Origin of the sequence: Levilactobacillus namurensis (genome assembly GCF_032197885.1) — a bacterium.
GTDB classification, from domain to species: Bacteria; Bacillota; Bacilli; order Lactobacillales; family Lactobacillaceae; genus Levilactobacillus; species Levilactobacillus namurensis_A.
The window spans coordinates 1,555,264-1,670,606 of sequence record NZ_CP134159.1 but is presented as its reverse complement, the minus strand read 5'-3'; the positions used below and the strand labels follow the sequence as shown (position 1 = coordinate 1,670,606).

The following is a 115,343-nucleotide window of genomic DNA, read 5'->3' as shown; positions in this document are numbered from 1 at the left end:
GCGTGCAAATCTACCCAATTAGTTTACCTTGGCTCATCGAGAATTGCAACTGCCAAGCGGACTTCCCGGTAGATTGTTTAGGGCCCGCGTTGCATGTTGGTCGGGAAATCTTTATAATATGGGTTCGAAGTGACAGGTGGGGGGATCAACATGACGTTTTGGACATCACCCGTGGCACCATTGGTCATCTTAATTGTAGGGTGGCTGGTGATTCGCGGCATTAAGCATCGACTACGGCGACACTGGCCGGCGCAGGTAGTGACCTGGGACCTCATGACGCCGTTGCTGATTATCTGTAGTTTACTCCTGATTCCAGCCGGGGCCGGTCGCTGGCTACCCTGGTTAGTAATGGGCTGGATGGTCCTGGGGATGGGGGTCGCCATCGTTCAGGCAATCCGGCGCCACGAACTTTTATATCCCGTTTTCTTTAAAACGTTTTGGCGGCTAACGGATGTTTATTGGGTCGTGGGGTTCGGTTTGTGTTTTCTACTTACATTTAGTTAGATAATGCATAAATATAAAAAAAGATGTTTATTGACCCATTTTTAAGGGTCAAAAATTAAGGGTTAAGCCACGGTGAACAGGTGTTCGCCGTGGCTTTTTGCGTGCTTGTGCGTAAATTTATAAAAATTCGGAAACGTTGTGGTAGAAAGTGGGGGGGTGTGGTAAACTTGGGAATAGTTACAAGTTAGGGGGATTGGCTATGTTCATGGGCGAATTTGAGCATTCGATTGACGCCAAAGGACGGCTAATTATCCCCGCCAAATTCAGAGAACAACTTGGCGACCATTTCGTGGTTACCCGCGGGATGGATGGTTGTTTATTCGGTTATCCATTAGCTGAGTGGGCGGTGTTGCAAGATAAACTGAAAGCCTTGCCACTCAACCATAAGGACGCCCGGGCGTTTGTCCGGTTCTTCTACTCGGCCGCCACGGAATGTGAAGTCGATAAGCAGGGCCGTATCAACCTCCCCAAGCCCCTTTGCGAACACGCTGCGTTGACAAAACAGTGCGTGATCGTGGGGGTCGCCAACCGGTTTGAAATTTGGAGCGCCGAGCGGTGGACCGCGTTTGCGACGGCCGCTGAGGAAAACTTTGACGATATCGCTGAAAAAATTGATTTTTAATCACAAATTTTGACTTTAAAGAAGGGAGTGTGTTTATGGAAGACTTTCATCACGTCACGGTACTTTTAAACGAAGCGGTGGCGGGTCTCGCCATCCAACCAACAGGAACTTACGTCGATTGCACTTTAGGTGGCGGTGGTCACAGCCAACACATTCTCGAACAATTGACGACGGGTCACTTGTACGCCTTTGATCAAGACCAGACCGCCATTGACTATAACCAAGAACACCTCAAGGACGCCTTAGCCGCAGGGAAAGTCACGTTTATCAAGAACAACTTTCGGAATCTGCAGGCCGCGTTGAACGAGTTGGGGGTCACCCAGGTGGACGGCATCTTGTACGACCTGGGGGTTTCCTCACCGCAGTTCGACGAAGCCGACCGGGGCTTTAGCTACCAACACGACGCACCATTAGATATGCGGATGGATCAGAGTGCCCCGTTGACGGCTTGGACGGTGGTCAATGAATGGTCGTTCAACGACTTAGTTCGGATCTTTCACCGTTACGGCGAAGAGAAGTTTGCCAAGCCCATCGCTCGAGCCATTGAACGCCACCGCCAGACGGCGCCCATCGATACGACGGGCCAACTGGTTGAGATCATCAAGGAAGGGATTCCCGCGGCCGCTCGGCGGCATGGTGGGCATCCGGCCAAGAAGGTCTTCCAGGCGATTCGTATCGCGGTCAACGATGAGTTGGGCGCGTTAGAAGCCTCGCTGGAACAGGCCATCAAGTTGTTAGCCCCTCACGGGCGGATCAGCGTGATCACTTTCCAATCCTTGGAAGACCGGCTGGTCAAGACCATGTTCCGGGAGCAATCATCGTTACCAGAATTGCCCCACGGTTTACCCGTGATTCCCGACCAGCTGCAGCCAGACTACAAGCTGGTCAACCGCAAGCCTATCGTTCCGACGGACGCGGAATTGGCAGCCAATCATCGCGCCCACAGTGCTAAATTGCGAATTCTCGAAAGATTAGATTCGACTCACTCATAAAATAAATATCGACATAGGAAGATGATTATTTATGGCGCAAAATAGTTTAGCAGAGGCGGTTCCGCTTACCACGGAACCCAAACGACGCCAACACATAGAACAACCACAACCGCAGCTCCAACCGACCCCACAAGGTCAGCCGCAGAAGCTCCCCGTCTCTAAGTTTGAGAAATGTCTCATGACGGTGGGGGGACTCATTCTAGCGGTGATGATGGTTTTTGTTGTTTCTTCTAAGATTGCAATGAGCAACGCACAACACCAATTGCAGTCCATTAATCAAACCACGGCGACGTATCAGAATCGCAACACGAATACCCAACAAGAAATCAATGAATTGCAAAGTCGCAGTCGGCTTGATAAGATTGCACGAAAACAGGGATTGGAATTGGACAACGCGCGAATAAGGAATGTTAATAAATAATGACCAATTCTCCTAAGCGTCCTAATAAACACACGAATACACGCAGAAACCGGAAGCACTTTGGCCAGTTTCTGTTTTTGGTTTTTTTTGCGGTCTTCTGTCTTATCGTCGGCCGCTTTTCGTATATTTCCATCGGTAAAAAAGTTCAGAATGTTAATTTAAGTGCCGCCGCCCAACGTTTGTATACGGCAAATGAAACGTTGAAGGCCAAGCGGGGGACGATTTACGATGCCAACAACCAGCCCATCGCGGAAGACACCAGCGTGTACTCGTTATACGTGGTGTTGGATAAGCGGCAGGTCGGGTTGAACGGCCAGAAATTGTATGCCACAAATAAAGAAAAGATCGCCACGGTTCTGGCGAAAAACCTGCCGATCACACGGCAAAAGGCCCTGGATATTTTGACGCCTAGTAAGGGGCACCCGTTCCAAGTCGAGTTTGGGACGGCCGGGCAGAATATTTCGCTGACCACTAAACAAAAGATTCAAAGTTACCATTTATCCGGCATTAACTTTGTTCAACAGGAGTCGCGCCTCTACCCGAACGGGGTCTTCGCGTCGCATCTGATTGGGTTGGCCCAATCGCAGACCAAGAATGGTCAAACCAACTTGACGGGAACCATGGGCATCGAACAGGCCTTTAACCGGGAACTGACCGGGACGGACGGTTCGCAAAAGATCAAGAAGGACATGTATGGGTACCAACTGCCGGGAACCAAGCAGAAGTACCAAAAGGCGAAGAACGGGGACAACGTCTACACCACGCTGGATACGCGCCTTCAGACCTTGTTGGAGACGGAAATGAGCAGTGTCCAGAGCCAGGTCAAAGCCAACTCCATGAACGCCGTTTTAATGAACGCGAAGACGGGGGCCATCCTTGCGGCGACCCAACGCCCAACGTTTAACGCGACCACGAAAGCGGGGTTAAATAGCGTTTGGCGGAATACCCTAGTGCAGGATGCCTACGAACCAGGATCGACCATGAAGATCTTCACGTTGGCCTCTTCCATTAATAGTGGGAACTATAACGGGAACGCGACCTATCAATCCGGACGCTACACCATTGGCAACCAAGTGGTGCCCGACTGGAATACCTCTGGGTGGGGGACCATTACCTATAACAAAGGGTTCGCCGTCTCAAGTAACGTTGCGATGGCCCATCTGGAACAGCAGATGGGGGCCAAGACCTGGAAGAAGTACATCAAACGGTTCCACTTCTTGCAGAGCACCCACTCGGGCCTACCGGGTGAACTAAGCGGAGACATTGCCTTCACCCGGCCAATCGAACAGGCGGATACCGCGTTCGGACAAGGGATTCAAGTGACGGTCTTCCAGATGCTGCAGGCTTTGACGGCTGTCAGCAACGATGGGCAGATGATGAAGCCTTACGTGATTAGCAAGGTCGTCGACCCCAATACGCACAAGACCGTCAAGCGGTATCAGCCGACCACGGTAGGTAACCCCATCTCGGCGTCGACGGCCAAAGCCGTGCGTAAGCACATGGAAGATGTGGTCTACAAGAGTTACGGTATCGGGAGCGACTATAAGATGAGCGGCTACCGGGTCGCCGTCAAGACTGGGACGGCGCAGGTCAGCGGCGGGAAGTCGGGCTACTTGTCCGGCGACGACAACTACCTGTACTCTGTGGCGTCGATGGTGCCGGCCTCTAATCCGAAGTACGTGATGTACATTACCATGAAGCAACCGCATCTAGGCAGCAAGACGGCGACACAATTACTGGCTTCCGTGATGAAGCCAGTGATGGCCCGGGCGCTGCAGGAAGATAGCACCAGTAAGACCACGCAGACTAAGATGCCGGATGTGACCGGGAAGTCTCTGACGGCGGCCACTAAGGCGTTGACCAAGTCGAACGCGACCGTGACCGTTCTGGGGAACGGCACTAAGGTGCGCAAGCAATCAGTTGCGGCTGGGACCACCCTCTATCGGGACCAGCGGGTCTTCTTGACCACGGGCGGTCAGGTCACCCTCCCAAGTTTGACGGGCTGGTCGAAGGGCGATGTGGTAAAATTAGCACAGTTGGTGGGCATCAAGTTGACCACTAAGGGTGATGGATACGTGACGAAACAGAGTCTTAAAGCGGGAACTACCGTGGCTTCTGGATCGACACTGACCATTACTTTGAAACAAAATAAATAAGAATGAGGATTGAGTAAGATCATGATAACTGCGTTGATACCCTTTGTGGGTGGTTTAGTCATAACGGCGGCGTTTATGCCGTCACTGATTCGGTATTTTCGGGCGCGACACGAAGGCCAGATGATTCGGGAAGAAGGGCCCACCTGGCACGAGAAAAAGTCCGGGACCCCGACCATGGGAGGCCTGCTCTTCATCATCGCCATCATCTTGATGACGTTGGTGACCAGTTGGTTGGTGGCACCGCATCACGTGTTATCGACGACCTGGATCTTGCTCTTTATCTTGATCCTGTACGGTGCGTTGGGTGCGTGGGATGACAGCATTAAGCTGTTCCACCGGCAGAACGAAGGGTTGAAGGCCTGGCAGAAGCTGCTGGGACAGATTGTGGGGGCGTTGTTGCTCTTTTGGGTCTACGCGCACGAACACCTGCCCATGGAATTACAGATTCCGGGATTGGGAACTTGGCACATGGGTGGCTGGTACGCCCTCTTTGCCATCATCTGGCTGGTCGGGTTCTCCAACGCCGTGAACTTGTCTGACGGCTTGGACGGCTTGGTCAGTGGGTTAGCCAGCATCTCGTTTGCAGCCTACGGAATCGTGGCGCTGAATCAGCACCAACTTAACATCAGTATTTTTTGTTTTGCCGTAGTCGGCAGTCTTTTAGGGTTCTTGATCTTTAATCACAAACCTGCCAAGATCTTTATGGGGGATACCGGTTCGTTGGCTTTGGGTGGCGCCTTAGCGGCGGTTTCGATTCTATTGCATCATGAATTGTCACTGTTATGGATTGGATTAGTTTACGTGATTGAGACGGCCAGTGTTATTTTGCAAGTGGCCTCGTTTAAGTTAACGGGGAAACGAATTTTCTTGATGAGTCCCATCCATCACCACTTTGAAATGTTAGGGTGGAGTGAATGGAAGATTGACTTCACGTTCTGGGCAGTGGGTTTGATCACTGCAGTCAGTGGGGTCGCGGTCATCTTGGCAAAATAACGATTTTCTGACGACTCATGGGCTGACCGCTCGGTAGAGTCGGTGAGCCCATTTTTTATAGGGAAAGCGATTTGGGGTAACAATTGTCCTAAATTCGTTATGGAATAGTAGACATTTCAAGGAATTTTTGTCACTCTAGTACTAGGTAATGGTATGACTAATCGTATCATCGGCCCATTTAGGGTTTAAACGGCTAGGGCAATGAGTATATTAAGTGAACGGAGAGCGAGCAGCGGTATGAAACAAATCACAACATACATGGGTAAAAAGGTACTGGTATTGGGCCTGGCGAAGAGTGGCTTCAATGCGGCTAAACTCTTAAAGCGGTTGGGAGCCGACGTAACGGTCAGTGATGTTCAGCCCTTAGACAAGAATCCGGAAGCCCGGGAGTTACAGGCGGCCGGATTCAAGGTAATTACGGGTGAGCAGACGCCCGAACTCCTGGATGCGGGGTATGATCTGATGATCAAGAATCCCGGGATTCCCTATGACGTTCCGGTGGTTCAACGGGCCCAAGCGTTACACTTACCGATTTTAGGGGAAATGGAATTAGCGAGCGAGGTCAACGAAGCGGAGTTAGTCGCGGTTACCGGAAGCAACGGGAAGACCACCACGACGACCATGATTCAGAAGATGCTTGACCGGGACCGTTCGGCGGGCCACGCGAAGTATGCCGGCAATATCGGGATTCCAGCCAGTAAGGTCGCCCAAGAAGTCACGAAGGACGATACGCTGGTGGTGGAGATCTCCAGTTTCATGCTGGTGGCGACGACCACGTTCCATCCGCACATCGCAGTCTTGACCAACATCTTCTCGAACCACTTGGATTACCACAAGACGCGGGCCAACTACGTGGCGGCTAAGATGAAGATTACCGCTAATCAGACGGCGGCGGACTACTTCGTGGTCAACTTCGATAATCCGGAATGGCGTGAGCTGAGTCAACAATCCCACGCCCAAGTGGTGCCATTCTCCCGTCTAGACGTGACGGAAGAGGGGGCCTACGAAAAGGATGGCGTCCTGTACTTTAAGGACGAAGCCATCATGCCGGCTGATGAGGTCAAGGTCCCTGGTGATCATAATATTGAAAATGCCTTGGCGGCGATTGCGGTCGCAAAACTGAAGGGTGTGGGAACGGCCGCCATCAAGGCAGTTCTGCGCAACTTCGGTGGGGTCCGGCACCGGACCCAGTTCGTGTTAGAGGCCGAGGGTCGGCAATACTATAACGATTCTAAGGCCACGGACATGGAAGCTACGGAGATGGCTCTGAAGGGCTTCAAAGCGCCCGTTGTCTTACTCGCGGGGGGCTTGGACCGGGGGTACACCTTTGAGAAGATGATTCCCGCGTTCAAGGACCACGTGAAGGCCGTCATCCTCTTCGGTCAGACCGCTAAGCTCTTGGCGCAGACCGCGAAGGATGCGGGGATTACGACCATCAAGATGACGGAAAACGTTGAGACGGCGGTACCGTTAGCCTACCAGTTGAGTGCTCCCGGCGACATTGTTTTGCTGTCGCCAGCCAACGCCAGTTGGGACCAGTACCCGAACTTTGAAGTCCGGGGTGATCTGTTTATCAAGGCGGTCGAGAAGCTAACGGGGAAACAGGAGGAAGTTTAACATGCGATTAATGGTATCCGGTGGCGGTACCGGGGGGCACATCTACCCGGCACTAGCCCTAATTAAAGCATTAAAGAAACGGGATCCGGAAGCAGAGGTCTTATACGTGGGTTCCGAGCGAGGGCTGGAAAGCACGATTGTGCCGGCAAAGGGCATCCCTTTTAAGGCTACCCGTATTCAAGGCTTCAAACGGTCCCTGTCCCTGGAGAACTTCAAGACGGTCTATCTATTCTTGAAGAGCGTCCACGCGGCCAAAAAGATGATTCGTGAGTTTAAGCCTGACGTTGTGGTCGGGACGGGGGGCTATGTTTCCGGTGCCGTGGTTTACGCCGCCAGTCGGTTACACGTTCCCACGATGATTCACGAACAGAACAGCGTGGTGGGGATGACCAATAAGTTCTTAAGCCGTTACGTGGATAAGATTGCCTACGTCTTCGACGCCGCCATTGACCAGTTACCGGCTAATAAGATGGTCAAGACGGGGAATCCACGGGCCCAAGAAGCAGCGGAAATCGTCAGTCACTTCACCTGGGACGAATACGGACTTAAGGATGACGTGCCGACCCTGTTGATCTTCGGGGGCTCCCAAGGGGCGCTTAAGATCAATGCGGCGACCGTCGCCGCCATTCCGGCCTTTAACGACCGCAAGTACCAAGTGGTCTTCGTGACGGGGCAGAAACGCTATGACGGGGTCATGGACCAGTTGAAGGGGACTCCGGTCGCTGCGAACGTGGTGGTCAAGCCCTATATTCCGAATATGCCGGAAGTCTTGCCCCGCGTCGCTGCTATCGTGGGCCGGGCCGGTGCGACCTCGTTGGCCGAAATCACGGCTGACGGGATCCCATCCATTCTGATTCCTAGTCCTTACGTGACGGCGGACCACCAGACTAAGAATGCCCAGTCACTGGTGACCGTTGGGGCGGCTGAATTGATCAAGGAAGCTGACTTAACGGGCGATACGCTGGTGGCTAAGGCTGACCAGTTGATGAACGATGATGCCTTACGTCACGATATGGCCGATGCCTCGAAACACTTAGGGGTGCCAGATGCGGCTGACCGGGTCTTAGACGTGGTCTTATCTTTGAAGAAATAATCACTGGAAGAGACCAGTGATGGAGGTGAGCAGCCGTGAAGTTTCGGTTGAATCGAAAGCAATCACAGACCCCGCGGGAGCTAACGCCGTGGGAGGCGTATCAATCACGGGCTGCTCAGCGTCGAAAGCAAGCCAAGACGCCCAAGTGGTTTCGCCACGCGAAACGTATCGGGGATAAGTTACCGCGGTTGCGCCATCAACGGAACCGGCAGCTGGCTCGCCGGTTGACGGCATTGCTGTCAGGGTTTATGGTGGTGATTCTGGTGATGGTGTATCTGGTATCCCCCCTCAGCCACGTGGCGTCCGTGCGGGTAACCGGACGCCAGGCGCTGTCGACGCGGCAAGTGACCACGGCGGTTCAGATTCAGCGCGGCGACTCGATTTTCAATGTTTTGGGTCACCAGCGTCGGCTAGCACGCCAAGCGCTGAAACGGAACAACCGGTTGAAGCGCGTGAAGATTAGTTTTCAGCAGCCCAACCGGGTCCGGGTGCGGGTCGTAGAATACGTGACGGCCGGTTACGTGATGCGGCAGGGACGGTATTATGAGGTCCTGGAGAACGGCATCGTGAGCCATCAATCAGACGCGCAGCCCGAGAGTGGCACACCGGTCTACGGGAGCTTTAAATCGGCCAAGACGCTCCACCGCGTGATTCTGCAATATGCGCAGCTACCAGCGGCAATCAAGCACAACATTAGTGAGATTCACGATGCGCCGACTAAGGCCGATCCAGACCGGATTCACTTGTTCATGAACGACGGGAACGAAGTCTATGCCCGCATCGACACTTTTGCGACCAAGATGGCGTACTATCCTAGTATTGCCAGCAAGATGAAGCAAAAGGGTGTGGTCAATTTGGAAGTCGGGGCGTACTCTGCACCGTTTAAGAAATAAATCATTTTGATTTCAGCGCTAAAAAGCGCTAATAAGGCTTTTTCAACCCCTAGTAAATGTGGTAAACTGAAAAATAATTAGGAGAAAAAGCGAATTCATACGTGTTAATAGATCGATTAGCTTAGGAGGTTCCTTTTTCTATGGATAATTCAGGGATGTACGTAGGTCTCGATATAGGAACCACCTCAATAAAAGTCATTGTTGCTGAAAATGTAAAAGGGCAAATGAACGTTATTGGTGTGGGGAATGAACGTTCGAATGGTGTCAGTCGTGGTGTCATTGTGGACATCGACAAGGCAGCTGAAGCAATCCAGCGCGCCGTTCGGCAAGCCGAAGAAAAGGCTAGTATCGAAATTCACGATGTTATTGTCGGGATTCCGGCTAACATGTTAAAAATTGAAACTTGCAGCGGCATGATCGCCATTGACGATCAGTCGCGTGAAATTACGGGACGGGACGTGCGTAACGTTGCGGCCGCCGCGTTGATTCAAAGTTTACCCCCAGAACGGGAAGTCGTGGACATCTTGCCCGATGAATTTGTGGTCGATGGGTTTGACGGCATCAAGGATCCCCGGGGCATGGTCGGTGTTCGGCTAGAGCTCCACGGGACCCTGTTCACGGGCCCGAAGACGATTATGCACAATACGCGTAAGGCGGTCGAACAGGCCGGATTACACTTGCGGGGTACGGTCATCAATCCGCTGGCCCAAGGCATGATGGTCATGAATGATGGCGAACAAGACTTTGGGACTATCCTAATCGATCTGGGTGGCGGTCAATCAACGGCTGCTGTGATTCACGACCATCAATTGAAATACATTGATGTGGATCAAGAGGGTGGCCAGTTCATTACCAAGGATATCTCCGTGGTCTTGAACACGTCGCTGGATAGTGCTGAGAAGTTGAAGCGTGATTACGGTTACGCGGATTCCACGCAAGCCAGTGATGAAGATGAGTTTCCCGTTGACGTGGTCGGTCAGAGTCAGCCAACGCCGGTCTCGGAGAAGTACTTGGCCGAGATCATTGAGGCGCGGTTGGATCAGATCTTCAAGCGACTCCGGACGAATCTGGATAAGGTCCAGGCTCTGGAACTTCCCGGGGGCATCGTCCTGACCGGTGGGGTCTCGGCTCTACCAGGCATCACGGAGTTGGCCACGGATGAGTTCGACGCGACGGTCCGGGCCTACGTTCCTGATCAGATGGGACTCCGGCATCCGTCGTTTACCCTGGCACTAGCGCTGGTGAACTACTTCGGTGGTCTCAGCGAGATTGACCTTTTGATCAAGAGTGCGTTAACGGGGTCGACCCAGTTAGCTGACGAAACGGATGAGTTGCGGCAACGTGAGGCGGCAGAATCAGCGGCGTCCACGGAAACGACCCAACCCGAGTCAGCCACTCGGCGTCCAGCTAAGAAGCGACCGAAAGCGAAAAAGAAACGATCCGAAGGGTTTAAGAGGTTCTTCAGCGACTTCTTTGACTAAAGCGAGATGGAGGAAAACATAATGGAATACTCATTAGATTCTGCTCAAAATCACGGCGCCAATATCAAAGTTATCGGCGTCGGCGGCGGGGGTAACAACGCCGTTAACCGAATGATTACCGAAGACGTTAAGGGCGTTGAGTTCATCGTGGCCAACACGGACGTCCAAGCCTTGGAAGCCTCTAAGGCGGAGACTAAGATTCAACTTGGCCCGAAATTGACGCGCGGGTTAGGTGCCGGTGCGAACCCCGAGATCGGGGCGAAGGCCGCTGAAGAAAGTGAAGAAGCCATCACCGAAGCCCTAGAAGGGGCCGACATGGTCTTTGTAACGGCCGGCATGGGCGGTGGTACCGGGAACGGTGCGGCCCCAATCGTTGCGAAGATTGCTAAGGAAGGTGGCGCCTTGACGGTGGGGGTTGTCACCCGGCCGTTTAGTTTTGAAGGTCCTCGGCGGGCACGGTTTGCCGCTGAAGGGGTCGCCGCAATGAAGGAAAACGTCGACACGTTGATCATCATTGCCAACAACCGGTTATTAGAAATCGTTGATAAGAAGACGCCAATGATGGAAGCCTTCCAAGAAGCCGACAACGTGTTACGGCAAGGGGTCCAAGGGATCTCTGACCTGATTACGAGTCCCGGCTACGTCAACTTGGACTTTGCGGACGTTAAGACGGTCATGAAGGACCAAGGGTCTGCGTTGATGGGAATCGGGTCAGCTAACGGTGAGAACCGGACGGAAGATGCTACTAAGAAGGCCATTTCGTCACCATTACTGGAAGTGTCCATCGATGGGGCCGAACAAGTCCTCTTGAACATTACCGGTGGTCCGGACCTGTCCTTGTTCGAAGCCCAAGCGGCTTCTCAGATTGTCTCCGACGCCGCCACCAGTGACGTCAACATCATCTTCGGGACGTCGATTGACGAAGAACTCGGTGATGAAGTGCGGGTCACGGTGATTGCGACTGGAATCGACAAGAAGCGCGAAGAAAAAGAAGCTGCGCGGAACCGGACGTCACGGCGAGTGAACAACCCGCAAGCCAATCCAGCACAGCCAGCATCGCGGGCCAATGATCAAGCGGCCAACAATGCGACGACCAAGCAGGCGGATCCATTTGGCAACTGGGATATTCGCGAACCAGCGCACCGGCCAGAACCGAAGCGCTCAACCAGTAACGATGAATTTGCAGGAGTCGATAAGCCGGACTTTAATATCTTTAACCCAAGTTCGAACCAAAATTCTGCGGCGGACGATAACCAAGGCGAAGATACGCCTCCGTTCTTTAAGCGGCGGCGGAAGTAGTCTCAGCAGCGTTCGTTGTGAGAGGAGTGGCCAACCATGGCGGATAAGTTTAGTCTCAGTAAATTTTTTGGCGTCAACGATGATGATTATGATGACGAAGACTATCAGGAGCCAGCATCGCCGGTCAAACCGACGGTCGGGGCGCCGCAACGGCCTGTTGATACTCGGAAGGTGGTCTCTATGCGTTCAGCAAAATCAGCTGCTAGTCATATTGCCATCTGCGAACCACGAATTTATTCGGATGCGAAAGCAATTGCGAAGCAAATTACGGATGGCGATGCCGTTATCGTCAACTTTGCCCGGGTCGATGAGAGTCAGGCACAACGAATCGTTGATTTTCTGAATGGCACGGCTTTCGCGGTCGGCGGAGAAATCAAACGGATTGGCGAACAGATCTTTTTGTGCACCCCGCATAACTTCGAAGTGACCGGGGACGTGGCTGCCAATTTGGGAACCCAATTCACATCATAAAGGAGCGTTGCTGTGCTAAGTCTAGTAGGCGTCATTTTTAAAGTTTTAAATTGGTGCATTAGCGCCTATATTCTATTGATTGTGGTGTATGCCTTAATGAGCTGGCTACCGGGCGCGTACCAATCGCGGCTGGGGCAGTTTGTGGGACGCATCGTCAACCCATTCTTAAGTTATTTTGACCGGATTGCGCTGGGGCCGTTGGGCTTTGGCCCGGTCGTGGCCATCGTGGTGTTAACGTTGGTTCAGTATGGGTTGTACGCGCTGGAAGGCATGCTGATCAATCTCATGTTGAGTTAACGGAGAGGAGTCGTCGGTCGTGGATGAGAACATTACCCAGCACTTTCGGCCGGATGAGGCGCCCTTCATTGCGGCAGTCGGCAATTGGTTACAGCAGGTCCAAGACGAGTATCGCCCCGTCTTGACGCATTTTCTGAACCCCCGGCAGGTCTACGTCGCCACGACACTGGCGCGACGGGCTGATATCGCGGTGCGGTTCAATGGGGGTTACCCGGGTGCCGAGATGCAACGCGCGCTGTTTTATCCGGCGTATTATGAACCCACGATCACGGATTTCGAACTGTCCTTAGTTCGGGTCGATTATCCGGTTAAGTTTGCCACGTTACACCATAGTCAGATTTTGGGAACACTTCTGGGGTCTGGAATCGAGCGGGAAATCGTGGGCGACATCTTAACGGACGGCCAGACCTGGCAACTGATCACGGAGACCAACATGGTCAACTACCTAAGCAATCAGATTGACCGCATTGGCCGGGTCAAGGCCCGGTTAGTCTTGGCCGACTGGGAGAGCCGGGTACGCCCCATGGATGAATGGACGCCGGAGACGGCGACGTTGTCGTCTTTGCGGTTGGATAACATTGTTGGCTCAGGGTTTCATTTGTCTCGGCACCGGGCCAAAGAACTGATTGAGGCCGGGAAGATTCGGGTCAACTGGGCGGACACGGAGAAGCCGGATTACGAATTAGCCGTGGCCGACCTGGTCTCGGTGCGCGGGTTTGGTCGGATTCGGTTGGACGAAGTGGCTGGCCGCACCAAGAAAGAGAAGATTCGCGTCGTCCTGTCGGTGCTGAAGAAATAGATGTGGAGGGAATCGTACGATGGTACTAAGTCCATTAGATATTCATAATAAAGAGTTTGGCACGAAAATGCGTGGTTACAACGTTGATGAGGTCAATGACTTCTTGGATCAAGTGATTAAGGATTACCAGATCACGTTGAACCACAACAAGGAATTGGAAGAACAGTTAGATGCTGCCAACGAAAAGTTGAAGTACTTTAACGATCTCAAAGATTCACTGAACCAATCCATCTTAGTCGCGCAGGAAGCTGCCGATAAGGTGAAGGCAAACTCCCAAAAGGAATCGGAAATTATTATCCGCGAAGCCCAAAAGCAGAGCTCTGACATTGTTTCTGAAGCCACCAACAAGGGTAATCAAATCATGAACGAGGCCTCGAAACGGGCCAAGAAGTTAGCGGTCGAAACGGATGATTTGAAGAAGAGTACCCGGGTCTTTCGGCAACGGCTGCAGGTCATGCTGGAAAGTCAGCTGGAAGTTGTTAAATCCAACGACTGGGATAGCCTGTTAAAGGAAGGCTCCATGTCCAGCTACGAGGAAATCAAGAAGGTCGTAGGCGACCGACTTGACAAGGCTGCGGACCAAGGCGTAAACTCAGAAGCACCGCAGGTCGATGACGCGGCCGCTCAGGTGACGGAAACGCCCGTAACTGACAGTGGTGACGCGAGTCAAGAAACGGTGGTTATCTTCCCAGATAACGATCAAGAACATTACGACAAACACTAAAACTGGTCTGGAGAGACCCAACGAATTCTGAAGACTTACAGCGAATCGGGAACTGGTGGAAGCCCGAGCAGTCAGCAGGTGTTCGTCATCACTCTCCGATGCTCCGTGATTGAAGGTAGTAGGTCACGGCGGATAGCCCCGTTACGGCTTTGAGGGAAATTTTCTACATAAGATGATTTCTAAAATTGGGTGGTACCACGAACGACTTCGTCCCTTGTGACGAGGTCGTTTTTTGTTTGGCGTTGATGAGAAGAGTAAGGCAACGGGGATGGACCGGTGAGCTGAGGCGTAAGCTTGAGCTCACCGGTTGATCGACCGTGAGTAGAGAATATGCAAGGAGGAATTGCTGGTATGCGAATTAAAGACACGCTGAACCTGGGTAAGACCAAGTTCAAAATGCGCGGTAATTTGCCGGTCAAGGAAGTTGATCGCCAAAAAGCCTGGGCAGATAACAAGTTGTATCAAGCTCGCCAGAAACTGAACGAAGGGAAACCGACCTTTATCTTACACGATGGGCCGCCGTATGCGAATGGCCCCATCCACATGGGCCACGCGATGAACAAGATCTCTAAGGACATCATCGTGCGTTACAAGTCCATGAGTGGTTACCGGGCGCCGTACGTTCCGGGATGGGATACGCATGGCTTGCCGATTGAACAACAACTGACCAAGGCCGGTTATGACCGGAAGAAGATGTCCACTTCCGAATTCCGGGACCTGTGTCGGGAATACGCCTTGAAGCAAGTGGACCAGCAACGGGATGGGTTCAAGCGGTTAGGCGTCTCTGCCGATTGGGACAACCCGTACCTGACGTTGAAGCCAGAATTCGAAGCCGCTGAAGTGCGGGTCTTCGGTAAGATGGCTGAACGGGGACTGATTTACCGGGGCAAGAAGCCGGTTTACTGGTCCTGGTCTTCTGAATCCGCGATGGCGGAAGCCGAAGTGGAATACCACGACGTCACGTCACCATCCGCTTTCTACGCGGAACAAGTGGTGGACGGTAAGGGCGTCTTAGATGACGATACTTACTTTGTGGTCTGGACCACGACGCCTTGGACGATTCCTGCTTCTGAAGGAATCACGATCGATGCCGGTATCGAATACGCAGTGGTGCAACCAGCTGGGGATGACCGGAAGTTCGTTCTGGCCAGTTCCTTAGTGGCGGAAAACGCTGAACGGTTCGGCTGGGAAGACGTACAAACGTTGAAGACGGTCATGGGGCAAGACCTGGAAAACATCACGGCGCAACACCCGTTCATTGCTGATCGGAAGCTGGTCGTGATGTTAGGCGACTTTGTGACGACCGATTCTGGGACCGGGTTAGTTCACACGGCGCCAGGATTAGGGGAAGACGACTTTAACGTCGGTGCCCTTTACCACTTGCCAGTACTGGTACCCGTGGACGATAAGGGGTACATGACTGAAGAGGCTGGTCCGGACTTTAAAGGGGTCTTCTACGAAGATGCCAACCAGATTGCGCTGGACAAGTTGAAGGCAGCGAATGCCTTACTCAAGTACATGCCTTACGAACACAGTTACCCGTTTGACTGGCGGACCAAGAAGCCGGTCATCTTCCGGGCAACGCCACAATGGTTCGCGTCCGTGGATAAGGTCCGCGATGAGATCCTTGACAGTTTAAAGGACGTTAAGTTCCAACCGGATTGGGGTCAACGGCGCTTAGCCAACATGATCAAGGACCGGGGCGACTGGGTCATCTCCCGGCAACGGGTCTGGGGTGTTCCGCTGCCTATCTTCTACGCGGAAGATGGGACGCCAATCTTGGAAACGGAAACCATCAATCACGTTGCCGATCTGTTCGGCAAGTTCGGGTCGAACGTTTGGTTTGACCGGGATGCGAAGGATCTGTTACCAGAAGGCTACACCAACGAACATTCACCGCACGGTCAGTTCACGAAGGAAACCGACATCATGGATGTCTGGTTCGATTCTGGGACTTCCCACCAAGGGGTCTTGGCCGAACGGGACGACTTGGTCTACCCGGCCGACCTCTACTTGGAAGGGTCAGACCAGTACCGGGGTTGGTTCAACTCCAGTCTGATCACCAGTGTTGCGGCTGAAGGCAAGGCGCCTTACAAACAGGTCGTTTCACAAGGGTTCACCTTGGATAAGGACGGTCACAAGATGTCTAAGTCCTTGGGGAACACGATTGCGCCAAGTGAAATCATCAAGAAGATGGGGGCCGACATTGTCCGGCTCTGGGTCACGTCAGTAGATACGTCTGCCGATGTGCGGGTCTCAACGGAAGCCTTCGTGAAGATTTCCGATAGCTACAAGAAGCTGCGGAACACGATGCGTTACCTGTTGGCCAACACCAGTGATTTCGATCCTAAGACGGATGCTGTGGCCGTGGACGACTTGACCGCCGTTGATCGTCACATGCTCTACCGGTTGAACGAATTCACCAAGAGTGTTGAGGACCATTACGACCACTATGATTTCTTGAGCATCTACAAGGAATTGATGAACTTCGTAATTACCGAATTGTCCGCTTTCTACTTAGACTTTGCCAAGGACGTTCTGTACATTGAAGCGCAGAACAGTCCGGCTCGGCGGTCTATGCAGACGGTCTTCTACCAGATTGCGGTGACGTTGACCAAGCTGTTAACGCCAATCCTGCCACACACGACGGAAGAAATCTGGACCTTCTTGAAGGAGCCAGAAGACTTTGTCCAATTGGCAGAGATGCCAGCGGTCATGGATCTGCCAACCGTAAACGAAGTGGCTGCCGATGGGGAACCCTCAACTTGGGCCCAATTCATGAAGCTGCGGAGTGACGTCTTGAAGGCGTTGGAAGAAGCCCGGAACGCGAAGTTGATCGGGAAGGCTGCTGAAGCCCACCTGGACCTGTACGTGAACGCGGACGTCCAAGCGATGCTGGATCAGTTGGACGTGAACGTTCAACAGATTCTGTTGGTTTCCGGTTTGGACCTGGCAACTTACGACCAGAAGCCAGAAGATGCCGTTGACTTTGGCGATGTAGCCATCAAGGTCACACCGGCCGAGGGCCAAGAGTGTCAGCGGTGCCGGTTGATCAAGCAAGATGTCGGGAGCGACAGTGCTTACCCTGACTTCTGTGCGCGGTGTGCCGCCATTGTACGGGAGAACTTCCCGGAAACGGCGACGGAAGGTTTTGACGAGAAGTAAGCCTAAACCATGATTAAGTGAATCTTAACGCTTTAAGCAAAACGGGTAACTGACGCCAGTGGTGTCGGTTACCCGTTTTGGCGTTGAGGGGTGCGGTTTGCGGGGATTCTGGAAAACGCGTATAATCTGCAGTATGTATGGGAAGGAGTCCAGCGAATGTTAACCGGAAAAGTAAAAAGTTATAATGAGCAACGCGGTTTTGGGTTTATTACCACCCCAGCCGATGGCGATGTTTTCGTGTACTACACGGGAATCCTGGGTGACGGGTTTCGGAAGCTTGAAGCCGGGCAAACCGTCCAGTTCGTAATCGTTCAAGGCCAACGTGGCCCGCAGGCGGCTAAAGTGACGCCAGTGGATGACACAACGAACGAGGAGGCATAACCATGGACTTAGAAGAACATGTTGAATCACGTGAAACGTTATACGACGGTGTAATTGTTAAGCTTGAACGGCAACAGGTTCGGCTCCCGAACGGTGAATCGGCGACTCGTGAGGTCGTGCACCACGTGGGGGCGGTGGGCATTCTAGCCCTGACGGACCCCGACCACATGATTCTGGAACGGCAATGGCGGGCCCCAATTGCGGCGGCCACGCTGGAGATTCCGGCGGGAAAGTTAGACGAACGGGATGCGCATAATATTGAACATGCCGTCCGGCGGGAATTGAACGAAGAGATTCGTTACGAACCCGGAACGTTAAAGCGTATCACGGGATTCTATTCCAGTGTCGGCTTTTCTGATGAGTATATGACGCTCTTCATGGCGACGGACCTCAAGCCGGTCACTACGGAATTACCGCGGGACCAAGGCGAGAATCTGGAACTGTTGACGGTGACTAAGGCGGAAGCCCGAGCCATGATCGACAGTGGCGAGATCAACGACGCGAAGACGATTACGGCCATTTATTACTGGCTCTTACAGAAGTAGGTGACGCCTTGTGAGTCAACATGATTGGCAGTCGGATGACGACTTGCCCAAGACGCGAGCAGATTATCGCCGCGAACAGGAAGCCGCGGGACGCGAGTTTGCTGAGCGCGACCGTAAGCGCGTTGCCGTAGAGCGTAAGTATGCGCGTGAACATCCCGTTGAGGATGAACCGGGAGACGTGGGGCCCGATGAACCAACCCCTACGTCTGCGGAATTAAAGGAACAACGACTGAAGCGACGGTTGAACTGGGCCATTTTTTGGTTGGTTTTAGGCATCGTGGCGGTCTTTTTGATTCTATTTTTTGTTGAATTTTAGAAGGAGTGACCAGCTGGAATGACTTTTGGAGTTATTTGTGCCATGGAAGAAGAAATCAAGGAGCTTAAGGCGGCCTTGCAAGACGAACAAACCACGAGTATTCATGGGGTGGAATTTTATCAAGGGACCATCCACGACCAAGCCGTGGTGTTAGTGCGTTCTGGAATTGGGAAAGTCGAAGCCGGGTTGACCACGGCTTTACTGATTACCCAATTTAACGTTGATGTGGTCATCAATTCTGGGTCAGCCGGGGCCTTAGCCAGCGGGTTGAAGATCGGGGACGTGGTGATTTCAACGGAAACGGCTTACCACGATGCGGACGCCCGGGCGTTCGGGTACGAATACGGCCAATTGCCACAACAACCGGCCCGGTTTACGGCTTCAAAGGACTGGGGCGACAAGTTGGAGACCGCAGCCAAGCAGACGGGGCTGACCACGAAGCGCGGGTTGATCGTGACTGGTGACCAATTCTTGAACGGTCCGGCTGCCACCAAGCCCATCTTGGAACACTTCCCAGACGCATTGTCCGGGGAAATGGAGGGCGCCGCGGTGGGTCAAGTAGCTCACCAATTCGACGTCCCTTACCTGGTCGTTCGCGCGATGTCCGATACCGCCGATAACAATTCTGGTGTTGATTTTGACGAGTTTATTATTGAGGCTGGGAAGCGTTCAGCGCAGATGTTATTAGCCCTGTTCGCCGATCAGCAGAAGTAACCTAAGGTTTAGGAGGTTTTGGGTGTGAAGGAGATTTACTTAGACAATGCGGCGACGACGCCAATGTCCCCAGCGGTTCTGGCGGAGATGACGGATAAGATGGCCAATGTCTATGGCAACGCATCGACCCTTTATGGGTTAGGTCGAGAGGCCCACACAATTATGGAGAATAGTCGGCAGGTGATTGCGGACAGCATTCATGCGGCTAACGATGAGGAAATCATCTTTACCAGTGGGGGGACCGAAAGTGATAATACGGCGGTGACCCAGACAGCATTAGCCCGTCAAGATTTGGGCGAGCACCTGATCACCACGGCCGTTGAACACGAGGCCATCTTAAAACCCATGAAGGCTTTGGAAAAGCGCGGGTTTGACGTGACCTACCTGCCCGTAGATGAGCATGGGCGCATCAGCCTAGACGACTTTAAGGCCGCCTTGCGGGATGATACGATTCTAGTTTCCATCATGATGGGGAACAACGAGGTGGGGAGCCGGATGCCGATTCATGAGATCGGTGAGATCTTAAAGGACCACCAAGCTTGGTTCCACACGGACGCGGTGCAGGCGTACGGCCTGCTCGACATCGACGTCCAACGCGATCATATCGACTTGCTATCAACGTCCGCCCACAAGCTGAACGGCCCGAAGATGATGGGTTTCCTGTACAAGCGTGAAGGCATCAACTTCCCGAGCTTTGTTAAGGGGGGCGACCAGGAGAAGAAGCGGCGGGCTGGGACTGAAAATGTCCCGGCAATTGCTGGCTTTGCCACAGCGGTCAAGGCTTTGACACCGGAGGTTAAGGAGAAGCGTCAGCAGACATACCACGACTTCAAGCAATACGTAGTCGATGGCCTGACCCGAGCGGGCGTTGACTTTGACGTGAACGGGTCGCTGGATGGTGAGAACTTAAACCACGTGTTGAATCTCTGGATCAAAGGGGTATCGACTTATGTCATGCAGACTAATCTGGACCTTGCCGGCATCGCGGTTTCAGGGGGCTCGGCTTGCACGGCCGGGTCGATTGAGCCGTCACACGTTCTGACCGCCATGTTTGGGGCCGACAGTCCCCGGATTGCCGAGTCGATTCGGTTGTCCTTCGGCGCGTACACCACTACGGCGGATCTCGACGCGTTTATTAAGAACGTTGCGGCAATTGTGGAACGGTTAAAGCATACTAAAGGAGTGAAGTAACGTGCTCTTTCAAAAAGCCATGAAGATCGAAGGAGATACGGATACCTACGAATTGCATCCTAACGTGAAGGCTTACGCCCTAAAGGACGTGGGTTTTCAGGTGTCGAATGCCGGCAACTATACGTTGGAGCGCTCCGTAGATCCGACCTCTCCTTATAATAAGAATCAGATGTTAAAGATTACGATTGCGAAGGACCTCAGTGGGTTCAAGATGGCAACGACCAACGCCTCGGGTAATCGGCGCGTCAACATCTTCAAAGGTGCGCACGCCGAGGGGAACGTGGAACAGTACCATTTTATTCTCCAGAACCTGATGGATCGTGAAATCTTACAGAAAAAGTAGTGGGGGTTCCGTTAGTTTGAGGGCCCCTTGCGTTGCCACGACCTTGGCAACGTAGGAAAATGACCGTCCGTTACCTGGGCTTGACCGGGTGAGGGGCGGTCATTTTGCGAATGGGGGCCTCGGGGCCGGTTTCTTTAGGTCCCGGTAAGGTGGATGATGGCCACAGCCTGCGCCTTGAAAAGTGGGGGACCTGGGAAAAGAAACACCAGGCTTGCAAAATAGGGAGCAAATGGGTACACTGATTAATACTGGACTTGTGCGACCTTCAACTCGTAGATTCTCCAGAATCTGATAGAAATGATGGTGATACCATGCAAGACAACAGCCAAACGCGCGTTGTTGTAGGTATGAGTGGTGGTGTTGATTCCTCCGTCGTGGCGTTGCGGCTTAAGCAGCAGGGTTACGATGTCGTGGGCGTCTTCATGAAGAATTGGGACGACACGGATGAGAACGGTGTCTGCACCGCTACCGAAGACTACAAGGACGTGGCCAAAGTTGCCGCTAAGATCGGGATTCCATATTACTCGGTCAACTTTGAGAAGGAGTACTGGGACCGCGTGTTCACGTACTTCTTGGATGAGTACAAGAAGGGCCGGACCCCTAATCCGGACGTTATCTGTAACAAGGAGATCAAGTTCAAGGCGTTCTTGGATTACGCCTTGGAGCTGGGTGCGGACTACATCGCAACGGGGCACTACGCGCAGTTGACGCGGGATGCTGATGGACATAACCACTTGCTGCGGGCCGTTGACCAGAATAAGGATCAGACCTACTTCTTGAGTCAGTTATCCGCTGAGCAGTTGGACCGGGTCATGTTCCCAATCGGGGACTTGGTCAAGAAGACGCAAGTACGGCAGATGGCCGAAGACGCTGGCTTGGCTACGGCTAAGAAGCCCGATTCCATGGGCATTTGCTTTATTGGTGAGAAGGGTCAGTTCAAGGACTTCTTGAAGCAATACTTACCAGCTAAGCCCGGCAAGATGATGACCGTTGACGGTGAAGTCAAGGGTGAGCATGCTGGGTTGATGTACTACACGATTGGTCAGCGTCGGGGCTTAGGCATCGGCGGTGACGGAATCGATAACGAGCCTTGGTTCGTGATTGGCAAGGATCTGAAGCAAAACATCCTGTACGTGGGCAAGGGTTACCATAACCCGCACCTCTACGCGACGCATCTGTCTGCTTCCGACATTCACTGGGTCAACACGATCGACCGGGGCAGTGACTTCCATTGCACGGCGAAGTTCCGCTACCGGCAAAAGGATACTGGTGTGACGGTTCACTTAAGTGATGACGGCCAGCAGGTCACCGTTGAGTTTGACGACCCAGCCCGGGCAATCACGCCTGGTCAGGCTGTGGTCTTCTATAACGGCAATGAGTGCTTAGGTAGCGCCATTATTGACGCTGCGTACAACGCTGAGCGTCAGTTACAGTTAATCTAGTCTTGAAGCATAGCCCCGTTTACGGCGATTGTCGTGAGCGGGGCTTTTCTAGTGGGAAAAGATTCTGGCGGGACGCGGAGGAAGGACTTTGAAAACCAGCGAAAAACTGTCATAATATGTAAGGATTACGAAAAATTAACGTGGAAGGACGATGCCGAAGTGAAACTCTATTTTATTCGTCACGGAAAGACACAGTGGAATTTAGAAGGGCGTTTTCAGGGTGCCGGCGGTGATTCGCCCCTGTTGCCGGAAAGCTATCAGCAGATGGCCCAGGTCGGCCATTACTTGCAAGACATCCCCTTTCGGCACGCTTACGCGAGTCCTATCAAGCGCGCCCGGGTCACGGCTCAGCACGTGGTGCGGGAGTTGCATCAGCGGATTCCGTTAACGTTACTGAGTCGCTTAGAAGAATTTCACTTGGGCGCCTTAGAGGGGCAGACCTTTACGGCAATTCAGCAGCAGTACCCGACCGAACTGGACGCCTTTCGCAACCATCCGGACCGGTACGTGACGGACCGAATCGGGGGCGAGACGTTTACGCAGGTGATTGACCGGATGACGCCGGCAATTCAACGCATCGTGCGTGACAATCCGCATGATGACGACAACGTGTTGATTGTCAGCCATGGTGCGGCGTTAAATGCCGAGATCAACGCCTTACTGGGGACGCCGTTAGCTGACCTACGCAAGCGGGGCGGGATTCGCAATACCAGTGTAACGGTGTTAGAGACCCAAGACGGGCAGCACTTTGACCTGGTCGATTGGAACAATACCAGTTTCCTCACGGCGACGCCTTCCCCCACGGACACGATTTAAAGGATTGAATAAAATGACAGAAGAAAAGCAAACGGGTCACCGAGCGGCAGCCAAGCAACGTTCGGAAGCCCTAGTCCACCGGCTGGTCCAACAGATTACCAGTCACCCGGGGGACTTTGAACCCTATTATGAATTGGCGACCGCATTGGTGGACCTGCAGTCTTATGCGCAGGCTGAAGAGCTTCTGATGAAGGCCTTAGGGCTCTTCGCGGAACGTCCGGACGCTGTGGAACGGTTGCACTACGGACTGGGTAACGTCTACTACGCGGCCCAGGACTATCCTAAGGCCATTGCCCAGTTTGACCAGTTGAACGCACAACTCAAGGGAGCGGGGTATCTGATGATCGCCCAGTCGCACATGGCCAATGGCGACCATAAGCGGGCCCTGGCCTTTGCGTTGACCGCACTAGCGAGCCAACCCCAAGACCCAGCAACGTTGCAGGTCGTAGCGGAAAATCTCTTAGCGGTCGGTGATATGGCGCAAGCGGGCCACTATTATGACCAGATTCTCAGCCAAGACGCGCAGAACGGTCCCGCCAACTTCGACCGGGGGTTAGTGGCGATGGTGCAGGGTGAACCTTACGCGGCTTACTTTGCCCGAGCCAAGGCAGCTGATCCCCAGTACTACGCGAAGGGGCAAAAGCGCCTGACGGAGATTGAAAAGTTTGTTGACGCACAGCGCAAGAAAAAGGAGTAACGGGTATGGCAACCGAATCTTTGGACTTATTGGCAGCGAATCAGGGAGCGCAAGCGGACTACGTCGTTGGGACGGTCAGTGCGGTCTTTTTTGCCAGTAACGACAGTTTTTACAAGGTCATGCTGATTAAGATCAGCGAGACCAGTTTAGACTGGCATGAAGACGAGATTGTGGTCACGGGAAACTTCGCCGATATCAAGGACGACGTGACTTACCGGTTTACGGGTAAAAAAGTCGAGCATCCCAAGTACGGGGTGCAGTTCCAAGCGGACAACTATCAAAACGAGACCCCGACGTCGCGGAGTGGGGTCATCGCTTACTTAAGCGGTGAGGACTTCCCGGGGCTGGGGAAGAAGACGGCCACAAAGATCGTGGATGCGTTGGGCCCTGACACAATCGAGAAGATTTTAAACGATCATCACGTGTTAGCGGGATTGGGCCTGTCTGAGAAAGTCACGCAGACGCTGATCAGCCAGTTGCAGACCAATAACGGCATGGAACAGATCATTATTGGGCTCAACGGGTACGGCTTCGGGAGCACGTTAGCGGCGGCCATCTATAACCGGTATCAGGAGAAGACCCTAGACGTGATTCACGAGAATCCTTACCAGTTGGCCGAAGATATTACCGGAGTCAGCTTCAAGCGGGCTGACCAGATTGCCACGCAATTAGGGTACGCCCCGGACCGACCGGAGCGGATTCGTGCGGGACTCCTACAGACCTTGCGGGACTTATCCGTGGCGAACGGCGATACCTACACCACGGCCAAGCCCTTGCTGACGCAGACGCTGAGCCTCTTGGAGAATAGCCGCAACGTTCGGTTACAACCCCAACTTTTGGCGGACCAACTGCTGACGCTAGCCAAGCAGCAGAAGGTCGTGGGGGATGAGCAACGAATCTACCTAAAGCCGCTGTATGACGCGGAGTGGCAGATTGCCGAGCACCTGAACCGGCTGTTGCAAGCGGACCAAGATCCCGCGGAAAAGTTTAATGAAGCGGCAATTCGTAAGCAGTTGCGGATTGTTGAGAAACAGTTGGCCATCGTCTACGATGACTCCCAGACGGCGGCGTTGATTGCGGCGATTCAGGCCAAGGTCATGTTGCTGACCGGGGGGCCGGGGACCGGGAAGACCACCATTATTCGGGGGTTGGTCCAGTTGTACGCGCGGCTCAACGAGTTGTCGTTAGATATTAATCAATATAAAGAAAAACCATTTCCAATTTTATTGGCGGCGCCTACCGGCCGCGCGGCTAAGCGCATGAGCGAGACCACCGGGTTACCCGCCAGTACGATTCACCGCCTGTTAGGGTTAACCGGACGGGAGGACGACCTAGACGCTGCCACGACCAAGGACCTCGAGGGGGGACTCTTGATCATCGATGAGACGTCGATGGTCGACGTTTCCCTGATGAAGGTGCTGTTGCGTGCGGTTCCTGTGGGGATGCAAGTGGTCTTAGTCGGCGATAAGGACCAGCTGCCTTCCGTGGGACCGGGCCAGGTCTTTCACGACCTCCTCGATAGTCCTCATCTGAGTAAGATTCAGTTGGATACGATTTACCGGCAGGGGGATGGGTCGTCGATCATTCCGCTGGCCCACGCCATCAAGAACGGGCAACTGCCGCCAGACTTCACACAGAATCAAAAGGACCGGTCGTTTATCGCTTGTCACGCGAACCAGGTCGGGTCGGTGATCGACCAGATCGTGGCTAAAGCTCACCAAAAGGGATTCACGGCGGCGGATATTCAGGTCTTAGCCCCGATGTACCGCGGAGTCGCGGGGATCGACCGGTTGAACCAGATCTTGCAGGAAATCTTGAATCCCAAAATCCGTGCGCAGCAAAAGGAAGTCGATTTTCGGCAACAGAAGTTCCGCATCGGCGACAAGGTCTTGCACCTGGTTAACAGTCCGGAAAACAACGTCTTCAATGGCGACATTGGGACCATTACGGGAATCGACTTAGCTAAGGCACCACATAGTAAGGTCAAGAGCGACCAGTTGACGATTGCGTTCGAGCAGACCGAAGTGACCTACGCGCGTAACGATTGGAACCGACTCACACTGGCTTATTGTATGTCGATCCACAAGTCGCAGGGGTCGGAGTTTAAGTTGGTGATCCTCCCGATGGTCAGCCAGTATAGTCGAATGTTGCAACGGAACTTGCTGTACACGGCGGTCACGCGAGCAGCCGATATGCTGATTCTGATTGGTGAACCCCAAGCCTTTCGGACCTGTGTCGAGAACCTGTCGGTCAACCGGCACACCACGTTGACGGCCCGGATTCAAGCGGTCTTAGCGCCAGATCAGCCGGTCAAGTCAGATTCTGAAGCGATGACTGAAGAAACTGAGTCGACGGTGGCTGATCCTTCGGCGACACCGAAGACGCCTACAACGCCAGAACCGGCAGCGACCGCCACGCCGACGCCCAAGGATTACCGGTTGACGCCCCAGTTGGTCTTAACGGGCGGCATTGATCCCATGATTGGCATGCAGGGGGTAACTCCCCAACAATTTATGAGGAAGCACTAAAAGTGTTCGGTAAATCGTTGCGTTTCCCGGCCGAAATTGCGATAATAAAAGCAAGTAAGACTTCATGAACGCAGTTAGAACTTTAGGAGGCTGTTATGTCAGAACAGGTCGAAGCGGGTAAATTGAAAGTATTTGCCCTGAACTCGAATCGTCCCTTAGCCGAAAAGATTGCCCAGGCAGCTGGCGTTGAATTAGGAAAGGCGACAATTAAGCATTTTAGTGACGGTGAGATTCAAATCAGTATCGACGAGAGTATCCGGGGGGATGAACTGTTTTTGATTCAGTCCGTCTCGGATCCCGTTAATACGAATTTGATGGAGCTGTTGATCATGGTCGACGCTGCACGGCGGGCCAGTGCGGAGAAGATCAACGTGGTCATTCCGTACTACGGCTACTCACGGGCTGACCGGAAGGCACGTTCCCGTGAACCCATTACGGCGAAGTTGGTCGCCTCCATGTTACAGATGGACGGGGTGGATCGGGTGATTGCCCTGGACTTGCACGCAGCCCAGTTACAAGGATTCTTCGATATTCCGGTCGACCACTTACAGAGTGACCGGTTGCTGGCGAGCTACTTTGAAGGTCAGTCCAAGTTAACGGCGGACAACACGGTCGTGGTGGCGCCGGATCATGCTGGTGTGAGTCGGGCCCGGCGGCTAGCCGAGCTATTGGGGACCCCCATCGCCATCATCGATAACCGGAGTGAAACGGAGAATGCCGCTCACCCAGAAGCCGTGATTGGGAGCGTTCAAGGCAAGCACGCCATCTTAGTTGATGACATTATTGACACGGCGGTTCGGATTACGGTGGCCGCAGGAGCTTTGAAGAAGGCTGGCGCGGCGGACGTCTTTGCCTGTGCCACGCACCCGGTCCTTTCGGGGGATGCGACGCAACGGATCAACGATTCCGAGTTGGAAAAGGTGGTCGTCACCGATTCGATTCAGATTCCTGAAGAAAAGCAAAGCGATAAGTTCGAGATCATGTCCGTTGACCAGTTATTTGGTCGGGCCATCAACCTGATTTATCACGAACAGCCAGTGGATCAACTCTTCCGCTCGCCGATTCAAAAGCAACAGCAGTAATGATTCAGATGTTTTTGGGGGGCTCCGACAGGGGTGCCCCTTTTTTAGTGGGGTGAGGATTTGCAAGCAAGACGGGTAGCAGGACAAACGGATATTGGCGATTACCTCAAGGCAACGGCGTGTACCCTGGTGATGATCCAGTCGGTACTGGGCTTGGGAATGGCGCAAGCCCCCACGGCGGGGCAGCAATGGGGGATGGGCCTGGTTTACGATGCCGTCAAGTTCACGGCGCCAGCCTTCATCTTCGGCATCTTGTATACGATTCTGCGCCATTATCGAGACCGGCCGACCTGGGCTTACCGGGACTATTACCGACAGCAGTGGCATGCCATGTTCGTGCCGACCATTTGGTGGACGCTAGCCTACTTGGTGGTGATTCCCCAAGTGCAGGAGCACCAAGCCTACCACGATGTACGGCGCTTTCTGTGGCAGTTCGTCAACGGGAATGCGGCACCCCACCTCTGGTATAACAGCATGATGCTCCAGTTCATCATTGTAATGCCCGCTTTTTGGTGGCTGGCGCGGTGGTGTGGGACGCAAGCCCATCGCTCCTGGTGGGCCTTGGGGGTGACGTTTGTCGTGTACGCCGCTTGGTTAGCGGCCTTTCCCCACTTTTCGACGTACTTAGTCGACCGCATCTGTCTAAGTTTTTTGCCGTACGGGGTGGCCGGGACCTTAGCCAGTGGCGGGACCCGGTGGACGCAATGGCTTGACCGGTATCGGTGGGGGCTATTGGCAGTTGTGGCGGGGGCCTACGGGTGGCTGACCTGGCAGTTGCTCGACCGGGGGTTGCCCGTTCAGTTGGCTGACGCCAGCTACTATCAGTGGTCGGCGACGCTATATTCGTTCGCGATTATTTTGCTGATTGCACTGGTGGGCTTCCGACAGATCAGCCGTTGGGGGCGCACCGTCAACGGGATTCACTGGCTGGCGACCTACGCTTACCGGGCGTTTTTAGGCCATGTCTTTTGGCTGACGCTACTCTGGTCGCTCACCACGGCCTGGCCGCTGGTGCCTCGGATGCTGACGTGTTACTTGGGGACCTGGTTACTGGCCTTTACCTTAGCGTACGGGATGCATAGGGCTTGGTCGGCGGTTAAATTAGGGGTTCAAAAAAGCTTGTCCCGGTAAGGACAAGCTTTTTTCATGACTTAATTGGTGGCTTGCTTGGCGCGGCGGTCGTAATCTAAGTGTCGCTCTAGCCAGTTTTGCCCCGCCGTCAGGACGACACAACACAGCCAGTAAAGAACGGCAATCGTGATGTAGATGGTCATGTAGTCCTGATTAGCCCCCGCGACAATCTTGGCCTGCATGAACATCTCGGAGACCGTGATCATGGCCGCTAACGATGTGCTTTTAAACATATCGAGCAGAATGTTCCCGAGCGCCGGTAGCCCGATTCGGAGGGCCTGAGGCAAGATGATGTAGCGGATGACCTTGGGGTAGGAGAGGCCTAAGGAATAGGCGGCTTCGTACTGGCCGGGGTCGATTCCCATAAAGGCGGACCGAAAGACTTCGGAGACGAACGCCGAGGAGACCACCGTAAACGAGATGATCGCCGCTGGCAGGGCGTTTGCGCCGAACCCAAAGTAGACAATGAAGAGCACCACTAACATGGGCACCCCGCGCATGAATGAAATGTAGCACCGCGCGATGCCGTGAAGCAGGCGCCAGTGACTGAGTTGGGCCAATGTTAAGAAGAGTCCGAGAATCAGTGCACAGAGAAAGGCCACGGCTGTCAGGTATACCGACATCGGTAGGCCCCTTAGAATCTGGGGTACCGAGGACCAAGCGAGCGGGGCGTTAAAGAACCCCGGAATGGTAAAGTCATGGAGCATGGTGTCCGCCCCCTAACTGGTTATTGGCCGTTGTACTGTGACTTGATCTTGAAGTTCTTGGAGATGTGAACCTTGGGCTGCTGGGTGACGTCGGCCCCGTAGTACTTGACGGCCAGCTTCTTGATGGTCCCGTTCTTCAACAGCACCTTGACTTCTTTGTCGATTTGTTTCCGCAAGGCGGTGTTGTCCTTCTTCATCAGCATGCCGACACCACTACCGTCATCGCTAGTGGTAAAGTATAAGCCTTTGGCGATGTGCAACTGGCTGTGCGGCGTTGCGGCCAGAGCCAATTTTTGCAGGTAATAGTCGTTCATGATGAAGTCGGTCTTGCCATTCTTGACGTCGCGCATGTAGACGTCGTTGGAGACGTTGTCGTAGTTGACCAACTTCGCGCCTAGCTGTTGCGCAAGGCGTTGGTAATTGGTCCCCGCTTCACCGGCCGCCTTCTTCCCCTTGATGTCTGCCCAGGAGTGAATTCCGGAATCGTTCTTATCCCGGACCACCAGGCTGCTGAAGGAGTGCTTGTAGACCGTCGATAAGGCGAAGTCCTTCTTCCGGGCGGGAGACAGGCCAAAATCGTTTGCGGCGATGTCAGCCTTACCCGTCTTGACTGCGGTCAGTTGGCCATCCACGCCGAGTTCTTTGAATTCGACCTTCTTGTGGAGCCCCTTGGCCACCGCCTTGACCACTTCGACGTCAAAGCCCGTTAGCTTCTTGGACTTTGGATCGTGAAACGACGTCGGGTAGAGTGTCCCGGAAGTCGCCACGATGAGCGTCTTTTTCTTTGTTGCCTGTTGAGCCGTTGCCTGAGTCGAGGATTTCCCGCAACCAACGAGTCCCGCACTCAGTACCATGCTCAAACCTAACCCTAAAACCAACCATTTTTTCGTCTTATTCATCAAGTTTTCAGTCCCTTCGGAGTTTGTGATTTAAGACTTTTTAAGTATAACGACTTGAAAACGGTTTTACAACCGGGTAAGGTAAATCCAAGTAGGTGACTTACATAAAATTAGTGGTATCATCATAGGAGGTCGTTTTATATGACAGTGACAGATTGGGTCGGCACACCGGCACTCACTTGGGCGCGGCGCATTCGTGAAGGGGCGGTAACCAGCCAAGAGCTGATTACGGCGGCGTTTGCGGAGATCGACCGACAGAATCCAGAGTTAAATGCGGTCATTACCACGCGTAAGGCGCAGGCCATGGCCGAGGCAGCCGCTCAGACGGATACGGGCCAACCCTTTTTGGGAGTCCCGTTGCTGTTAAAGGGGCTGGGTCAGCAGCTTAAGGGGGAGTCGAGTACCAGTGGGTCGCGCCTCTTAGCGCATAACGTGGCCACGGAGACCAGCTTCTTCGTGCGGGCGTTACAGCAAGCGGGCTTCATCGTGATTGGTCAGACCAACTTTCCGGAATTCGGCTTTAAAAACATTACGGATGCCCAACTCTACGGGCCGGCCCGGAATCCTTGGAACTTAGACTACCAACCCGGTGGTTCTTCTGGGGGCGCTGGAGCCAGTGTGGCTGCGGGATTCGTCCCGATTGCGGCCGGTAGTGACGGGGGCGGGTCCATTCGGATTCCGTCGTCTTGGTCGGGAACGATTGGGTTGAAGCCCACGCGGGGCCGGGTTCCGGTCGGTCCCAGTGATTGGCGGTCGTGGCAGGGGGCGGCAATTGATTTTGCGTTGACCCGGTCAATTGCCGATACGGCGACCTTACTAGATAGCCTGCAGACCCTCCAGCCCGCGGCGGTCTTTCAGACGCCCCTGGCGCAACCAGGATTTGCGGCGCAACTTTCGCAGAAATGCCGACCAGGTGTGATTGGTTTCTCCACCGTTTCACCAGTGGGGACGCCGGTCAGCCCGACGGCAGTGGCGGCGGTTCGTGACGCGGCTCAGTTCTTAGAAGAACAGGGTTACGCCGTGGAAGAAGTGAAGATCCCCGTAGATGGCGTGGCCTTAATGGAAAGTTATTACACCATGAACGCGGGTGAAACGGCGGCGTTCATGAGTCAACTGGCTACGAGCCTGCAGCGAAAGCTGACGGCCGATGACATGGAGTTATTGACCTGGGCGTTGTACCAGACGGGGCTTAAGACGAGTGCCGCTGAATACAGCCTAGCGTTGGCACAATGGGATCAGGCGGCCTGGCAGATGGCCCAACTCCATGCCCAGTACCCGGTGATCTTAACGCCAACGACGGCTTGGCCGGCGCCTAAGGTGGGGGATTCGCTGGTGTCGCCCGAACACGTTGCGAAGATGCAAGACATTGCTAGCTTGAGCCCGGCAGCCCAAAAGCAGCTGATCTATGACCAATGGTTACCGGCACTGACCCGTTCGCCCTTTACCCAACAGGCGAACTTAACGGGGGAGCCCGCCATTAGTTTACCGACGGCAGTAACCCCTGAGGACTTGCCCCTGGGAATCCAGTTCAACGCGGCTAAGGGCCAAGAAGCGGTCTTGTTACAACTTGGGGCTTTATTCGAACGGGCGAACAAGTTAAAATGGTTACACACAACTAAATTGTAGTGAGGAGATAGGATTTTGAGAGGAAAGCATTTTGGTATCTTACTAGGACTGACCCTGCTGGTCGTGGGGGGCTTGGCGGCTTGCGGCAAATCTAATTCGTCGTCTTCATCGTCGACCAAGCTAGCGGCTGATCAATCCGTTAAGTTATCTGCCAAGTCAGAGGTGACGACCTTGGACGTTTCTAAGGCGGCCGATTCGACCAGTCTGACCATGCTCTACCACACCCAAGAGGGGTTGTTTCGGTTAGGTAAGGATGAAAAGTTGATTAACGCTCTGGCAACTAAGACTACGGTGTCTAACGGGGGCAAGCGCTACGTGTTTGATCTGCGGAAGACCAATCACTGGAACGACGGGAAGCCCGTTACGGCGCACGACTTTGTCTATTCGTGGCGGCGAACGGTGACCCCCAAGACGGCTTCTGAGTACGCCTACTTGATGGCCGGTGTGAAGAACTTTGATCAGATTAAAAACGGGAAACTGGCACCGTCCCAATTAGGGGTCAAGGCGTTAGGGGATTATCGCCTAGAAGTCACGTTGAGTAAGCCCGTGGCGTACTTCAAACTCTTGCTGGCCTTCCCAACTTTCTTCCCGCAAGAAGAATCCGTAGTGACTAAGGAAGGTAGCCATTATGGTCATTCCAGCAGTGCGACGGCTTACGATGGTCCGTTCAAGATGACTAAGTGGCAAGGTACGTCGCAGAACTGGACGTTAGTGAAGAACCCCAAGTTCTGGGATAAGCGGCAGATTCATCTGAACAAGCTGAACTTCCAGGTCGTAGCGGATCCAGCAACGGGTCTTAGCCTCTTCCAGAAGAAGTCCTTGGATGCCACGACGCTGGACGGGACTCAGGTGGCGAACCTGAAGAATAACCCTAATCTGAAGACTTACGTTGGCGGAACCACGTACTACATGCAGATGAACCAAAAGCGGGTCAAGGCTCTAAAGAACCTGAAGGTCCGGCAAGCCTTGTCCTTGGCAATCGATAAAAAGCAGCTGGCCAGTCACGTCTTACGGGACGGGTCCAAGGCACCGCTAGGCTTTGTATCCCAGAACCTGACGCGCAATCCTAAGACTAAGGCTGACTTTGCCCGGGATGCTTATGTTAAGCAGGGAGTGGCCTACGACCTGCCCCAGGCTAAGAAGCTGATGAAGGCGGGGTTAAAGGCCACGGGGACCAAGCAGTTGACGTTGACCTTACTGAGTGATGATTTACCAGGAACCAAGACGGTCGCACAGTACCTGCAGGCCGAATTGAACAAGTTACCCAACGTGAAGATCACGCTCAACTCGCTACCATATAAGACGCGGCTGAGTCGGTCGAACGCCGGGAATTTTGATTTGGTCATCTCTAGTTGGGGTGCTGATTTCGCGGATCCCATCAACTTCTTATCGTTGATGAGTACTGGCAACACCAATAACAATGGTGGGTTTAGCGATGCGCAGTACGACGCCGCCATTCAAAAGTCGGAGAATCAGGATGCCAACCGGCCAACTGCCCGTTATCAGGACTTGGTCACGGCCGAGAAGCGATTGATGACCCAACAAGGGGTCGTACCGTTGTATCAACCGGCCACCGTTGAGTTGTGGAACGCCAAGGTGAGCGGCTACGTCTGGAACCCGGCGGGGATGAGCCGGGGTTACCAGTGGATGGAAGTTCACCAGTAAGTTCTAGCCCAGAACCCAAAGTTTAATGAAAACATGATGAAAAGCCACGCGGTGTTGACCGGGTGGCTTTTTGGTTGCCTAGAAATGAAAACGCTTGCTAACATTTTTGAAATCACAATTGAAATTCATTATGGAACATGTTATACCTAAAGTAGTGTTTATGAAAACGAATACATAAAATGTTTATCACGTAGGTTGGAGGATGACGATATGCAATTAGACGAAATTTTGACGGAACAACGTAATCACCGTTCGACCCATATTGATCGGGAATCGACACTAGATATGGTGGCCACGATTAATCGGGAAGATCAGCGGGTAGCCCGGGCGGTCCAGAAGCAATTGCCCCAGATTGCCGCGGCCATTGATGCGGCGTATCCCAAGTTTGATCAGGGTGGTCGGTTGATTTACGTGGGTGCCGGCACGTCCGGTCGCTTAGGCGTCATCGACGCTACCGAGTTACAGCCCACTTATGGGTTAACGGCCCAGCAGACGTTTGGGCTGATTGCGGGGGGCCAAGCGGCTTTGACCCAGACCGTTCAGTCGGCAGAGGATTCACCAGAACTTGCCCAGACTGATTTGGAAGCGGTTAATATCACGGCGAACGATATCGTGATTGCTAGTGCGGCCTCTGGCCAGACGCCGTACACGGTAGCCGCGTTGCGGTATGCGCAGACGCAAGGGGCATTGGGGATTGGGTTCTCGTGCATCGCCGATAGTGAACTTGCCGAATTAGCGGATTACCCGATTACCCCCGTTGTGGGGCCAGAAGTCATTACCGGGGCGACCCTGCTAAAGGCGGGAACGGCCGAGAAGATGGTATTGAACATGCTGTCTACGGGTATCATGATCAAGTCTGGGAAGGTCTACCAGAACCTGATGATTAACGTAGTCCCGACAAACGATAAGACTTTAGAGCGGGCCAAGAAGATCATCGCGGAAGCAACTCAGACGTCTACGCTGGCTGCCGAGCGGGCGTTAGCGCGTTCGGGGAATAATGTTCCGTTGGCCATTGTGCTGATTGAGACCAAGGGCACCATTGCGGAGGCTAAGGAGTTATTGGCTACCACTAACGGCCACGTTTCTCAGGCCGTGAAGTTAAGTGACGACCGCCATTAGCCCTAGTGAATCGCTTGACCGGTCCGCACCAATTCCTTTATACTTTAGACTAGGTATTGAGTAGAAAGGAATGGGACAAGTTTATGTATGTAGCAGATGAAAAACGGTACGAGAAGATGCCGATTCGCCGAGCAGGCAATACCGGTTTTCAACTACCGGCAATTTCTTTTGGCATGTGGCATAGTTTTGGTGAAAGTGCCAACTATGCGGATACGCGGGACATCATTTTAAAGGCGTTCGATGCGGGCATCTTCAGCTTCGATAACGCGGCGAACTACGGTCCGGGAACTGGTGAAGCGGAACGGCTATTCGGGCAGGTCTTTGCCCGGGAATTGAAGCCTTACCGTGATGAACTCGTGATTACCACGAAGGCTGGGTTCCATATGTGGCCTGGACCTTATGGCCAGATGAGCTCCCGTAAAGCACTGATTGCCTCATTGGATCAATCGCTGGAACGGATGGGCTTGGACTACGTTGACGTGTACTACAGCCACCGGTTCGATCCGGAGACGTCACCTGAAGAGACAGCCGTTGCGTTGAACGATATCGTTCGCCAAGGGAAGGCACTCTACGTGGGAATCTCCAACTACACGGCGCCACAAGCAGCAGCCATGATCAAGATTTTCAAGGACCTCCACACGCCATTCGTGGCGGACCAGGTTTCCTACAATATGTTGAACCAAAAGGCCAACCAGGACGGTTTGTTTGACGAGATGCGCCGGAACAACGCCGGGGTCATTGCGTATGGTCCGTTGGCGGAAGGTCTGTTGACCGATAAGTATCTGGATGGGATTCCCGATGATGTGAACATTCACTGGTCCAGTCAATATGTCTTGGATCAGGGCCGGGATAAAGTGGCCCAAAAACTGGTCGCTTTGAACAAGATTGCGCAGAGTCGGGGGCAGAAACTCTCCCACATGGCGCTAGCTTGGTTACTCCATGATCCCGTAGTGACGAGTGTGATTACGGGGGCTTCCAAGCCGGAACACTTGTATGAAAACGTCAAGGCCGTGCAGAATCTGAAATTTGATCCTGAAGAATTGGCCGCTATTGACCGAATCTTGAAAGCTTAATTGAACTTGAAACAGTCTAAGACTAGCTCTGTAAAATCCAAACGGTTTTACAGAGCTTTTTTGAACGGCAGTGATGTGGTATTCAAGTATATGATTGACGCTTATTATCGATTAAAAAGACTCTCGTCCCCCAACAGGATAAGGGCATAGTGGTTGCTTGCATAAATAAGAACACCAACCATTTGTCGTCTTAAGTGTATGCTGATTGGCACCGGCTGCCCCTTGACTAACCGCCTTTTATCGCACGCTCTTTAGTTTTTCTGGAAAACTTCGCCCGCAAGCGCTAACCCGTGCGGTATAATAAACTAAACAAGATGGTGTGGAGGTTGCTATGACACGCAAAGTCACGATTCGAGACCTGGCTGAAGCGGCGGGCGTTTCAGTCACCACGGTTTCACAAATTTTAAACGGTAAAGGCGAGCGGTTTAGTCTGGATACCCGCCGGCGCGTCCATCAATTGCAAGAAGAGATGGGGTACGTCCCGGACTTTAATGCGCGGAATTTAATTATGAAGTCGGCGCAGACCATCGGTGTCTTGGTCCCTAACTTAGGGAACCCCTTTTTTAGTATGTTCATTAAGGGGGTCCAATCAGCGAGTCGGCAGCGACAGTTCATTCCCCTGATTTTTGGGGCGAACCACGATGAGAAGTTGGAAAGCTACTATCTGCAGGAACTGATCAAGCGGGCGGTCGACGGGCTGATCATCGCCAGTGCCTCGATTACCGGGGAAGCCATTGATAATATCCTGAAGAAGAATGGGATTCCGTACTTACTGATCGATCAAAACGGTGGGCCCAGCATGGATGGGGTCCGCATCGATGACGACCGGGGCGGCCAGTTAGCGGCGCAACACTTGTTGGCCTTTGGTCACCGGCGGATTGCAGTGGTCATGCCCCAAAATGCTACCCAGAATTTGCGGATTCGCCTGGCAGGATTTCGCCAGGCATTGGCCCAAGCCCAGGTGACGTTGACGGATGCGGACATTATCTTGTCACCGATGACGAAGCTAGGGGGCTATCAAGCTACGGCGGCAGTTCTAAAGCAACACCCCACAGCAGTCTTTGCCATTAACGATGAGACGGCATTAGGGTTGATGCGGGGGTTCCACGAACGGGGAATTCGCGTGCCTCAGGATATCTCAGTCCTGGGCTACGATGATATTGATTTGGACGAGTATGTCGTGCCACGGTTAAGCAGTGTGCACCAACCGGTGGTCACAATGGGTGAACAGGCCACAGAACTGCTGATCAACCGGATCCATAATCGGCGTCAAGCGGCACAGGTGGTGGCGCTACCAGTTGATTTTCGGCAGCGAGAAAGCACGGGACCGGTTAAGCCGGATTAAATTCCGCTTGTAAGCCTTTTCGAAATATGATACGCTACGTGTAGAAAGTTAAAACACGTTGCGTCAGTATAACGTAAAACGTTTTACACGCAACTCAGGATGAAGGAGTGAAGGGTCAATTATGACAAATCAAGTAACGGTATTAGGAAGTTTGAACGTCGACACCACCTTGCGGATTGCGCGGATGCCTCAGCCGGGCGAAACGCTCTCTACGGAAAACAAGAGTAGTGCCGCCGGTGGTAAGGGTGCGAACCAAGCGGTCGCGGCTGCACGGGCGGGCGCTCAGACCCGCTTCATCGGTAAGGTGGGGAATGACGAAGCCGGTCGGTTTATGGTGGAATCCCTCAAGAACGACGGTATCGACACTAGTGCCATTGTGACCGATAAGACCGTTGGGACGGGGTCTGCCTTCATCCTGTTAGACGAAGAGGGGCAGAACAGTATCTTGGTCTACGGGGGCTCTAACCAGCAGATCAAGCCAGCTGAAGTCACGGCAGTGGAAGCAGAGATTGCCAAGGCCGACTTCTTAATTACCCAATTCGAGACGCCACAAGCGGCGACGTTAACGGCCTTTACGCTGGCCAAACAACACGGGGTCACCACGATTCTGAACCCGGCGCCGGCTGCGAAGATTGACCCAGCCATCCTGAAAGTGACTGATTTGGTGGTTCCTAACGAAACGGAAAGTGCCGTTTTAACGGGGATCGAAGTAACGGATGTGGCGTCGATGGATGCCAATGCGGTGAAATTCCGGGAAATGGGCGTTAAAAACTTGATTATCACGGTCGGGAGTAAGGGCGCGTACTACAATACTGAAAAGTACGGTTCTGGTTTCGTACCGGCGTTTAAGGTCAAGGCGGTGGACACCACGGCCGCTGGGGATACCTTCATCGGCGCCTTGAGCTCGCAGTTGACGCCAGACTTGAGTAACGTTGAAACGGCGCTGGTCTTCGCACAACGGGCCAGTTCCTTGACGGTCCAGGGACTCGGGGCTATGCCATCGATTCCAACCTTTGACCAGGTTCAAGCAGCAGCTAAGAAGTAACCAACAATTAAATTGGTCTATTCAGGATTCTTTTCAAATTAATTTGAAAAGAATCCTTTTTTTTATAATGATTATGACAACCGGTTGCAGCATTTAAATACCGGTCTACAAAATGGTTAGACCAATTAAACGATATAAAGGCCTATCTAATAACGTTCTATTTAGCTATTGCATTTAATCGGTTAGATTGGTATAGTTATGAAAGTCGAAGCCTAACGTCGACTCTACCGGTAAAGTTAGCGTTTAATGTCATCAAATGAAAATCAACGATCATAAATGGTATGGTCGATAAAGCGAGGCTTATTGAGATGTTAAATGAAAAAGTTGTCCAAGAACAAATGAATTTTGATCAAGTAGATACCCAAGCCGTTACGGCGGTCCGAATGCTCAGTATGGATATGATCTCCCGGGCACGTTCCGGCCATCCAGGATTACCATTGGGCGCAGCGCCAATGGCGTATGTCTTATTTTCACGGCACCTGCGAGTGGATCCTTCGTTCCCGAAGTGGTTTAACCGGGACCGGTTCGTCCTCTCAGCGGGGCACGGTTCAGCCATGCTGTACAGTCTCCTGCATCTCAGTGGGTTTGCTGTGAGTCGGGATGACCTGATGCACTTCCGTCAATTGGGGAGTAAGACGCCCGGCCATCCGGAATTCGGAGTTACGCCAGGCGTTGATGCCACGACGGGTCCGCTGGGTCAAGGAATCGGTATGGCGGTCGGGATGGCCATGGCGGAGTCCCATTTGGCGGCGGAATACAACCGCGAAGACTACCCCGTTGTCGATCACTACACCTACGCACTCTGCGGGGATGGTGATCTGATGGAAGGGGTCGCGGCAGAAGCCGCCAGTCTGGCTGGTCAGTTGAACTTGAATAAGTTAATCGTTCTGTACGACTCAAACGATGTCTCTTTGGACGGGCCGTTGACGAACGCTTGTCATGACGATGTCGCCCAACGCTTTATCAGCTATGGCTGGAACTATTCGCGGGTCGCGGATGGCGATGACTTGGAAGCTATCGATGCGGCCATTACGGCGGCTAAGCGTAATCAGGATGGGCCGACCTTGATCGAGGTCAAGACGCAGATTGGGGCCGGTAGTCCCCATGCAGGGACCAATAAAGTCCACGGCGCGCCGTTAAGCCAAGCTGATTTGGCGGCAACACGGAACTTCTACGGGTGGGACAATGATCCCTTTACGGTTCCGGAAGCCGTCCATGATCGGTTCTTAAGTAGTATCAAGGCCCGGGGCTGGGCGAACCATCAAGAGTGGTCCAGTATGATCTCCCGGTATTCAGCCTTGGAACCCCAACTGGCAGCGCGCTTTGCCCAAGGGGTGAGTCAGACCCTTCCGAAGCATTTGGTAGACCAATTACCGGTCTACTATAAGAAGGACCGGTTGGCGTCACGAGTCAGCGGTCAGGAGACCCTCCAGCAGTTAAGTGCGTTGTGTCCCAATCTCTGGGGTGGCTCTGCCGACCTCTTTAGCTCGAATAAAACGGCGATTGCGGCCGATGATCGCTTCAGCGCAGCGAACCGGCAAGGACGGAACCTCTGGTTTGGTGTTCGGGAATTCGCGGAAGCAGCGGCGATGAACGGGATTGCCCTACACGGCGGGACCCGGGTCTTTGGCTCGACCTTCTTCGTCTTTTCTGACTACATGAAGGGGGCTATCCGGTTAGCGGCCCTGCAGAAGCTACCGGTGATCTACGTCTTCACCCACGACTCCTTAGCCGTTGGGGAAGATGGTCCCACGCACGAACCCGTGGAGCAGCTGGCAGCGCTCCGGGCCATTCCGGGGTTGACGGTTTTCCGGCCAGCAGACGGGAACGAAACGGTGGCGGCGTGGGCTGCGGCCTTAGAGGCCACCGATCATCCAACCGCTATCGTGTTGACGCGACAGGGCTTACCGACGCTACCTAAGCCGGCAGCCCGGGTGCACAGTGGTGTGAAACGTGGGGGTTACGTGGTCAGCGAAGCTCAGGGGACGGCGGAAGGAATCTTACTGGCGTCGGGTTCCGAAGTTCAGTTGGCGTTAGCCGCCCAGGCGCAACTCTTAGCGGCGGGACACGATGTACGGGTGGTTTCTCTGCCGAGTTTTGAACGGTTCAACGCCCAGTCGCAAGACTACCGTGAAAAGGTCTTGCCCCGTCGGTTACGGCGACGGGTCGCTGTCGAAATGGCTAGTGGGCTGGGATGGTGCCAGTACACCGGTCTCGATGGAGCTGTTATCTCACAAGACCAATTCGGTGCTAGTGGGGCGGGGGAACAGGTCATTACCATGGCCGGTTTCACGCCAGAACGGGTCGTACAGACTTATTTAGACCTTAACGCTTAAATTTACCAATGGTGTCGTCTATTAAACGGGAATCTCGTTTGATAGACGACATTTTTAGAACCCCGGGTTAAGACGGTGAGGTTAGTGCCGAACCAGGTGGATTTTAGACTAAGTTCTTTTTAACCATTTAGAGACTAAAGTGGCTTAGGTTCTAGTAAGTTGAGGTGATTATTGGTATATTGGGGGTAAAGGATTTGGAGGCGGTTTTATGGAAATTCGACGGATCAAAGTGCCGACGGCTTTGGTGTGGGCGACGCCAACCAGTGCTACGAAAGCGGACCAGTCGTACCTGGCTGATGGCGATATCTCAGCTTGGTTAAAGCAACTCAAAGATGCTGACCGGGAGCGGTTGGCCGACCAAAACGTCATCGTGACGGAGGCGCTATTCAACGATCGGGTCATTTTAGACCGGGTCGAAGGACAGTGGGCCCACATCTTTGTGACCAAGCAGAATAACCGGCAAGAGCGGCGGGGGTACCCGGGTTGGGTTCCCGTGGCGCAACTGACGGCGACGGACAGTGAATTGGATTACCCGACCACCACGGTGCGGTTGGTCCACCCGCAAACCGACCTTTTAGATGAGCAGGGACAAGTCGTCATGGCACTGCCAATGGGGACTATCTTGACCACCACGGGTCAGGATGCTCAAGAGATTCACGTGATGACACCATTAGGCGCGGGACTGATTGCGGCTTCTGCGGCGACGGTCAACGTGAGTGGAGCCGATGATGGGGACCGCTTATTGGCGTTAGGCCGGCAGTTCTTGGGGACCCCCTATCTCTGGGGCGGGATTACACCCCAGGGCTTTGACTGTTCGGGCCTGGTCTATGCGCTTCACCGGGCCTTGGATTACGCGGTTCCGCGGGACGCACAAGATCAATACGCCAATGGTTATCCGGTCGCGCCGGAGGAATTAGCGGTGGGCGACCTGGTCTTCTTCGCGACGGATCACGGCATGGGGACGATTCACCATGTCGGCATTTACGCGGGAGAAGGGCAGATGTTGCATGCGCCGAAACCGGGGCTAACGGTAGAAGTCATCCCGATGACCACGGCTAAGTATGCCGCAGAATATGCTGGGGCACGGCGTTTCTGGCAATAATAAGAATCTTCTAAGGTCCTCTTGAATTGGCGCTTTGGCGTCATTGACCTGCTATACTAAACATGTGAGTAGGATCCATTAATGACTTGAAAGAAGAGGACAATCAATGATGAAATTAAAACGCGTCATTCTCGGCTTGGCAACGGTGGTTGCGACACTGACCTTAAGTGGAATGGTCTTCGCCCATGCCGACACGACGGATACGACCAGTAGTTCAGCGACTAGCGGCAGTGCCGTACAAACTAAGGCATTATCCAAGGCCTACGTGGTGTACGGCTCCGGGTTGGCCAGTGAGGACAAGGACACGGTCGCAACCGCGTTGGGGGTAAAGTCAAATTACACAGCTCTCACCGTGACTGGAAGCGATTATGCCCAGTACCTGAACTCCGCGGGAACTAGTGATGCCAGCATGATCAGTTCGGTGTCTCTGGCGCCAGCGGACCCGGGCACGGGGGTCAAGGTCAACATTGCCGACTATAATGGTAGCAATAACATTACACAGGTAACCTCCCAACAGTATGCCATGGTCGCCACCATGGCCGGTGTTAAGGACGTGATTATTACGGTGACGGCGGATAAGACGGTTTCCGGTGAGTCTGCACTTACGGGGGTTTATAAGGCTTTAGCGACCGATGGCCTGAGCCTAAATGCCCAGAATACGCAGGCGGCTAACGGGGTCTTAGATGCCACCCAACCAGCGATCAATGCGAATAATGATGATAAAAAGTACCCTGGTAAGTTGATGGCGGCGGTGGGGTCCGTTTCCTCAGACCTCGCTAAGCAACGCCAAAACGGAGACGAGTTGGCGACTAAGGCGGACATTCAAGAGATGCTAGCCAAGGCTTTGGCTAAGCAGGGAATTTCTAGCCAAACGACGCAAACGCAGATCAATAACATTTCCATTGCGTTGAGCAAAGTCCAACAAGCCCCGGTCTCGACCAGTAAGAGCTATATCACCAATGTGACCAACGTGGCCAATAACTTGGCAAACAGTATTGGGAACAAAATGGCTAGCTTGAAAGACTTCGCCAACCGCGCCGATGCCCAACAGGCAGAGAACTTTATTGCACGGATCTGGAACAGTATTGTCAACTTTTTCAAAGGGTTATTCAACTAATTAAGACGGTGAGCGAATCAATGAGAGAGCAATCTCTCATTTTTTTGTGGCCATTTTTAAATTTCACAAACTAAGCGTTAGCACGGTCACTTGTAATATGCAAAATGGGGCTGGGCGTTAAACATGTAGCCTACAAGTAACCGCTTTGATAACGGTTGCTAACCGAATTTGTAAAAGTGAGAAAAATGATTGACATTTCGAAATGAACACTTGTTCCGTTTAAAGTGCCGGCTGTGTACTGATAGAATAGGATTTCAGGAAAAACTAAAAATTAGAAACCGCTTAACGCGAACAAACGTTTTTGACGGATAATCCGTTAAGGAATCCTTAATAATTCACAAGAATCGCGGAAAACGTGTGGTAAGATAAGTTTATGAGTCGTATTCACTATGAACCACCGCGACCGACTGGTGCGTACAGCTGGCGGTGCGGGAAAATCAAGGAATAAAAGGACGTGTGTGTGAAGATGAGTACAAGTCAACGGAAAACTAAAGTCGCAGTTGGCGTGGTTGGCGCTCTCGGAGCCTTAGCAGCCGGCGCACAATTGACCGCCAGTGCGAACAGCATTCAAGTACAAGCGGGAGACACCGTTTGGGGATTGTCCCAGAAGTACGGGGTCTCCATTCAGACGCTAGAAGAACAAAACTCACTAGACACGAACACCGACCTGATCTTTATTGGGCAACGGTTACAAGTTACCAAGAACAATCAAAAAACTTATACGATTAAATCTGGGGATACGCTGTGGGACTTAGCGCAACACTATCACACCACGGTGGCCGCACTGCAAAAGGCGAACCACCTGACGGGGGCCATGCTTAGCGTGGGCCAAAAACTGACGATCCCAACCGCGGGTGATGTGACGGGTACCCAGGCTGAATCGGTGGCACCAGTTATCAGTCAGAAGATTACCAAGCAAGCAAGTGCTTTCCAGGCCCAGATTCTCGCACAGCAACAGGCCGCGGCGAGCCAGCAGCAACAACGGCAATCGTCTGCATCAACGAATTCAGCGGCCACTCAATCGACGACTACGACTGGTCAATCGGCAACTGCGACCACCAGTGCGGCCGCTAGTGCCAGCAGCAGTAGTACCGTAGCCAAGACTTATCAGCACGCAGAATCTGCGACACCAACGTCGCGGGCCCAAACCACCACTGCGCAGCGTCAGTCTACATCGCAACAGCAGGCTACGTCCAAGGCGGCTCAGTCTAGCAGTGTGACGTCAGCTCAGTCCGCGACTACGGCGACGACTAGTTCGGCGGCCACGAGTCAGGCAACGGCTAAGGCGCCTTCCGCTAGTCAATCGAGTAGTTCAACCCAGTCTCAAAGTCAAGCCGTAACCACGACGCGGCAGGCAACGGTTAAGACGAAACAATCCAGCACGCAGTCACAGGCCATCCAAGCAACGCAGACCTCTCAGACGCCAGTTACCCGAGCTGCCACGACCAAGACGGTTAAGCAGGCCCCTAAGGCAGTTAAGACGCCTCGACGGGCTAAGATCAGTGCCTACCGCGCTAGCGTCAGCTCAAGCACGACTAATCGTGTGAGCCAGTCCCAACGGCAGGCGACGGCAACTAGTTCCAGTTCTACCGCCAGTGCAACCAGCAGTAGTGCGACTAGCACGGTTAGCCAGTCTAAGCAGGCAACGACGTCGACCACTGCAGCGAGCGCTAGTTCAACGACAACTAAGAAGAATACCGCTGGCTTGACTAGTGGTTCTGTGACGGGGTTAGCTTTAAAGCTAGCTAGTGCGAACATTCCGTACGTTTGGGGTGGTTCTTCATTGAGTGGGATGGACTGCTCTGGTTTCGTGGCGTACGTTTACCAGCATGCTAGCGGAATTAGCCTGCCACATAGTACGGTGGCCCAAGAGTCACGGGTCACGACGCACTCCGTTGCGTCCGCCCAACCCGGCGATCTGCTCTTCTGGGGAAGTAAGGGTGCCACCTACCATGACGCCATTTACTTAGGCAACGGTGAGTTCGTAGCCGCACCAGCGCCTGGTCAGAACGTTTCTGTCCAGACGATCAGTAAGTACTTCATGCCATCCTTTGCGGGGACGTTGAAGTAGGACTGATGGGGGCTTGTTTAGCCAAATTCAACAATTCGCTGAAAAAGATTAAGATAATCGTTAACAAATTGAAAACAGCGTGGTATTATCTTCCAGTAGTCATTTTATGGAACGATAATTTTCACCAAATTTGTTAAAGGAGTTGTTGAAGGTTATGAGTAATCGGATGGAGATTCTTGCGGAGTATCGGCAAGCGAATTCGCAATTAGCGACGCTTAAGCGGCAAGAGTCGGTTAACGTACAGGCTAGTCACGAGACCGTTACGATCGAACCCCGTTACGGGAACGAGATGACGTATCTCACCAATAAGTGCGCTCAGCTTGATATGATTCTGGAAGCAATGGATGCTTCGGAAGATTAATCTTAAACAAAACGACCATTAATTGGTCATAAAAGGTCCTCATCAAAGCCGTGGTGGTTTTGATGAGGACCTTTTTGGTGAGTAGACGTTAAAAAACGCAAGGAGCCAAGGCTCCTCGCGTTAGAAGTGAACTTAAATGGTGACGTCGACCCAAAAAGGATACTGGTCAATGCCAATATAGACGTCAAAGAAGCGGCCACCCATCTCTTCGCCGTCTAATTGCCCGTATTCGATAGCCGGGACGGTCAAATGGATATTGGCGGCCTGATAGTAGTGAACGGCCTTAGACGTTAAGTGACGCTTAAAGACCAGGCGTAGCGCTAACCAGAGAAGCTTGAAAAAGTTTGGCTTCTCAATGACCACTAAGTGTAATCGGTGGTCCGTGAGCGTGGCGTTAGGCGCAATTCCGACGCCACCCCCGAAGTAGGGGTGGTTGGTGGTGGTCACCAAAAAAGCGTTGGGGTAGATGTCACGTTGCTGCCCTACGTGGACCGTCAAAGTGAACCCCGTCTGGTTGTAATAAACGTCCAGGGCGGATGCCAGATAGGACAGGGAGCCGAGGTGGTGCTTATTGAGCCAGACCTTGGTTTTGGATTGGTTGGCTTGAGCGATAATCCCGGCGTCGAATCCGATCCCCAAGTTGTTGGTAAAGATGCCCCGTTCCTGCTTGATCGTTTCGTTATAGGTCCCGATATCGTAGGTGGTGGGGTGGGTGCACCGAATAATCTGGGTTAACGCGGTCTGCCAATCTAAAGCCATTCCCGCCCCCCGGGCAAAATCGTTACCAGAGCCTACGGGTAGGTAGGCCACTGGAATGGGATGTTGGCGGGGGTGTTGATTTAGCCCGTTAATGGCTTGATGCAACGTTCCGTCACCGCCAATGGCTAAAACGACCCAGTTCTGGTTCGCCTGGTCCGGAACTTGCTTGGCGAATTGTTCGCTTAGGAGGATGGCATGGTTGGGGTATTCTGAAGTGACCACTTGATAAGTCACTTGGTCGGCCGCCAACTGTTCTTTGATCTGGGGCCACAGGGTGCCAGCGCGACCACTCCCCGCATGCTCGTTTAAGATGATATAGTACTGGACACTCACCATACTGCTCCTCTCAATTTTTCTCTCTTGTATTATAACGGACTTTTTTCGGGCTGCCTAGTATTTCATGCACAACTTTATCAGCTCATAAGAAAAGGGATGCACTGAGGCATCCCTAATCGGAGTAAGCTACTTCGTCATGATAAACATTGGCAGAATCATTGGGTGCCGTTCCGTCTTTTCAAACAGGAAGTTTTGTAAATCATCGATGACGGCATTGCGAATCGAGGCTTCAGTCGCCTTCGGATTGCGCATGGCCCGCCGAATCGTCTGAAAGACGCGCCGACGACCTTCGTTTAGTAACTCACCGGATTCGCGCATGTAGACGAATCCGCGGGAAAGGAGGTCAGGGCCAACCTTGATCTCTTGATTTTTCAGGTCAATCGTTGCGACAACAACGACTAAACCTTCTTCAGATAATAATTGACGGTCGCGTAAGACCACGTTGCCAATATCACCGATACCGGAGCCGTCGATATAGACGTCGCCCGCAGCGAAGTGGCCCGCAATCCGGGCGGTATCCTTGGTCAATGCCAGGACATCCCCGTTTTGCAGAATGAAACTATGGTCCAACGGGACGCCACACTGTTCTGCCAGCTCGGTATGGATCTTTAGCATCCGGTATTCCCCGTGAATCGGCATGAAGAACTTAGGTTGCATCAGCCGGAGCATCAGCTTCTGTTCTTCTTGACCACCGTGACCGGAAGTGTGAATGTTGTTGACCTTACCGTGAATGACGGTTGCGCCAGCCTCTTCCAGCTCGTTGATCACCCGGTTTACGGAAATCGTGTTCCCAGGAATTGGGTTACTGGAGAAGACCACCGTATCGCCCGGTTGGATAGAAATCTGCCGGTGGGTCCCGTTAGCAATCCGTGAAAGGGCCGCCATGGGTTCACCCTGCGACCCGGTACATAGGATCATGACCTTGTCAGCGGGGAGGGAACGGATTGCGGTGGCGTCAACTAAGGCGTCATCGGGAATATTCAGGTAGCCCAGTTCCCGACCGTTGACGATGGCTGCTTCCATCGAACGACCGAAGACCGCAATCTTACGCCCATGGGCAAGGGCCGTTTCGCAAGCCGTTTCAATTCGCGAGATGTTGGACGCGAAGGTGGCAAAGATGACCCGACCTTCAACTTGGTCGAAGATCCGCCGAATGGATTTGCCGACCCATTTTTCGGACTTGGTCCAGATCGGACGTTCAGCGTTGGTACTATCGGACATCAAGCATAAGACCCCATCAGCACCTAACTTCGCCATCTTTTGTAGATCAGGCGGCTGGTTGGTAACGGGCGTCAGGTCGAACTTGTAGTCCCCCGTTTCGACAATGGTTCCTACCGGGGTATGGACCGCGATTCCCAGCGTATCGGGAATCGAGTGGGTCGTCCGGAAGAAGGAAACACTCATCTTGCGGAACTTGAGTACCGTATCATCGTCAATTGCGTGTAATTCGGTTGATTTCAGTAATCCGTGTTCTTCAAGTTTGTTCTTGATGAGAGCCAAGGCTAAGGGCCCTGCATAGACAGGGACGTTTAGCGCTTGTAGCAAATAAGGGATTCCGCCAATATGGTCTTCGTGGCCGTGGGTAATCACTAGCGCCTTGATTTTGGATTGGTTTTCAACGAGGTATTGGTAATCGGGGATAACGTAGTCGATCCCTAATAACTCATCTTCAGGAAATTTAATCCCAGCATCAATTAAGATGATTTCATCTTGAAACTGAATACCGTAAGTGTTTTTCCCGATTTCGCCTAATCCACCCACGCCAAAGATAGCGGTCTCGTTATTTTTGACGTTTAACTTGTTCATTCATTGAACTCCGTTAATTTGTAATTAGGATTCTGTTGCTCGTAAGCCAAGGTGTTACCCTCGATGGCTTCGAGAAACTCGATATTGTATTCCGTATGCTCCTCAACTTGGGCCCGGGCTTCAACTTCAGTGGCCGCTTCCAAATAGAGTGAGTGGGTATCCTCGCGCTTAGGATTCCGCTTTTTGTCCTCTTGGTAATAAACTTTGTAAATCACTAACAAGACTCCTTTGTTTAGTAGAGTTAATTCGTCCTATCTTAAGCGACGAATTAGATATTTTGTTCTTGCCGAACTGCGGGTTGCTTACACAACAATTAGCACAATTTTAGCATAGTTTCAGGAGATTGTATAGAATTACCACTAGACCGGAATTCATGCTATGATGAGATTAACCGAAAATCGAAATGGAGGAACCGCCATGGCCTTAATTATTGAGATCATTATTGGGATTATCATTGCGTGGGTGGTCTACGTGTTGATTCACCACATGGTGGTTCAACGGGCGACCCGGATCGTCCGGCACTCAGCGCAGACGGAGACCGATGTGGCGGTGCAAGCGGCAATACAACGCTTAGTTAACCAGGAGGTCCTGACCGAAGAAGAGGCGCAGTTGTCACCGTCCGTTACGGTGGCGGATGTCTGGGGACGCGGGGTGATGGCTTTTGAGTATACCATGACCGTGGGGATGGATACGGAGAAGCGGCTACCGCAGTTGGAGCAGGCTTTGAATTTGGCCCTGGATCGGTTTAGCGCGGATCATGAAATCCGGGGGTGTGTGCCGGGCTCGGCGTTCATCGTGAGTGACATCTGGGTCTACGAAGACCAGCTACACCTCGACGTGGCTTACTTAATGAATGAGTCGACCGTAGAATACCTACAGGACCTCAAGAAACTTAATGATCCGGTAATTCGTTAAAATTATCACAATATAATGACAGTATCTATAGTAGAAAAAAACGTCGTCCGATTTTTCGGACGGCGTTTTTAAGGTTCACTAGTCGATCATGACCATGTCATCATCGCGGGTGAAGGGTTGATCCTTGTTGATGTGATCGTAGAATAGAATGCCATGTAAGTGGTCAATTTCGTGTTGGCACACAATGGCGGGGTAGTTCTTTAAGCGTAATTGATGTTTTTCACCATTAACGTCGTAGTACCGAAGGGTGATGCGGTCGTGCCGGGGAACGAAGCCGGGAACGTCTTTATCGACGGACAAGCAACCTTCACCTTCCGTTAAGGCTCCGGCCTGAACGGATTCGGAGACGATGACGGGGTTGATGATCACGTCGGTGAAGGGGGATTCGCCGCCCTCTTCAGTCGGGGGAACTAGAACGGACGCCATCTTCTTAGAGACGCCGACCTGGGGCGCAGCTAATCCGACGCCGGCTCGTAAACCATACTTCTTACATTGTTCTGGATCTTGGGATACCACGAGGTATTCCATGAGGTCCTTTGCTAATTGTTGGTCTTCCGCAGACAACGGAAATTGAACGTCAGCGGCTTCTTGCCGCAGAACGGGATCGCCGTCGCGAACGATGTCTTTCATCAGAAACAAGGGCATTACCTCCGCAAAAATAATCGTAGTTACCAATTATTCTAGCATACTTTTTATGAAAAATGAAATGAAAAGAAAACGGTTTCGGTTTTCAAAAAAAACCGAAAATGGGAAACCGCCGGCCACAGTAGGGATTTGGCCGAATCCCTTATTTAATCTCAATGAAAGGGCTTGCAAGAATTATGAAAAAATGGTACTTTATAAACGTAGTCAGGAAACGCAACGTTGACTCACTTCTAGTTAACATTTCATATAAAGTGAAAGGAAAGTGTTACTTATGGCTAATGGAAGCAAACAGATTGTAGACTTTGCCAAAATCAAAGCTACGATGGCCGATTCATACAAACACCCGGTTCAAGTTATTGATCGGGAAGGTAAGGTTGTCGATCCAGATACGTTGGCAAAATATTCAGATGACCAGCTTGTTGACTTTATGAAGAAAATGGTTTGGGAACGTACTTTACACGAACAAACGATGAACTTCTCTCGTCAAGGTCGTCTGGGGTTCTATGCTCCAACTGCCGGTGAGGAAGCTAGTGAAATGGGTAGTGTCACGGCTTTCAAGGAACAAGACTTCTTGTTACCTGCTTACCGTGACCTCCCGCAAATGATTCAACACGGCGCAAGCGTTGCTAAAGGTTTCTTATGGTCCAAGGGTCATATTCAAGGGAATCAATACGATAACCCGAACATGATCTTCCCACAAATTATCATCGGTGCCCAATACGTTGAAACTGCCGGGGTTGCCCTGGGGATTCAAAAGAACGGCGACAAAGACCGCGTTGCCTTTGTTTACACCGGTGATGGTGGTACGTCACAAGGTGACTGGTACGAAGGGATTAACTTCACTTCTGCTTACCAAGCACCTGCTGTCTTCTTTGTTCAAAACAACGGCTGGGCAATTTCTGTCCCACGTCGTAAGCAAACTGCTGCTGAAACCTTAGCACAAAAGGCCGTTGCCATGGGTGTTCCTTCCGTCCAAGTTGATGGGATGGATATCGTGGCCGTTCACGAAGTTGCTAAGGAAGCACGTGAATTTGCCGCTGCCGGCAATGGTCCAGTGGTCATCGAAACCTTAACTTACCGTTACGGTGCTCACTCATCAGCCGGTGATGATCCTTCACGTTACCGGACTAAGGAAGAAGAAAAGCCTTGGTTCGATGCTGACCCACTCATTCGGATGCGTAAAGTTTTGACCGACAAGAAGCTTTGGTCTCAAGACCAAGAAGACAAGTTGGTTGAAGAATACAAGGACGAATTTAAGAACGCGATGAAGGAAGCAGAAGCTGCTCCAGCACAAAAGGTTTCCGACTTCTTGAAGTGGACTTACGATGTTCCTACTCCAGCGGTTAAGAAGCAAATTGCAGAATTTGAAGCAAAGGAGTCGAAGTAATCATGGCTAAAATGACGTACATCAAAGCGATCACTTCTGGACTAGATCAAGTCTTAAACGACGATTCAAAGACTCTGATCTTCGGTGAAGATGTTGGTAAAAACGGTGGTGTGTTCCGGACGACTGTCGGCTTGCAAGACAAGTACGGTGAAGACCGGGTATTCGATACGCCATTGGCTGAATCAGGTATCTTAGGCTTAGCAATTGGTCTGTCATTGACCGGTTGGCGTCCAATCCCAGAAATTCAATTTATGGGATTCACGTTCGAAGCCATGGACGGGATTGTTGGTCAATTAGCACGTGACCACTACCGGTTCGGTGGCCAAAAGAAGTTCCCTGTTACGATTCGGACACCATTCGGTGGTGGGACGCACACTGCTGAAATGCACTCCGATAACCTGGAAAACTACTTTGTTAGCACCCCAGGTCTGCGGGTGGTTACCCCTGCAAACCCATACGATGCTAAGGGCCTGATCATCTCCGCCGTTGAAAGCGACGATCCAGTTCTCTTTATGGAAAACTTGAAGCTTTATCGTTCAATGAAGGATGAAGTGCCAGATGACAAGTACACGGTTCCGTTGGACTCCGCTAAGGTAGTTCGTGAAGGTTCCGACGTTACGTTGGTTGCCTACAGTGCTGAAGTTAACGAAGCACTTAGCGCCGCAGATGCTTTAGCTAAGGACAACATCTCTGCTGAAGTTATTGACTTACGTTCCTTGTCACCAATCGACACGGACACGGTCTTTGCTTCCATCGACAAGACTCACAAGGTTGTTATTGTGCAAGAAGCACAACGGATGGCCGGAGTTGGTGCGATTGTTGCATCTGACATTGCCGAAGAAAAGATCATGTCCTTGGACGCCCCAATTGGCCGGGTAGCTGCGCCAGATAGCGTTTACCCATTTGCCCAAGCTGAAGGCGACTGGATTCCAAATGCTGACGACATCGAAGCTAAGGCTCGCGAAATCGTCAATTACTAAATTAAAATTTAAACGATAAAAATATCAATGTGGGAGACACCCTGCATTAAACGATAAGAAAGGAAGTTTTCCCATGGCTTATACGTTCAAACTCCCAGAACTGGGTGAAGGAATGGCCGAAGGCGAAATTTCTTCATGGCTAGTTAAAGAAGGAGACGAGGTTAAGGAAGACGACACGTTAGTCGAAATCCAAAACGATAAGTCTGTTTCCGAATTACCTTCTCCCGTTGCTGGGAAGGTTTCACAAATCGTCGCTCAAGAAGGCGACACGGTTGAAATTGGTGATCCACTGATCGTGATCGATGATGGTTCCGATACGGCACCTGACTTGACCAAGGCGAGTGACGCCGATGACGACGCAAAGGAAGAAGCACCTAAGGAAGAAGCTGCGCCAGCTCCTGAAAAGCCAGCTGCACCAGCTCCTGCCGCAGCCCCAACTGGGGTACCAGCTGCTTCTGATCCAAATAAGTTGGTTATGGCAATGCCTTCCGTCCGTCAATACGCACGGGACAAGGGCGTTGACATTACCTTGGTTGCCCCAACCGGGAACCACGGCCAAGTCTTGAAGGCTGACATTGATAACTTCAATGGTGCCGCTGCACCGGCTGCTGCCGCTGCTGCGCCAGCTGCTGAAGGCAAAGCCGCTGCTGGCCAAGCTATCAAGCCTTGGAAGTCCGATCAACCAGATTTGGAGACGCGTGAACCAATGTCTGCAATGCGGAAGATTATTGCCAAGAGCATGCGGACTTCTAAAGACATTGCCCCACACGTTACCTCATTTGATGAAGTTGACGTGACGAAGTTGATGGCTAACCGGAAGAAGTACAAGCAAATGGCTGCTGACCAAGACATTCACTTGACCTTCTTGCCTTACATCGTGAAGGCATTGGTTGCCACGATCAAGAAGTTCCCAGAACTGAACGCCTCGATTGATGACACTACCCAAGAAATTGTTTACAAACACTACTACAACATCGGGATTGCAACCAACACGGATGATGGTCTTTACGTACCAAACATCAAGGCTGCTGATACCAAGGGTATGTTTGAAATCGCTAAGGAAATCACGGAAAACACTCAAGCTGCTTACGACAAGAAGTTGAGTCCAGATTCCATGGCCGGTGGTTCTATCACCATTTCCAACGTTGGTTCTATTGGTGGCGGCTGGTTCACGCCAGTTATCAACCAACCAGAAGTTGCAATCTTAGGGGTTGGCCGAATTGAAAAGGCGCCAATCGTTAACGAAGATGGCGACATCGTAGTTGGTCGGATGATGAAGTTGTCCTTGAGTTACGACCACCGTCTGATCGATGGGGCGTTAGCTCAGAACGCTTTGAACTACATGAACAAGATGTTACACGATCCAGAATTGTTGTTAATGGAAGGGTAGGATAATATGGCAGATGTTGAAAAGAAGGACACCGTCATCATCGGTGCCGGACCCGGCGGTTACGTTGCCGCCATTCGGGCTTCCGAATTAGGCCAAAAGGTCACTTTGGTTGAAAAGTCCGATACTCTGGGTGGTGTCTGCTTGAACGTCGGTTGTGTCCCTTCAAAGGCCTTGATTCAAGCGGGACACCGTTTGGAACAAGCCAAAGATGGTTCAACTTACGGTATCTCAACGGATAACGCAACGATTGACTTCAAGAAGACTCAGGAATGGAAGCAAAAGAAGGTCGTTAATCGGATGACCAGCGGCGTTAAGATGCTGATGAAGAAGCACCACGTTGATGTGGTCAACGGGGAAGCGGTCTTCTTGAGCGACACCCAATTACGGGTGATTCCAACCGGTGAAAAGCAGTTCATGTCCGTGGATACTGGTGCGACTTACGAATACAATAACATCATTATTGCATCCGGTTCACACCCAATCGAAATCCCTGGCTTCAAGTTTGAAGGTCGGGTCGTCGATTCTACCGGTGGCTTGAATCTGCCTGAAATTCCAAAGGAATTCGTTGTTATCGGTGGTGGTTACGTTGGGACTGAATTAGCTGGTGCTTACGCTAGCTTAGGGGCTCACGTCACGATCATTGAAGGAACCAAGTCGATTCTGGCTGGCTTCGATAAGGACCTGGTTTCAGTTGTCCTGAAGAAGTTGAAGAAGAAGGGCGTTGACGTCATCACGAATGCGATGGCTAAGGGCTCCAAGCAAGATGACAACGGTGTTGAAGTTACTTACGCGGTCGATGGTAAGGAATCAACGGTTAAAGCTGATTACTGCATGGTGACGGTTGGTCGTAAGCCAAACACTGACAACCTTGGTTTGGAATACACGGGCGTTAAGATGAACGACCATGGCCAAATCGAAGTTGATAACCAAGGCCGGACGGCTTCCGAGCACATCTGGGCAATTGGTGACTGTGTTCCTGGTCCTGCATTGGCACATAAGGCCTTTGCTGAAGCCAAGACGGCTGCCGGTGCCATTGCTGGTAAGAAGACGGCTAACGACTGGGTTGGCGTTCCTGCTGTTTGCTTCTCTGATCCGGAAATTACGACTGTTGGGTACTCCAAGAGCCAAGCAACGGATAAGGGAATCAAGGTCAAGACGGCACAATTCCCATTTGCTGGGAATGCACGGGCCGTTTCACTGGACGCACCAGATGGCTTTGTTCGCTTCGTCTACACGGACGACGACAACAAGAACATCGTGGGTGCTCAAGCGGTTGGCCCAGAAGTCAGCACCATGGCTGGTGAACTGTCAATTATCGTTAACGACGGCTTGAACGTTGAAGACGTAGCGTTGACCATTCACCCACACCCAACGCTGAACGAACCAATTCAAGAAACTGCCGATATTGCTTTGGGCTTCCCAACGCATATCTAAGGTTTATGAAAAAGTTACTAAAGGAGGACTCCCGTTTGGGGGTCCTTTTTTAGTGGAATCGGCAGGAATGGGTGCTTGCGATTCTAAGCAGTTCACTTATAATTAAAGAAGATATTGGAGTCTAGTAAAGGAGGGGTGCCCATGGCCCCAACCATGATGATTCAAGGGGCATCGGACCAGGTCCGACAGCTCTTACAGCAGTTGTTGACAGCCGACTTACCCGTGACCTGTGTGGTGGTCCCAGAACGCGCGGAGGAAGCGCCAACTTATCAGCCGCTGGTGGTGGCTAGTGCGTTGTGTTCCCGACTAACGGTGCGCTTAGGGACAGCTGCGGATTATGGTCAGGCCCAGTGGTTGGTCTTGCTGGATCAACCCCACGCGGAGCGCCCGTTGACTGAACAATTAGCGGTATTACGGCGACTGACGAGTCGCGTCTTGGAAAATGGATTTCAGGGGCAGTTCGTCTTCGCAGGGGACCAGGATCAGGTGTTCACCTACTTTGCCTGGAAGTTTTCGGGAATTGCCCGGGAACGCGTCTGGGGGTTAGGAACGGCGCCGTTAGGACAACTCTTAACGGCGCGGCTAGCGGAGCGCTTGGCGGTGAGCCCCGATTCAGTCCGGACAACCGTGATCGGTCAAGCTAGCGAGCCCATCGTGGCGTGGAGCCGGACCTACGTGGGTCCCATCCCCATCTTGATGTATTTAGCCAATGCGGATGGACAGGTCAGTGCCGACGATTTAAGTCAGATGGAGACCTGGTTGCAGCGCGAGGCTACGGGTTCACTGACCACCTTGCGTTTGGTAAGTCTGATCAGTCTGTTACGGCGTCTTTTGGCGTACCAGGCCCCCATTATCTCGGTGACTCACCCGCAGGCCGTTAAGCCGGTTTTAGCGGCCTCGAGTCCGGTCTTAGTCACGCCGCAGGGGTTACGCGGGCTGACCGACTTGAGTTTGGCCGAAGGAGAGCAACAGGCTTATCAGCAGCAACTTGCTCGGATTCAAGACACCATTGCGGCGTTGACGGCCGCACAGACGGAGGGAAAATAAATGGCGACAACATCAAATTATGCGTATCCGTTACAACCAGACTGGTCGACCGACGATATTCTAATCGTTACGCGACTTTATCAGGCGGTCGAAGCGGCCTACGAACAGCCTCAAGGGATTGCAGCCCAGGAGCTGTTGACCGCGTACCGGGCGTTTCAGACGGTGGTTCCCCAGAAGTTTGAGGAAAAGCAATTGGGGCGTGCCTTTGAAGAGGTGTCTGGGTACAGTATTTACCGTACCGTGAAGCAGGCGCGGACGGCAACGGGATCAGTAAAAATGAAAGGAACGCGTTAACATGACAGAAACCAATTGGCAACAGTTACAGACCGATGTTGTTGCCTTACTCAAAGAAGCGCGGCGACAGGTTCTAGCCAAGATGCACCAGACCTTAACCGTGGATGAAAAGACTAGCCGCAAGGATCTAGTAACTAACGTGGATAAGGGGAACGAGCAGTTTCTGATTGGTGGGATTCGGCAATTGGACCCCCAAGCACAGATTCTGGGAGAAGAAGGCTTTGGTGATCAGCTGACCAGCATGGCTGGCCGCGTCTGGATCGTGGACCCCATTGATGGGACCATGAATTTTGTGAAACAGCGGGATAACTTTGCCATGATGATTGGGATTTACCAAGATGGTGTGGGCCAGTTGGGCTTTATTTATGATGTCATGAACGATGTCGTTTACGCCGGCGGTCCCGTTGTCGGCGGCGTTTGGGCGAATGATCAGCCGCTACTGGCGCCCGCCAATCTGGCTTTAGCGGATGGCTTGATTGGGATGAGTGCACCGTTAGTTATTCATGACGTGGCACACACGCAGGCTATCGTCCACGCCAGCGCAGGGATGCGAATCTACGGGAGCGCTGGGATTGAAATGATCAGTATTATGCGGGGGAAAACTTTAGGGTACATTTCACATTTGAAGCCGTGGGACTTTGCGGCCGGTCAAGTCTTATTGAATACATTAGGGATTCGGACCTCAACTATTGACGGACAGCCGCTCAATATGCTATCATCTAACCTTGTATTAGTAGCGACGGAACAAGCGCAACGTGATATTCTCCGAATTGAAGAAGATGACGTCTCACTGTGACACGGTCACAGTTTTTTTATGCGGCCGGGCGGTATGGATGGACTTTACCCTTGAATGACGCTACAATTAAGCGTGCTTACCTTGTTGTAAACATGCCGTGATCCATCTAATTCAACAAGCACGAAAGGAAGAAATATTCTTGAAAACCAGAGATGATATCCGTAACATTGCCATCATTGCCCACGTTGACCACGGGAAGACGACCCTTGTCAACGAAATGTTAAAACAGTCCGATACGTTGGACGAACACACGTCCATTGAGGACCGGGCTTTGGACTCTAACGCCATTGAACGGGAACGTGGAATCACGATCCTGTCGAAGAACACGGCGGTTCGTTACGGAGACAAACAAATCAACATCTTGGATACCCCAGGACACGCCGACTTTGGTGGTGAAGTTGAACGAATCATGCGCATGGTTGACGGTGTGCTGTTGGTTGTCGATGCTTACGAAGGAACGATGCCACAAACGCGGTTCGTTCTGAAGAAGGCCTTGGACCAACACTTAACGCCAATCGTTGTAATCAACAAGGTTGACCGTCCGGGCGCTCGTCCTTCTGAAGTTGTGGACGAAGTATTGGACCTGTTTATCGAATTAGGGGCCGATGAAGACCAACTGGACTTCCCAGTGGTTTATGCCTCTGCCATGAACGGGACGTCTAGCTTCGATCCTGACTTGGATACCCAAGAACACACCATGAAGCCAATCTTTGACACCATCGTTAAGCACATTCCAGCGCCAATCGACAACGAAGACGAACCTTTACAGTTCCAAGTTGCCATGCTGGATTACAACGACTTCGTTGGCCGGGTTGGTATCGGTCGGATTTTCCGAGGGAAGATCAAGGTCGGTGACAGCGTTACGGTTATGAAGTTGGATGGCTCGAAGCAAAACTTCCGGGTAACTAAGTTATTCGGGTACTTTGGTCTGAAGCGCTTGGAAATCAAGGAAGCTAAGGCCGGAGACTTGATTGCCGTTTCCGGGATGGAAGAAATCAACGTTGGGGAAACTGTTGTGGACCCAGCACACTTAGAGCCACTTCCATTACTGCGGATTGACGAACCAACCTTGAAGATGACTTTCCGGACTAACGACTCACCATTTGCTGGTCGTGAAGGGAAGTTTGTGACGTCTCGTCAAATCGAAGAACGGTTGAAGCGGGAGTTACACACTGACGTCTCATTGCGGGTCGACGACACGGATAACCCAGGTGCTTGGGTAGTCTCTGGTCGTGGGGAACTGCACTTGTCCATCTTGATTGAAAACATGCGGCGTGAAGGCTACGAATTACAAGCTTCCCGTCCAGAAGTTATCTACAAGACGATTGATAACGTGCGTTGCGAACCATTCGAATCCGTTCAGATCGATACGCCTGACGAATACACCGGTTCTATCATTGACACGCTTTCCAAGCGGAAGGGTGAAATGAAGAACATGGAAGCCGTTGGGAACGGTCAAACGCGGTTAACGTTCTTGGCACCTTCACGGGGCTTGATTGGGTACGCAACCGAATTCCTGTCCATGACGCGTGGCTACGGAATCATGAACCATACCTTCAGCAAGTACCTGCCAGTTATCAAGAACTGGAACCCTGGTCGTCGGAACGGGACGCTGGTTTCCATCAACTCTGGTAAGGTAACCACTTACGCCATCATGGCAATCCAAGACCGGGGGACGATCTTTACGCCTGCCGGAACGGAAGTTTACGAAGGGATGATCGTCGGTGAAAACAGCCGGGAAAACGACATCTCCGTGAACATCACGCGTGGCCGGAACCAAACTAACGTCCGGGCCGCCGGTTCTGAAGATATTGCGAAGGTTAAGACGCCATTAGTGATGTCTCTGGAAGAATCACTGGAATTCATCAACGAAGATGAATACTGTGAAATTACCCCAGAACACATTCGTCTGCGGAAGCAAATCCTGAACACGAGTGAACGGGAAAAGGCTGCCAAGAAGTTACGTCACGGGAATAACAAGTAAGTTAAATTTTAAGCGAAACTTTACCGGAAGTGGTACGGGTTGTCCCGTATAGCTTCCGGTTTTTTTGTCTGAAAAATTCATTAGGGGCTATGCTATAATGAAAATACTCAATAAAACGAGGCGTTAGCGCTGGGTACTTCTGGGGCTAACTGGCTAAAGGTAAGGGCGTTGGGCAACTCACGTCCTAAGTTCAGGTCATGAGCCAATCAGTCGGGCTGGTTGGCTTAGCGATGCCCAATTTTGGATGATCTGAATGAGTTGTGGTGAGACATTCAAACGGGATGAGCTGTTGATTGACGCACCATAAGCCACTGGTTAGTTGGTGGTAGTTGACTTGTCGCTGACCTAGCGACGGACTTGGAGCGAGTTAAACGATGCGAAAACTAAAGTATTTGGATTATTGGTTGATGGTTCCGTATCTGGTATTAAGTATCCTGGGAATCGTCATGGTGTATTCGGCGAGTGCCGATATTGGGTCCCAAAATGGCGGGAGTCCGTTTGGGTATCTGGTGAAGCAGACCATTTATGTCGGGTTAGGCCTAGGCATCTTATTGGTTACCTTATCGTTGAATTTACATAAGTTGCGCAATAAGACGCTGCAGCGTCGGCTATTGTGGGTGGCGTTACTCTCGTTACTGGGATTGTTCCTAGTAGGGAAGACCATCAACGGGGCGGCCGGCTGGTTTCGGATTGGGCCGGTGGGGATTCAACCCGCCGAGTTCATGAAGTTTTACCTGATTATTTTTGTGGCCTATTCTATTTCGAAGCGGCAAGATGATTTGGCGGAAAATTACGGCTGGTGGTCGACGTTTATGGAGCCCATCGTGATTACGGCCTGTATCGTCGGTCTGATCCTGGCGCAACCGGATTTAGGGGGAGCGGCCATTAACGCCACCATTGCGGTGGTGATGTTTCTAGCTAGTGGGTTTAATTATAAACGGGCGAGTGCGTACCTAGTGGGCTTTGTCTTGCTCGCGGTCTTCGTGGTCTTGCCGGTCTTAACGTGGTTGTCTCAGATGAGTTTTGCCAAGAATTCGTATAAGTTACAGCGAATCGTGGCGTTTACGCACCCTTTCGCCAATTCACAAGATTCTGGTCAACAATTAGTGAACTCGTACTATGCACTAAGTAACGGGGGCGTCTTTGGTGTTGGGTTAGGGAATAGTATCCAAAAGACGGGGTACTTACCGGAACCTAATACGGACTTTATCATGGCGATTCTGGCTGAGGAGCTGGGGCTGGTGACCGCGTTGTTCGTGATTACCTTGTTATTTATCATGATTATCCGAATCGTCTATATTGGGAAGAATTGTCACTCGGCCTACTATGGGTTAATCTGTTACGGTGCGGCGACTTACCTGACCGTGCAGTCGTTCTTTAACTTAGGCGGGGTCTTGGGGATGCTGCCCATTACGGGGGTCACGTTCCCGTTCATTAGTTATGGGGGGTCCAGTACGTTAACGCTGGCCCTAGTCTTTGGGGTAGTCTTGAATATTAGTGCCCGCCAGAAGGGGTATCAGCCGCAAGTTGCGGCTCCCACAGAAGAAAACGAGTAAAGGAGATGGGAATTATGGCGTTTACGATGCAACCGCGTCAGAGCTTGATCGTCTACACTTATAGCTTGAAGCAGACGCGTCAATTAAAACGTTACGGGACCGTGATGTATGTCTCGAAGAAGATGCGGTACGTGGTCCTGTATGTGAACCGTGAGGATGTTGAGAAATTAACGGGCCAGTTGAAACAACTGCGGTTCGTGAAACGGGTCGTCCCGTCGAATTGACCACAGATTAGCGAGACGTTCAACGGTGTGAGCGATAAGTTGAGCGAAACTGATGAAGCAAAGGATGATGAAGCATGAGAATCGTAGCAGGGGACTTTGGTGGTCGCCGGTTAAAGGCTGTCCCGGGGATGGCCACCCGGCCCACCACGGATAAGGTCAAGGAAGCCATGTTTAACATTATCGGCCCGTACTTTGAAGGTGGTCAAAGCCTCGACTTGTTTGCGGGGTCGGGGGGACTCAGCATCGAAGCCGTTTCGCGGGGCATTGATCGTGCGGTCTTGATTGACCGGCAGTACGCGGCCATCAAAACGATCAAGGACAACGTGGCGGTGACCAAGGCTCCTGAACGCTTTACCATTTTAAAGCGGGATGCGAACCGGGCGGTACAGGAGTTGGCCCGGCAAGGCGAACAATTTAGCCTAGTCTTTTTCGACCCGCCGTACGCCCAGCAAAAGATTGTGGATCAGATGACCCAGTTGCGCGAACTGCATTTATTGGCGCCAGGAGCACGGATCGTGTGCGAGACCGATCAGAATGCAGAGCTGCCGGATGAGGTGTCGGGATACGAGTTTGTTGAACGGCGCACTTACGGGATTACCGTTTTGACAATCTATGCGTTAGGAAGTGAGTCAGCATGACGATTGCGGTCTTTCCCGGCAGTTTTGACCCACTGACTAACGGTCACCTGGACTTGATCACGCGCGCGAGTCGGTTGGTCGATCAGTTAGTGGTGGTCGTTGGGCAGAATACGGCGAAAACGGGTGTTTTTACACCGGAAGAACGGATGGCTTTTATTCAACAGAGTGTCCAGCAGTTGCCAAACGTGACGGTCCGGATTGAGTCTGGCCTGACCGTGGATTTCATGCACGCCATGCACGCAACGGTGTTGATTCGGGGGTTGCGGAATAGTACGGACTTTGAGTACGAACAAGGAATCGCGGGAATGAACCGGCATCTCGATGCGACTATCGAGACGGTTTGTTTGATGGCGGATGCCCGCTACCAGTTCGTATCTTCGAGCCTATTACGCGAAGTTGCAAAATTCGGCGGTGATTTGACGGGCCTGGTGCCACCAGCAGTGGCAGCCGCCCTACAAGCGCGCTTAGGAAGTGGCAATTAAGATGAAACGATTACGACAGCTCTCGCGGCGGCAGTGGTGGCAGATCTTAGGGACGGCACTGGCCGTTGTCGCGATTTTGGCCTTCTTTCTCTTTCCCTTACCCCGGTACATTGAAGGGCCGGGAGAAGCGGACGATCTTAAGACGTTTGTGAAGATGCCGGGCCATGCGGATAAGCGGTCGGGAAAGTTCATGATTACGTCGGTGGCGTTGGCACAAGCCCGCCCGGTAAGCTATCTCTACGCGAAGTTCAACCCCTATTACACGATTGAACCGGTTGAGGCCGTGACCGGGGGCGAAAGCAACGCGACTTACGATAAGGTCCAGAACTTCTACATGCAAAGTGCCATCAATGAAGCCATTTATACGGCTTACCATGCTGCCAAGCGTCCAGTTAAGCGGCAGTATCTAGGAATCTATGTGCTTAGCGTCGACGCAAATTCGCCATTCAAACGGCAATTAAAGGTAGGGGATACCGTGACCAAGGTCAATGGTCACCACTTTGATCAGATGATTGGTTATCAGCGCTATATTCAGCGGCAACCCGTGGGGGCTAAGGCCACGATTACGTTTAAGCATAATCAACAGACGAAGACGGCGACCGCTAAGCTGATGCGATTGCCCACTAAGAAGGCCGGTATCGGCATCACGCTGACGGATAACGTAAAAGTGACGCCTAAGACCAAGGTGACGGTGGATCCAGGAAACATTGGTGGCCCCTCTGGAGGGTTAATGTTTAGCCTCCAGATCTATCAACAGCTGACCGGTGAGAATTTACGACAGGGTCGTAAAATTGCCGGTACGGGAACGGTCGATAGTGACGGTAACGTGGGTGAAATCGGGGGAATCGACAAAAAGATTATTGCGGTGAAACGAGCCGGTGCAACGGTCTTCTTTGCCCCCTACATCAAACCGAATAAGTTGATTCTAAAGTACGAAGAGAACCACCAAACCAACTATCAGTTGGCTAAGGCCACGGCGAAGCGTTATGCGCCGAAGATGAAGGTGGTCCCGGTGACCTCCTTTAAAGACGCGGTACAGTACTTAAAGACCCATCCGAATAAGTAAAGCGAGAATCTTTTCGTTACGGCGAAAGGATTTTTTTGCGTAAAAGGGACCTCCTTTACGGAATTAACCGTGAAAGGGAGGAATGCACATGGAACGTTTAAAGACCTGGTGGGACGCTCAAACACGCGACCGTCAAGTGATCATGGGAGGACTGGGGATTTTGCTGGTCGGGCTCCTAGGCTGGTTCTTACTGCGTCCCGCAACGCCGGCACCGTTGCCCCCCGCTACGCCCCCCGTTAATCGGGCGGCACAATCTTCGGTCACGCATCCGGCCGGGACGACTGCCAGTCAATCGAGTGTTACAGAAGTGGTGGTCGATGTTCAGGGGGCCGTACAACGGCCGGGCCTGTACCGGTTTAAGTCGGGAATGCGGGTTGCGGATGCCGTTCGGGAAGCGGGGGGCTTGGCCGAACGTGCCGACCGGCAGAAGATTAATCTCGCGACCCGACTGGTGGACCAACAGCAACTTTATCTGCCGAAAAAAGGCGAGAAGGCCCCCGCAACGAACGGGTCAGCACCAGGATCGGCGGGGGGCAGTGCGACGACATCTGCCTCGTCAGCCGGGCCGGACGCGCCCCTTAATTTGAATCAGGCCACCGTCACGGATTTACAGAAATTATCGGGAATCGGGGCGAAGAAAGCCCAGAAAATCGTGGATTACCGTACGGAACACGGGGACTTCAAGACCGTCAATGATTTGACTCAGGTCGCCGGTTTCGGGGAGAAGACGGTGGCCCGGCTACAAGCGCAACTGACCACTTAGGGCGTGGTATACTAGACGAATATTAAGCGAAATGGGGCTATGAACGTGAAAAAAGAACGGATTCCTTGGGATCAATACTTTATGCTGCAAGCGTTGGTGATTTCGACACGGAGTACCTGTAATCGGCTCTCGGTCGGGGCGATCATCGTCCGGGATCGGCGAATCATCGCAGGCGGCTATAATGGGTCGGTCTCCGGTGACGACCATTGTCTGGATGAGGGATGCTACTTAGTGGACGGACACTGTGTGCGGACGATTCATGCCGAGATGAACGCCGTGTTGCAGTGCGCGAAGTTTGGAGAGCCAACGGCCAATGCGGAAATCTACGTGACGGATTTTCCGTGTCTGCAATGCACTAAGATGCTGTTGCAGGCGGGAATTACCAAGATTACGTATCTCCGGAATTACCATAACGATCCGTACGCGCAAAAACTTTTGAAATTAAAGCACGTGACGGTCAACCAGATTGACGTGTCGCCGGACCTTCTGACGCACCTTCCGTTATTTGACCACTAGTGAGCGGCGCCTATTGGTTTTTGATGAGCTGGCCGGTAATGGCGCTGACCTTGATATTCAATGGTCACCCCGTGGCCGGTAGCGGCCTAACCCTGGTGACCTTAGGACGCATCTGGTGTTTACGCCAGATGCGGATTTGGTGGCTGACACTAGGCGTGTGCTGTGTTGCGGGTCTCTGGTTTGGGTGGCACCAAGTACAGGTGCAACGGTTGCGATTGTCACCAACCCAGGCCACGGCCTGGGCCACAACGTTACGCGTTCAGCCGGATGACCTGCATTTTCGGGGGAATCGCTATCGGGTGGTTGGCCAACAGCCCGATGGGGAGCGGCTAGTTGTGTCCGGGATTGCACGTACCGCGGCGGATTATCAGCGGTTGCGGCAACTGTCAGGGCCAACGCTCTGGACGGTCCGTGGCGATAAGCAAGGTCTGTTGCCGGCCCCCAACCTAAACCAGTTCGATGGTGCGGCGTATTGGGGCCATCGGGGGATTGCCAACACGTTACGACTGACAGCTTCGCCGCAGATCCGGCCTGCGGCTTCGTCTGGGTGGCAGTGGTGGTCGGATTGGTGGCACCGCCAACGGGTCCGGCTGATACGGGCTTGTGAGCACTTGCCGGGTGCGTTGCGAGTCTATGCTTTAGGGTTGTTTCCAGGGATTCGGGCGCCGGAAGCTACGGCGGAATTGATGGGGATGCAACGTTTAGGCATCATTCATCTTTTTGCCATTTCCGGTTTGCACGTGGCCCTATGGTTGACTGTGGGGGAATGGTTAGCCGTTCACCTGCGCCTGCCGCGTGAGTGGTGGGAGTGGGGGTTGCTACTCTTTTTGCCCGGCTATGCCATTCTGGCTGGTGGTGGTAGTGGTGTGACTCGGGCCTGTTGGATGCGCGGGGTTCAGTTGATGGGCCAACGTCTGGGACACTTGCCCGACGCATTAACCGGATGGACGATAGCCTTGATGGTGGGACTGCTGACCAATCCGGGGCTGCTAGTCGAACTGGGCGGTCAGTTGAGTTACGGCCTTTCGCTGGGGTTGATTCTGCTACAGCAAGAGACGCCCCGGTGGCGCCAGATTGGGTTACTATTGTTGGGGTTGCCGGTCTTGCTGTATGGTATCTTTCAATGGCACGTTTTAACCCTGGTTGCCAACTGGCTAGTGGTTCCCCTTTTTTCAGTCGTCTTATTGCCGGTAACGGTGGTGGGCACCGTCTTAGGACCCTGGCTGCCGGAGATAGCGGACGGCTGTGCACGCCTCTTAGGGGCCTTTGATGCGGTCTTGACCTGGGCGGCTCATTTACCGGGCAATGTGGTTTTTGGACGCCCTCCCTGGTGGTTAGCGCTCGCCTGGGTTGGTTTGACCTGGTGGGTGTTTAGTCGTCCCGTTCCGCGGCGACGTATTTGGTTGGTGGTATTAGGTGTCAGTTACGGTTTGGCGTTTGGAATCATCCACCATCCCCCCACTGGAGAGGTTAGTTTCTTTGACGTGGGTCAGGGGGATAGTATCTTGATTCGAGAGGCGGGGAATCGCCGCGTGAGCCTTATTGATGTCGGGGGACGCCTGACCGTTCCGCAACCGCCTTGGGCGCCACGAGCACCCGTGAGTTACGGGGCCCAGGCTACCGTGGTCGCGTACTTGCAGAGCCGGGGAATTCGGCGCTTGGACGCCGTGTATCTGACCCACCATGATGCGGACCATATTGGGGACTTACCGGCCATCTTGGCGAATTTTGAAGTGGCGGCGATTTACGTTCCCGCGGGGATGGAGACGGAGGCCGCCTGGCAACGCCACCTACCGTTGGCAGTTCGGCAACGGGTGCGGCCCTTACAAGTGGGGGATGCGGCGGCACTACGCGTTTGGCACCCCTTAACGCCGGGGGTGGCGGATAATGGTGGCTCGTTGGCCTTACAGGGCCAGTTCGGCGGGCGACGCTTCCTCTTCATGGGCGACTTGGATCAGGCGGGAGAGCGTCGGATGATGGCGCTGGCGCCGACGTTACGTACGGACGTCTTAAAAGTGGGGCACCATGGTAGTGATACCGCAACGGCACCGGAATTCGTCGCGCAACTGCGACCAGCGTTAGCCATCATCTCATCAGGTCGGCATAATCGCTACGGGCACCCTAGTCCGGTTACACAGGCCACTTTAGCCCAGCAACAGATCCCCGTTTTGAATACGCAGGAGCGGGGAATGATTCAATATACTTATTGGGGACAGCGTGGTTGGTGGACCACGGCCCTAAACTTGAAGGAGGAACCGCCTGAATGACAATCACAGACTTATTAAAGAATTTACAATCCGGGAAGGCGACGGCATCCGTGTACCTGATTATGGGGCAGATGGCTTACTTTCAGCGTCGCTTAAAAACGGCGTTTAAGCAGTTGGTTCCGGCAGAAGAACAGACCATGAACTTTGCTAGCTACGATCTCGAGACCGTACCACTGGCGGTAGGGTTGGACGATGCGATGGCGGCGCCCTTTTTTGGGGAGCGCCGGGTGGTCTGCCTGGATAATCCGACATTTTTGACGGGGGAGGCCAAGAAAAGTAAGGTCGACCATGATCTGGATAGTTTAGAAAAGTACTTAAAGGCCCCAATGCCCAGCACCGTCTTGGTTTTCTTTGCGCCGTACGCTAAGCTGGATGGGCGCAAGAAAATTGTGAAGCAACTCAAAAAAGCCGCCACAACGATTGAATTGGGCGACTTTTCGGAACGGGATGTTCGGACCTTTTTCCAAGCACAGGTCAAGCGAGATGGGTGTACGATTGCTCCGGACGCGTTGAATGAGTTGGTGCAACGGACGGATGCCGACTTGACCTTAATGATGAACGAAAAGGCGAAGCTCGAACTGTTTTCGTTACCGGAAAAGACCATTCAACTTGAGGCCGTGACGGGGTTGGTCCGCCAGACGTTAACGCAGAACGTTTTTGATCTGGTCAATCGGGTCCTGGCGAAGAATACGGCGGGGGCCGTAACGCTTTACCGAGAACTTTTGCAGGCCAAAGAGGAACCGCTGCGGATCAACGCGATTTTACAAGGCCAGTTCCGTCTCTTGATTCAGACCAAGGTCTTGGCCAAGCAGGGGTACAGTCAAGGAAAACTGGCAAGCACCTTAAGAGTGCATCCCTACCGGGTGAAGCTGGCGCTACAAACTCAGCGCCGGTTTCAGTTGACCGATTTGAATCGGGCGTACCTGGGGCTATTTCGAGTTGAACGGCAGATGAAATCCAGTACGCTGGACCCAGAATTGCTGTTCTCGTTGTTTATGACCCAGTTTGCGGGGCAGAAGGCGACGGTGTAAATGAGCGAATAAAAAAGGCGCCACCCCGCAGGGTCGCGTCTTTTTTGCATGCATGCATCATTTAATCGCGATTGATTAATTGATTACTTAGCTAAACGTGCAGCCATCCGTGACTTGTCACGGGAAGCCTTGTTCTTCTTGATCAAGCCCTTTGAAGCGGCCTTGTCAACAGCAGCACTAGCAACACGGAATAATTCTTCTGCGTTGTCGGCACCGGCAGTCTTCGCTTGTTCGAACCGCTTAACGGCAGTCCGCATCGTGCTTAATTGTGCGGAGTTACGTTCGTTAGCCTTAACGTTGGTCTTGGCACGTTCGATTGCTGATTTGATGATTGGCATGAAAATTTCACCTCCGAGATGAGAAATCCTAATACGGAAATCTTAATTTCAACGTATGCTATTATACAGAAGCCACCAGCCGAATGCAATAGCTGGCTAGTGATTCTTGTAAAGTAATTTTACTTGATAGGTTCTAAGAAGACAAGACTTGCTATTTTGGGCCAAGTCCAGTAGTATAGTTTACGTGCTTTAAGCACAAACCTCTAACTTAGTTTGTCCGGCGGCCACCGACGGTTTACTCAGTTTGAGGCACTTATTTGAAAGGGTGGTAATTTACCATGGCTATTAGTCAAGCAAAGAAGAACGAAATCATCAAGCAATACGCACGTCACGAAGGCGATACGGGGTCGACTGAAGTTCAAGTTGCCGTATTGACTGCTGACATCAACGAAATCAACGTTCATATGCAAGCCCACCGTAAGGACTTCCATTCACAACGTGGTTTGATGAAGAAGATCGGTCACCGTCGTAACCTGTTGGCTTACTTACGGAAGACTGACGTTCAACGTTACCGTGAATTGATCAAGAGCTTAGGTCTGCGTCGTTAATTCGTCGCACCGCTAAAAGGTCCCCTCATTTTTTGAGGCGGACCTTTTTTGTTGTGGCGGTTAGGTGATGGATCGGCCTGAGGACTACATATGATGACCTCAAATAATAAAAATGCCGTCAGCTCGGCGGTTCGCACACTAATGGCTTTCCTAAATTCTCTAAAAATGATAGACTGAAGGAAGTTTATTACGGACGAATTGCGGTGGACGTTACCCGCAAGTAAGAACCGGGAGATAACCGGAATAAAATTTAATGACGAAAGAGTTATTTGAGGTGGACTTATGAGTGCAAAGATTAAGATCATCCCGTTCGGCGGTGTTCGCGAGAATGGGAAAAATATGTATGCTGTGGACGTTAATGGCAGCATTTACATTTTAGATTGCGGGTTAAAGTACCCGGAAAATGAGTTATTGGGAATCGATGTAGTGATTCCAGATTGGTCGTACTTACGGGAGAACAAGGACCGCATCGTGGGCGTCTTCCTGACGCATGGTCACGCGGACGCCATCGGTGCGTTACCGTACTTTTTGAGTGAATTCAACGTTCCCGTCTTTGGGTCTGAAATGACCATCGCGTTGGCCAAAATTAACGTGGCGGCTGAGCCTAAGGTCAAAAAATACGATGATTTTCACGTCATTGATGAGAAAACGGAAATTGACTTTGGCGACGTGGTCGTTTCCTTCTTCGCCACCACGCATTCGATTCCGGAATCCTTAGGAATCGTTTTGAAGACTGACGAAGGACGCATCGTGTACACCGGTGACTTTAAGTTTGACCAAACGGCTAAGCCAGGGTACCAGACCGACTACGCGCGGTTAGGGGCCATTGGCCAAGCAGGGGTCCTGGCACTATTGAGTGACTCAGCCAATGCCGAAAATCCAGCCATGAATGCTTCCGAGCAGACGTTAGCTGAATCGATTGAAGAAACGTTCCATTATCGGGATGGCCGCATCATCGTGGCCTGCGTCGCCTCCAACATTTTACGGATCCAACAAATCTTTGATGCCGCCGTGAAGACGGGGCGGAAGGTTTGCCTGACGGGTCGTGACTTGGAGAAAATCGTGAATACCGCGATGAAGCTAGGAAAGTTGTCGTTTGATGATGACTTGTTAGTGACTCCCGACCAGTTAGACGCATTAAAGCCGGGCGAAACGGTTATTCTTCAGACCGGGAAGATGGGGGAACCCATCAAGGCCATTCAGCGGATGGCGAATAAACAAGAAAAACAATTGAATATTCAACCGGGAGACTTGGTGTACATCGTGACGACCCCGTCCCATGCCATGGATACCACGGTTGCTCAAACGCGGGATATGGTTTACCGAGCAGGTGGCGAAGTTAAAGCCATCTCGGATGAACTGAACTCGTCAGGACACGCCTACAAGCGGGACCTGCAGTTAATGTTGAACCTGATGAAGCCCCAGTACTTGATTCCTATTCAGGGTGAATACCGGTTGCTGAACGCCCACGCGCAAGCTGCCCTGGAATTGGGGATGGATCCGGACCATATCTTTATCCTAGCTAAAGGCGACGTTTTGACGTATCAGAACGGCCAAATGGGCTTAGGTGAAGGTATCGATGTGAGTGATACCATGATCGACGGTATCGGCGTGGGGGACATCGGAAATATCGTGTTGCGTGATCGGAAGGTCTTAGCCGACGATGGCATCTTCATCGCGGTCGTGACGATTGACCGTAAGAAAAAGCAAATTGTGGCGGAGCCTAAGATTACGTCCCGTGGCTTTGTCTACGTCAAGGCTAATAAGGACCTCATGCAGGAAAGCTCTCAGATTATCTGCAAGACGGTTCAGAATAACTTGGATAATAAAGAGTTCGATTGGGGACACTTGAAGCAAGACGTTCGGGAGCACCTGAGTCATTATCTCTTCGAACAGACGCATCGCCGGCCCGTGATCTTACCAGTTATTATGGAAGTTAACCAACACCATCGGCGGTCGAGCAAGTCGAAGAACGCCAAGAAGGCGCCCGAAAAGCCAGCACAGGCACCTAAGACGCATAAGACCAAGGGACAAAAGACGGATGCCACACAAAGTGGTCAACATAAGTCCCGGAATCATCGGCGTCGGCGCCACGGTGGCAAGCAACACACCGCTGCGTCAGCGAACAAATCAGAAGCTTAAGTTGTGAAGGGTGGACTGACAGTCCGAAGGGGCTGTCGGTCCATTTTCGCACGCAAAAGATGGGGGAAGATCAATAGATGACACAACCAACTTTTGAAACTGCCCTGGCTGCTTATCAGGCTGCCAAGTGGTCTACGGCTAGTGCTGAATTTACCACGTTGTATCAGGCACAACAAACGCCGGAACTAAACCGATACCTGGCAGTTAGTTTATTTCAAGATCAGCAGTATTTGGCGGCTGAACAAATTGCAGCAGAAAACGATGGGGCGTATTTGACCAGTGATACCTGGTTTAACTGGCGCCTGACGATTGCCCTGCATAATCAACAGTTTATTTTTGCGCGGGAACTTTGCGAATTGCCCCAAGCAACCGCCTGGCGAACCGCGGGAATTCAGCGGATTACCACGGCTGAACAGACGGCTAGCACACAGTTAGCGGCAACACAAAACGTGATTGCGAAACAATTTTATCACTTGGGGGATGCACCACTGCGCGAACAACAGCAGCGCCTGTTACGAGCCCACCAGCTTCCTTTAGCCAAGTTTTTGCAAGGGACGCGGTATTTATTAGTCGATCCGTTCCTTCACCCCCTCTTACGGGCGACGCTCCTTGAGGAACTGTACCGGCTGCGGGTCGACCTGACGGTGCAACTCCACTGGTTAGACGATCAGGTCCATACGGTGGCGACCCGAGAGCTGATTGGGGTAACGCAAGGGGAGGCGGCTCAAGCAGCTTTAGCCTACTTACAAGAGCAAATCGCTCAAAATAATCCCGGATTAGCAGCAAATGTTCGGCAAACGCTTAACTTACAGCTCATGTTGTTGTATCCTTTTGCTGACGAAATTATTACGCAGCCACAAGCGTGGGTCGATTGGCTCGCGGGTCGACCACTGGACCAGACCGTTTCTGAAACGGATTGCAAAGTAATTGCAGACTGGCAAAAGCGCTTGACGACGCACTTAGAGGCTTTATTTGCTGCCGTAAATGACGAAAATTCCGAAAATTCGTGATATTTTAGTTTACAAATAAAACGGGAGCAGATATACTAGTCAAGGATTCTTTTTTGGAAGGGTTCCAGCTTTCCCTTTCAGGGAAGAAGTAGTATAATTTTACGCAAAGAGTGATTAATTTTCGTCTGAAAGTTAACCGTTCTTACGATAAAATACAGGAGGGTTTCATTAATGGCTGAAAAAGAACATTATGAAAGAACTAAACCCCATGTAAATATTGGTACTATTGGCCATATTGACCATGGGAAGACGACTTTAACTGCTGCAATCACTAAGGTATTGGCTGACAAAGGTTTAGCTAAGGCCGAAGATTACGCAGATATCGATGCTGCTCCAGAAGAACGTGAACGTGGTATCACGATCAACACCGCCCACGTTGAATACGAAACGGAAAAGCGTCACTACGCGCATATCGATGCCCCAGGACATGCTGACTACATCAAGAACATGATCACTGGTGCCGCTCAAATGGATGGTGCGATCTTAGTTGTTGCCGCAACTGATGGTCCTATGCCACAAACGCGTGAACACATTTTGCTGGCTCGCCAAGTTGGTGTTAACTACATCGTTGTCTTCTTAAACAAGACCGACTTAGTTGACGATGACGAATTGGTTGACTTAGTTGAAATGGAAGTTCGTGAATTGCTGTCCGAATACGATTACCCTGGTGACGATATTCCTGTTGTTCGTGGGTCCGCTTTGAAGGCTCTTGAAGGCGACAAGGAACAAGAACAAGTTATCTTACACCTGATGGACATCGTTGATGACTACATTCCAACGCCAGAACGTGACAACGACAAGCCATTCTTAATGCCTGTTGAAGATGTCTTCACGATCACTGGTCGTGGGACTGTTGCTTCCGGTCGTATCGACCGTGGGACTGTTAAGATCGGTGACGAAGTTGAAATTGTTGGTTTACATGACGACATTTTGAAGACGACCGTTACTGGTTTGGAAATGTTCCGGAAGACGTTGGACCTTGGTGAAGCCGGGGATAACGTTGGTGCCTTACTTCGTGGGATTAACCGTGACCAAGTTGTTCGTGGTCAAGTTCTGGCTAAGCCAGGTTCGATCCAAACGCACGAAAAGTTCAAGGGTGAAGTCTACATCTTGAGCAAAGAAGAAGGTGGCCGTCATACGCCATTCTTCTCCAACTACCGTCCACAATTCTACTTCCACACCACTGATATCACTGGTGTTATCGAATTGCCTGATGGCGTAGAAATGGTTATGCCTGGTGATAACGTGACGTTCACTGTTGAACTGATCCAACCAGCTGCCATTGAAAAGGGTACGAAGTTCACTGTTCGTGAAGGTGGCCACACCGTTGGTGCCGGTACCGTTACGGAAATTGACGACTAATTAACTTCGGTTAATTAAGACGTACCGCAAAAAGGGGCTTGAAAAGTTTAACTTTTCAGTCCCTTTTTCTTTGCTTGAAATCGAGAAGGAAAACGGGTACCAAAAATTTTAAGTTACCCGGGCAAGTGCCCGTCATTCACGGCTTTTAAGCAAAAATCATTTTACAATTGGCAATGGTTAAGGTACACTAATACAGTATGCAATTGCTAGAATTGTAAATAGTAATATCTTTCATTTCGGAGGGAATACAATGGCTGCAAAGTGGGAAAAAAAGGACGCAACTAAAGGTGAATTAACCTTTGAAATCGCGCCTGATAAGATTAAGGAAGGCTTAGACAAGGCTTTCCAACGTACCAAGAAGAACCTGGCTGTCCCTGGCTTCCGTAAGGGTCGTGTGCCTCGTCAAATCTTTGATCAAATGTACGGTGAAGAAGCATTGTACCAAGATGCTTTAAACATCGTCTTACCAGATGCTTACGAACAAGCTATCAAGGATACTGAAATCGAACCAGTCGACCAACCTCAAGTGGATGTTGAATCCATGGATAAGGGTAAGGCTTGGGTTTTGAAGGCCGTTGTGACGGTTAAGCCAGACGTTAAATTGGGCGAATACAAGAACTTGAGTGTTACGAAGCAAAACACCCGGGTTTACCAAAAGGACATTGACGCTGAACTTGAAAAGCAACGTCAACAACAAGCTGAATTAGTTCTGAAGGAAGACGAAGCCGCTGCTAAGGGCGACACGGTCGTGATTGACTTTGACGGTTACGTTGATGGCAAGCAATTCGATGGTGGTAAGGCTGACAACTACTCCTTGGAATTGGGCTCTAACTCCTTCATTCCTGGCTTCGAAGACCAATTAGTTGGTCATAAGGCCGGTGAGAACGTTGACGTTAAGGTGACCTTCCCTAAGGATTACCAAGCCGAAGACTTACGTGATAAGGAAGCAACCTTTAAGGTTACGATTCACGAAGTTAAGGAAAAGCAATTGCCAGAATTGGACGACGAATTTGCTAAGGACGTCGACGAAGATGTTGACAGCCTTGACGAATTGAAGGCCAAGACTAAGGATCGTCTGAAGGAACAAAAGACGACGGCAGCACACGATGCTATTGAAGACGAAGCCATCAGCGAAGCTGTTGACAACGCCGAAATCGCGGAAGTGCCAGAAGCCATGATCAAGGACGACATCGATCGTCAAATGGATCAATACTTGGCTAACATGCAACAACAAGGCATCCAACCAAAGATGTACTTCCAGCTGACTGGTACCACGGAAGACGACTTGCGGAAGCAATTCGCTGACGGTGCTGAAAAGCGGGTTAAGACGAACTTGGTTCTGGAAGCCGTTGTTGAAGCTGAAAAGATCGAACCAACGGAAGACCAAATCAAGGCCGAAGTTAAGGACTTGGCTGGTCAATACGGGATGGAAGAAAGCGCCGTTCGCAGTGCTTTATCCGATGACATGCTGAAGCATGATATCGCCATCAAGGCGGCCGTTGACTTAATTGCCGACTCTGCTAAGCAAGACAAGAAGAAGGACGCTGAAGACTAATTTAGAGTCTTACAGGTCTGACCGGGACGACAATTTGTTGTCCCGGTTTTTCTTTAGCACGCTAGCTGACCGATGTCATGTGGAGACGGATTAATTCTCTAACGGTCGGAACTGTGGTATAGTACACCAATGACGGGGAAGCCTGGTTTGTTCAACAGGCATACTGACCCAAGGAAATAGACTGGGGCAACTGCCCGAGGAGAAAGGGTGAGTTTATTGTTTGAAAACACCGAAACGAATGGCCCTGTGACCTGCTCTTTTTGCGGGAAAACCCAAGATCAAGTGCAGAAAATTGTTGCGGGACCAGGTGTTTACATCTGTAACGAATGCATCGATCTCTGTAAAGAAATTATCGATGAGGAATTTAGCCAAGATAATGCCCAGGAGACGCTGGAAGTCCCAACGCCAGCCGAGATTGTCAAAACGTTAGACCAATATGTCATTGGTCAAACGGAGGCTAAGCGGACCCTGTCCGTAGCGGTTTACAACCACTATAAGCGGGTCAATGAAATGGCTAAGCACGACGATGGCCCCGAATTACAAAAGAGTAACATCGCGGTCATCGGGCCTACTGGTTCTGGGAAGACCTACTTAGCCCAGAGCTTGGCGAAAATCTTAAACGTTCCGTTTGCGATTGCGGACGCCACGACCTTGACGGAAGCTGGGTACGTGGGGGAAGACGTTGAAAATATTCTCTTGAAGCTGTTGCAAAACGCCGATTACGACGTTGATCGGGCAGAAAAGGGCATTATTTATATCGATGAAATCGATAAGATTGCTAAAAAGGCTGAAAATGTCTCGATTACGCGGGATGTTTCCGGTGAAGGGGTCCAACAAGCCCTCCTGAAGATCTTGGAAGGAACCATCGCTAACGTGCCGCCTCAAGGTGGTCGGAAGCACCCCCAACAAGAATTCATTCAGATCGATACGACCAACATTCTGTTCATCGTTGGTGGGGCCTTTGACGGTATCGAAGGCATCGTTAAACGGCGGTTAGGCGACCAAACGATTGGGTTTGGTGCCGACACCAAGGAGCAGAAGGTTCTGTCGTCCGGGGATAGCTTGATGCAACACGTGATTCCGGAAGACTTGTTAGAGTTCGGGTTAATTCCAGAATTCATTGGACGGTTACCTATTTTGACGGCCCTTGAAAAGCTGGACGAACACGACCTGGTCCGGATCTTAACGGAACCTAAGAACGCGTTGGTTAAGCAATACGAGAAGCTCTTGTCGTTAGATGATGTGCAGCTTGAGTTCCAGCCAGAAGCATTGCGAGAGATGGCTAAGTTAGCGATTGCTCGGAATACCGGTGCCCGGGGCTTGCGTTCCATTATTGAAGACGTTATGCGCGACATCATGTTCGACTTACCAAGTCGACACGATGTGGCTAAGGTGATTATTACGGCTAAGACCGTGACGGATCACGAAGAACCTGAATCGGTCTTGAAGGACCAAAAGGCTTCTTAATTAAGTGTAAGTTGAAGCGACTGGTCAGTGATGACTGGTCGCTTTTTGCGTAGACTGTAGACTCCAGTGACTAGGGGATGACCACGGGGATTTAGAATTACCCCCATGTTGAGGGAAATTGTGTGTTAGAATGGTGAAAGATATTTTGGAGAGGATGGCACAAAGGAATGGAAGTTAATCACGTAGAACTCGTTATGAGCGCGGTTCAGCCCAGTCAATACCCCACCACGGGTTATCCAGAAATTGCGTTGGTTGGTCGCTCGAACGTTGGCAAGTCATCGCTAACAAACATCTTGATCAATCGGCGGTCGTATGCCCGGACCTCAAGTCAGCCTGGTAAGACGCAAACGTTGAACTTCTATAACGTTGAAGACCAATTGTACTTTGTGGACGTTCCCGGTTACGGATACGCGAAGGTCTCGAAGGCGGACCGAGAGAAGTGGGGACAAATGATCGAAACGTACCTTACGCAGCGTGAGCAGTTACGCGGCGTTGTCTCACTGATTGATGCCCGGCACGCGCCAACGGCCCTGGATGTTCAGATGTACCAATGGCTGGCGTACTATGATTTGCCAATCTTGATCGTTGCGACCAAGAGTGACAAGATTGCCCGTGGTAAGTGGAATCAAGCCATTAGTCAGATCAAGAAGACGTTAGGGTTACCCAACGCGAATAATATTGTGTTATTCTCTGCACCGCAGAAGATGGGTAAAGATGCCGTCTGGCAGTGGATTGAAGAACGTGCTTTTGGGGAGGAATAATCGTGGAATTTAATGAGTATCAACAAGCTGCCAATCGAACCCTGTACGGTAATGAACAAGTTCTGACCAACTGTGCCTTGGGCCTAGCAGGTGAGACGGGGCAGGTCGTGGAACTGGTCAAGCGCTACACGTTCCACGGTCAAGACCTCGATCACGATGCCTTGGTTAAGGAGATGGGAGACGTCCTGTGGTACCTGAGTCAGGTTGCCCAGTGGGCCGATATTGACTTCGATGAAGTCGCCCAAAACAACATCCAACGGTTAAATGATCGGTATCCGAATGGCTACCATAAACAACTTAAGGATTAACGTAAAAGGGTCCCCGCGGAATTTGTCCGCAGGGACCCTTTTCTGGTCACCGGTTACTTGTCGTCGTGTTTGTCTTGATCAGCCTTGATGAGTTCCTTAGGCCGTTTGTCGTTTTTGTGTTCGTCTTGGCGTTTGAGGAACTTGTCCCGTTGAGCGTCATGGGGATCCATCTGGGCGAACTTGCCAAACATGGCGTCTAAGTTATCTTGCCGTTTAACTTTAAGGGCCATAAAGCCACCTCCCTACCTTTTTCAGTTATCATAGCAGAACTTGGGGGATTTGTCATTTATCGCCGTCAGGTCGCGGGTGGATTGCTTGCACCAAACAGGTATTCGGCTTATACTTTATTAGCTAAATTATCAGAAATGGAGGGGGCGCACTTTGGCTTCGGAATATTTAGAACATAAACTGGCATTGCTGCCGGGGCTTCCAGGCTGTTACCTGATGAAGAATGTTAACAGCCAAATTATCTATGTGGGTAAGGCGAAGAACCTGAAGAACCGGGTACGCTCTTACTTTAAGAGCAGTCATACGGGAAAAACCGCACAGTTGGTCAGTGAGATCGTGGATTTTGAGACGATTATCACGTCGACGGACAAGGAAGCCTTTCTCCTGGAAATTACCCTGATCCAAAAACACCAACCGTACTTTAACATCAAGCTGAAGCAGGGAACGGGTTACCCGTACATCAAGATTACGCATGAGCGGGATCCCCAGTTACTACTGGTCAACGACGTGCGGAAGGATGGCGGCTATTACTTCGGACCGTACCCGAACGTTTACGCGGCCGAGGAGACGATTCACTTCTTACAGAAGGTCTATCCGTTGCGGCGGTGTACGGGGTTTCAGGGACGCCCCTGTCTCTACTACCATATGGGCCAATGCTTAGGGGCCTGCTTTAAGGAAGTACCGGAAGCGGCTTATCAGGAACAGATTCGTAAGATCAAGTCATTTCTGAACGGCAATACGGGTCACGCCGAGAAACAGCTCCGGTCCCGGATGGAAGCCGCAGCGGCGGAGATGCAGTATGAGCGGGCCGCGGATCTGCGGGATCAGATTCGCTACATCGAAGCGACCGTGGAGAAGCAAAAGATCATTTCAAACGACAACACGCCACGGGATATCTTTAACTTTTACCTGGATAAGGGCTGGCTGTCGATTCAGGTCTTCTTCATCCGGCAAGCACGGCTCATGAAGCGTGAAAAGCGGCTTTTTCCAATCGTTAGTACGGCCGAAGAAGAGTTGGCCAGCTTTATCGTACAATTCTATCACCGGAAGAACACGGTGTTGCCCCGTGAGATTTTAGTACCCAAGAGTATCGATGGGGCGGTGATTGAAGAGCTTTTGCACGTGCCCGTGCGGACACCCCAGCGGGGAACCAAGCGGGACTTACTTGAGATGGCGGGAAAGAATGCCCGGCTGGTCTTAGAAGAAAAGTTCCGGCTCTTAGAGTTGGATGAGCGAAAGACTACGGGCGCCATGAAAGAAATTACGGATGCCTTGGGAATCGCACCGGGGCATAAGATCGAGGCTTTCGACCACTCGCATATTCAAGGGGCCGACTTAGTCTCGGCCATGGTGGTCTTTGTGGACGGTCAACCGAATAAGAAGCTGTATCGTAAATATAAGCTACGGACGGTCGACCACGCTGACGAAACAGCCAGCACCCTAGAGGTCATTCGCCGGCGGTATACGCGGCTCTTAAAGGAGCATGCGGCGCTACCCGACCTGATTCTAATGGACGGGGGCGATATTCAGATGAACGCCGTGAAGGAAGTCTTAGAGGACGAATTGGACCTGCACATTCCGGTAGCGGGGATGGTCAAGAACGACCACCATAAGACGGCGGACCTCTTGTTTGGGCCGGACGACCACCACGTGCGTCTGGATCCTAAGAGCCAGGGGTTCTATCTGGTTCAGCGCATTCAAGATGAAGTGCACCGGTTTGCCATCACTTTCCACCGACAAGTCCACACCAAGCATTCGCTGAGCTCCCGCCTCGACTTGATTCCGGGTGTCGGACCGAAGACGCGCAATAAGCTGTTACGGAAGTACGGGTCGACCAAGAAGATCAGTGAAGCGGAGATTGCTGACCTGCAGGATCTGGGCATCAGTAAGACGACGGCGCAGACGATTCACGTGACCCTGCAAGCGGAGATGAACACGGAGGTCCGCAACCCGCGCACCCCGACTAATCTTTGACGCTAGCCACATTTGTCGGTATACTAACTTAGCGAAGACAACTGCAAGTCAGGGTCGCCTGGCTTAGAAAATGAGGAAATAATATGGCTTTTGTAGATCAAGTAAAAATTAATGTTAAAGCCGGAAACGGTGGCAACGGCATGGTGGCCTTTCGGCGGGAAAAATTCGTGCCGAACGGGGGCCCAGCCGGCGGTGACGGTGGTCGCGGCGGTAACGTCGTGTTTGTCGTCAACGAAGGGTTACGGACACTGATGGACTTCCGTTACCAACGGAAGTTTAAAGCGAAAAACGGCGGTAACGGGGCCATCAAGCAAATGACGGGTCGCGGTGCCGATGATTTGATCGTGCAAGTTCCTCAAGGGACCACGATTATTAATAATGAAACGGGCGCCGTCGTTGGCGACTTGGTCGCGCCCGACGACCAGCTGATCGTGGCCCACGGTGGCCGGGGCGGTCGGGGCAATATCCACTTTGCCTCCCCTAAGAACCCGGCACCGGAGATTGCTGAAAACGGAGAACCAGGTGAGGAACTAGAAGTTCGCTTGGAACTGAAGGTCTTGGCTGACGTCGGACTGGTCGGCTTCCCCTCCGTTGGGAAATCGACGCTGTTATCGACCGTTACCAGTGCTAAACCTAAGATTGCGGAATACCACTTTACTACGTTGGTACCGAACCTGGGGATGGTGCGGTTAGATGACGGACAAGACTTCGTTATGGCGGATCTGCCGGGGCTGATCGAAGGTGCGGCTAAGGGGATTGGACTAGGCTTCCAGTTCTTGCGGCACGTTGAACGAACCCGGGTCATTCTCCACGTAATCGATATGAGTGGAATCGAAGGTCGTGATCCATACGATGACTTTGAGAAGATTAACCGGGAGTTGCAGGCCTATGACCCGGATATCTTGAAGCGGCCACAGATCGTGGTGGCGAATAAGATGGATATGCCCGATGCGCAAGCGCACTTAGCCCAGTTTAAACAAGACTTGGCGGGTGACCAGCTGCTGGCCCAGACGCCGGAAGTCTTTGCGATTTCCACGTTGACTCACCAAGGCCTGACGCCCCTCCTGCAACGGACGGCAGAACTCCTGGCGCAGACGCCGAAGTTCCCAGTCAAGGAAGACGCCGAAACCTTAAAGACGGTCGAGTACGACTTCAAGCAGACGCCGGACTTTACCATTACGCGCGATACCGATGGGACTTGGGTCTTGAGCGGCGAGAAGTTAGAGAAGCTGTTTAAGATGACGGACGTGACGCACGACGAAAGTCTGTTACGCTTTGCCCGGCAGATGCGGGGTATGGGCGTGGACAGCGCGCTGCGTGACAAGGGTGCCCAAAACGGGGACACCGTGAAGATTGGCGACTTCTCGTTTGAATATATGGCTTAGGCCGATTCAGCAAAATAATTTAAAAAAGTGGCTTCCTTCATCGGCAGATGAAAGAAGCCACTTTTTAATGGACTAGAGATGGATGGTCAACCAGCCAGAAGGTTTGACCAGCTGATGTTGCTTCTGGTCGTAGCCCCCGGCAAACGCAATCTTGAGGGTGTCTAACTTAGGCGCCTTTCCCTGGCTTGCTAGGCCGGTCGCAAAAGTTGCGAGTTGACGGTGTGCCCCGATTGTTCGTCCGGCGCTAGCGTCGCTTAACTGGTTCGTTGCGCTGAGGCGGTGTCCGTTACTCAGGCGAATCTCACGGATACCGTCCGTAGTCACGGCCCGTTTACCGCGGTTCAAAATGGTGAACTTGACCTGAACCGTGTAGTAGGGACTCTTGATTGAAGGCAGGTTTAAGGCTTGTGCGGCCATCTTTTTGGCGTTGGCCGTCTCAGCGGTGTTTGCAATCGTCCGGACTAGCGTGATCCGGTAAGTCAGGGCCCCACTTTTAATGGTGTGCTTGCGGGTGTGGGCCTGATCGAGGGTCAGCTTGGTCCCGACTCGGTCGTAGGTGTATTGCCCGGGTTGCTGTAAGTTGCCCGATTTGACGTAGCCCCGAGCTTTAGTCTGGGCGGCGTCGGGCTTAAACGATTGTGCGATTTTAGCGGACGACGAGGCGGAGAAAGCCGCGTCTGGTTTCGGGGCTTGATACTTTTTAGAGGATGTTTCCTGATTCTTAAAGCTGGTGCTGCTCTTTTGCGCGGTGTTTTGGCAACCGGTTAGGCCTAAGGCAAGGACACTTAGACCGGCAACCAAGACAGGATGAATGAGGCGCATGGTCGATGACTCCTTTCAGCCAAGTAAGATTTGATGAGTGATAAGCCGGTACCCGTAAAGTCGTTGGGGTGGCGGCCCCGGGGTAAAGAGACTGGCGGTGGGGGGCACTTGTTGCACGCGAGCGCGAAACTGGTCTAGGGTCAGTGGTCGGCCGGAGGTACTGAGACATTCTAAGCGGTCCTCAACCACCCGGAGGTCCGTGATGGGCCGGTTACGGGAAGGGGTCTCCCAGAAAAGACGTAATTGGGGATCGAGGTCTTGAGTTGAGCGGTGAAAGTCGATTAAACGCACACGACCACTTCCTTTGACACCAGATTCGCCGCATTGGCTAGGTTAATTATACCGAATTTTGACAGGGAACCCCAAGGAAAGTTGCTTCTGACCAGTATCGGGGTCAAAAGTTGCGATTTTGGCCAAAATCCCCTAAAATAGTGAACGGACTTTAATTCGATAGATAGGAACGAAAAAATATGGAAATTGAATTTTTAGGAACGGGCGCGGGCTCACCGGGCAAGTTTCGCAACGTCACCAGTACGGCGCTTCGCTTATTAGATGAGCGGAATTCGGTCTGGCTGTTCGACGTTGGTGAAGCAACGCAGCACCAGATCTTACGGACGACGCTGAAGCCCCGCAAAATTGACAAGATTTTTATCACACACTTACACGGTGACCATATTTTTGGGTTGCCGGGCCTGCTTAGCAGTCGCTCATTTCAGGGAGGTGAGGCACCGCTAACGATTTATGGGCCTAAGGGAATTCGGGATTTCGTTGAAGTGAGTCTACGAGTCTCCCAGACCAAGTTGTCTTACAAGATTCACTATCAAGAAATTGCAACGGATGGGCTGGTCTTTGAGGACGACAAGTTTAAAGTCTACGCGCACCATCTAGATCACCGGATTACCTGCTACGGGTACCGGGTGGTTGAGAAGGCCCATCCGGGTGAATTGATGGTTGAGAAACTCCGCGCGGCCCAAGTTCCTTCGGGGCCAGTCTACGGCCAGTTAAAGGCCGGACAGACGGTGACCTTACCGGACGGGCGGACCTTGAATGGTCAAGACTTCTTGGGGCCTAGCCAACCTGGACGTATTGTCGCAATCTTAGGAGACACGCGGCAGACGCCGGGAGAAGAAAAGTTGGCAGCCAATGCGGACGTGCTGGTTCACGAGAGCACCTTTGCGAAGGGAGAGGGCAAGCTAGCCCGTGCCTACTACCATTCGACGAATATTCAAGCCGCTGAGTTGGCTAAGCGCGCACACGTGAAGTTGTTATTATTGAACCATATCTCGGCCCGTTACACGGGGAAGCTGGCGAACGAATTGCAGCATCAAGCCCGTGAGGTGTTTCATAACACGCGTGTCGTGAAGGATTTTGATGAGGTTACGGTCGCATTTCAGAAGACAACGGAGGCATCCCGGTCATGAAGAATCAATGGCGGATCATTTTAACGATTTTGTTGGTCATCATTGTCGCGATTTTTGCAATTTTAAATGTTGAATCGGTTCCCGTTTCCTTCGGGTTCACGACGGTCCGCTGGCCGTTGATTCTGATCTTATTAGTCTCAATTCTGATTGGGGCGGTCTTGATGATTCTCTTCTCCACGATTACCAGCGTGCGGCATAACCGCGCGTATAAGGACTTGGAAAAGGAGTTAGCCACGCTGAATCAGGAGAATGACCAGCTCAAGAAGCGCCTGCAGAATTCTCATGGCAAGCAGGTCGTGGGGCAGCAGGAGAAACAAATCCAAGACCTGGAGACCCAGGTCAAGGCGTTGAAGCAACAGCTAGCAGCGAAATAGATGAACGCTGAAGAGTGATGCCGCGAGACATCACTCTTCTATGTTTTAGAAAGGGTGAGCAGTTGATGATTGCGGCACAGTACCGGTGGCAGAACAAGCACGTTGACCAACCAACGGCGGAGGCGCAGGCGTTGGCCCAGGCGGCGTCAGTATCGCCAATTATTGCGCAGATTCTAACCAACCGGGGGATGACCACGCCCGAGGCCGTTCAAGCGTTCCTAACGCCGGGGCCCGAGCAGTTGCACGACGCCAACCAGTTGCACGATATGCAAAAGGGTACGGCCCGTATCGAACAGGCCATCAGTGAGGAACAGCAGATCACGATTTACGGTGACTACGATGCGGATGGGGTGACCAGCACGGCCATCATGTACGAGACGTTAACCACGTTGGGCGCTAAGGTCAACTATTATATTCCCAATCGGTTTACGGACGGTTATGGCCCTAACGTCGCCGCCTTTGAAAAGCTGATTGCTGCGGGGACGCAACTCCTGGTGACGGTCGATAACGGGGTGTCAGGGAACGCGGCGATTGCTGCAGCGAACGCTAAGGGCGTGGACGTGGTCGTGACTGACCACCACGAGTTACCGCAAGACTTGCCGGACGCCTACGCGATTATTCACCCCCGGTACCCTGGAGCGGAGTATCCCTTTGGTGGGCTTTCCGGGGCGGGCGTGGCCTTTAAGGTGGCCCAAGCCTTACGCGAAGAGATTCCCCAAGACTTATTGGACTTAGCCGCGATTGGCACGGTCGCCGACCTAGTGCCGTTGGTGGATGAGAACCGTGTCTTGGTCTACTTCGGCCTCAAGCTGTTGCAGCAAGACGAACGCCCCGGGTTGCGGGCGTTGATCAAAGCAGCCGGGATTCATCCGGAAGAGTTGACGGAACAATCGATTGGGTTCGGGTTGGCGCCCCGCCTCAACGCCTTAGGCCGCTTGGGGGATGCGGGTCCTGCCGTGGACTTATTGACCACGTTAGACGACGACTTAGCGACCCAACTGGCGCAGAAGACGGAACAGGAGAATCGTCGCCGCCAAGACCTCGTGGCCCAGATCAGCGAGGCAGCGTTAGCTCAGGCGACCGACGCCGACCACCGAGACCGACAGACACTCATTATTAGTGGACATGACTGGCACGAGGGGGTCCTGGGAATCGTGGCGAGTCGGATTGTGGAGCAGACCGGCAAGCCAACCCTGGTTTTGAACGTGAATGCGGATGGCCACGCTAAGGGTTCCGGTCGGAGTGTCGAAGCCTTTAACCTTTTTCAGGCGTTAGACGGTCACCGAGACCTGATGACGGCTTTCGGGGGTCATCACATGGCCGTGGGCTTAACCGCACCAGCCGACCAATTAGGGGCCTTAGCGGACGCCTTAGATCAGGAGGCCGAGGCCCAGCATTTGGCCGACCAAGGTCCCAGTGAACTGCCAGTGGCGGCCACGTTAGCCGTGGGCGATGCGACCATGGACTTGTACCATGAATTGGCCCAGTTAGCGCCGTTTGGGACCGACAACGCCCAACCCCTGTTTGCTTTTGAACCGGAGAGCGTAACCCAGGTCAAGGCGATCGGTAAGACCGGAGATCACCTGAAGTTCCAGTTACAGGCTGGGAAGGCGCGGTTGAATGCCATCCAGTTCGGTGCCGGGAAGACCGCCACGGCATTGCAAACGGCCAGCCAGGTCGCTGTTCTGGGAACGTTAGAGGATAACGTCTGGCAAGGGCGGCATTCCCTTCAGTTAATGGTCAAAGACTTACGAACTACGGAACCGGCAGTGGTGGTTGAACGAACGAACCGGCTGCACCAGGCTATGTTCACGACTGCCGGTACGTACCTTTTCTTCCACCAAAACATCTATCAGCAGCTGGCGCATTACTTGCCTGCGGGCGCTACGGCCATCTTGTTTGATGGTCAGAGCTTGTCGCCAGTGGTGCCTGAGACCACCGTGTTCTTAGTGGATTGTCCGGATCTGACCAGCGACTTGACCACGGCCGTGACCCAGTTGCAGCCGGCCCAGATTACGGCCTATTTATACGAAAAGGAAAGTCTTTCGCGTTTGGGGCTGCCAACTCGACCACAATATGCTAAACTATTTAAGTTCGTTGCGACACATCAACACGTTGACGTGGGTCACCAATTGACGCAACTCAGCACGTTTCTTCAGATTCCGCGCACCCAGCTGATCTTTATGATTCAAGTCTTCTTCGAGTGTGGGTTTGTGACCATCGACCATGGTATCATGGATGGGGTGGCTCAACCCGGTCATAAAGATCTCACGGCGGCGCCGAGTTACCAACTCCGCCAGCAGCAGATTCAGACCGAAGCGGACTTGTTGGCTTGCCCCTCAGCGGAATTGACTCAGCGTCTGCAGGGACTCATGGATCGAAAATAAAGGAGCTAATTAAAAGTTATGGCAATCGATTTTACCAAATATATCGCAAGTGTTCCCGATTATCCTGAAAAGGGCGTTATCTTCCGGGACATTTCCCCGTTGATGGCGGATGGCGAAGCCTTTCACGCGGCTACCGACCAAATCGTCAAATACGCGAAGGATAAGGGCGTTGAAATGATCGTGGGTCCCGAAGCGCGGGGGTTCATTGTGGGCTGCCCCGTGGCTTACGAATTAGGCGTCGGCTTTGCCCCTGCCCGTAAGGAAGGCAAGTTACCTCGGGCAACGGTCAAGGCTAGCTATGACCTGGAATACGGGACGTCGTCGTTATACCTGCACAAGGATGCCATCAAGCCTGGTCAACGGGTCTTAGTGACCGATGACTTATTAGCCACTGGGGGAACCATTGGCGCGACCATCAAGTTGGTTGAAGACTTGGGTGGTGTCGTGGTCGGAACGGCCTTCTTGATTGAATTAGAGGCCTTACACGGTCGGGACCAATTAAAGGGTTACGACGTGTTCAGCCTGATGACTTACTAGACGATGAAAGACGGCAGCTGGGTTTGATGCCCCGCTGCCGTTTTTTCGTGACTTTAGGCCACTTAAGAGGGGCCATCGTTTGGCCGGTCACCAAACTGTGGTATGCTCACAGTAAGTGATTTTTAGAGGGGATGATTTCGTGGGAGAGATGGCCTTTCACATTCCGGCGGTCTGGTATTGGGTCTGGGTGATTCCGGTGAGCTTAGGTGGTATCTTCGCGTGGCGTTACCAGCGGAATAAGACGCGTCTTAGTAATGGCTTGTGGTTTTCGGCAGCGTTCTACACGTTCTTGGCCGCCTTGGCCATGACGATTTTGGGTACCAATAACGGCCCCTTGATTGCCATCAGTCTCATTGCCTTTGTGGTGATTTTGATGGCGATTGGGGTGACTTTTGCCTTACAAGCGTTTCTGCTGCTGTGGAATGCCTGGATCGTTTGGCACCGCGAACAGCACACCGTTGCCAATATGCTGACGTTGGGGTTGGGCGTCTTCTTCTTAATCTTGCCCTGGTTGGATCGACTGGCTGGGCAGGTGTTACCGCGGCCCGTAGACGCCTTCTTGGTCGCCGTCGTGAACCTGTCGCTGTTGTACGTTGCCTTTTGGTTCTACAATTACTTGACCATGCTGGTCATTTACCAGTTCAACCGGCCGCGGTTAAATCAGGATTACATCGTGGTGTTAGGGGCGGGACTGTTAAATGGAAACCAGGTCTCACCACTTTTGAAACAGCGAATTGACCGGGGGTTACGGTTCTACCGGCGCCAATTGACGAAGACCGGACACCCGGTCAAGATGATCTTTTCCGGCGGTCAGGGGAGCGACGAGACGGTTGCGGAAGGTCAGGCCATGCGCGATTACGCAATCAGCCAGGGGTTACCGGCGGATGATGCCATCGCAGAGACCCGGTCGCGGACGACTTTGGAAAACATGCAGTTCAGTCGAGCACTGATGACCACGACTGCTAGGCCACCGCGCGTCATTTTCGTTTCCAATAATTACCACATCTATCGAGCGGGGATGATTGCCCAACAAGCCGGACTCCGTGCGGATGGCATCGGGTCGCGGACGGCGCATTTCTTTCTACCCAACGCTGTTTTGCGGGAGTACATTGCCGTCTTTGTCCGGAACAAACGTTGGCACCTGGTGGCCTTTGGGGGGATTTTGGTCATGAGTGGCTTATTGGCGTGGCTTTAGGGCCGAAGCTTAAGGCGTGAACGACGTTTTTAAAAATATTTTCATTTTTAACCATCTTCTTATATAATTATTTATAGCAAGAATAGAGGAGATGGGTTTACCAATGAAGTTGCGAAAAATTTGGGGACTGGTGATCGTGGCGTTAAGTGCAATCTGCTGGCTAACGGTTACGAACCGTCCCGTCGATGCGGCGGCTAGCGTACCGGCCACTTATTACAGTCAACGAGACCTGAAGAAGTTGAAGTTCAAGGCCACGAGCTTTCCGAAGAAGTACCGGGGCGTCTGGTACCGGAAGTCTTGGAACGGAAAAGTGGTCAAATTACATATTTACAAGCATAAGATTGTAGATCCCGTTAAGTTCTTTAGCCACCAGGCACAGCCGGCCAAGGTACGTTCCCGGGCGGTCAAGGTCAGCATCAAGAAGGCCCACAAAACGATCAAGGGGTATCGGACAGCGTTCTATACCAAGGGCGCGGGTATTCAGTATTTAGGTCTATCCAAGAAGCGCTTATTGATTAGCTTGGACGTCACGGGAACGGCTAAGCACGCGTTAGCCACCCACGTGGATACCGAAAACTTTGCGTACCGGACGGCCAAACAGGCCCGGACGCACGCGGTGTACTAAAGTTAAAACCCACTCGAACTCGAGCAACGGATAAGGTTGTTGGGTCGGGTGGGTTTTGTGGTTGAAAACCGGATTAAGTTAACCGTAAAAAAAGCGGTTCTTCGTCAACTGTTGTTGGTGAACAAAATATTGGAGTTCTAATCACTTGGTGATTAGAGCTCTTTTTGTATGAACTCGAAAAGCGAACAGCACTCTTAGCCGGAATCTGAAGAAGTTTCGGTAACCAAATCCAGTGCGTTTAATGACTTTAATCTTGTTGTTTGAACCTTCTAAGGGCCCGTTGGTGTAATGGTGAGTAAAGGTATTGCCAATTTCATCATGATGAGTCGCTAGGGTCTGGAGGGTTGCCAACATCTCTTCCGAGCAGCCCTCTAAGTGATGGAATACTTGATTATAGTTGGGCCAATCACGGTTTTTGATGGTTTCACGTAACCGATTCATCACGTTGTAAGTTTGCTTGAGCTCGGGATCAATGTCCAATAAAGCATCAACCACATCAGTGGCAGTCGCTGGATAAGGGAAGTTTGTCCACTTACGGAAAGCTTCGTAGTTGAGGTGATTTTCCGGCGTTAATAATAGTTTCCAATAGCGTTTTAGGGCGTGATACTCGCGTGAGGAAGTCGCCAGGGTTTTCATGAGGCGCACCCGCGTCTTATTAAAAGCTCGATTTAAAGCGTTAACCAAGTGGAACGGATCGATGACAACGATGGCGTTCGGAAAGATCTGCCCCACCAATTTGGGATAGGTATAGTTCATATCGGTGACGATAATTTTCACATTTTCTCGCGCAGCCTGGTCGTAATGCTGGAAATACTTTTGAAGCTGATAAATGGTCCTAAAGGGTAACAGGTCGATCAATTCGTGGGTTTCCGCATCCATAAATTCAAAGCTCATCGCGTCGGTGGCGCTCTTAGTGCTTTTAACTTCGTCCATGAGGAGAACTTTTGGTAAATAGTGCCAGTTGGTTTGAAAGTCCCGTTCAGCGCGCAAGAGCTGCCGACCAACGAATGAATCCGAAGTGGATAACTCATCGGCAATGTGTTTGAGCGAAACCGGTTCGGTCAGTTTTTCTAAGCATTGTTTGCGGGTCGTATTTGAAATCGTGCAGTGTTTCGGCACCGCATTCGTCTGCGCCAGGAAATTGGTATGACAAGCCTTACAGTGAAAGTTTCGCCGATTGAGACACAGGATAACGGTGCTGCCCAATGTTTTTGCGAATCTAATGGTGGTCTTCCGCCAACCATAGCCAATAATTTGGTGATCATTGATAATCCCACAATTGCGGCATGCCTTGGGGGTGTAGTTTAGGGACCCCACCAATCGAATCACTCCATCATCACCCACTTGTCCTTCCTCAATTATTAAGTGTTCATCATCTATTCCTAACAACATTTTCGTAGTATCATTTGACATAGGGCATTTCCTTTCTTGACTTAATTCTGTGGTGGGAGCAAGTTAACGGACGGGAGATGTCCGCTTTTTTATTCTAATGATAAACAAAAAATCTGTCATCAGTAATAGATAAAAATCTATTACCAACAACAGATATTGTAGAACCAAAAAAGCCGCCAAGGATTAACTTGACGGCGTTCGTAATTAAGGAGAGTACAGGATTTGAACCTGCGCGCCGGTATTAGCCGGTTCGCCGGATTTCGAGTCCGGTGCATTACCACTCTGCCAACTCTCCATGTGACTACCTTATCTATTTTACCAATAATGACTATAAATGCAAGTCAGAATTGCGTTAAATATGACGTAATGATAAAGCTTGCGGATCAAAGGGGTCAATCCACTGCGGTTGTGCCTCAACTAAGGCCAGTGGGGCCATGAAAGGGGCATCTAATTTAGCGGCTAGGAGTTGTTTATCTTCAGCGGCCGCAGTCGCAATTTCCCAGTCGACCCATTCGGACTGCCAGGTGTTTTGACTGATGACGATTAAGACTTGACGTGCTTGTCTAATCTTACGGCGTTGTTGTCGACGCCAGCGGTTAGCGGAACGACTCTTAAAGGCAATTTTTACGGGGACCGGACTGAACGCAATGGCCGGAAAGTCCCAGTTATCTTCCGTCAAACCTTGAATATGAAGCTTGAAGGACTGGGCTAACGGGTCACTGGCTTGGTAGCTAATTAGGAGTGGGCTCATCGGTAAGCTTCCTTTCTTGACGTTAAGTTGCCTACAGTATAACGGGTCAACACAACAGTTTGATGACAAACATATTATTTCTAATTAATATTATACGCTAACTGTACTTTTTAAGGTCACTGGTGGCCTCTCTTTGACCTAGGATGGCCGTCCAACTAACCTTGATCGTGGTTACTAAAAAACGTTCAGGCCACGTGACCTGACGCTTTTCAAAATTCCTTAACTTTTACGAATCTCTAAGACCCGATCACGTCGGCCGGATAAGCGAAACTTAACGGTCGGGGCTTGGGCTTGTAACTGGGTGAGCAGCTCGGTTTCTTGGTGTTCTGTTAAGCCTTCCAGGTCGTAGATCAACGAATGGGGCGTGGGAAGGGCGGTAACTTTGGCTAAAATAATGGCAATGAGTGGTTCCATGGGGGTCACCTCTTTTAAGCGTATTATCTCACAAGTTTACGGTGCAACGGAGATTTTTAGAATAATTCGTGAGAAGAATTTTATGTAACTGTAAAAGTAACAAGTGAACCCTAAATTAGGAAGTTGACTCGTCATCCAGAACAAGTGAAGGCTTTTTAACTGAACATTTGGCCAATCAAGGACAATTGTTTCACAAGTTGGTACCGGTGCCATTGCTGATTCATGGGGATTGGGCGAAATACAAAAAAATTGCATCGACTCGGAGAATTAGCAGTAACTATGGTAAACTAACAAAGGTATTTAAGGGAAAAATAAAGTTAAGTTCAAGGATGGTGTTTGATGTGAGCGGGTTTATCGGTGAATTTTTTGGGACGATGATTTTGATGGTCTTGGGGGCCGGAACCGGGGCTAGTTTTAATCTGAAAAAAACTTATGCGACGGGGTCAAATTGGACCTTTGTCAGTATCGCCTGGGGATTGGCTGTGACCATGGGGGTGTACGTTGCGGGGGCGTTAGGCTCGGACGGACATTTGAACCCAGCCGTGACGATTGGGTTTGCGGCGTTTGGGTTCTTCCCTTGGGACCAAGTCTTGCCGTATCTGTTGGGACAATTCTTGGGGGCGTTCGTGGGCGCGGCTCTGGTGGTTGTCCAATTCTATCCCCACTTCAAAGCGACCTCGGCTAAGAATGGGAATAGTGTCGGCATCTTTGCGACCCGGCCGGCCATTGCCAGCCCCGTCTTCAACTTCCTGTCTGAAACCATTGCGACTTGGGCCTTCGTCTTCATTCTGCTGAACCTGGGAGACTTTACGCAAGGTTTAAAGCCGTTTATCGTCGGAACGTTGATTACGGTTGTGGGGATGGGCCTCGGGACCACGACCGGATTTGCCCTGAACCCAGCACGGGATTGGGGACCACGGTTGGCGTACACAATCTTACCGATTCCGAACCGAGGAAGTGCGGAATGGTCCTACGCTTGGGTGCCGATGTGCGGCCCTATCGTCGGAGGTGTCCTGGCTGCAGGGTTACAGGTACTGATCAAGTAGATTAAAAACGCGTTGGCCCGTGGGTCAACGCGTTTTACATTACTGCTGGTTGTAGGCCAGGACTTCGGCGGTAAAGCCGGGCGCGGCTTCTTGAGCGGTGAGGCGGAGGGTCGTGACACTGCCATTAGCCGGATAGTTGTTTTCGGGGTGAAATTGGGGACCGAAGCGCAGAGTCAGGGTGCGGATAAAGGTCCCGTGGCTGACCACTAGGAGGTGGTCTCCAGCGGCGTTGTCGGTGAGTAACTGGGCCAAGGCTTGGTCGATGCGGTGATAAAAGGTGGCCCCGTCTTCAGCAAAATGATGGGGATCGGCGCGGTGCATGGCGTCGCGGGCCGTGGTAAACGAGTGTTGCCGGATGATGTCCGCTTGGTCGGTGCAACCCAGCGGTCGGGCGATGGCACCCCAGACCTGGTCGTTATCGGACCCTTCATAGGAGCCAAAGTAAACTTCCCGGAATAACGGTGACGTTGTAGGGGCTTCATGATGACCCTGGTTCGCATTAATGATATGCTGAGCAGTGTCAATGGCCCGCTTCAAGTCTGAAGAGTAGTAGCGGTCGTAGTGGACCGCTTGCAAGCGCTGCCCAGTCGCGTCGGCCATGGCGATGCCGGCTTCAGTTAAGGGTGAGTCCGCCCATCCTTGAAGCTTGTTTAAGATGTTGAAGAGTGTCTGGCCGTGTCGAACAAAGTCAATGGTGAGTGTTTTCATTGTGTGGCCTCCTAGTAGATTTGCTGCTCTCAGTATACGCGCTAAAAATTAATTTTTGAACGCTGAAACGGGGAATAACCGCGTTAAATCAACGGTTAGACGGTTCAGTTTCAGGGGACACACAAATTATGTAACTTTTTTTCGTGTTTTTTCTTGAAATCTGTAAATATTTTTCATATAATAGGCTCTGTTAGATAGAGAGTACATTTAACCATAGAAGGGAATTTGACAACAATGAAAATTGGATTAGTTGGATTAGGTAAGATGGGGTTAAACTTAGCCCAAAACATGATGGACCACGGCAGTGAAGTTGTGGGCTTTGACTTGAACAAGGACTTTGTTGACCAAGCTGCAGGTTTCGGTGCCGAAGCTGCAACCTCACTTGACGATCTGCTAAGCAAGTTACCATCACCTAAGGTCGTTTGGTTGATGCTGCCTGCTGGTAAGCCAACGGAATCAACGATTGCAACGTTGACGGACGTTTTAGCTAAGGGCGATTACATCGTCGATGGTGGTAACTCCTTCTGGAAGAACTCCGTTGAAGATGCTGAAAAGGCCGAAGCTAAGGGTATCAACTTCTTCGACTGTGGGACTTCAGGTGGCCAATCCGGTGCCCGGCATGATGGGAACTTCATGATCGGTGGGACTAGCCAAGAAGCCTTCGATGCTGTTTTGAAGCCTGTCTTTGAAGGAATCTCCGAAAAAGATGGTTACCTGTACACGGGTGCCGCTGGTTCCGGTCACTACCTGAAGATGGTCCACAACGGTGTTGAATACGGGATGATGGAAGCCATCGGTGAAGGTTTCGACGTCTTGGCCCACAGCCAATTCAACTACGATAACGAAGCCGTTGCTAAGCTTTGGAACCACGGTTCTGTTGTGCGTTCATGGCTGATGGAACTTTGTGAAGAAGCCTTCGCAAAGGACGCCAACTTGGACGAAATCAAGGGGACGATGCACAGCTCTGGTGAAGGTAAGTGGACTTTAGAAGAAGCCCTGAACCAACAAGTTGCTACGCCAGTTATCGGTCTTTCCCTGATGATGCGTTACCGTTCAATGGAAACTGATACCTTTACGGGTAAGGTTGTTTCCGCAATGCGTCATGGCTTCGGTGGTCACGCCGTTGACAAGGCTTAATCAAGTTAAATATTAAAGCGGGCTTTAGGGCCTGACAATTAAGGCGCGTTCGTTGGTTTCCAACGGACGCGCCTTTTAACTACCGGCTAAGTGAGATCGGTAAAGCGGTTGTACCCAAAAACGGGTCGCTTCGGGGATACGCCTCGAAACGGCCCGTTTTAAACCAGAAAGGGATTAATCAGTGGTGCGGTGGTGTTGCTTGTAATAGTAAACGGGAATTCCCGCGGCGACGATCACTAGCGATAAGACGACCCCCGTGAAGTCAGAACCAATCTCACTGATAATCACGAAGAGGGCCCCCAGAATCGCAATTAATGGTGTGATGGGGAAGCCGGGGGTGGAGAAGGGCCGAACGGTGGTCGGGTGCCGGTGACGTAAGAGGAAGACGCCGACAAAGGTGGCCACGTAGAAGCAATAGACCGTGAAGATACAGAGGTCCGATAACCGGTCGGGGTTAAAGAACAGAATCATGATGCTGGCGTACGCAATAATGGCCGTTGTTGCAATCATGGGTTCGTGTGACTTCCGGTTGAGGTAGCTCAGATACTTAGAGAATGGGAGCTGTTGCCGGTCGGCCATGGCGTAGACGATACGTGGGAACGTCATGATCTTACCGTTCAGACACCCCACCATTGAAATGATGATCCCGATGTTTAAGAGACGTCCACCGATGGTCCCGAAGGCGGATTGGGCGAAGTAGACCGTGGTTTGTTGCCCTAGCGTGTGAATCTTTTCTGCGGGAACAAAGTGGAGAATCCCGTAACTCACCAGAGTATAGGCGATGAGCACCAGAGAGATGCCCAGAATAATGGCTTGCGGTAGGAGCTTTTGGGGGTTCTTGATTTCGCCCCCGAGGTTCGCCACCAAGATCCACCCGTCGTAAGCGAAGAGGGTGGCCAGGACGGCCACACCGAAGTTCCCGGCGGAATGGTGGACCGTCTGTAAGGTTTGACCAAAGGCATCTTGATCACCGTAGAAGAGGCCGAAGATGACGATGGCAATAATGGGGAGTAACTTTCCCAACGTGGTCGCAATCTGAAAGGCGGCGCCCCAACGGTTTTCAACCATGTTCAGCAGGCCAATCAAGATAATCACGAAGATGGCCAGGGGAGCCTGCCAAACGGCGTCTAGGTGAAAGAAGCCTACCAAGAGGATGCCCAAGTACGCGGCGATGGAGGCGATGATTGCGGGGCCGTAGACGGCGATTTGCATCCAACCAGAGAGAAAGCCCCAGAAGTTCCCGTAAATTTCCTCCATATAAACGTAGAGTCCTCCGGTATGGGGCATTTGCGCCCCAACTTCAGCGATGGTCAACCCGGCAGTCAGGGTGATGACCCCACCCAGGAACCAGGCCAATAAGGCGCCCCCCGTGGACCCCGCACTATCTAAGACCGATGATTGTTTGAAGAAGATTCCGGAACCAATCACGGTTCCAACGACGAGTGCTAATGCGGACCAGAATCCCAGGGACCGGTTGAGCGTCGTGGATGATTCCTGCATGGAACAGGACCTCGCTTTCTGTGGTGCTTGAATTTAATTTTGAATGTTTCTAGTCTAGCAAATATCCTAATTAGGCGCAATATAAAACCGCATGCTGGGGGCTAACTAGCATTAAAAACCGAATTAATTTATGGAATCAAACTGAAAAGGTTCGAATGATGAACCCAAAATAGCTAGGATTATCGGGATAAACGAAAACCCCGTCACCGGTTTGGCGACCAGGGTTTAGGAGATTCACGACGGATTAGAGGGGCTTGGCCATGAGGTAGTCGGTCTGTTGACTGCTGCCAATGGTGAAGGTATGTTGGCCAATCCGGTGAAAGCCAATCCGAGCATAAAAGCCCCGGGCGTTATCGTTGTGTTCCCAGACGCCTAGCCACATTTGGTCCTTGTGGGCGTTAGTTGCCAGAGCTTCGGCCAGTTCGATTAAGATCCGTCCGTAACCCCGTTTCTGGTAGGCTGGCCGAACGTAGATGCGTTCGACTTCAAAATCATTAGCCCCCATGGCCTCGCTTTGAGCGTCACCCGTGTTGACCTTTAGGTAGCCACAGACTTCGCTTCCGACCTGTAAGAAGTAGAAGTGTGAGTCAGGATTAATCATCTCGCGGTGGAGTTTGTCGGTGGCGTAAGCGGTATCGAGGTATTTCGCGAGGTCTTGCGTGGTGTTGGCCGCCCCCAAAAGTGGCCGCAAACGTTTCTCGGCTAATGGCTTGCAGGGTTGGTAAATCAGTGAGGGTGCAAGGATGCAGACTAGGGATGTTTTGATTCATGATTTCAGACTCCTTTTAGAATAGTTTTATTGACTTAATAGTCACGGTGACCACCGTGCTTGACACGTTCCCAATCGGCCGTTACGTTGGTTCGGGCCTGGTGTAAGAGGGTCGTTAACTGTGCGACCTGGTCGGGGGTCATGCCGGCTAGGGCGACTCGGTTAGAGTAGGCTTCTTCTGCGGTGATGCGTTGGTAGATGAGACGGGCTTTTTCCGTAGGGTAGAGGCGCCGAATCTTTTTATTGGTTTCGTCGGGGCGTTTTTCGATGAGCGCATGGTCGGCTAAGCGCTGGACGGCTCGAATGACCGTGGTGCGGTCGACCATGACGAGTTTACTCAGCTGTTCCTGGATGATGCCAGGGTGTTCACAGATTCGTACCAAGTAGAGGTACTGTCCTTTGGTTAGGGCGTATTGCTTGAACTCAACGTTACTGATTGAGTCCAACGCACGCGCAATCATCCCGATTTCACGTAAAACTTCCGTCATGCAACTCCTCCTTTGATATGACGTGGTTCTTAGCTTAGCACAAAATTAGTGCAATTACAGCAAAAAATAAAAATTTTCAAAAAAAACACGCCAACCATGACTGGCTGGCGTGTGACGTGATATTATTCAGGATCTCCCATGACCATCCAGAGAATCAAGTAGGCTAGGATTCCTGGTAAGGGGGTCAGGGCTAAAATAATGAAAATGACCCGGCAGAGGGTGACGTTCCAGTCAAAATAGCGGCTTAGCCCGCCGACCACGCCAGCAATGACCCGGTCATCAGCGGAACGGTGGATTCGTTTCATCGTGATTGCCTCCTTTAGTAATTAGGATTGAAAGTCAATGCGGTTGAAGAATTCAACGTGAATGTCGTCGTCGGTAATGGTCAGTTTGGTGATACTACCGTTGATTGTGGCCACCCCTTCATCCAGTGCGGGTGCGTACCGGTCCACGATTGAGCGGATGGTCATCCCGTGAGAGACCACCAGCACTTGGTCGCCGTCCTTAGAGTTAGCGCGCAATTTATTAAATCCGCGGTCTAGCCGGGACCAGAACATATCGTTGCTTTCGGCTTCGCCGTAGAGGTCGGCCTGGTGGATCAGGTCACGCGCTTTTTCCAGCCCGTAAGTTCCTAGAACGGCGGATTCGGAGGTCAATTTGACTTGTGCTCCGACGAACTGCCACATCTGGTTGAGGTCGTTTCCTTCGAAGTAACCGTGACACTGTTCCCGAAATTCAGGATATTGGTAGGTGACAATGTTCATGTTTTCGGGATTTTGACGAAGAGCGATGTGGGCCGTTTCGATAGCGCGACCGGAATCACTGCTGTAGGCGGCGGTAAATGGAATGTTCTTCAATTGTTCGCCAGCGCGTTTGGCGTCGGCCCGGCCCTTTTCAGTTAGGGGGGAATCAATCCACCCTTGAACTTTATTATAATGGTTCAGCATGGTTTGACCATGGCGGACAAAGTATGCAGTAATTGTTTTCATGACGAGACTCCTTTAACAAGCGACTTGGTTACGCTTTAAGTATAGCAATCTCTTTTCCGGAACGCGAAAGTTTTAGCTGGATTTACCGAATTTTTTGTAAGCGTTCTCCGATTCGTTAAGGGAAGAATCATGGTATGGTATCAGTAGAATAAGGGGATGACGAAGATGGATGAAACAAGTTATCGGTATGCGGGCAATCGCCCTGTGGATTTGACCCAGTGGGCGACTCAGACCACAGTCCGGATTGACCGGGCCGAACGGGATGCGGACTTAGCGACGCTCCAGGACTTACAACGCCGGTTGTACGCCCAGAAGCAAACGGGTGTGATCATTGTATTGCAGGGGATGGATACGGCTGGTAAAGACGGTCTGATCCGGCACGTCTTTAGTGGCTTCAACGCGGCGGGAACCAGCGTGGTCAGCTTCAAGCAACCGACGAGTGTGGACTTGCAACATGACTTTCTCTGGCGGGTGAATCAAGCACTTCCCGCTCGCGGCGAGATTCGAATCTTTAATCGCTCGCAGTACGAAGACGTGCTGATCAGCCGGGTACACCCGGAGATCCTGGTGGGGCAGCATCTTCCGGGAATTCAGACGGTGGGGGATGTGACCGACAAGTTCTTTAACCGGCGTTATCATGACCTGCGCCATTACGAGACTTATCTGACACATCAAGGGTTCGTGATGTACAAGTTCTTCCTCCACATTTCCCAAGCGGAGCAGACGCATCGCTTGGAACGGCGATTGGCACGTCCCGAAAAGAACTGGAAATTTTCCACGAGTGATCTGAAGGAGCGGCAGTACTGGGACGATTATCAGACGGCCTATGCCCAGATGCTAGCCCACACGGCGACGCCTAAGCATCCGTGGTACATTATTCCAGCGGATGATAAGTCCACCGCTCGGCGAATCGTGTCGGCGATTCTGGCGCAACAATTGGGAACTTTGGACCCGCAATACCCGCAGGTGTCGGCGGCGGAACAAGCAAAATTCAAGACACTGTTACACCAGCTACGTAAGGGGCGCATCTAATAAAGGTTGTATCTCTCAAAAAGCGGACTGTTCAGGATATTTAGCTTATCTTTTACTTAAATTTGTAGCCTACAATTAAAGAATCTTGCGGAAATTGTGGGTAAAATGGTAGGGTTAAACGTAATGAGTAATTTAGTGAGGAGCGGATTGAATGACGGAGACAGTCGGAATTGACCGGATGGGGTTCTATACACCGGACATGTACTTGGAAATGACGGATCTGGCGTTGGCCCGTGGTGAAGACCCTGCCAAGTATCACGTGGGCATCGGTCAGGATAAACAGGCGGTCATTCCGCCGACACAAGACGTGGTGACCATGGCAGCGAATGCAGCAGCCCAGATCCTAACGCCGGCCGACAAAGCGGCCATCAAGATGGTCCTGTTCGGAACAGAATCGGGCGTCGATAACTCAAAAGCTACCGCGGTGTACTTAGCCCACTTGTTAGACTTACCCGCAGATACCCGGGCGGTAGAAATCAAGCAGGCGTGTTACGGGGCAACGGCGGGCTTACAATTAGCGGCCGACTATGTCCGGGCGCGACCGACTGCTAAGGTCCTCGTCATCGGTGCGGACATCGCGCGCTACGGGCTTCATACTGCTGGTGAAGTGACACAGGGTGGCGGCGCCGTTGCGATGTTGGTGACCGCCCAGCCCCGCATGTTGGCCTTAGAACCCGTGAGTGCCTACCACACAGCTGACGTGATGGACTTCTGGCGGCCTTTAGGACGAACGGAGGCGTTGGTGGACGGGCGTTATTCCACGAACGTTTACTTGGACTTCTTTAAGACGGTCTGGGCAGCCTATCAGGCGCAGACCCAACGAACGATTGCGGATTTTGCGGCTTTGACCTTCCACATCCCGTTTACCAAGATGGGGTTAAAGGCGCTACGGCAGGTCTTGCCCGAGGCCACACCAGACCAGCAAGCACACCTCCAGGCAGCTTTTGAGGCCAGCCAACTGGATAATCGGAATGTGGGGAACTTGTATACGGGATCGCTGTACTTGAGCATATTGTCGTTACTGCGGCATGGTCACCTTCGAGCGGGAGACCGGATTGGGTGTTATAGCTACGGTTCGGGAGCCGAAGGTGAGTTCTATAGTGCCATCGTTCAACCGACGTTCCGCCAGGGCTTCGACGATGAACGTTTGACGGCGCTATTGGCGAACCGACGTGCAGTTTCCGTGGCAGAGTACGAGGCCCTTTTTACGCAACGCCTGGATCTATCGGGACGAGATGTTCAGTTGCCCGTTGGGGAAGTATCTGCCCAGTATTATCTGGCTGGGCGGCAACAGCAGCAGCGACTGTATCGGCAACGGACAGCTGACTAATTAATCAAAAATGATTAAAAATTTACGTAAAGATTGCGTCATGGCCTAAATTCACGAATATTAAATAAAAAGTTATCGCCAAATGTTAATTCTTTCGCTATAATGGGATTATCCAAACGGAACCACATAAGATTAGAGAAATGAGGAAATTAGCGTGACCAACATTTATTTAGCAGGACCATTCTTTGATGACGAACAAATCGAACGGATCGGGCGAGCTGAGGCCGCTTTAGCCGCTAACCCCCAAGTGGGACGGGTATTTAGTCCCCGGAAGAACGAAATTCGAGATTTGACTTTGGGAACGCCTAAGTGGTCGGATGCCACGTTTAAGATGGATGTTCGGGAAATTGATCAGGCTGACGTCGTGGTCGCTTTAATCGATTACGTCGATGATCAAGTAGATTCGGGAACCGCTTTTGAGATTGGCTACGCTTTTCACAGCCAAAAGCCGCTGGTCATCCTGCATGAAAAGGATACCAAGGTGAACTTGATGTTGTCCGAAAGCTTAACGGCATACTTACAGTCAACGGATGCGCTTAAAACCTATGATTTTGCGACGTTGCCGACGAGTCGGTATGACGGACCGGTCTTCTAACGACGGGAAGACTAGCCTGAAAAGAGAATGTTTAACGTCAAATTTTAGTAGAAGATATAGAACGAAAACGGCCATGACCGCTCGAAAATTGAGCAAGGGATGGCCATTTTTATTGGCTTAAATTGCGGTATAGTGTGAAAGATGCACAAGCCGAATGCAACCGTTTGAAGCCCTGATAAAACGGCCATTATCGGTATGTACCAATGCTTTAAGCCAAAATAAAATAACAAAAAATCAAAAAAATTGGCCATAGGGGGGTGACACTTTGTTCATAAATGCACTATAATGTACTTGTAGTTGTAAGCGGTTACATTCACAAAGCGTGTAACCAACCTTAATGGATCAAGTGCGAGGAGGCAATATGATGAGTAATCGAGATACTGCAAATGTTTTGTGGTTTGATGAATTGCACCGTGAAGACGTGAACCTAGTTGGTGGGAAGTCATCTTCCTTAGGGGAAATGACGTCGTCAATGAAGGTTCCCGTTCCCTATGGTTTTGCCACGACTGCCCGGGCCTACCGGTACTTTATGCAAGAGACCGGTGTCAACGACCAAGTCAACGCATTGCTTGAGGGAATCAAGGATTACGAAGACTCAGATGAATTACATACTACCTGTGAGAAGATTCGGAACTTAATCGTTTCGGCCAAGATGCCAGATGATTTAGCTCAGAACATCAAGCAGGCCTACGCCGACTTGGCTAAGAAGATGGATCAAAAGGATCCGTTTGTGGCCATTCGGTCATCTGCGACGGCGGAAGATTTACCAAACGCATCGTTCGCTGGGCAACAAGAGTCTTATCTGAACATCAAGGGCGCCGCAGACGTGGTAAACCGGGTTCAGGAATGCTACTCCTCGCTCTTTACTGATCGGGCAACTTACTACCGGCACAAGCAACACTTCCCACACGAGAAGGTTGCGCTATCTGCTGCCGTTCAAATGATGGTCTTCTCCAAGGCTTCGGGGATTATGTTCTCCGTTAACGTTGCCAACGGGGACGACTCCAAGATCGTGATTGACACGATTCGGGGCCTGGGCGAGTACATCGTGTTAGGGAAAGTGACGCCTAACCACTTTGTTATCGACAAAGACTCTATGAAGATCGTTGAACGTAGCGTGGTCAAGCAGACCATTCAACTGGCCCGGGAAGCAACTGGTGGGACCAAGGAAATTGCCGTCCCTGAAGCTGAACAGGACCAGCAAGTGCTGACGGATGACCAAGTGATTGAATTAGCTGGCTACGTTAAGGCCATTGAAAAGCATTACGGTTGCTACATGGACATGGAATTCGCTTTGGATACGAATACCAACCGGTTATGGATCGTTCAAGCGCGTCCAGAAACCGTTTGGTCTCAAAGAAATAAGGATAAGCAAGGACACTCAACTGCAGGAGATGATAGTGTGGTTCAGGAAGCTGATGCAAAGATTGCTGTTCGCGGATTATCTGCGAGTCCTGGTGTCGCCAGTGGTGTGGTTCATGTCATTGACAACCCTGAAGACATTGACCAATTCAAGAAGGGTGAAGTCTTAGTCACGTTGATGACGTCACCTGACTGGGTACCGGCAATGAAGAAGGCGGCGGCCATCGTGACCAACAATGGTGGGATGACCTGCCACGCGGCCATTGTTTCCCGTGAAATGCAGATTCCATGTATCGTAGGGACCAAGAGTAAGGGGACTGCCGCAACGGACACCTTCAAGACGGGTGACGTGGTTACGGTCGACGCAACCAACGGTATCGTCTACGAAGGCAAGGTTGCCAGCCTGCTGAAGAAGAATGAACCAGCCCAAGCCGCAGGGGGCCAAGTGGTGGCTGCCGAGACCTTTGCGCCGACGGCTACCCGGGTCATGATGAACTTAGGTGACCCTGACTTGGCTGAAAAGTATTCAACGTTACCCGCTGATGGGATTGGGTTGATGCGTGAAGAGTTCTTATGGACCACCTTTATTCACGAACACCCACTATACTTGATCGAACAGGGGCACCCAGAAAAGGTCGTCAACATGTTGGCTGACGGGATCTCCAAGGTTGCTCGGGCGATGGCACCACGGCCGATGGTTCTGCGGTTATCCGACTTTAAGTCCAGTGAATACCGGAACTTAAAGGGTGGCGAGAAGTATGAACCACACGAACCAGCAGACTTATTAGGCTGGCGGGGTGCTTCCCGGTACTACGATCCGAAGTACGTGGAAGCCTTCAAACTGGAATTAGCTGCGGTCAAGAAGGTGCGGAACGAGTTTGGCCTGAAGAACTTGAACGTGATGATTCCATTCGTACGGACCGTGGATGAAGCTCGGAAAGTCACGGACATTATGGCGCACGAAGGCTTGGTTCGGAATGCCGACTTCAAGGTTTACATGATGGCGGAAATTCCATCTAACATTATCTTGGCGGACAAGTTTAACGAGTTCGTTGACGGATACTCCATCGGTTCGAACGACTTGGCCATGTTGATCTTAGGCTGTGACCGGAATAACGATACGGTAGCACGGCTCTTTGATGAACGGAACTTAGCCGTTAAGCGGGCAATCAAACACTTGATTAAGGCTGCCCACAAGGATGGTAAGACGGTCTCGATTTGTGGACAAGCACCATCCGAATACCCTGAATTCACGAACTTCTTGATTCAATGCGGGATTGATTACGTTTCCGTTAACCCTGATATGGTCAAGCAGACCAAGCGGAACGTGGCTCACTTCGAACAACGGATCTTACTGGACAAGGCGACTGGCCGCGGACTTCAAGATCCAACAGACTATGACTGGGAATAAGCCCAAGCGTTGGCTGAGGTCAGCATAGCGAGTTAAGGGTAAACTAAAGGACCACCTAGATGGGTAAATGAACGCGTCTAGGCGGTCCTTTGGTGTCACAAAAACAAACGGCAGATTGAACGGGTTGTTCCCGTTCAATCTGCCGTTTGTGACTAGCATAACGATATAGTGGTTAGTGCACGTCGTCCCGGAACAGGCCAACGACCCTTCCTAGGATGGTGACTTGATTTAAGATGATGGGCGCCATGGTATCATTTTCGGGTTGCAACCGGAAATGGTCGGCTTCCTTAAAGAATCGCTTGCAGGTGGCCTCGTTCTCTTCGGTCATTGCAATGACGATGTCGCCGTTATCGGCGGACCGTTGCCGACGCACGATAACTTGGTCGCCGTTTAAGATGCCGATGTTGATCATACTCTCGCCACGAATCGTGAGCATGAAGAGCTGATCATCGCTATTTTCAAATTCGGGTGGCACGGGGAAGTAATCCGTGGCTTCTTGAACGGCCAGGATGGGTTCCCCGGCAGTCACCGTTCCCAGAACGGGAATCTGTGTCTGCTGTTCGTGAACGCCGAGTTCTTCCAAACCGGCAGGGGTGACTTCCAAGGCCCGGGGCTTGGTAGGGTCCTTAGTCAGCAACCCCTTCTTTTCCAGACGGGCGATGTGACCGTGAACCGTGGAAGTTGATGACAGGGAAACCGCCTCGCCGATTTCTCGAACGGTTGGGGGATACCCTTTTTCGTTGACCCGTTCCCAAATGAAGCGCAGAACGGCAATTTGTTTACTTTCAGAAGCTTTGCTCATCGTATTGCCACCTCGTTCGTCATTATTCGTCTGAATCGACTTAGTTTAGCCCAATTTTAGCATAGCTGGCGAACGTTTTCAAACAGATGTTCGGCCTAATAAGTTGAATTCTGAAATTAACCCTGATATTATAGGTTGTGTTTTAAAACTTACAATTTCACCCAGTGAGGTGAAGAATTAAAGGAGCGCGGCTATTTCATGACTGAAACCACGATGGACAGTTTATTAGTCCGGATTAATGAATTGGCCCACAAAGCGAAGGGTGCGGGTCTCAACGAAGATGAGAAGGCTGAACGGGCCGATCTGCGGCAGAAGTACCTGAAGCTGTTTCGGGAGAGTTTCCGGAGTCAAGTTGAGATGATGCAGGTCTACGATAAGAACGGTAAGGAAGTTACGCCGGAAAAGGTCCGTCAAGTTCAACGTGAAAAGGGCTTACGGAACGATTAGTGGGTTAAAGAGGGGGTCTTTTTGAGATTCGCTCTTTTATTTTGTCTTAAGATTGTGTAAACTTGGTTAATGAATGCTGTTAGTAAGGGAGGGAATCGTCTTGGCAACTTGGATCTGGATTTTGATTGTAATCGTCGTGGGACTGGCTTGTGCCTTTGGGGGCTTCTATGGCGCACGACGTTACATGGAAAACTACCTGAAAGACAATCCGCCTATCAGTGAAGATCAATTACGAGTAATGATGTTACAGATGGGGCAAAAGCCATCTCAACGGAAACTCCACCAAATGATGAACGCGATGAAGCAACAATCTCGCAAATCAAAGTAGACTTCATGATCAAGAAAGACTCGCCGTCAGCGTTAGTTGAACGGGGAGTCTTTTTGATTGTCATTAGAAAGAATTGCGTTAGACTGGAAAGAGTCTGCTATAATGAAATTCTAATTGTATTTTAATTTAAGGAGGGATCGCGCTTGAGTATCTTTAAGAAATTGTCATGGTACTTTCGCCTAGAATGGCGACGGTATCTGATTGGGGTCATTGGGCTGTTGCTCACGGCAATTATCGCGATCATTCCACCACGGATTATCGGCAACATGGTGGATAGTATTCACGGCCGGACCATGACGGGAACGCTATTGGCCGTTGATTTGGCTTTGGTCGTGGGCGCGGCGATTGCGCAGTACCTGACCCGTTACCTGTGGCGGAACGCCATTTGGGGTGGCGCGGCACACTTGGAACAACTGCTGCGGGACCGGTTGTTTCGCCACTTTATGAATATGGACCGGACGTTTTATCAACGTTACCGGACGGGTGACCTGATGGCCCACGCGACCAACGACTTGGAAGCCGTGCAGCGGGTCGCTGGTGGGGGAATCCTCCAGTTTGCCGATGCCATCATTACGGGGGGGACGACCTTGATCGCGATGATGACGTTGATCAACTGGCGCTTGACCTTGCTGGCAATCGTGCCTTTTCCGTTCTTAGCAGTAGTTTCGTGGTACCTGGGACAGAAGATCCACCGGGCGTTCGGCCGGTCGCAAGCGGCTTTTTCACGCTTAAATAATAAGGCCCAAGAGAGTATCAGCGGGATTAAGGTCATCAAAGCTTTAGGGCAAGATCAAGAAGATATTGACGACTATGACCAGCAGGTCGACCAGACCATTGCGATTAACCGTCACGTTAACTTTTTGGATTCATTATTTGACCCAGCAATTACTTTAATTATTTCAATATCCTATGTGGCCACCATTGTGTTGGGGGGCTTATTTGTGGCCCACGGAACCATCACGATTGGCAACCTAGTCTCGTTCATCAGTTACTTGGCGATGATGGTATGGCCGATGTTTGCGGTCGGAATGCTGTTCAACACCATGGAACGGGGGAATGCGAGTTATGACCGGGTCATGGAACTGTTGCGGCAAAAGAGCAAGATCATTGACCGGACCGACGGCTTGACGGAACATCCTCACGGAACGCTAGCCTACCATGTCCAGACCTTCAACTACCCGGACGATGCCCAGACGAGCCTCCAGGACATTAACTTTGACCTTAAAGCGGGACAGACGCTGGGGATTGTCGGCCGGGTCGGGGCAGGTAAATCGACCATTATGAAGCTGATTTTGCGAACGTTCGATGACTATCAAGGCGAGATTCGCTTCGGGGGTCACCCGATTAAGGACTATGCGTTGGACAGCTACTTGCCCGCGATTGGGTATGTTCCGCAAGAAAGCTTCCTGTTTTCGGATACGGTGTTTGAAAACATTCGCTTTGCGAAGGCGACTGCCACGCGGGCTGACGTGATCCAAGCGGCGCAGAAGAGTGATCTGGCCCACCAAATCGACCTCTTACCTGACGGGTATCAGACTCAGGTTGGTGAGGATGGTATCTCGTTATCAGGGGGCCAACGGCAACGGTTAGCGATTGCCCGGGCGTTATTGATTGATCCAGAGTTATTGATTCTAGACGATGCCTTGTCCGCGGTGGATGCCGAGACGGAAACTGAAATTCTGGCTAACCTGCGGGCTGAGCGGGCCAATAAGACCACGATCATTGCGGCTCACCGGTTAAGCTCGGTGATGGAAGCCGATGAGATCTTGGTCCTTGACCAAGGACGGATCGTCGAACGGGGGACGCACGCCAGTCTGATGGCGGCCCACGGTTGGTACGCTAAGATGTTTACGCAACAACAGCTTGAAACACGGGTTAAAGGGGGGAACCGACATGGCGACTAAACCACATGAATCAGCATGGGCCCGTAGCATGACCCTAAAAGAGCAATTGACAGTGGTGGGGGAACTCTTCAAGTTTGCAGCCCCCTATAAGTGGTTCTTCATTGGTTCGGTGTTATTATCGGCCTTTATTAGTGGGATTAACGTCTTTCTACCCTGGTTGCTTCAAATCTATATGGATAACTTCTTACGCCGGGGCAACGCGACGTTGGCGATTATGTGGCTATTTGCGGGCCTGTATTTCCTGGGAATGGTGGTCAAAGCTATTTCCCAGTTCTGGCAGGACTACACCAGTACCATGGGCGCTGAATACATGCTGGAGAGTGTCCGCCGTAAGATGTTTGCGGACCTGCACGGTAAGGGCATGCGGTACTTTGACCAAACGCCGGGCGGGTCGATCCTGTCACGGTTAATGAACGATACCATGACGTTTTCTAACTTTTGGGCGTTGCTAAATACCCTGATCTTGGCTGTGTTTGCGGTGGTCTCATCCTTTATTGCTATGGCTTTGACGGACTGGGGGGTTGCTTTAGCCACCCTGATCTTGGTGCCATTCTTACTGTTTGTGATCTGGTATTACCAGAGCTTCAGTTCGCGGGTCTACCGACGGATGCGGGAGCGTTTGAGTGAGTTGAACACTAAGCTGAGCGAAGCCATTACGGGAATTAGCGTGATTCAGGAGTTCCGGCAAGAAAAGCGGATGGCGACGGGGTTCAAGAAGACCAACCGCGCCTACTACGATACTCGGCGAGCGATGATTCGGACCAATTCGCTGCTGCTGAGCCCGATGATCAACCTATTCTACGCGTTAGGAACGGTGATTGTCCTGGGACTCTTCGGGATGCGGGGGATGCACCAAGTCGTTGCGGCTGGGGTGGTCTACGCGTTCATCACGTACCTGAACAACTTCTACAGTCCGATGAGTCAGATGATGGATAACTTGAGTGACTTTCAAAACGGGATGGTTGCGGGATCACGGGTGATGCGTATCCTAAACGATCGCACGCTTGCCCCCCAGCAACATCCCGTGGCGGATGCGAAGATCACCCGCGGCAAGGTAGAATTTCGTCACGTGACCTTTGCTTACGATCAAGAACACCCGGTCTTAAAGGATGTCTCGTTCGTAGCAGAACCCGGACAGACCGTGGCCCTAGTGGGGGAAACGGGATCGGGGAAGACCTCGACGATTAACGTGTTGATGCGCTTCTATGAATTTCAGAGTGGTCAGGTCTTGATCGATGACCGGGATATCCGGGAGTATCCGGCAGCGGAGTTACGGTCAAAGATGGGGCTAGTCTTGCAGGAACCACAGCTGTTTTACGGCGATATTCAGAGCAATATTCGGATGTTTAATCCGAACATCTCGGATGAGCAGGTCCAGCAGGCGGCTAAGTTCGTGCAGGCCGATGAGTTCATTGACCGGTTGCCGGAGGGCTACGCCACGGCCGTCTTAGAGCACGGGTCGGAGTACTCTGCAGGACAGCGACAGTTGATTACCTTTGCACGGACGGTGGCGACGGACCCGAAGATCTTGATTCTCGATGAGGCCACGGCTAACGTGGATACGGAAACGGAAACCATGATTCAAACTGGTCTCCAGCGACTGCAAGCGAACCGGACGACGGTAGCGATTGCGCACCGACTCTCGACGATTCAAAATGCGAACCTGATTCTGGTCTTGCATCAAGGCAAAATCGTGGAACGGGGAACGAACGATGAGCTGATGCAACATCACGGGTATTACTACGACATGATTCAGTTGCAAAATGCTGCGCACGCCGATGACCTACAGTCATAACCCCGCATTTGGTGCCCAATCTTAGCGCCTAAAGACGCTAAAAAGAAAAATTCCGTCTCTCAAATGGTTAAGTCATTTGAGAGACGGAATTTTTTCTGATTTTGATTTAAAATTGTGAATGCACGGGGGACGTCTAAGCGATTAGGCGTTCGGATGTTCGTGGTGTTTCTCACCAGAGACGTCAACGTAATGGAAATTCGGGTCGATTTCTTGATCTAGTTGGTTGAAAGCCGCTTGCATCTGGGCTTCGACCTGGGCTTGACCCGCTTCGTCCAGCTTTAATTTACGGTCGATGGTAATCGGTTGGCCATAGGCGACCGTGATGTGCTGACGGCTGAAGAGCCGTTTGAACGTCAGTGGTCCTTGGTAGACCGTGGGGATGAGCGGAACCCTTGCCATTTTGGCGATTACGGCCGCGCCCCCCTTGAGTTCTGATGAGTGACGACTTCCTGAGGGGAAGATGATCAGGGAAAGGTCGCCTTGACGTAAAGTTCGGACAGGGGTTTTAATAACAGAAGGCCCTGGATGGTCCCGGTTGACCGGGAAGGCATTGGCATGGCGTAAGATCCATCGTAAAATAGGGTTCTTAAAGAGTTCTTCTTTAGCCATAAAGCTAAATTGGCGGGGACTGGCACCCAATGCAAAGTAGATGGGGTCGAACCAGGTCCGGTGTGGGCCCACCAGAATGTACGGGCCATCCGGCAGCTCGTCACGGTGCAGGTAAGTTGGCCGGCCGTTAATGACGTAGACGATGACCCGGATGATTCCCCGTAAAAACGAATAGAACATGTGTGACACTCCTCTCACAGTGAATCTGTATGAATCTAGTATGCAAAAAAAGTGCAGGAGTTGCAAGTTATCCTGTTGATCAGCAGTAGAAAGGAATTGCCGATGACAAAACCAACGTTACGGCCGGATGAACGTATCGACCAACTCTATAGTCAAGATATTCAAATCATTCAAAGCCCGGAGGTGTTTGCCTTTTCCCTCGACGCGGTGCTTCTAGCGGCGTTCGCGAAGCTACCGGCTAGAACGACCAGCCGCACGGTTGACCTGTGTGCGGGGAACGGGGCCGTGGGCCTGTTTATGAGCCACCAGACTAAAGGACAGATTGCCGAAGTCGAATTACAGCCGCGATTAGCCGACATGGCCCGCCGCAGTATCGCGCTAAATGGGTTAGATGACCACATGACGGTGTACCAAGGCGACTTGGCACAGGTCAACCAGTGGATTCCCAAGGATTCGGTGGACGTGGTGACCTGTAACCCGCCGTACTTCGAAGACTTGCCGGATAGTCAGAAGAATCCGAACCAGTACCTGGCCATTGCGCGGCACGAGATCACGACAAATTTGGCGACCATTGTGGCGACGACCAGCGGCTTATTGAAGATGAACGGGAAGGCCTACTTTGTGCACCGTCCCGACCGGTTGCTTCAGCTCCTGACGCTGATGGGGCAACACCGGCTCGCACCTAAGCGGATTCGGTTAGTGTACCCTAAGCCGGGCAAGGAAGCCAATATGGTGCTGGTAGAGGCCATTAAGGATGGTAAGCCGGGGGGGCTTAGGTTCCCGGCCCCGTTGACGGTCTATGATGCGACGGGAAACTATCAAGCAGAAGTGAAGCGATTATTGTATGGGTAATTCACAAACTTACTATTTCTATGTTTTACTATGTGCTGACCAATCGCTGTACGGCGGGTTTACCACGGACGTGGCCAAGCGTTTTGCGACGCATTTGGCGGGGAAGGGGGCTAAATATACGCGTGCGCACAAACCTTTGCGGGTTTTGTACAGCGAAGCCTTTGATTCTAAGCATGATGCGTTACACGCGGAATGGGCGTTTAAGCATCAAAGTCGCCAAAAAAAGCTCCTTTTTTTAAAAAAACACGGGATTCAAGTAAAGATTTAGCTCCTTGACTAATCAAACAACAGATTTTGTGTTAAACTGTACAAGTGCATCAGATATACAGGAAGTAGAATTTTAAGGAGGAACTTTACTGTGAAGATTATTGCTTATGGAATTCGCGACGACGAACAACCTTACTTGGAACAATGGTCTAAGGACCAAGGTATCGAAGTTAAGGCTGTTAAGGAACTGCTGGATGACAGCACGGTTGATTTAGCTAAGGGCTACGACGGTGCCGTTGTCTACCAACAAAAGCCTTACACGGCTTCTGTATTAGACAAGTTAGCCGCTAACGGTGTAACGAACTTGTCCTTACGGAACGTGGGTGTTGATAACGTTGATGCTGACGCTGTTAAGCGTAACGGCTTCAAGGTTACTAACGTTCCTGCATACTCCCCAGAAGCAATCGCTGAATTCACGGTTACTGAATTAATGCGGTTATTACGTCGGACGCCTACGTTCGACCGTAAGCAAGCTAATGGTGACCTGCGGTGGGCTCCAGATATCGCCGACGAATTGAACTCCATGACGGTTGGTGTTGTGGCTACTGGTCGGATTGGCCGGGCCGCTATGAAGATCTACCAAGGCTTCGGTGCCAAGGTTATCGCTTACGATGTCTTCCACAACCCTGAGTTGGAAAAGCAAGGAATCTACGTGGACACGATGGACGAATTATACGCCCAAGCTGACGTTATTTCCCTGCACGCTCCTGCAACCAAGGACAACGAAAAGATGATCAACGACGACGCCTTCAGCAAGATGAAGGATGGCGTTTGGTTGTTGAACCCTGCCCGTGGTGCCCTCGTTGACACGGATGCTTTGATCCGTGCCCTGGACAGCGGCAAGGTTGCCGGTGCTGCCTTGGATGTTTACGAAGACGAAGTTGGAATCTTTAACACCGACTTTGGTAGCTTCGATGCTATTCCAGACGAACGGTTGAAGAACTTGATGAAGCGTGAAAACGTGCTGGTAAGCCCACACATCGCCTTCTACACCAAGACTGCCGTTAAGAACATGGTTCAATACGCTTTGAACAACAACAAGCAGTTAATTGAAACGGGTAAGGCTGACAACGTGGTTAAGTTCTAAGACGTTTCAGAAACTCGATGAATCTAAAAAGGCCATCAGCGTTTGCTGATGACCTTTTTTGCGGCTTATGCCGTCCGCGTTAGGGTGGTGAGGGCCAGTAACAGGTCCTGCAACTCCGCGGGATTCTCTACGGTCTGATCGGGGATCCAATCGCCGTCAGGAACTTCTAGATTGCGGTGGTTGAACCAGAAAGCTTGCCAGCCGGCCTGTTTGGCGGCTCGCACGTCCATACTGTAACAATCACCGACGTAGACGCTCTCGCTGGCCCGCAGGTTCAACCGACGATTCATCGCGGTGAAGATCTGGGGGTCGGGCTTGGCCAGACCGGCTTCTTCGGACGTCAGAATGGCGTCACGGTCGATCCAGCGGTGCATATTCAAGTTCATCACTTTGGCCAGCTGGTGTTCCGTGTGGCCATTCGTGATAATTCCCAATTGATAGCGCGCCTTAAGCTGATCAAGCGCGGTTGCTAGTCCAGGAAAAAGTTTGATTTCTTGAAGCCCTTGTTGGTACGCTTCTTGGAAGGCTAGGGCGGCCTCCGGGGTAACCGGTGGCAAGTCCTGAACGTGCAGGGCAGCGTTCAAGCGTTGAACGGCCATTTCATCGGCCGACCAACTGCCCTTAGCCACCTGCGCGTAAGCCGTCGCACTTTGGCGCCGGTAAGCCTGAAACGTTGGGGTTAAATCAAAACTGGATGGAAGCTGAACAATCGGCGCGAGGGCAGCTACGAAAGGTGCCTTTTGGTCGTAGAGCGTGTCATCAACATCAAAGACGACCGCTTTTATCATGTGCGTTTCCTCCTGTCTAAGTCCCTAGCAGTTTATCACACCTCAGCCTAAAAGCCAATTTTTCGTAAAATATTCCAGGATTTAGCTTGTGTTTAGCCGGTTCGTTTTGTATAATAACTGTCGGTGCGTATGCGCCAATTCACACCTGACGTGATGGCCTCAGTAGTGCTCGGGAGAGTTCTGGGGTCGTGTGAGCGTTGGGGAGGAAATCAAAAACTATTTGGAGGCATTTTACTATGGCTGTTATTTCCATGAAACAACTGCTTGAAGCCGGTGTCCACTTTGGTCACCAAACCCGTCGTTGGAACCCTAAGATGAAGCAATACATCTTTACGGAACGGAACGGTATCTACATCATCGACTTACAAAAGACGGTGAAGTTGATCGATGCTGCTTACAACTACATGAAGGACGAAGCATCTAAGGGTGCCGTTGTTCTGTTCGTTGGGACTAAGAAGCAAGCTCAAGACTCCATCGAAGAAGAAGCTACCCGTGCGGGTCAATTCTACGTTAACCACCGTTGGTTAGGTGGAACGTTGACCAACTGGGAAACGATCCAAACGCGGATCAAGCGGCTTAAAGATTTGAAGAAGATGGCCACTGATGGGACGTTCGACGTCTTACCTAAGAAGGAAGTTTCCTTGTTGAAGAAGTCTCAAGACAAGTTGGAACGGTTCTTAGGCGGGATCGAAGACATGCCTAAGTTACCTGACGTGATGTTCATTGTTGACCCACGTAAGGAACAAATCGCGGTTCACGAAGCACAAAAGCTGAACATTCCGATCGTTGCGATGGTTGATACCAACACTGACCCAGACGACATCGACGTTGTGATTCCTTCTAACGACGACGCTATCCGTGCCGTTCGTTTGATCACTTCCAAGATGGCTGATGCCATTGTTGAAGGCCGTCAGGGTGAAGACCAAGTTGACGAAAAGACTTTCGAAGGCAAGAAGGATGACGCTGCTAAGGATAACAAGGCAAAGTCTGACAACTCCATGGAAGACATCGTTAACGCTGTTGAAGGCGACAACAAGTAATTAAATGCGGAGTTCCCTGCGGGGGACCTTCCAAATATATGCTTTAAAGCACCTTAGGCTGGCTTAATTAGGACCGATCATGGCCTGAGATTGAGTCAGCCTTTTTTGGTGAATTGAATCCACTATTTTAAATTGAGGAGGCCATGACACATGGCAAGCAAGATTACGGCGGCACAAGTTAAGGAATTACGTGACAAGACGCAAGTCGGTATGATGGACGCAAAGAAGGCCCTGGTTGCTTCTGAAGGCGACATGGACAAGGCCATCGACTTCCTGCGTGAAAAGGGAATCGCTAAGGCTAAGAAGAAGAGCGGTAACGTTGCGGCAAACGGTTTAGCTAAGGTGGAAGTTGCGGGTAACACGGCAGCCATCATCGAAGTTAACTCCGAAACGGACTTCGTGGCCACTAACGACACGTTCAACGGTTTAGTTGACACGATTGCGGACACGATTGCTAAGCAAGAACCAGCTGACTTGGATGCTGCTTTGGCATTGAAGACGGCTGATGGAAGCACCATCAACGACGCCATTGTGAAGACCACGCAAGTGACTAGCGAAAACGTTCAATTACGGCGGTTTGCTGTGGTCAAGAAGACCGACAGCCAAGTCTTTGGTGCTTACTTACACCAAGGTGGCCAAATCGCTGCGTTGGTAACGTTGGACGGCGCTGACGAAGCAACGGCTAAGGACGTTGCGATGCACGTTGCGGCCATCAACCCAGAATTTGTTTCCCGTGAAGACATCCCAGCCGACCGGTTGGCTCACGAACGGGAAGTTCTGAAGCAAGAAGCTTTGAACGAAGGCAAGCCTGAAAAGATCGTTGAAAAGATGGTCGAAGGTCGTCTGCACAAGTTCTTATCCGAAATCAGCTTAGCTGACCAACCATTCGTTAAGGATGGCGACCAAACGGTTAGCCAATTTGTTGCCAGCAAGGGTGGCAAGTTAGTGAACTTCGTGCGTTACGAAGTTGGTGAAGGTATCGAAAAGCCAACGGTTGACCTGGCCAAGGAAGTTCAAGACCAAATCAACGGTTAAGATAAGCGTTAACCGAAAAGGCGTAGCTGCCAAGGCAGTCTACGCTTTTTTGATGAACATTTTTCTAACGAAATGGTGAATTCACAACACCTGACTATCACTAACCCTGGGAATATGATAAAATTGTTCTCAGAATATAATAGGAGGAAACAGCATGGCGGACGTAAAGTATCAACGGATTATGTTAAAGCTCAGTGGCGAAGCTTTGGCCGGAGACAAGGGGTTTGGCATTAATCCGCCAGTAATCAAGACGGTAGCGGAAGAAATTCGAGATGTTTACAATCTTGGAATTCAGATTGCCATCGTTGTCGGCGGTGGGAACATGTGGCGGGGAATCGCCGGTTCTCAGATGGGAATGGAACGGGCCCAAGCTGACTATATCGGCATGCTGGCCACCATTATGAATGCCTTGGCTCTGCAGGATAACCTGGAATCCATCGGGGTGCCAACGCGGGTCCAAACGTCGATTGAGATGCGGCAGATTGCCGAACCTTATATTCGGCGGAAGGCCATTCGGCACCTGGAGAAGAAGCGGGTCGTCATCTTCGCGGGTGGTACGGGGAGTCCGTACTTCTCAACGGATACGACGGCGGCTTTACGGGCTGCTGAAATCAACGCCGACGCTATTTTAATGGCGAAAAACGGGGTTGATGGCATTTATTCAGCTGATCCAAACAAGGACCCTTCGGCGGTCAAGTTTGATAAGCTGACGCAATTAGATATCATTAATAAGGGCTTGCACGTGATGGATACCACGGCTAGCTCGTTCTCCATGGACAACGATATTCCCGTAGTGGTGTTCAACCTGAACAAGAGCGGTAATATTCGCAAAGTTGTCGAGGGAGAAAACATTGGGACCACAGTTTATAGTAAGGGGTAATTAAGATGGCAGATCAGATTATTACAACCGCATCAAGTAAAATGAAAAAGGCCGAAGAAGCCTTGAAACGAGAATTGGGAACGATTCGGGCTGGCCGGGCCAACGCCAGCATCCTGAACCGGGTCATGGTGGAATACTATGGCACCCAGACGCCACTGAACCAAGTGGCATCCATCACGATTCCCGAACCCCGGGTACTGATGATCACGCCGTTCGACAAGTCGTCTTTAGATGACATTGAACGGGGAATCTTGGAATCCGATGTCGGCATCACGCCTTCTAACGATGGTTCGGCTATTCGGTTGGTTATTCCACAATTAACCGAGGAACGGCGTAAGGAAATCGCTAAGCAGGTTAAGGCCACTGCTGAAAGTGGTAAGGTTGCCGTGCGGAACGTTCGACGGGAAGCCATGGATAGCCTGAAGAAGGGCCACAAGGATGGCGATTACACGGATGACCAACTCCATAACT

General features: G+C 51.7%; 111 protein-coding genes, 1 tRNA gene and 1 pseudogene (1 of these 113 running past the window's edge). 90 read left to right on the top strand and 23 right to left on the bottom strand.

Features of this window, described 5'->3' with window-relative positions; all coding sequences use genetic code 11:
• The first annotated feature begins 150 nt into the window (after positions 1-150).
• The 28 genes from RIN67_RS08000 to RIN67_RS07865 all read left to right on the top strand — a co-directional run bounded on the left by RIN67_RS08000 (position 151) and on the right by RIN67_RS07865 (position 28,713).
• Positions 151-504, top strand: coding sequence for a DUF3397 domain-containing protein (locus RIN67_RS08000; protein ID WP_264999270.1), 354 nt, complete (start codon positions 151-153; stop codon positions 502-504).
• A gap of 199 nt (positions 505-703) precedes the next feature.
• Positions 704-1,126, top strand: a complete 423-nt coding sequence (mraZ, locus tag RIN67_RS07995; protein ID WP_024746053.1) for a division/cell wall cluster transcriptional repressor MraZ — start codon at positions 704-706, stop codon at positions 1,124-1,126.
• Positions 1,127-1,161: 35 nt separating this feature from the next.
• On the top strand, positions 1,162-2,118 hold the full coding sequence (rsmH, locus tag RIN67_RS07990) for a 16S rRNA (cytosine(1402)-N(4))-methyltransferase RsmH (protein ID WP_024746054.1): 957 nt from the start codon (positions 1,162-1,164) through the stop codon (positions 2,116-2,118).
• A gap of 31 nt (positions 2,119-2,149) precedes the next feature.
• Entirely contained in the window at positions 2,150-2,539 is a 390-nt protein-coding gene (gene ftsL / locus RIN67_RS07985) for a cell division protein FtsL (protein ID WP_024746055.1), read from the top strand.
• On the top strand, positions 2,539-4,695 hold the full coding sequence (locus tag RIN67_RS07980) for a penicillin-binding transpeptidase domain-containing protein (RefSeq protein WP_264999271.1): 2,157 nt from the start codon (positions 2,539-2,541) through the stop codon (positions 4,693-4,695). The genes ftsL and RIN67_RS07980 overlap by 1 nt, the downstream gene beginning before the upstream one ends.
• Positions 4,696-4,716: 21 nt before the next feature.
• Positions 4,717-5,688 (top strand): phospho-N-acetylmuramoyl-pentapeptide-transferase, encoded by a 972-nt coding sequence (gene mraY, locus RIN67_RS07975; RefSeq protein ID WP_056944457.1) that lies wholly within the window; start codon positions 4,717-4,719, stop codon positions 5,686-5,688.
• 237 nt (positions 5,689-5,925) lie between these two features.
• Positions 5,926-7,305, top strand: coding sequence for a UDP-N-acetylmuramoyl-L-alanine--D-glutamate ligase (gene murD, locus RIN67_RS07970; RefSeq protein WP_264999272.1), 1,380 nt, complete (start codon positions 5,926-5,928; stop codon positions 7,303-7,305).
• Position 7,306: 1 nt separating this feature from the next.
• On the top strand, positions 7,307-8,398 hold the full coding sequence (gene murG / locus RIN67_RS07965) for an undecaprenyldiphospho-muramoylpentapeptide beta-N-acetylglucosaminyltransferase (protein WP_107739206.1): 1,092 nt from the start codon (positions 7,307-7,309) through the stop codon (positions 8,396-8,398).
• A 35-nt stretch (positions 8,399-8,433) separates the two neighbouring features.
• Positions 8,434-9,291 (top strand): cell division protein FtsQ/DivIB, encoded by an 858-nt coding sequence (locus RIN67_RS07960; protein WP_264999273.1) that lies wholly within the window; start codon positions 8,434-8,436, stop codon positions 9,289-9,291.
• A gap of 140 nt (positions 9,292-9,431) precedes the next feature.
• Positions 9,432-10,772, top strand: a complete 1,341-nt coding sequence (ftsA, locus tag RIN67_RS07955; RefSeq protein ID WP_107739210.1) for a cell division protein FtsA — start codon at positions 9,432-9,434, stop codon at positions 10,770-10,772.
• Between the two features lie 21 nt (positions 10,773-10,793).
• Positions 10,794-12,071, top strand: a complete 1,278-nt coding sequence (gene ftsZ, locus RIN67_RS07950; RefSeq protein ID WP_024746062.1) for a cell division protein FtsZ — start codon at positions 10,794-10,796, stop codon at positions 12,069-12,071.
• Between the two features lie 36 nt (positions 12,072-12,107).
• Positions 12,108-12,542, top strand: coding sequence for a cell division protein SepF (locus tag RIN67_RS07945; RefSeq protein ID WP_056944463.1), 435 nt, complete (start codon positions 12,108-12,110; stop codon positions 12,540-12,542).
• Positions 12,543-12,554: 12 nt separating this feature from the next.
• Positions 12,555-12,839 carry a YggT family protein gene (locus RIN67_RS07940; protein WP_024746064.1) on the top strand — a complete coding sequence of 95 codons (285 nt, stop codon included), beginning with the start codon at positions 12,555-12,557 and terminating at the stop codon, positions 12,837-12,839.
• A 19-nt stretch (positions 12,840-12,858) separates the two neighbouring features.
• Positions 12,859-13,638, top strand: a complete 780-nt coding sequence (locus tag RIN67_RS07935) for a YlmH family RNA-binding protein (RefSeq protein ID WP_024746065.1) — start codon at positions 12,859-12,861, stop codon at positions 13,636-13,638.
• Between the two features lie 19 nt (positions 13,639-13,657).
• Entirely contained in the window at positions 13,658-14,362 is a 705-nt protein-coding gene (locus RIN67_RS07930) for a DivIVA domain-containing protein (RefSeq protein WP_024746066.1), read from the top strand.
• Positions 14,363-14,713: 351 nt separating this feature from the next.
• A complete protein-coding gene (gene ileS, locus RIN67_RS07925) occupies positions 14,714-17,527 on the top strand; it encodes an isoleucine--tRNA ligase (protein ID WP_264999274.1) in 2,814 nt (937 codons plus the stop codon).
• 156 nt (positions 17,528-17,683) lie between these two features.
• Positions 17,684-17,908, top strand: a complete 225-nt coding sequence (locus RIN67_RS07920; RefSeq protein ID WP_024746068.1) for a cold-shock protein — start codon at positions 17,684-17,686, stop codon at positions 17,906-17,908.
• Positions 17,909-17,910: 2 nt separating this feature from the next.
• On the top strand, positions 17,911-18,453 hold the full coding sequence (locus RIN67_RS07915) for an NUDIX hydrolase (protein ID WP_264999275.1): 543 nt from the start codon (positions 17,911-17,913) through the stop codon (positions 18,451-18,453).
• Between the two features lie 10 nt (positions 18,454-18,463).
• The gene (locus RIN67_RS07910; protein WP_264999276.1) at positions 18,464-18,769 is read left to right on the top strand and encodes a hypothetical protein; all 306 of its coding nucleotides are present in this window, start codon (positions 18,464-18,466) and stop codon (positions 18,767-18,769) included.
• A gap of 18 nt (positions 18,770-18,787) precedes the next feature.
• Entirely contained in the window at positions 18,788-19,483 is a 696-nt protein-coding gene (locus RIN67_RS07905) for a 5'-methylthioadenosine/adenosylhomocysteine nucleosidase (RefSeq protein ID WP_024746071.1), read from the top strand.
• A gap of 24 nt (positions 19,484-19,507) precedes the next feature.
• A complete protein-coding gene (locus RIN67_RS07900) occupies positions 19,508-20,674 on the top strand; it encodes a cysteine desulfurase family protein (RefSeq protein WP_264999277.1) in 1,167 nt (388 codons plus the stop codon).
• A 1-nt stretch (position 20,675) separates the two neighbouring features.
• A complete protein-coding gene (locus tag RIN67_RS07895) occupies positions 20,676-21,017 on the top strand; it encodes a DUF1831 domain-containing protein (RefSeq protein WP_024746073.1) in 342 nt (113 codons plus the stop codon).
• A 311-nt stretch (positions 21,018-21,328) separates the two neighbouring features.
• Complete coding sequence (mnmA, locus tag RIN67_RS07890; RefSeq protein WP_264999278.1) at positions 21,329-22,459, top strand: tRNA 2-thiouridine(34) synthase MnmA; 1,131 nt, start codon at positions 21,329-21,331, stop codon at positions 22,457-22,459.
• Between the two features lie 159 nt (positions 22,460-22,618).
• Positions 22,619-23,275 (top strand): histidine phosphatase family protein, encoded by a 657-nt coding sequence (locus RIN67_RS07885; RefSeq protein ID WP_264999279.1) that lies wholly within the window; start codon positions 22,619-22,621, stop codon positions 23,273-23,275.
• Positions 23,276-23,288: 13 nt separating this feature from the next.
• Positions 23,289-23,972, top strand: coding sequence for a tetratricopeptide repeat protein (locus tag RIN67_RS07880; RefSeq protein WP_264999280.1), 684 nt, complete (start codon positions 23,289-23,291; stop codon positions 23,970-23,972).
• 5 nt (positions 23,973-23,977) lie between these two features.
• Complete coding sequence (gene recD2, locus RIN67_RS07875) at positions 23,978-26,500, top strand: SF1B family DNA helicase RecD2 (protein WP_264999281.1); 2,523 nt, start codon at positions 23,978-23,980, stop codon at positions 26,498-26,500.
• Between the two features lie 95 nt (positions 26,501-26,595).
• Positions 26,596-27,582: a ribose-phosphate diphosphokinase gene (locus RIN67_RS07870; protein WP_264999282.1), complete on the top strand. Its 987-nt coding sequence runs from the start codon at positions 26,596-26,598 to the stop codon at positions 27,580-27,582.
• A gap of 60 nt (positions 27,583-27,642) precedes the next feature.
• Positions 27,643-28,713, top strand: coding sequence for an acyltransferase (locus RIN67_RS07865; protein ID WP_264999283.1), 1,071 nt, complete (start codon positions 27,643-27,645; stop codon positions 28,711-28,713).
• Between the two features lie 20 nt (positions 28,714-28,733).
• Here the strand turns inward: RIN67_RS07865 and RIN67_RS07860 are convergent, their stop codons facing one another.
• Both RIN67_RS07860 and RIN67_RS07855 read right to left on the bottom strand, forming a co-directional pair.
• Positions 28,734-29,420: an amino acid ABC transporter permease gene (locus RIN67_RS07860; RefSeq protein ID WP_264999284.1), complete on the bottom strand. Its 687-nt coding sequence runs from the start codon at positions 29,418-29,420 to the stop codon at positions 28,734-28,736.
• Positions 29,421-29,440: 20 nt separating this feature from the next.
• A complete protein-coding gene (locus RIN67_RS07855; RefSeq protein ID WP_264999285.1) occupies positions 29,441-30,319 on the bottom strand; it encodes a transporter substrate-binding domain-containing protein in 879 nt (292 codons plus the stop codon).
• Positions 30,320-30,460: 141 nt separating this feature from the next.
• On the opposite strand from RIN67_RS07855, the gene RIN67_RS07850 reads away from it, so the two are divergent.
• The 11 genes from RIN67_RS07850 to RIN67_RS07800 all read left to right on the top strand — a co-directional run bounded on the left by RIN67_RS07850 (position 30,461) and on the right by RIN67_RS07800 (position 45,179).
• Positions 30,461-31,945: an amidase gene (locus RIN67_RS07850; RefSeq protein ID WP_264999286.1), complete on the top strand. Its 1,485-nt coding sequence runs from the start codon at positions 30,461-30,463 to the stop codon at positions 31,943-31,945.
• Positions 31,946-31,960: 15 nt separating this feature from the next.
• The gene (locus tag RIN67_RS07845) at positions 31,961-33,610 is read left to right on the top strand and encodes a peptide ABC transporter substrate-binding protein (RefSeq protein WP_264999287.1); all 1,650 of its coding nucleotides are present in this window, start codon (positions 31,961-31,963) and stop codon (positions 33,608-33,610) included.
• 210 nt (positions 33,611-33,820) lie between these two features.
• Positions 33,821-34,729: an N-acetylmuramic acid 6-phosphate etherase gene (gene murQ / locus RIN67_RS07840; RefSeq protein WP_264999288.1), complete on the top strand. Its 909-nt coding sequence runs from the start codon at positions 33,821-33,823 to the stop codon at positions 34,727-34,729.
• A gap of 83 nt (positions 34,730-34,812) precedes the next feature.
• Positions 34,813-35,802: an aldo/keto reductase gene (locus tag RIN67_RS07835; protein WP_264999289.1), complete on the top strand. Its 990-nt coding sequence runs from the start codon at positions 34,813-34,815 to the stop codon at positions 35,800-35,802.
• A gap of 331 nt (positions 35,803-36,133) precedes the next feature.
• Positions 36,134-37,147, top strand: a complete 1,014-nt coding sequence (gene rbsR / locus RIN67_RS07830) for a ribose utilization transcriptional repressor RbsR (RefSeq protein WP_264999290.1) — start codon at positions 36,134-36,136, stop codon at positions 37,145-37,147.
• A gap of 121 nt (positions 37,148-37,268) precedes the next feature.
• The gene (gene rbsK, locus RIN67_RS07825) at positions 37,269-38,192 is read left to right on the top strand and encodes a ribokinase (RefSeq protein ID WP_024746087.1); all 924 of its coding nucleotides are present in this window, start codon (positions 37,269-37,271) and stop codon (positions 38,190-38,192) included.
• A 308-nt stretch (positions 38,193-38,500) separates the two neighbouring features.
• Entirely contained in the window at positions 38,501-40,528 is a 2,028-nt protein-coding gene (tkt, locus tag RIN67_RS07820) for a transketolase (protein ID WP_313825939.1), read from the top strand.
• Between the two features lie 208 nt (positions 40,529-40,736).
• The gene (locus RIN67_RS07815; protein ID WP_264999292.1) at positions 40,737-41,630 is read left to right on the top strand and encodes a C40 family peptidase; all 894 of its coding nucleotides are present in this window, start codon (positions 40,737-40,739) and stop codon (positions 41,628-41,630) included.
• A 109-nt stretch (positions 41,631-41,739) separates the two neighbouring features.
• Complete coding sequence (locus RIN67_RS07810) at positions 41,740-42,747, top strand: DUF1002 domain-containing protein (RefSeq protein WP_024746090.1); 1,008 nt, start codon at positions 41,740-41,742, stop codon at positions 42,745-42,747.
• A gap of 466 nt (positions 42,748-43,213) precedes the next feature.
• Positions 43,214-44,818: a LysM peptidoglycan-binding domain-containing protein gene (locus RIN67_RS07805; protein WP_264999293.1), complete on the top strand. Its 1,605-nt coding sequence runs from the start codon at positions 43,214-43,216 to the stop codon at positions 44,816-44,818.
• Positions 44,819-44,972: 154 nt separating this feature from the next.
• Positions 44,973-45,179: a hypothetical protein gene (locus RIN67_RS07800; protein ID WP_024746092.1), complete on the top strand. Its 207-nt coding sequence runs from the start codon at positions 44,973-44,975 to the stop codon at positions 45,177-45,179.
• Between the two features lie 132 nt (positions 45,180-45,311).
• On the opposite strand, the gene RIN67_RS07795 is transcribed toward RIN67_RS07800, so the two are convergent.
• The 3 genes from RIN67_RS07795 to RIN67_RS07785 form a co-directional block, all read right to left on the bottom strand.
• Positions 45,312-46,274 carry a diacylglycerol/lipid kinase family protein gene (locus tag RIN67_RS07795; RefSeq protein WP_264999294.1) on the bottom strand — a complete coding sequence of 321 codons (963 nt, stop codon included), beginning with the start codon at positions 46,272-46,274 and terminating at the stop codon, positions 45,312-45,314.
• Positions 46,275-46,400: 126 nt separating this feature from the next.
• The gene (gene rnjA / locus RIN67_RS07790) at positions 46,401-48,080 is read right to left on the bottom strand and encodes a ribonuclease J1 (RefSeq protein WP_313825940.1); all 1,680 of its coding nucleotides are present in this window, start codon (positions 48,078-48,080) and stop codon (positions 46,401-46,403) included.
• A complete protein-coding gene (locus tag RIN67_RS07785; protein WP_024746095.1) occupies positions 48,077-48,295 on the bottom strand; it encodes a DNA-directed RNA polymerase subunit epsilon in 219 nt (72 codons plus the stop codon). The genes rnjA and RIN67_RS07785 overlap by 4 nt, the downstream gene beginning before the upstream one ends.
• Positions 48,296-48,497: 202 nt before the next feature.
• Between RIN67_RS07785 and RIN67_RS07780 the strand changes: the two genes are divergently transcribed.
• Entirely contained in the window at positions 48,498-48,995 is a 498-nt protein-coding gene (locus tag RIN67_RS07780) for a hypothetical protein (RefSeq protein ID WP_264999296.1), read from the top strand.
• Positions 48,996-49,073: 78 nt separating this feature from the next.
• Here the strand turns inward: RIN67_RS07780 and def are convergent, their stop codons facing one another.
• Positions 49,074-49,634 carry a peptide deformylase gene (gene def / locus RIN67_RS07775; protein ID WP_107738633.1) on the bottom strand — a complete coding sequence of 187 codons (561 nt, stop codon included), beginning with the start codon at positions 49,632-49,634 and terminating at the stop codon, positions 49,074-49,076.
• A gap of 277 nt (positions 49,635-49,911) precedes the next feature.
• Between def and pdhA the strand changes: the two genes are divergently transcribed.
• The 17 genes and pseudogenes from pdhA (at position 49,912) to holA (ending at position 67,495) form a co-directional block, all read left to right on the top strand.
• Positions 49,912-51,027 (top strand): pyruvate dehydrogenase (acetyl-transferring) E1 component subunit alpha, encoded by a 1,116-nt coding sequence (gene pdhA / locus RIN67_RS07770; protein WP_313825941.1) that lies wholly within the window; start codon positions 49,912-49,914, stop codon positions 51,025-51,027.
• 2 nt (positions 51,028-51,029) lie between these two features.
• Positions 51,030-52,007, top strand: coding sequence for an alpha-ketoacid dehydrogenase subunit beta (locus RIN67_RS07765; protein WP_313825942.1), 978 nt, complete (start codon positions 51,030-51,032; stop codon positions 52,005-52,007).
• A gap of 73 nt (positions 52,008-52,080) precedes the next feature.
• Complete coding sequence (locus RIN67_RS07760) at positions 52,081-53,397, top strand: 2-oxo acid dehydrogenase subunit E2 (protein ID WP_264999298.1); 1,317 nt, start codon at positions 52,081-52,083, stop codon at positions 53,395-53,397.
• A 6-nt stretch (positions 53,398-53,403) separates the two neighbouring features.
• The gene (gene lpdA / locus RIN67_RS07755; RefSeq protein ID WP_264999299.1) at positions 53,404-54,831 is read left to right on the top strand and encodes a dihydrolipoyl dehydrogenase; all 1,428 of its coding nucleotides are present in this window, start codon (positions 53,404-53,406) and stop codon (positions 54,829-54,831) included.
• Between the two features lie 141 nt (positions 54,832-54,972).
• Complete coding sequence (locus RIN67_RS07750) at positions 54,973-55,878, top strand: lactate dehydrogenase (RefSeq protein ID WP_264999300.1); 906 nt, start codon at positions 54,973-54,975, stop codon at positions 55,876-55,878.
• Positions 55,879-56,172 carry a UPF0223 family protein gene (locus RIN67_RS07745; RefSeq protein ID WP_264999301.1) on the top strand — a complete coding sequence of 98 codons (294 nt, stop codon included), beginning with the start codon at positions 55,879-55,881 and terminating at the stop codon, positions 56,170-56,172. It abuts the gene before it with no gap.
• A gap of 1 nt (position 56,173) precedes the next feature.
• Positions 56,174-56,968 (top strand): inositol monophosphatase family protein, encoded by a 795-nt coding sequence (locus RIN67_RS07740; protein WP_264999302.1) that lies wholly within the window; start codon positions 56,174-56,176, stop codon positions 56,966-56,968.
• A 139-nt stretch (positions 56,969-57,107) separates the two neighbouring features.
• Positions 57,108-58,952 (top strand): translational GTPase TypA, encoded by a 1,845-nt coding sequence (typA, locus tag RIN67_RS07735; protein WP_024746105.1) that lies wholly within the window; start codon positions 57,108-57,110, stop codon positions 58,950-58,952.
• A 374-nt stretch (positions 58,953-59,326) separates the two neighbouring features.
• A complete protein-coding gene (locus tag RIN67_RS07730) occupies positions 59,327-60,508 on the top strand; it encodes an FtsW/RodA/SpoVE family cell cycle protein (protein WP_264999303.1) in 1,182 nt (393 codons plus the stop codon).
• A gap of 14 nt (positions 60,509-60,522) precedes the next feature.
• A pseudogene (locus RIN67_RS07725) lies at positions 60,523-60,810 on the top strand (YlbG family protein).
• On the top strand, positions 60,807-61,370 hold the full coding sequence (gene rsmD / locus RIN67_RS07720) for a 16S rRNA (guanine(966)-N(2))-methyltransferase RsmD (protein ID WP_264999304.1): 564 nt from the start codon (positions 60,807-60,809) through the stop codon (positions 61,368-61,370). The pseudogene RIN67_RS07725 and the gene rsmD overlap by 4 nt, the downstream one beginning before the upstream one ends.
• Positions 61,367-61,852, top strand: a complete 486-nt coding sequence (gene coaD, locus RIN67_RS07715) for a pantetheine-phosphate adenylyltransferase (protein ID WP_264999305.1) — start codon at positions 61,367-61,369, stop codon at positions 61,850-61,852. The genes rsmD and coaD overlap by 4 nt, the downstream gene beginning before the upstream one ends.
• Position 61,853: 1 nt before the next feature.
• Positions 61,854-62,918 carry a SepM family pheromone-processing serine protease gene (locus tag RIN67_RS07710; RefSeq protein WP_264999306.1) on the top strand — a complete coding sequence of 355 codons (1,065 nt, stop codon included), beginning with the start codon at positions 61,854-61,856 and terminating at the stop codon, positions 62,916-62,918.
• 88 nt (positions 62,919-63,006) lie between these two features.
• Complete coding sequence (locus RIN67_RS07705) at positions 63,007-63,681, top strand: helix-hairpin-helix domain-containing protein (RefSeq protein WP_264999307.1); 675 nt, start codon at positions 63,007-63,009, stop codon at positions 63,679-63,681.
• A 45-nt stretch (positions 63,682-63,726) separates the two neighbouring features.
• Positions 63,727-64,197: a ComE operon protein 2 gene (locus RIN67_RS07700; protein ID WP_024746112.1), complete on the top strand. Its 471-nt coding sequence runs from the start codon at positions 63,727-63,729 to the stop codon at positions 64,195-64,197.
• A 38-nt stretch (positions 64,198-64,235) separates the two neighbouring features.
• Positions 64,236-66,464, top strand: a complete 2,229-nt coding sequence (locus RIN67_RS07695) for a DNA internalization-related competence protein ComEC/Rec2 (RefSeq protein WP_264999308.1) — start codon at positions 64,236-64,238, stop codon at positions 66,462-66,464.
• Positions 66,461-67,495 carry a DNA polymerase III subunit delta gene (gene holA / locus RIN67_RS07690; protein ID WP_264999309.1) on the top strand — a complete coding sequence of 345 codons (1,035 nt, stop codon included), beginning with the start codon at positions 66,461-66,463 and terminating at the stop codon, positions 67,493-67,495. Before RIN67_RS07695 ends, holA begins: the two co-directional genes overlap by 4 nt.
• A gap of 83 nt (positions 67,496-67,578) precedes the next feature.
• On the opposite strand, the gene rpsT is transcribed toward holA, so the two are convergent.
• Positions 67,579-67,833 carry a 30S ribosomal protein S20 gene (gene rpsT, locus RIN67_RS07685; RefSeq protein WP_024746115.1) on the bottom strand — a complete coding sequence of 85 codons (255 nt, stop codon included), beginning with the start codon at positions 67,831-67,833 and terminating at the stop codon, positions 67,579-67,581.
• Positions 67,834-68,111: 278 nt separating this feature from the next.
• Between rpsT and rpsO the strand changes: the two genes are divergently transcribed.
• From rpsO to RIN67_RS07645, 8 genes are all read left to right on the top strand, one after another.
• Positions 68,112-68,381: a 30S ribosomal protein S15 gene (rpsO, locus tag RIN67_RS07680; protein ID WP_024746116.1), complete on the top strand. Its 270-nt coding sequence runs from the start codon at positions 68,112-68,114 to the stop codon at positions 68,379-68,381.
• Between the two features lie 282 nt (positions 68,382-68,663).
• A complete protein-coding gene (locus tag RIN67_RS07675; RefSeq protein WP_264999310.1) occupies positions 68,664-70,523 on the top strand; it encodes a ribonuclease J in 1,860 nt (619 codons plus the stop codon).
• 77 nt (positions 70,524-70,600) lie between these two features.
• Positions 70,601-71,533 carry a hypothetical protein gene (locus tag RIN67_RS07670; protein WP_264999311.1) on the top strand — a complete coding sequence of 311 codons (933 nt, stop codon included), beginning with the start codon at positions 70,601-70,603 and terminating at the stop codon, positions 71,531-71,533.
• A 171-nt stretch (positions 71,534-71,704) separates the two neighbouring features.
• The gene (tuf, locus tag RIN67_RS07665; protein WP_024746119.1) at positions 71,705-72,895 is read left to right on the top strand and encodes an elongation factor Tu; all 1,191 of its coding nucleotides are present in this window, start codon (positions 71,705-71,707) and stop codon (positions 72,893-72,895) included.
• A 250-nt stretch (positions 72,896-73,145) separates the two neighbouring features.
• Positions 73,146-74,450 carry a trigger factor gene (tig, locus tag RIN67_RS07660; RefSeq protein ID WP_056943529.1) on the top strand — a complete coding sequence of 435 codons (1,305 nt, stop codon included), beginning with the start codon at positions 73,146-73,148 and terminating at the stop codon, positions 74,448-74,450.
• 216 nt (positions 74,451-74,666) lie between these two features.
• Entirely contained in the window at positions 74,667-75,917 is a 1,251-nt protein-coding gene (gene clpX, locus RIN67_RS07655) for an ATP-dependent Clp protease ATP-binding subunit ClpX (RefSeq protein ID WP_264999323.1), read from the top strand.
• 167 nt (positions 75,918-76,084) lie between these two features.
• Positions 76,085-76,678, top strand: coding sequence for a ribosome biogenesis GTP-binding protein YihA/YsxC (gene yihA / locus RIN67_RS07650; protein ID WP_264999312.1), 594 nt, complete (start codon positions 76,085-76,087; stop codon positions 76,676-76,678).
• 2 nt (positions 76,679-76,680) lie between these two features.
• The gene (locus tag RIN67_RS07645) at positions 76,681-76,986 is read left to right on the top strand and encodes a nucleoside triphosphate pyrophosphohydrolase family protein (RefSeq protein ID WP_024746123.1); all 306 of its coding nucleotides are present in this window, start codon (positions 76,681-76,683) and stop codon (positions 76,984-76,986) included.
• A gap of 53 nt (positions 76,987-77,039) precedes the next feature.
• Here the strand turns inward: RIN67_RS07645 and RIN67_RS07640 are convergent, their stop codons facing one another.
• Entirely contained in the window at positions 77,040-77,216 is a 177-nt protein-coding gene (locus RIN67_RS07640) for an SPJ_0845 family protein (RefSeq protein WP_162832735.1), read from the bottom strand.
• Positions 77,217-77,367: 151 nt separating this feature from the next.
• On the opposite strand from RIN67_RS07640, the gene uvrC reads away from it, so the two are divergent.
• Together uvrC and obgE are read left to right on the top strand one after the other, a co-directional pair.
• Complete coding sequence (uvrC, locus tag RIN67_RS07635) at positions 77,368-79,188, top strand: excinuclease ABC subunit UvrC (protein WP_264999313.1); 1,821 nt, start codon at positions 77,368-77,370, stop codon at positions 79,186-79,188.
• A gap of 83 nt (positions 79,189-79,271) precedes the next feature.
• Positions 79,272-80,573, top strand: a complete 1,302-nt coding sequence (obgE, locus tag RIN67_RS07630; RefSeq protein ID WP_024746125.1) for a GTPase ObgE — start codon at positions 79,272-79,274, stop codon at positions 80,571-80,573.
• Between the two features lie 72 nt (positions 80,574-80,645).
• Here the strand turns inward: obgE and RIN67_RS07625 are convergent, their stop codons facing one another.
• Together RIN67_RS07625 and RIN67_RS07620 are read right to left on the bottom strand one after the other, a co-directional pair.
• The gene (locus tag RIN67_RS07625; protein WP_264999314.1) at positions 80,646-81,395 is read right to left on the bottom strand and encodes a hypothetical protein; all 750 of its coding nucleotides are present in this window, start codon (positions 81,393-81,395) and stop codon (positions 80,646-80,648) included.
• Positions 81,396-81,410: 15 nt separating this feature from the next.
• On the bottom strand, positions 81,411-81,686 hold the full coding sequence (locus tag RIN67_RS07620; RefSeq protein WP_264999315.1) for a hypothetical protein: 276 nt from the start codon (positions 81,684-81,686) through the stop codon (positions 81,411-81,413).
• 179 nt (positions 81,687-81,865) lie between these two features.
• On the opposite strand from RIN67_RS07620, the gene rnz reads away from it, so the two are divergent.
• From rnz to RIN67_RS07590, 6 genes are all read left to right on the top strand, one after another.
• Entirely contained in the window at positions 81,866-82,816 is a 951-nt protein-coding gene (rnz, locus tag RIN67_RS07615; protein ID WP_024746127.1) for a ribonuclease Z, read from the top strand.
• Positions 82,813-83,190 carry a LapA family protein gene (locus RIN67_RS07610; protein WP_024746128.1) on the top strand — a complete coding sequence of 126 codons (378 nt, stop codon included), beginning with the start codon at positions 82,813-82,815 and terminating at the stop codon, positions 83,188-83,190. The genes rnz and RIN67_RS07610 overlap by 4 nt, the downstream gene beginning before the upstream one ends.
• A 65-nt stretch (positions 83,191-83,255) precedes the next feature.
• On the top strand, positions 83,256-85,577 hold the full coding sequence (gene recJ, locus RIN67_RS07605) for a single-stranded-DNA-specific exonuclease RecJ (RefSeq protein ID WP_264999317.1): 2,322 nt from the start codon (positions 83,256-83,258) through the stop codon (positions 85,575-85,577).
• An 18-nt stretch (positions 85,578-85,595) separates the two neighbouring features.
• A complete protein-coding gene (locus RIN67_RS07600; RefSeq protein ID WP_024746130.1) occupies positions 85,596-86,114 on the top strand; it encodes an adenine phosphoribosyltransferase in 519 nt (172 codons plus the stop codon).
• A gap of 148 nt (positions 86,115-86,262) precedes the next feature.
• Positions 86,263-87,309 (top strand): YdcF family protein, encoded by a 1,047-nt coding sequence (locus tag RIN67_RS07595; protein WP_264999324.1) that lies wholly within the window; start codon positions 86,263-86,265, stop codon positions 87,307-87,309.
• Positions 87,310-87,412: 103 nt separating this feature from the next.
• Entirely contained in the window at positions 87,413-87,934 is a 522-nt protein-coding gene (locus RIN67_RS07590) for a hypothetical protein (protein WP_264999318.1), read from the top strand.
• A 141-nt stretch (positions 87,935-88,075) separates the two neighbouring features.
• On the opposite strand, the gene RIN67_RS07585 is transcribed toward RIN67_RS07590, so the two are convergent.
• The 4 genes from RIN67_RS07585 to RIN67_RS07570 form a co-directional block, all read right to left on the bottom strand.
• On the bottom strand, positions 88,076-89,347 hold the full coding sequence (locus RIN67_RS07585) for an ISL3 family transposase (protein WP_035181568.1): 1,272 nt from the start codon (positions 89,345-89,347) through the stop codon (positions 88,076-88,078).
• Between the two features lie 186 nt (positions 89,348-89,533).
• Positions 89,534-89,621 (bottom strand) — tRNA-Ser (locus RIN67_RS07580).
• A gap of 57 nt (positions 89,622-89,678) precedes the next feature.
• Entirely contained in the window at positions 89,679-90,077 is a 399-nt protein-coding gene (locus RIN67_RS07575) for a TIR domain-containing protein (protein ID WP_264999319.1), read from the bottom strand.
• A 219-nt stretch (positions 90,078-90,296) separates the two neighbouring features.
• On the bottom strand, positions 90,297-90,491 hold the full coding sequence (locus RIN67_RS07570) for a hypothetical protein (RefSeq protein WP_024746134.1): 195 nt from the start codon (positions 90,489-90,491) through the stop codon (positions 90,297-90,299).
• A gap of 341 nt (positions 90,492-90,832) precedes the next feature.
• Here RIN67_RS07570 and RIN67_RS07565 point away from each other — a divergent pair, with 341 nt between their 5' ends.
• Entirely contained in the window at positions 90,833-91,537 is a 705-nt protein-coding gene (locus RIN67_RS07565) for an MIP/aquaporin family protein (protein WP_024746135.1), read from the top strand.
• Positions 91,538-91,576: 39 nt separating this feature from the next.
• Here the strand turns inward: RIN67_RS07565 and RIN67_RS07560 are convergent, their stop codons facing one another.
• A complete protein-coding gene (locus RIN67_RS07560; RefSeq protein ID WP_264999320.1) occupies positions 91,577-92,245 on the bottom strand; it encodes a histidine phosphatase family protein in 669 nt (222 codons plus the stop codon).
• Between the two features lie 234 nt (positions 92,246-92,479).
• Between RIN67_RS07560 and gnd the strand changes: the two genes are divergently transcribed.
• Positions 92,480-93,382 (top strand): phosphogluconate dehydrogenase (NAD(+)-dependent, decarboxylating), encoded by a 903-nt coding sequence (gene gnd / locus RIN67_RS07555; RefSeq protein ID WP_024746137.1) that lies wholly within the window; start codon positions 92,480-92,482, stop codon positions 93,380-93,382.
• A 174-nt stretch (positions 93,383-93,556) separates the two neighbouring features.
• Here gnd and RIN67_RS07550 read toward each other — a convergent pair whose 3' ends face one another.
• The 5 genes from RIN67_RS07550 to RIN67_RS07530 all read right to left on the bottom strand — a co-directional run bounded on the left by RIN67_RS07550 (position 93,557) and on the right by RIN67_RS07530 (position 97,128).
• Positions 93,557-94,882: an APC family permease gene (locus RIN67_RS07550; RefSeq protein WP_264999321.1), complete on the bottom strand. Its 1,326-nt coding sequence runs from the start codon at positions 94,880-94,882 to the stop codon at positions 93,557-93,559.
• Between the two features lie 244 nt (positions 94,883-95,126).
• The gene (locus tag RIN67_RS07545) at positions 95,127-95,573 is read right to left on the bottom strand and encodes a GNAT family N-acetyltransferase (RefSeq protein WP_313825944.1); all 447 of its coding nucleotides are present in this window, start codon (positions 95,571-95,573) and stop codon (positions 95,127-95,129) included.
• A gap of 113 nt (positions 95,574-95,686) precedes the next feature.
• Complete coding sequence (locus RIN67_RS07540; RefSeq protein WP_056943544.1) at positions 95,687-96,139, bottom strand: MarR family winged helix-turn-helix transcriptional regulator; 453 nt, start codon at positions 96,137-96,139, stop codon at positions 95,687-95,689.
• Positions 96,140-96,261: 122 nt separating this feature from the next.
• Entirely contained in the window at positions 96,262-96,444 is a 183-nt protein-coding gene (locus RIN67_RS07535) for a PspC domain-containing protein (protein ID WP_024746141.1), read from the bottom strand.
• A 21-nt stretch (positions 96,445-96,465) separates the two neighbouring features.
• The gene (locus RIN67_RS07530) at positions 96,466-97,128 is read right to left on the bottom strand and encodes a histidine phosphatase family protein (RefSeq protein ID WP_264998927.1); all 663 of its coding nucleotides are present in this window, start codon (positions 97,126-97,128) and stop codon (positions 96,466-96,468) included.
• Positions 97,129-97,293: 165 nt separating this feature from the next.
• Here RIN67_RS07530 and RIN67_RS07525 point away from each other — a divergent pair, with 165 nt between their 5' ends.
• The 4 genes from RIN67_RS07525 to ppsA all read left to right on the top strand — a co-directional run bounded on the left by RIN67_RS07525 (position 97,294) and on the right by ppsA (position 102,858).
• On the top strand, positions 97,294-98,160 hold the full coding sequence (locus tag RIN67_RS07525) for a PPK2 family polyphosphate kinase (protein WP_264998926.1): 867 nt from the start codon (positions 97,294-97,296) through the stop codon (positions 98,158-98,160).
• A gap of 151 nt (positions 98,161-98,311) precedes the next feature.
• A complete protein-coding gene (locus RIN67_RS07520; RefSeq protein WP_264998925.1) occupies positions 98,312-99,490 on the top strand; it encodes a hydroxymethylglutaryl-CoA synthase in 1,179 nt (392 codons plus the stop codon).
• Between the two features lie 154 nt (positions 99,491-99,644).
• Positions 99,645-100,085, top strand: a complete 441-nt coding sequence (locus RIN67_RS07515; protein ID WP_264998924.1) for a nucleoside 2-deoxyribosyltransferase — start codon at positions 99,645-99,647, stop codon at positions 100,083-100,085.
• Positions 100,086-100,449: 364 nt separating this feature from the next.
• Positions 100,450-102,858 (top strand): phosphoenolpyruvate synthase, encoded by a 2,409-nt coding sequence (gene ppsA / locus RIN67_RS07510; RefSeq protein ID WP_264998923.1) that lies wholly within the window; start codon positions 100,450-100,452, stop codon positions 102,856-102,858.
• A gap of 172 nt (positions 102,859-103,030) precedes the next feature.
• Here ppsA and lexA read toward each other — a convergent pair whose 3' ends face one another.
• Positions 103,031-103,660 carry a transcriptional repressor LexA gene (gene lexA, locus RIN67_RS07505; RefSeq protein WP_264998922.1) on the bottom strand — a complete coding sequence of 210 codons (630 nt, stop codon included), beginning with the start codon at positions 103,658-103,660 and terminating at the stop codon, positions 103,031-103,033.
• A 198-nt stretch (positions 103,661-103,858) separates the two neighbouring features.
• Here lexA and RIN67_RS07500 point away from each other — a divergent pair, with 198 nt between their 5' ends.
• The 4 genes from RIN67_RS07500 to RIN67_RS07485 all read left to right on the top strand — a co-directional run bounded on the left by RIN67_RS07500 (position 103,859) and on the right by RIN67_RS07485 (position 108,134).
• Complete coding sequence (locus RIN67_RS07500) at positions 103,859-104,107, top strand: DUF896 domain-containing protein (RefSeq protein WP_264998921.1); 249 nt, start codon at positions 103,859-103,861, stop codon at positions 104,105-104,107.
• 100 nt (positions 104,108-104,207) lie between these two features.
• Entirely contained in the window at positions 104,208-104,435 is a 228-nt protein-coding gene (locus RIN67_RS07495; RefSeq protein ID WP_264998920.1) for a YneF family protein, read from the top strand.
• A 143-nt stretch (positions 104,436-104,578) separates the two neighbouring features.
• Positions 104,579-106,339, top strand: a complete 1,761-nt coding sequence (locus RIN67_RS07490) for an ABC transporter ATP-binding protein (protein WP_264998919.1) — start codon at positions 104,579-104,581, stop codon at positions 106,337-106,339.
• On the top strand, positions 106,329-108,134 hold the full coding sequence (locus tag RIN67_RS07485) for an ABC transporter ATP-binding protein (RefSeq protein ID WP_264998918.1): 1,806 nt from the start codon (positions 106,329-106,331) through the stop codon (positions 108,132-108,134). The genes RIN67_RS07490 and RIN67_RS07485 overlap by 11 nt, the downstream gene beginning before the upstream one ends.
• A 141-nt stretch (positions 108,135-108,275) precedes the next feature.
• On the opposite strand, the gene RIN67_RS07480 is transcribed toward RIN67_RS07485, so the two are convergent.
• Positions 108,276-108,923 carry a lysophospholipid acyltransferase family protein gene (locus RIN67_RS07480; RefSeq protein ID WP_264998917.1) on the bottom strand — a complete coding sequence of 216 codons (648 nt, stop codon included), beginning with the start codon at positions 108,921-108,923 and terminating at the stop codon, positions 108,276-108,278.
• A 102-nt stretch (positions 108,924-109,025) separates the two neighbouring features.
• On the opposite strand from RIN67_RS07480, the gene RIN67_RS07475 reads away from it, so the two are divergent.
• The 3 genes from RIN67_RS07475 to RIN67_RS07465 all read left to right on the top strand — a co-directional run bounded on the left by RIN67_RS07475 (position 109,026) and on the right by RIN67_RS07465 (position 111,129).
• Positions 109,026-109,775, top strand: a complete 750-nt coding sequence (locus tag RIN67_RS07475; RefSeq protein ID WP_264998916.1) for a tRNA1(Val) (adenine(37)-N6)-methyltransferase — start codon at positions 109,026-109,028, stop codon at positions 109,773-109,775.
• Positions 109,768-110,043 (top strand): GIY-YIG nuclease family protein, encoded by a 276-nt coding sequence (locus RIN67_RS07470; RefSeq protein ID WP_024746154.1) that lies wholly within the window; start codon positions 109,768-109,770, stop codon positions 110,041-110,043. The genes RIN67_RS07475 and RIN67_RS07470 overlap by 8 nt, the downstream gene beginning before the upstream one ends.
• A 90-nt stretch (positions 110,044-110,133) precedes the next feature.
• Complete coding sequence (locus tag RIN67_RS07465) at positions 110,134-111,129, top strand: D-2-hydroxyacid dehydrogenase (RefSeq protein WP_024746155.1); 996 nt, start codon at positions 110,134-110,136, stop codon at positions 111,127-111,129.
• Between the two features lie 65 nt (positions 111,130-111,194).
• Here the strand turns inward: RIN67_RS07465 and RIN67_RS07460 are convergent, their stop codons facing one another.
• On the bottom strand, positions 111,195-111,917 hold the full coding sequence (locus tag RIN67_RS07460) for an HAD family hydrolase (RefSeq protein WP_024746156.1): 723 nt from the start codon (positions 111,915-111,917) through the stop codon (positions 111,195-111,197).
• A 236-nt stretch (positions 111,918-112,153) separates the two neighbouring features.
• On the opposite strand from RIN67_RS07460, the gene rpsB reads away from it, so the two are divergent.
• The 4 genes from rpsB to frr form a co-directional block, all read left to right on the top strand.
• Complete coding sequence (rpsB, locus tag RIN67_RS07455) at positions 112,154-112,957, top strand: 30S ribosomal protein S2 (RefSeq protein ID WP_024746157.1); 804 nt, start codon at positions 112,154-112,156, stop codon at positions 112,955-112,957.
• A gap of 150 nt (positions 112,958-113,107) precedes the next feature.
• Positions 113,108-113,992, top strand: coding sequence for a translation elongation factor Ts (tsf, locus tag RIN67_RS07450; protein WP_024746158.1), 885 nt, complete (start codon positions 113,108-113,110; stop codon positions 113,990-113,992).
• A 154-nt stretch (positions 113,993-114,146) separates the two neighbouring features.
• Complete coding sequence (gene pyrH / locus RIN67_RS07445) at positions 114,147-114,872, top strand: UMP kinase (RefSeq protein ID WP_024746159.1); 726 nt, start codon at positions 114,147-114,149, stop codon at positions 114,870-114,872.
• A gap of 5 nt (positions 114,873-114,877) precedes the next feature.
• Positions 114,878-115,343, top strand: partial view of a ribosome recycling factor gene (gene frr, locus RIN67_RS07440; RefSeq protein ID WP_034544743.1) — the 5' portion only. The gene runs 92 nt beyond the window's last position; the window shows 466 of its 558 coding nt (coding positions 1-466); it begins with the start codon at positions 114,878-114,880; the stop codon falls past the right edge of the window.

What these genes read in the sequence shown, in the direction of transcription:
- RIN67_RS08000 (WP_264999270.1), top strand. Translation starts at nt 151, where the DNA reads ATGACGTTTTGGACATCACCCGTGGCACCATTGGTCATCTTAATTGTA.
- mraZ (WP_024746053.1), top strand. Translation starts at nt 704, where the DNA reads ATGTTCATGGGCGAATTTGAGCATTCGATTGACGCCAAAGGACGGCTA.
- rsmH (WP_024746054.1), top strand. Translation starts at nt 1,162, where the DNA reads ATGGAAGACTTTCATCACGTCACGGTACTTTTAAACGAAGCGGTGGCG.
- ftsL (WP_024746055.1), top strand. Translation starts at nt 2,150, where the DNA reads ATGGCGCAAAATAGTTTAGCAGAGGCGGTTCCGCTTACCACGGAACCC.
- RIN67_RS07980 (WP_264999271.1), top strand. Translation starts at nt 2,539, where the DNA reads ATGACCAATTCTCCTAAGCGTCCTAATAAACACACGAATACACGCAGA.
- mraY (WP_056944457.1), top strand. Translation starts at nt 4,717, where the DNA reads ATGATAACTGCGTTGATACCCTTTGTGGGTGGTTTAGTCATAACGGCG.
- murD (WP_264999272.1), top strand. Translation starts at nt 5,926, where the DNA reads ATGAAACAAATCACAACATACATGGGTAAAAAGGTACTGGTATTGGGC.
- murG (WP_107739206.1), top strand. Translation starts at nt 7,307, where the DNA reads ATGCGATTAATGGTATCCGGTGGCGGTACCGGGGGGCACATCTACCCG.
- ftsA (WP_107739210.1), top strand. Translation starts at nt 9,432, where the DNA reads ATGGATAATTCAGGGATGTACGTAGGTCTCGATATAGGAACCACCTCA.
- ftsZ (WP_024746062.1), top strand. Translation starts at nt 10,794, where the DNA reads ATGGAATACTCATTAGATTCTGCTCAAAATCACGGCGCCAATATCAAA.
- RIN67_RS07945 (WP_056944463.1), top strand. Translation starts at nt 12,108, where the DNA reads ATGGCGGATAAGTTTAGTCTCAGTAAATTTTTTGGCGTCAACGATGAT.
- RIN67_RS07930 (WP_024746066.1), top strand. Translation starts at nt 13,658, where the DNA reads ATGGTACTAAGTCCATTAGATATTCATAATAAAGAGTTTGGCACGAAA.
- ileS (WP_264999274.1), top strand. Translation starts at nt 14,714, where the DNA reads ATGCGAATTAAAGACACGCTGAACCTGGGTAAGACCAAGTTCAAAATG.
- RIN67_RS07920 (WP_024746068.1), top strand. Translation starts at nt 17,684, where the DNA reads ATGTTAACCGGAAAAGTAAAAAGTTATAATGAGCAACGCGGTTTTGGG.
- RIN67_RS07915 (WP_264999275.1), top strand. Translation starts at nt 17,911, where the DNA reads ATGGACTTAGAAGAACATGTTGAATCACGTGAAACGTTATACGACGGT.
- RIN67_RS07905 (WP_024746071.1), top strand. Translation starts at nt 18,788, where the DNA reads ATGACTTTTGGAGTTATTTGTGCCATGGAAGAAGAAATCAAGGAGCTT.
- mnmA (WP_264999278.1), top strand. Translation starts at nt 21,329, where the DNA reads ATGCAAGACAACAGCCAAACGCGCGTTGTTGTAGGTATGAGTGGTGGT.
- RIN67_RS07880 (WP_264999280.1), top strand. Translation starts at nt 23,289, where the DNA reads ATGACAGAAGAAAAGCAAACGGGTCACCGAGCGGCAGCCAAGCAACGT.
- recD2 (WP_264999281.1), top strand. Translation starts at nt 23,978, where the DNA reads ATGGCAACCGAATCTTTGGACTTATTGGCAGCGAATCAGGGAGCGCAA.
- RIN67_RS07870 (WP_264999282.1), top strand. Translation starts at nt 26,596, where the DNA reads ATGTCAGAACAGGTCGAAGCGGGTAAATTGAAAGTATTTGCCCTGAAC.
- RIN67_RS07860 (WP_264999284.1), bottom strand. Translation starts at nt 29,420, where the DNA reads ATGCTCCATGACTTTACCATTCCGGGGTTCTTTAACGCCCCGCTCGCT.
- RIN67_RS07855 (WP_264999285.1), bottom strand. Translation starts at nt 30,319, where the DNA reads ATGAATAAGACGAAAAAATGGTTGGTTTTAGGGTTAGGTTTGAGCATG.
- RIN67_RS07850 (WP_264999286.1), top strand. Translation starts at nt 30,461, where the DNA reads ATGACAGTGACAGATTGGGTCGGCACACCGGCACTCACTTGGGCGCGG.
- murQ (WP_264999288.1), top strand. Translation starts at nt 33,821, where the DNA reads ATGCAATTAGACGAAATTTTGACGGAACAACGTAATCACCGTTCGACC.
- RIN67_RS07835 (WP_264999289.1), top strand. Translation starts at nt 34,813, where the DNA reads ATGTATGTAGCAGATGAAAAACGGTACGAGAAGATGCCGATTCGCCGA.
- rbsR (WP_264999290.1), top strand. Translation starts at nt 36,134, where the DNA reads ATGACACGCAAAGTCACGATTCGAGACCTGGCTGAAGCGGCGGGCGTT.
- rbsK (WP_024746087.1), top strand. Translation starts at nt 37,269, where the DNA reads ATGACAAATCAAGTAACGGTATTAGGAAGTTTGAACGTCGACACCACC.
- tkt (WP_313825939.1), top strand. Translation starts at nt 38,501, where the DNA reads ATGTTAAATGAAAAAGTTGTCCAAGAACAAATGAATTTTGATCAAGTA.
- RIN67_RS07815 (WP_264999292.1), top strand. Translation starts at nt 40,737, where the DNA reads ATGGAAATTCGACGGATCAAAGTGCCGACGGCTTTGGTGTGGGCGACG.
- RIN67_RS07810 (WP_024746090.1), top strand. Translation starts at nt 41,740, where the DNA reads ATGAAATTAAAACGCGTCATTCTCGGCTTGGCAACGGTGGTTGCGACA.
- RIN67_RS07805 (WP_264999293.1), top strand. Translation starts at nt 43,214, where the DNA reads ATGAGTACAAGTCAACGGAAAACTAAAGTCGCAGTTGGCGTGGTTGGC.
- RIN67_RS07800 (WP_024746092.1), top strand. Translation starts at nt 44,973, where the DNA reads ATGAGTAATCGGATGGAGATTCTTGCGGAGTATCGGCAAGCGAATTCG.
- RIN67_RS07795 (WP_264999294.1), bottom strand. Translation starts at nt 46,274, where the DNA reads ATGGTGAGTGTCCAGTACTATATCATCTTAAACGAGCATGCGGGGAGT.
- rnjA (WP_313825940.1), bottom strand. Translation starts at nt 48,080, where the DNA reads ATGAACAAGTTAAACGTCAAAAATAACGAGACCGCTATCTTTGGCGTG.
- RIN67_RS07780 (WP_264999296.1), top strand. Translation starts at nt 48,498, where the DNA reads ATGGCCTTAATTATTGAGATCATTATTGGGATTATCATTGCGTGGGTG.
- pdhA (WP_313825941.1), top strand. Translation starts at nt 49,912, where the DNA reads ATGGCTAATGGAAGCAAACAGATTGTAGACTTTGCCAAAATCAAAGCT.
- RIN67_RS07765 (WP_313825942.1), top strand. Translation starts at nt 51,030, where the DNA reads ATGGCTAAAATGACGTACATCAAAGCGATCACTTCTGGACTAGATCAA.
- RIN67_RS07760 (WP_264999298.1), top strand. Translation starts at nt 52,081, where the DNA reads ATGGCTTATACGTTCAAACTCCCAGAACTGGGTGAAGGAATGGCCGAA.
- lpdA (WP_264999299.1), top strand. Translation starts at nt 53,404, where the DNA reads ATGGCAGATGTTGAAAAGAAGGACACCGTCATCATCGGTGCCGGACCC.
- RIN67_RS07750 (WP_264999300.1), top strand. Translation starts at nt 54,973, where the DNA reads ATGGCCCCAACCATGATGATTCAAGGGGCATCGGACCAGGTCCGACAG.
- RIN67_RS07745 (WP_264999301.1), top strand. Translation starts at nt 55,879, where the DNA reads ATGGCGACAACATCAAATTATGCGTATCCGTTACAACCAGACTGGTCG.
- RIN67_RS07740 (WP_264999302.1), top strand. Translation starts at nt 56,174, where the DNA reads ATGACAGAAACCAATTGGCAACAGTTACAGACCGATGTTGTTGCCTTA.
- RIN67_RS07730 (WP_264999303.1), top strand. Translation starts at nt 59,327, where the DNA reads ATGCGAAAACTAAAGTATTTGGATTATTGGTTGATGGTTCCGTATCTG.
- rsmD (WP_264999304.1), top strand. Translation starts at nt 60,807, where the DNA reads ATGAGAATCGTAGCAGGGGACTTTGGTGGTCGCCGGTTAAAGGCTGTC.
- coaD (WP_264999305.1), top strand. Translation starts at nt 61,367, where the DNA reads ATGACGATTGCGGTCTTTCCCGGCAGTTTTGACCCACTGACTAACGGT.
- RIN67_RS07710 (WP_264999306.1), top strand. Translation starts at nt 61,854, where the DNA reads ATGAAACGATTACGACAGCTCTCGCGGCGGCAGTGGTGGCAGATCTTA.
- RIN67_RS07705 (WP_264999307.1), top strand. Translation starts at nt 63,007, where the DNA reads ATGGAACGTTTAAAGACCTGGTGGGACGCTCAAACACGCGACCGTCAA.
- RIN67_RS07695 (WP_264999308.1), top strand. Translation starts at nt 64,236, where the DNA reads ATGGCGCTGACCTTGATATTCAATGGTCACCCCGTGGCCGGTAGCGGC.
- holA (WP_264999309.1), top strand. Translation starts at nt 66,461, where the DNA reads ATGACAATCACAGACTTATTAAAGAATTTACAATCCGGGAAGGCGACG.
- rpsT (WP_024746115.1), bottom strand. Translation starts at nt 67,833, where the DNA reads ATGCCAATCATCAAATCAGCAATCGAACGTGCCAAGACCAACGTTAAG.
- rpsO (WP_024746116.1), top strand. Translation starts at nt 68,112, where the DNA reads ATGGCTATTAGTCAAGCAAAGAAGAACGAAATCATCAAGCAATACGCA.
- RIN67_RS07675 (WP_264999310.1), top strand. Translation starts at nt 68,664, where the DNA reads ATGAGTGCAAAGATTAAGATCATCCCGTTCGGCGGTGTTCGCGAGAAT.
- RIN67_RS07670 (WP_264999311.1), top strand. Translation starts at nt 70,601, where the DNA reads ATGACACAACCAACTTTTGAAACTGCCCTGGCTGCTTATCAGGCTGCC.
- tuf (WP_024746119.1), top strand. Translation starts at nt 71,705, where the DNA reads ATGGCTGAAAAAGAACATTATGAAAGAACTAAACCCCATGTAAATATT.
- tig (WP_056943529.1), top strand. Translation starts at nt 73,146, where the DNA reads ATGGCTGCAAAGTGGGAAAAAAAGGACGCAACTAAAGGTGAATTAACC.
- yihA (WP_264999312.1), top strand. Translation starts at nt 76,085, where the DNA reads ATGGAAGTTAATCACGTAGAACTCGTTATGAGCGCGGTTCAGCCCAGT.
- RIN67_RS07640 (WP_162832735.1), bottom strand. Translation starts at nt 77,216, where the DNA reads ATGGCCCTTAAAGTTAAACGGCAAGATAACTTAGACGCCATGTTTGGC.
- obgE (WP_024746125.1), top strand. Translation starts at nt 79,272, where the DNA reads ATGGCTTTTGTAGATCAAGTAAAAATTAATGTTAAAGCCGGAAACGGT.
- RIN67_RS07625 (WP_264999314.1), bottom strand. Translation starts at nt 81,395, where the DNA reads ATGCGCCTCATTCATCCTGTCTTGGTTGCCGGTCTAAGTGTCCTTGCC.
- rnz (WP_024746127.1), top strand. Translation starts at nt 81,866, where the DNA reads ATGGAAATTGAATTTTTAGGAACGGGCGCGGGCTCACCGGGCAAGTTT.
- RIN67_RS07610 (WP_024746128.1), top strand. Translation starts at nt 82,813, where the DNA reads ATGAAGAATCAATGGCGGATCATTTTAACGATTTTGTTGGTCATCATT.
- recJ (WP_264999317.1), top strand. Translation starts at nt 83,256, where the DNA reads ATGATTGCGGCACAGTACCGGTGGCAGAACAAGCACGTTGACCAACCA.
- RIN67_RS07600 (WP_024746130.1), top strand. Translation starts at nt 85,596, where the DNA reads ATGGCAATCGATTTTACCAAATATATCGCAAGTGTTCCCGATTATCCT.
- RIN67_RS07595 (WP_264999324.1), top strand. Translation starts at nt 86,263, where the DNA reads ATGGCCTTTCACATTCCGGCGGTCTGGTATTGGGTCTGGGTGATTCCG.
- RIN67_RS07590 (WP_264999318.1), top strand. Translation starts at nt 87,413, where the DNA reads ATGAAGTTGCGAAAAATTTGGGGACTGGTGATCGTGGCGTTAAGTGCA.
- RIN67_RS07585 (WP_035181568.1), bottom strand. Translation starts at nt 89,347, where the DNA reads ATGTCAAATGATACTACGAAAATGTTGTTAGGAATAGATGATGAACAC.
- RIN67_RS07575 (WP_264999319.1), bottom strand. Translation starts at nt 90,077, where the DNA reads ATGAGCCCACTCCTAATTAGCTACCAAGCCAGTGACCCGTTAGCCCAG.
- RIN67_RS07570 (WP_024746134.1), bottom strand. Translation starts at nt 90,491, where the DNA reads ATGGAACCACTCATTGCCATTATTTTAGCCAAAGTTACCGCCCTTCCC.
- RIN67_RS07560 (WP_264999320.1), bottom strand. Translation starts at nt 92,245, where the DNA reads ATGAAAACACTCACCATTGACTTTGTTCGACACGGCCAGACACTCTTC.
- gnd (WP_024746137.1), top strand. Translation starts at nt 92,480, where the DNA reads ATGAAAATTGGATTAGTTGGATTAGGTAAGATGGGGTTAAACTTAGCC.
- RIN67_RS07550 (WP_264999321.1), bottom strand. Translation starts at nt 94,882, where the DNA reads ATGCAGGAATCATCCACGACGCTCAACCGGTCCCTGGGATTCTGGTCC.
- RIN67_RS07540 (WP_056943544.1), bottom strand. Translation starts at nt 96,139, where the DNA reads ATGACGGAAGTTTTACGTGAAATCGGGATGATTGCGCGTGCGTTGGAC.
- RIN67_RS07535 (WP_024746141.1), bottom strand. Translation starts at nt 96,444, where the DNA reads ATGAAACGAATCCACCGTTCCGCTGATGACCGGGTCATTGCTGGCGTG.
- RIN67_RS07530 (WP_264998927.1), bottom strand. Translation starts at nt 97,128, where the DNA reads ATGAAAACAATTACTGCATACTTTGTCCGCCATGGTCAAACCATGCTG.
- RIN67_RS07525 (WP_264998926.1), top strand. Translation starts at nt 97,294, where the DNA reads ATGGATGAAACAAGTTATCGGTATGCGGGCAATCGCCCTGTGGATTTG.
- RIN67_RS07520 (WP_264998925.1), top strand. Translation starts at nt 98,312, where the DNA reads ATGACGGAGACAGTCGGAATTGACCGGATGGGGTTCTATACACCGGAC.
- ppsA (WP_264998923.1), top strand. Translation starts at nt 100,450, where the DNA reads ATGAGTAATCGAGATACTGCAAATGTTTTGTGGTTTGATGAATTGCAC.
- lexA (WP_264998922.1), bottom strand. Translation starts at nt 103,660, where the DNA reads ATGAGCAAAGCTTCTGAAAGTAAACAAATTGCCGTTCTGCGCTTCATT.
- RIN67_RS07500 (WP_264998921.1), top strand. Translation starts at nt 103,859, where the DNA reads ATGACTGAAACCACGATGGACAGTTTATTAGTCCGGATTAATGAATTG.
- RIN67_RS07485 (WP_264998918.1), top strand. Translation starts at nt 106,329, where the DNA reads ATGGCGACTAAACCACATGAATCAGCATGGGCCCGTAGCATGACCCTA.
- RIN67_RS07480 (WP_264998917.1), bottom strand. Translation starts at nt 108,923, where the DNA reads ATGTTCTATTCGTTTTTACGGGGAATCATCCGGGTCATCGTCTACGTC.
- RIN67_RS07475 (WP_264998916.1), top strand. Translation starts at nt 109,026, where the DNA reads ATGACAAAACCAACGTTACGGCCGGATGAACGTATCGACCAACTCTAT.
- RIN67_RS07470 (WP_024746154.1), top strand. Translation starts at nt 109,768, where the DNA reads ATGGGTAATTCACAAACTTACTATTTCTATGTTTTACTATGTGCTGAC.
- RIN67_RS07460 (WP_024746156.1), bottom strand. Translation starts at nt 111,917, where the DNA reads ATGATAAAAGCGGTCGTCTTTGATGTTGATGACACGCTCTACGACCAA.
- rpsB (WP_024746157.1), top strand. Translation starts at nt 112,154, where the DNA reads ATGGCTGTTATTTCCATGAAACAACTGCTTGAAGCCGGTGTCCACTTT.
- tsf (WP_024746158.1), top strand. Translation starts at nt 113,108, where the DNA reads ATGGCAAGCAAGATTACGGCGGCACAAGTTAAGGAATTACGTGACAAG.
- pyrH (WP_024746159.1), top strand. Translation starts at nt 114,147, where the DNA reads ATGGCGGACGTAAAGTATCAACGGATTATGTTAAAGCTCAGTGGCGAA.